This window comes from Streptomyces rhizosphaerihabitans (assembly GCF_025399795.1).
Classification (GTDB): domain Bacteria; phylum Actinomycetota; class Actinomycetes; order Streptomycetales; family Streptomycetaceae; genus Streptomyces; species Streptomyces rhizosphaerihabitans.
Window position 1 is genome coordinate 1 of record NZ_JAODTZ010000025.1, and the last position, 113461, is coordinate 113461.

A 113461-nucleotide genomic window follows, 5' to 3' on the forward strand; every position below is an offset into this window, starting at 1 on the left:
CTTTTCACGTCTTTTCGCACCACCGTTCCGAAAGGACGACGATGACTTCCTTCTTCCGCTCCGCCGACGGCCGCCGCGCAGGCGGCGCCTCCCTCGACCGCCGCAGCATGCTGCGTGGCACGCTGGCCGCCGGCGCCGGCATCGCGTTCGGTCAGGTCCTGTTCTCGGGCGTCGCACAGGCCTATTCGTGGTCGCGCACCCTGGGACAGGGCGACACCGGCGCCGACGTGACCGAGCTGCAGATCCGGGTCGCGGGCTGGGCGGCGGACAGCGCCGGCCACAGCCGGGTCGGCCTCGACGGGGACTTCGGCGCCGGCACCCTCGCGGCCGTCAAGCGGTTCCAGGCGGCGTACGGTCTCACCGCCGACGGCAGCGTCGGGCCCAACACCCAGGCGAAGCTCAACGCGCTGGAGCAGTCGGACGGCTCCACGACCCACTTCAACTGGAGTGAGTTCGTGGACCAGTCGACCGGCAATTTCAACGGCGGCAAGCTGAGCGCGGCGCAGGTGAAGGAGAACGCCCGCCGCTGCATGTACAAGCTGGAGGCGCTGCGCAAGAAGCTGGGCGACAAGCCGATCACGGTCAACTCCGGCTTCCGCAGCATCGCGCACAACGCCGACATCGGCGGGGCCAGCGACAGCATGCACCTGTACGGCACCGCGGCCGACCTCGATGTGTCCGGCGTGGCCACCAAGACCGTCTACCAGAAGGCGGAGACCTGCGGGTTCTCCGGGCTGGAGACGTACACCGTCGACCACCAGCACGTCGACAGCAGGGCCGACCTCGGCCGCGACTGGTGGTGGGAGGACGGCACGATCTGACGCCGCCGGGGGGGAGGGGGAACTGGAGCCCCTGGGTATCGCCGCGGCGGTACCCAGGGGCTCCGGGCCTCAGCTCTTCGGTTCGTCCTTCAACGCCGCCTCGCAGGAGGGCCAGTCGTGGAAGTCGTGCCGGGCGCTCCACAGACGGTGGGCCGCCTTGATGTTCCACTCCGGATCGAACGCCCGCAGCGGCGTGCCGTCGAGATCCCGCAGGCGGGCGTCGGAGATCTGGAACACACCCCAGTTGCGGCTGCCGTTGGTGTTGGGCAGCACCCACAGCGGGTCGAGGAACGACGCACAGCGGGCGACGGCCACAGCGGCGTCGGGATCCTCGACGAACACCTCACGGATCCGCTTCGTCACCTTGGCCGGCGACCAGGTCGACATGCTCACCTTCTGCGCGACGAGCTCGTTCCTGGTGGCCTCGTCGACCACGCTGCTGGCCGGCACACCCGCCAGCACCTGGAACGCGGTCAGTTGGCGCAGGGTCTCCGGGCCGAAGTCCCCGTCGACGGCGAGCCTGCCCTTCGCCCGCGCCAACAGGCTCTGGACCTCGCGCACGCACTCGTCGTGCTGCCCCATTCTCACCGACTTGCACGCGGAGGAGTACAGCAGGCTGTCGTCGGCCTCGGGTGAGGCACCGCCGAGGCCGCTGTCGGGCATCCACACGAAGCCGGCCACCAGCATCACCGCGACCACGGCGGCCAGAATCGCGAAACGGGAGGACCATTTCTCGGGCACCCGGGACCGTCTCGGCGTCCCGGTGTCGTCGGGGGTGATCTCCGGCGGGGTGACGTCGTCCGGTCCGGGGCTCACCGGGGCCGGCACCACGGGCTCGTCGGGCCCGGGGCTCGACTGTGCGGGCACGGCAAGCGCCTCGGGTCCGGGACTCGCCTGCGCGGGCACGGCAGGTTCGTCCGGTTCCCATTCCGGGTTGTCCTTGGCCGTCACTGCCGGTGCGTCCCGGTCGGTGTCCGCCAGCGCCCACAGCCGGTGGAGTTCGCGAAGTTCCTCCGCACTGGCGCCGCACACCTTGGCGAAGGCGTGCACCACCCGGTAGTCCGCGGGGACGCTGAGGCCGGAGCAGTACCGATGCAGACTGGAACCGCTGACGCCCGCCTCCTTGCCGAGGCGGTCGTAACCCCTGCGGCTGCGGTCCTTCAGCATCCGAAGGCAGGCGGCGAACTTTTCGGCATGCGGAGAGGCAACCACACAACCACCCTTGCTCAAGCCTCTACTGACGGGTAGAAGCTACACCCCGCGAAAGGAGTGCGTACGCCCTTTCGCTGCCGCACCGCGACCACCAATCGCCCTTCTGGCGACGATATTTGACAAAGAGTCACCGACTGCCGTCCGTCTCCGTACACCTCTCCCCGGTTTCAGCCACCGCCGTCCCGGACGTGGCCTTCGCGAGCACGGTGTCGTCCGAGCACGGTGTCGTCGATGCCGGAGAAGACCGCGCCACCTCACCATGGTCACCCGCCGCCACATCCGCGTCCGCCCCTTCCACGGCCGCAGCCCTACCGGCGCCCCCTGCCCCGAAAGACCCGGTCCGGCGCGATCCACTCCGCATCCACGCAGGTCCGCGTCCTTCGCCGGGCCGGGCGCTCGCCGGCGTCGCCCGCCACGCGCACGTCGGGAACTCGGCCGCCCGGACCATCCCGGCGAGCCGCCCCGGCGATCGGAGGCCCGCTCACATTCTTCGCGATAACCCCAATACGGCCAACCGTCAACGAAATACGCATAGTCACCCGATGGCGGAGGTCCGTGATTCTCAGGGGCCTCGACTGCCGGCTCGTGGCCAAAGGTGACCATACTGGGAGGGCACACCACACCCCACCAGCAAAGTGACTCATGCCGAAGTCCTCCACAGACCGTCCCACCGCCCCGGAAACAGTCTGGCTGGCCGCCGGGCGTCATAGCGGCCCCGCCCCGCAGAAGGCTCTCCGGGAGCATCTGCGGGAATTGAAGAACAGCGAAAGGATCCAGGACTTCCTGGAGAAGGAGAACGCCGCGACGCCGGACGGTCACGTCTTCGAGGCGCGCTGGTTCGTCGACGACGACGTCACGGTGCGGGCGCGGCTCGCCACCGACGGACGTGAGCATGTGGACGGCGAGCGGCGCTGGTCGCTGGCGGCCGAGGCGGAACGGCCCTGGGATCCCGCGTGGCCCTCCCCTGCCGCCCTGCTCTGGCCCGAGCGGAACGACTTCTCCTGGGATCGTGACTCCGCGGCCGGACTACGGCTCCAGGACATCAACCCGCTGCCGAAGGACGACGCGGTACTGCGCCGCCTGATCAAGGACACCGCCCGGCACAGCTGGAGCATCAACGTCGTCGTGCACGAGGCCATGACACCCGACGCCGACGGCCGCCTGCCGCTGGCCCGGCTGCTGCCGCCCGCCCTGCGGCACCGCGTCGTGGAACACCGCGCCACGCCCGAGCAGTTCCACGCGGTCAACTGGGCGCTCGGTGACCTCGGGACGTCCGTGCCACGTGGCGGGGCTGTCATCCTGTCCGGCACACCCGCCCGGATCGGCTTCGACGAGCAGGCCTTCAGGGTGCGCAGTGTCTTCCTCGACGGCTCCGAACCGACGGAACTCCTGGACAAGATCGTACAGTTCGCGGCACTGCCCTGGCCGCTGCCGGACGACGCGGCCGCGGTCCTCACCGCGCTCCGCCAGGACTGGCACCTGCTGACCCTCGAAGAGGAACTCACCCACGCGCGCGCCCTGGTGGCCTCGTACTCCGAAGCCCTCGACGCCATGACCAAGTCGCGCGACCTGTATCGCGAGGCGACCGAACTCGCCCACGCGGCGCTCGCCGAGATGGCCGAGTACCGCGACGCGGCGTCGGCCGCGCGGGGTACCGCGCAGGGACAGGACAAGCACCCTCTGAGCAAGACGCTTCAGCGCGTCACGGACTCGCTGCTGTCCCGGCGGGCGCCACGCGTCGACACCCACCTCCAGGAAGCACGCGAGAGCGAGGAACGGGCCCGCGAGGCTTCCGGGTGACCACCGCGGGGAGGTGACGCCGCGCCCACCGACCCGAACCGGCGCGCGCCTCACCCGACTCGCGCCCGGCCTTCGTACCGCCGGACCAGGCCTCGTAGGTGTAGGACCCGTTCCTCGTACGGGCGGACCGGTCGCACGTAACGTAGGACCCGTTCCTCGTACGGGCGGACCGCCCGCGCGTCAGGGGCGGAGCGTCCTCTCGTGCCGTCGGACCGACCGCGCGTGCCGCGTCGCCGCGTCGGACCCGCCCCACGCGCGGGTTTTCCGTCAGACGCCCCCGCGGGTCTCTCGGGCGCCCTGCGCGGGTACTGTCAGGCGCCCCGCACGCGCTCTGTCAGGCGCCCCGCCAGATGTTGGCGAACGCCGCGTTCTCGATGGCCCGGCGCTGGCGGACGGCTTCGAGTTCCATCACCGCGTCGTGCACGGCGACCAGAACGGTCGTCACCGCCTCGCCCTCGACGGCCGGGCTGTCCTCGGTCTGTTCGGCGGGGATTCCGACGACCGCGGCGAGCGCGGCGAGGACGGGCTCGTCCGCGGCCCAGCGGTGCATCGCCCGGCTGCGGGCCGGTGAGTCCACCAACTCCATGCGGTCGGCGCCGAACGGCAGTCGGCCCCGCCGTTGCCGGGTGAGCTGGCCCGCCTGTTCCAGGTCGCTCTGATAGGCCGCCGACAGGTCGCGGCCCCTGCGCCACAGCCAGTCCTCGACCCGTTCGTACGGGACCTGTCTCACGAGCGAGGACGCCGCCTCGCCCAGCAGACGGTCGTCCGTCGCCGGCTGCCTCGCCGGCACCATCCGGTCACCGTCCAGTGCGATGACCTCGCCGGCGACGAGATCGATCACCTCGGCTCCGGCGAGGGCGAGCGACAGGTCGCCCTGCCCGACAGGACGTTCCGGCTCCTTGTCCATCGTGATGATGAACAAGTCCCTGGCCGTGGTCACGAACGGCTCCCTTCGGAGTACTTCGCCCTGCGCGACCGTCACGCATCGGATCCAACGCATCCACCGCGCCACTGTCCGCGGGCGATCCGGTCGCCCGCGGAGAAGGGCACGTCACGATCGTGATCGTAACTCCCGGCGGACCGGTGCGTCAGTGAGCCGCGGGCTCCGCCGGCAGGTTGAAGACGTGCTGCGGTGTGACGATCTTCGTGATCGCGTCTCCGAAGAGGGTGCTGGACTCCGACCCCTTGTAGTTGATGCCGGTGTTCAGCAGCACGACCGGGTCGCCTGCGCCGACGGGAAGTAGACGGTCAGCGACTCGCAACCCGGCAGGGAGCCGTTGTGTCCGACCCATCCCCGGACGCCGAAGATGCCGAGGCCGTAGCCCGCGGGTGCACGAAGCGACAACGGGTGGGGAACGCCTCACTGCCTCGCCTCGGACAACTGGCCTGGCGACAACCGACCTGTGACAACCCGCCTGTGACGACCGACCTCGAAGCCGTACGGTTCCAGCCTAGAAGCGTGGGTGGCCCGCGTCATGTCGGACCCTTTGCTCCCGCACGCCGGACCCGCCGCGGTCATGGACGAGCTGCGGGGAAGCCGTACACGCGGCCGGTCCGGCCGACGCACGGTGCGTCGGCCGGACCGGATGTCCTTCACCTGATGCGCCGTCAGCCCTGGCGGGCCTTGAGGCGCGGGTTCTTCTTGTTCACGACGAAGACCACACCGCGCCTACGGACCACCTGGGCCCCGGGCTTGGTCTTCAGTGCGCGCAGTGAGTTGCGTACCTTCATGGCGCTGTTCTCCTCCTGCCGAACTGGGCGCGCTCCGGCGTTCAGTGCCGGTTCGACGCCGTGCGGCCGTAGCGGCGCTCGAAGCGCTCCACCCGGCCGGCGGTGTCCAGGACCCGCTTGGTCCCGGTGTAGAACGGGTGGCTCGCCGACGAGATCTCGACGTCGATGAGCGGATGGACGGCACCGTCCTCCCACTCGATCGTCCTGGCCGAGTGCGCGGTGGATCGCGTCAGAAAGGCGACGCCGGCGGCACGGTCCCGGAAGACGACCGGACGCGACGCGGGGTGAATGTCGGGCCTCATGCTGTTCCCTCCTCGGTTACGGCAGGTGCGTCCGCCGATACGCGGGGTACGTCTGCCATATGTGTCCGCGGATACGCCGGTACGCCTGTCAGGTGCGCCCGGCGTGGGGTCAGCGCTCCTCGCGGAACGCGACGTGCTTTCCCGCCAGCGGGTCGTACTTCCGCAGGACGAGCCGGTCGGGGTCGTTCCCGCGGTTCTTGCGCGTCACATACGTGGCGCCGGTCCCGGCCGTCGACCTCAGCGTGACGACGGGGCGCGCGGTACTGCGTGCCATGAGGTCCTCCTTCGCCCACCATGCGCAAGCCTTGATTCGCGCATGCCAATCAGTTACGTGAGCTGTAACAGCGCACCCGGCATCCGCATTCCCGGGCCCCGGACGTGGCTCGCGACACGCCGCAGGCATCGTCCGGCACACGGCGGCGACACGCCGCAGACCCAAGCGCCAGACGGCAGACGGCACGCCGTACGCATCACGGCGATACACGGCACCCGGCCGGTCGCGCCGAAGTGGCTACACCTCGCGTACGGCCCCGGCGACGACCGAGGTCACCATCCGGCGGACGCCTTCCAGATCGGGCGGGGCGCTCTCCCTGCCCGCGAAGAGCAGATGACCGGTCCCGATCAGCGTGAGCGCGAGCGTGTCCACGTCGGCGTCCGGGGCGATACGGCCCAGGTCCCGCTCCGCGCGGAGATAGGAACCGATCATGGCGGCGGCCTCGGTCAGAAGGGGGAGGCCGGTCGGCGTGGTCTCCCGCAGCCGGGCGCGCAGGGCGTCCCGGGCGACGACGAGGCCCAGCATGCCCAGGGCGAGGGGTCCGAGCGCGTCGGCCAGAGCGGCCGTGAGGTTGCCGGCGACGGTGCCGGTTCCGGCGGACTCGCGCAGGGCGGCGGCCTGGACGTCGAGCCGGGCGATCCGGTCCCGCACGAGCTCGGCGAGAAAGGCGTCGAAGTCGGCGAAGTGCCGGTGCAGGACACCCTTGGCGCAGCCCGCCTCCGTGGTGACCGCCCGGCTGGTCAGCGCGTTCGGTCCGTCCCGCAGCAGAACGCGTTCGGCGGCGGCGAAGAGCTGCTCGCGCGCGTCGCGCAGGGCCACCCCAGTCGGCATACGTGCATCCGCCTTCCCGCGCAGACCTGCCCACCGGCGACGAGTGGGCCCGCGCCCACTCACGGCACGCGCACTCGTTGACGAGTGGGCGCACGCCCATTCATAGTGGGCGCATGCCCACTATACCGTCGGAGGGGTCGGGTCCCCCCGCGAACGAACCTCATGAGTACCGGCAGGCGGCCGAGTCGTTCGGCTCCGACGCCGAGCGCTACGACCGGGCACGGCCGCGCTATCCAGAGGCCCTGGTGGAGCGGATCGTCTCCGGCAACCCCGGCACCGGCCTCCTGGACGTCGGCTGTGGCACCGGCATCGCGGCCCGGCAGTTCCAGGCCGCGGGCTGCACCGTCCTCGGGGTCGATCCCGACCCGCGGATGGCCGATGTCGCACGGCGGCTCGGCACCGAGGTCGAGGTGGCGAGGTTCGAGGCCTGGGATCCGGCCGGGCGGGACTTCGACGCGGTCGTCGCCGCCCAGTCCTGGCACTGGGTCGATCCGGTCGTGGGAGCCGCCGTGGCGCAGCGGGTGCTGCGGCCGCGCGGGCGGTTCGCCGCGTTCTGGCATGTGCTCCAGTTGCCGGCCGAGGTGGGGAAAGCCACCGCCGCGGCCTGCCGGAGGGCGATGCCCGACTCGCCGTTCGACTTCGAGGCGATGACGAGACCGGCCGTGGACGTCTACCGGCCGATGCTCGCCAAGGCGGCGGACGGGATCCGCGAGGTGGGCGGATTCGACGAACCGGAGGAGTGGACCTTCACCTGGGAGTGGTCCTACACCCGGGACGCGTGGCTCGACGTGATGCCGACCCAGGGTGCCCTGACCCGGCTCCCCGCGGACACGCTGGCATCCGTGCTGGAGGAGGTGGGCACAGCCATCGACGCGATGGGAGGCCGTTTCACGATGCCCTACACGACGGTGGCGGTCACCGCGGTGAGGGCCGGCGCGGCCTGACCGTCTCCGGCCGGCTGGGCTCGACTGTCTCCGGTCGGCTCGGCTTGACCGGCGCCGACCGGCACGACTTCAACCGTCACCGACCGGCTCGGCGTGACCGCCTCCGACCGGCGCGGGCCTGGACCGCCTCAGGCCCATTCCCCTGGTCCGGGCCGGAGACGGCCTGTGCCGTCGGGCCCGGGTCCGACCTGAGCCTCAGGTCCAGGCCGAACCTGTGCCGTAGGTCCGGCCCTGGTCGGTGCTTCCGGTCCCCACCCGCAGGGCCGTGAAGGGCGCGGCTCGGTTCCGGCAGCCTATGGACGGCTGCTCCGGACACCACCCTCTGCCCCACGTCCGCACGGTGACCGCCCCGACCACTGACGCCGGCCCCGGTCCCGATGCCGACACCGGTACCGACCCCGACACCGTTCCAGCGGTACCGATCAGCCGGCTGCGGTCCCGCCCTCGCTCCCGGTGTGCTGTCGCCGCCGACTCGCGGCGGCGACAGCACACCGGTGATGGTCAGGAAGGCTTCGTCGCGGTGACGGCGGTGACCGTCGCCGTGTCGTCGCACTCGGCCAGCACACCGTCTTCGAGGGCCAGTTGGTGCGCTCCGCCGGAAGGGAGTGCCACCACCAGGGTCGGGTAGGTGACCGGTGTGGAACCGGACACGCAGTAGCCGTCGCCCTCACCCTGGACCTGCACGAACGTCACCTTGACCCAGGCCTTCGCCCCGGGTGCGAGCACCACCTTGGACGCGGAGCCCGTCGGGGTCACGGCCAGCGGGTGGTTCTTCTCGGGGGTTCCGTTGGCCGCTCCCGCCACGGTCGGATACCCCTGGACGACACACGACGCTCCGGACATGTTGGTGAATTCGACGATCGCCGCGCCGGTTCCGGTGCCCGCGGGCCGTACATCGGCCTGGTACATGAACGCCTTCAGGGACTCCCCTGCGCACGTCTTCGTCTTCGTCTTCGCCGCCGAGGTCGCGGACGCCGAAACCGGCGCCTCGGGAGTTGACCCGCCCGCGGGCTTGGCCGAGGTTCCCGTCCCGCCGGACGAGGTGGCGGGCGACGGTGAGCCGGCGGACGAGGCCGTAGGCCCGGCCGTCTTGTCCGACGGCGAAGCGGTGGAGCCCGCGGCGTCCGCGCCCGGCTGGCACGCGGTCATGAGAAGTGTGGCCGCCGACAGGGTCGCCATTGCCAGAGCGGCTCCGCGGACACGCGACCCGAAGTGCATCCCGTACTGCATGAAGTCCCCCGATTGAGATGTTCAGGCGCCGGTCGCTCACCGGCACTCGTCGCTACAGATCGCTGAGCGGCTTCCCGTGGTTCACCCGTGCACGGCGCTGTGACATGACGGTGACGGGGCGGGTACGGATCACGGATCAACAGATCACCGGGGCTGCCGGACGCGGACCAGGGCGGTGAAGGGGCTGCCGAGCCCGGTGACGTGCTGCTCGCCCTCGGGAAGAGGGTCGGGAAGGGCGTCACGAGGCCGTGCCGTCGAACGTGAACCGGAACGCGACCACGCCGTCGACGGTACTGCCCTCGGCGGTGAGCGATGCCCCGGAGCCGTCGAGCCGGCCCGCGAAGGTGGTGCCGGCCGCCAGCGCGTGCGGGAAGCCGCCGGGCATCTGGCCGAGGTCCGAGCGACAGGCGACGAGCAGGCCGGGCCAGTTGAGCAGGTTCAGGACGATGGCCTGCTGGGCGTGCGGGTCCGTGAGCCTGGCGTCCAGTTCACCGTCGGACCAGCCGATGTTCCAGTAGGTCAGCAGGAGGTTCGGATCCCGGGGGTTGCCCGCGAGGTCCTGGCTGGAAGTCGTGCTGACCGACGAGGACCAGAAGGAAACCGCTCCGGGCTGTGAGGGATTGCCCGCCGCGAACAGCATCGAGAACGGGTTGCTCTCGGTCTCGCCACCGCCGGTCCGCGGCCTGCTCAGGTTGAGCGTGTTGTTCATGGAGTAGGTCCGGCTGCCCGCCAGCCGCCGGGAGCCGTCGGTCGAGCAGTAGTCGTAGATGTCGACGGAGACGTCGGCCGTACCGCTGTACGCCTTGCCCCACAGGGCCGACGCGTCCGAACTGTCGGCGGACACGGGTTCGTCCGACGTCACCGTCGGCGCAGGCTCCTCCGTCGGCGTCTCCGTCGGCGTCGGTACGTCGCTGACCGTGGGCGTCGGCTCCGGCGGGGAGGCGGACGCGGATGGCGGCGGGCCGGACTCCAAGGTGCTCGCGGAGGCCGTCGGCGCATCGGCCGTCGCCGCGCCGTCGTTCCCGCACCCGGTCAGCGACGCGCACAGGAGCCCCGTTCCCAGCACCGCGATGATGCGGCCTCGAATGTTCTTGGCCGCTCTTCTGCTTTCGGGCACTCTTCGCACACGCGTCATGGCAGGCATGACACTCCCCTCCCCACGCCGGGCCGCCCCCCCACGAGCACCCAGGACATGCGGGACATTACGCTGCGAGGTCGCTCCCTATACCCGCCGTAAAGTCCTTCGTTACCGTTTCGTGCCTGCCCACAGCGTCATGGACGGGGCCTCGCGAGTCCGCCGCCGAAGCTGCTGGTGCACCATGGGCGACGAAACGGGCCGGCCGACCGGCCTGTTCCTCCGAGTTGGGGTGTGGGTGATGGGCGGAGATCGGGGCCGGGTCCTCGTCGTCGACGACGACGCGGCGATACGACGGTCACTCGAACGCGGTCTGCGGCTGGGCGGTTTCACCGTGGATCTCGCCGACGGCGGCCGGCCCGCGCTGGCCGTGGTCCGGCGGACACCGCCGGACGCCATCGTGCTGGACATCTCCATGCCCGGCCTCAGCGGCATCGACGTGTGCCGGACGCTGCGCGAGGAGGACAACGACGTACCGGTCCTGATGCTCTCCGCGCTCGACGAGACCGGTGACCGGATCGCGGGGCTGCAGGCCGGTGGCGACGACTACCTGGTGAAGCCGTTCGCCCTGCAGGAGTTGGTGCTCCGGCTCCAGGCGCTGCTGCGGCGCCGGCCACCGAGGGACACCGACACCGTACGGGTGGGCGGGCTGTCGCTGGATCCCGCGTCCCGCCTGGTCAGCCTCGACGGGCGGCAACTGGAGCTGACACGGCGTGAGTTCGAGCTGCTGCATGTCCTGGCGCGCAACGCGGGCATCGTGCTCAGCCGTGATCAGCTCCTCGACCGGGTCTGGGGCTACGACTTCGACGTGCGCACCGACGCGGTGGACACGTTCGTGAGTTACCTGCGGCGCAAGCTGGAGGCACCGGGCCGGGCCCGGATCATCCACACCGTACGAGGAGTGGGCTTCGTGCTGCGCGACGACGGGCCGGAGGCCGGACGATGAGGCTGTCCACCCGCATCGCGCTCGCCGTCGGCGCGACCGTGCCGATCTTGGTGCTGGCCACCGGCTGGCTGCTGCTGCGGCTGGTCGCGGCGGATCTGCACGACCAGCAGGACACGCACCTGCGGCAGAGCGCGGCGGCCGTGGCGAAGGACGCTCGCGGGCTGCTGCGCGCGAGTGCCGCCGACCGGTCTGCGGCGGTGGAACAGGCCCGCGAACGGCGGCTGTTCACCTCCGCTCTGGACGTCGGTGTGCGGCTGACCGGTCCCGGCGGGACCTTCATGGGCGGCCCGCAGCCGGAGCAGGGCGTGTCGCTTCCCGCGAGCGCGCCGGTGCCGGTCACTCTGCGGGCCGACGGGGACAGCTGGCGGGTTCTGTCGACGCGGGTGTCCGGTGGGCGGCCCGGAGTGCGCGGCACGCTCTGGCTGTTCGCGCCCGACACCTCCGCGGACACCCAACTGCGGCTGGTGCGCAGGCGCGTGGTGTCGGTGGCGCTGCTCGCCGCGCCGCTGTCCGGACTGCTAGCCGGTGCGGTGGCCGGGCGCGCGAGTCGTCCGCTCAGGCGCCTGCGGGACAGCGCGAGCGGTCTGGATCCGCGGACCAGTACCGCTCGCCTCGATCACACGCCGGCCCGGATCGCCGAGGTCGACGATCTGGCGCACACCCTCCAGACGGTCCTGAGCCGCTACGACGAACAGGCCGCGAGGACCGGGGAGGCGCTCGCCACCGCCCGCTCCTTCGCCTCGGCCGCCGCGCACGAACTGCGCACTCCGCTGATGAGCATGCAGACCAATCTGGAGATCCTCACCGGGCATCCAGGCCTTCCCGCTCCCGACCGCGACGAGGTCCTCGAGGACCTGCGCCGCGAACACGCCCGACTGCTGGGGCTGTTGGTCATGCTGCGCGAACTCGGTCGCGGTGACCTGGTCGAGGCGGACGCCTTCGGTCCGGTGGACCTCGCGGACGTCGTCGAGGCGAGTGTGCGGGAGCAGCGGCGGCGCCATCCGCTCGCGCGCATCGTCGGCGACTGTCCGCCGGGTCTGCGGGTGTACGGCTGGGAACCCGGGCTGCGCACGGTCCTGGACAATCTCGTCATCAACGCGCTGGTGCACGGCGGCTGTACCGACGGCCGCCCCGCGCACATCGGTGTCACGGTGCGCGCGAGCGGCGACCACGCCCTCCTGTTCGTCGACGACCAGGGGCCGGGTATCGCACCCGAGCGTCGCGGCGAGGTATTCGGACGGTTCGAGCGCCGCCCGGACAGTCCGGGTTCGGGCCTCGGACTCACCCTGGTCGCCCAGCAGATCGACCTGCACCGGGGCCGTATCCGTGTCCTCGATGCGCCGGGGGGAACGGGGACCCGGATCGAGGTCGTGCTCCCGCTCATGGACGGCGGGGCCGGGACGGAGGCGACGCTCCCGCTGCAGCGCAACTGGATGATCACGACCGCCCGTGCCCTGCCACAAGAATTCCACAAAGAAGACTCCTAGCTTTCCGGACGTGCGGGCAACCGCCCCGGAACGAAAAGGAGTTCAGCATGTCGAGTACGTCGAGGACGCGGATGCCGGCGGCATCGAGGACCAGGACGACCGTCGTCTCGCTGATGGCGGTCGGCGCGCTGCTCGGCGCCGCGGGCGCCGCGTCGGCCGACGGCACCGGGAAGCAGCCGTCGGGAGCACCTACGGGCGACGGCGCGAAGGCGCTCTGCAAGCGGGCGCCGAAGATCGACCAGCGGATCGACCGCATCCTCGAACGGCTGAACGGGGATGCCTCGCAGCGCGGTTCGATCGCCCGTCTGGAACAGCGCGTGGCCAATGCCAAGTCCGCCGGGCACACGCAGATCGAGGCCTACCTCAACGACCGGCTGACCTTCCGGCGCTCGCTCGCGCCGACCCTGGAGAGCCGTCAGAAGGATCTGGCGGACGTCCAGAAGTGGTGCACGAGCCACGACGACGGAGCGAAGTCCTGATGCGCGCACGGCACTTGGCCCTGGCCCTCGCCGCGACCGCGCTGCTCCTGACCGCGTGCGGCGGCCCCACCGACACCACCAACGCCCCCGCCTCTCCCGCCCCGGCCTCCACGGACCTCACCCATCTGCAGAAACTGGTCGACGGTGCGGAGTCCGCGGCGAGTTCGGCCGAGTCGGACATGGCCCGGGAATAGGGGCTGCCGTCGTCCGCCCCGGCGGTGTGCGGGAGTTCACGCGGCCGGGGCGTTCGGGTCATCGGCCGGTCACGCGGCCCAGGCGGTCCCGACTCAGCGGTTCCGTCGGTTCCTTGGACATCGGGCGTACGCCCTGGACGTACGTCAGCCACGGGCGGACGTCGCCGCTCCCCCGTATCTCGAAGCCCGCGCCGGTGATGAAGCCGTCCAGCAGGTCGGTCCGGTTGTGGGACATGGCGTGGCCCAGGCCACCGTGCACCAGATGGCGCCCGACGGCGCTCCTCGGCGGCCGGAACTCGACGATCAGCAGTCGTCCGCCGGGCCGCAGGACGCGCCACATCTCCTGGAGGGCCGCCGGCCGGAGTTCTTCCGGCAGGTGGTGCAGCATCAAGCTCGTGACAACCGTGTCGAACGATCCGTCCGGCAGGTCGAGGGCCTCCGCGACCCCTTCCCGGTAGGTGCACGCGGCGCCCTGTCCGGCCCTGTTCCTGCGCCGCGCGTAGGCGAGCACGGAGGGCGACGGGTCCACTCCCGTCACCGTTCCCTCCGGTCCGACGGCGGCGGCCATGCGCCGGGTCAGATACCCGGTGCCGCAGCCCACGTCCAGCACGCGGTCCCCGGTTTCGGCCCCGCTCAGCGCGGCCAGCCGGGAGAAGGCCCGGTTCCGTCGGCCCGCGAAGCAGAACGCGCCGCACAGTTCGTAGGTGCGCGGGGCTCCGATCGTCACCCCTGGGGTGTCCGCGTGCGGTTTTCCTTGCATGAGACGCCCGATGGACATACCGGCCACACTCCTTAACTTAGCGATGACTAAGTACGGATCTAACTTAGTCTCGACTAAGAAAACCCGCAAGGGGCCTACGATGGCGTGTGTGACCGACGCCGAGAAGACCCCCGCCCACCAGGGCAAGGCCCGTACCCGTACCCGGATGCCCGCCGCCGAGCGGCGCGCCTCGATCCTGGCCGCGGCCACCGAGGTCTTCTCCGAGACCGGCTACGAGAGGGGCAAGGTGTCCGACATCGCCCGGCGCGTCGGGGTCACGGAACCGGTGGTCTTCCAGAACTTCGGCTCCAAGTCCGCCCTCTACCAGGCGGCCCTGGACCATGTGACCAGCGCTGTCACCGCGCTCCTGACCGAGGCCGCCGACACCGGACGCCCGGTCCCCGAAGTGCTGGCCGCCTTCCTGGACCCGGCCCACATGGACCGCTTCCACCAGCGTGGCGCCCACGGTTTCCTCTTCGCCGACGCGGCGGCCCTCGCCCACGACCCGGCCCTCGGCGAGGCCGCCCGGCACATCCACCAGAACTTCGCCGAGGCCCTCGCGGGCTTGCTGCGCCGCGGGCAGAGCGCCGGTGACATCCGCGACGACATCAGCGCGGACACCGCCGCCTGGTGGCTGATCTCGCTGCTCGCCGGGCGCCCGCTGCGCAGTGCGGTGATGCCGGACCGGGCCGCCGCGGAGGCCCGATTGACGGACATGGCACTGCGGTCGCTGCTGCCCCCGAGCGGCGAGCACGCCCCGGAACACCCGGCAGGCGATCAGTCGCCCCGCAGGTGACACCGAGAATCTCGGCGCGTACAGCGGATCCCGGAGCACGCGAGAGATCCCGGAACACGCGAGGGAATGATCGCCGCCGCGCTCGGTCACATCGCCTTCCGGCGCCCGGCGCGCCCTGCCGCGCCGCCGTCCGGCGCCCGCCGCACCGGGTCACATCGCCCCCCGACCCGGCCTCCCCGTAGAATTACGACTTTGTGGACCAAAAAAGGACATGGTTCGCGAGAAGACCTCCTCCGGTGATTCAGCCGTCGAAGTCGTCCCATGGCACGGGGGTGCCCAGCCGGACGCACAGCAGAGGTGATTTCCGGTGACTGGTGCTACTCCGCTGATGGTCGTGGACGGCGCGGGCGTCGTCGTCCGCTGGAGCCGCAGAGCCCGCGAGATCTGGCTGCGATCGGACTCCGAGGCCGTGGGACGAGCGGCCCTGACCATGGTCGCGCCCGACACCTGGGCCTCCGGCACCAGCAACTCCGGCACCAGCGGCTCCGGCACCAGCAGCTCCGGCAGCGGCACGGAACCCGGAGCCGGCCCCCTGCTCATCCATGACGTCGGCGGAAACCCGGTCGATCTCCGTGTCCAGGTGGTACCGCTCTCCGACGGCGCGGTCGCGTGGGGTGTCTTCGAGGCGGACGACGGCCCCGCCCCCGACAGCACACGGACCGCGGTGTTCGACATTCTGCGCGCCAACACGCACGAGGCATTCTTCGTCCTGGACTCCGAGTTGCGCGTTCTCAGCGTCAACGAAGCGGCCTGCGCACTGTGCGACATCGAGGCGGACAAGGCCCTCGACCGCCCGGTCGCCGATGTGTGCCGTCCCTCCCATCCACAGGAATTCGAAGACGTCCTGCGGGGCGTACTCACCGACGGCACGTCCGTCACCGGTTACGTCGTACGGCTCGGCCCACCGGACGGTTCGTCGCCGGAACGCTTCGCGAAGCTTTCGGCGTTCCCGCTGAAGAACGCGCGCGGCGTGGTCGTTTCCATGACCGAGGTCACGGAGACCCTGCGGACCAAGAGGCGCCTGGAGGCGCTCGGTTCGGTGCGGGAGCGGGTGGGGCGAAGCCTGGACGTCGTCACGACCTGCCAGGAACTGGTGGACGCGCTGGTGCCCGGCTTCGCCGACATAGCGGTGGTCGATGTGGTCGACGCGGTGGTACGGGGCGAGGATCCTCCCCTCAGCCCCCTCGGGCGGGACATCCCGCTGCGCCGCGCGGCCTTCCGCAACGGGAAACCCTCCCTCATGGCGCAGGCCTATCCCGTCGGCGACGTACGCGCGCTGCCGACGCCGACGCCGTATTCACAGGTGCTCAGCGACCTCAAGCCGCGAGCCGTCGCCCTGGACAGCGGCTCCCCCTGGCTCGACGCCGATCCGGAGCGGGCCCGCGCCATCCGCGCCTCCGGCGCCCGCCTACTGCTCACCGCCCCGCTGGCGCTGCGGGGCGCCGTGCTCGGACTCCTGAGCCTCTATCGCGTACAGCCGAACGACGCCTTCGACCAGAACGACCTCTCCGTCGCCCACGAACTGGCCACGCACACCGCGCTCAGTCTCGACAACGCCCGCCGCTACACCCACGAGCACACGATCGCGGCAGCTCTGCAACGCCACCTGCTGCCGCCGGAGCCTCCCTCACAGACGGCCATCGAATTCGCGCCGTTGCACGTCCCGGCCGAGGCGGGAGCGGGCAGCTGGTACGACGCCTTCGGCCTGCCCGGCGCTCGTACCGCCCTGGCGATCGGGGAGGTCAGCGGAAGCGGCATCGACGCCGCGACCACCATGGGCCAGCTCCGGACGGTGATCCACTCACTCGCCGCGCTCGACCTGGAACCCGACGAACTGCTCGCCCGCCTCAACGACGCGGTCGTACGGCTCGCCGACGAGCGGGCGGCCCTGCCACCGAGCGATCCACTGCACCAGCAGCCGCTCAGCGCCGGCTGCGTCTACGCGGTCCACGACCCGCTCCACGGGGTCTGCGTCATGGCCTCCGCCGGTCATCCCGGGCCCGTCGTCGCTCACCCCGGCGGTGTGGTGCACGTCCCGGAGATCCCCACGGGTCCGCTCCTGGGCAGCCGGGACGGACCCCCCTTCGCCACCGCCTCCGTCCCCATGCGGGACGGCAGCGTTCTCGCACTGCGGACCACGTCGTTCCCTGTCTCCGAAGGCCCGGACGGGGACCGGCCGAACCCGCTCGGGGAAGCACTGACCCGGCTGAACCGCCCGCTGCGGGACGTGCGGGACGACATTCTCTACAGGTTGCGCGACACGTCGGGCCAACACGATGTCCTTCTCCTGCTGGCCCGCACCCGCGCCTTTCCGCCGGATCAGGTGGCCACCTGGGCCCTGGACTCCGTCCCCACCGCGGCCGCGGCAGCCCGGCACCACGCCCGGGAACGGCTCGGGATGTGGCGCGTGGGCGAAGAGACCTCCTTCGCCACCGAGTTGATCGTCAGCGAGCTGGTGACCAATGCCCTGCGCTACGGGGCGCCACCGATCCGGTTGCGCCTCGTCAAGGACTCGACGCTCACCTGCGAGGTCAGCGACGCCGGCGGAGCGGCTCCGCGTCTGCGCCACGCCCGCACGGTCGACGAAGGCGGACGCGGCCTGTTCATCTGCGCGCAGATGAGCCACAACTGGGGCATCCGCTACTCCGCACAGGGCAAGACGATCTGGACGGAACAGACGCTGCCCTAGAGGCAGTTGTTCGGGTCATCCCGCAGACGCGGGCGCCGTCGTACCGCGTTCTACCGTGCCAGATCGCTCGCGACCTCGCGGGCCGCGCGGGCGCCCGACGCCAGAGCGCCCTGCACCGAGCCCGTGGCCCGGTGGTCCCCGCACACATAGCGGCCCGGGGACACCCGGGCGGTCCGGCCGAGCGGCTGCGGGGGCGGCATCGCCGGCAGCGCGTCGGGAACGGTACGGACGGTCAGCAGGTCCCAGCCCGCGGTGTCGGTGCCGTACACCTCGGCGAGCGCGTCGCGCAGCAACGCCTCCCGGCCCTCCCCGTCGTGCCCGAGGACCGAGGTGGCGATCAGCGACATCCCGGGCGGGGCGTAGCCGCGGACCACCTCGCTCAGGACGCAGGTATTGAGGAAGCGCCTTCTCGTGTCCGTCAGCAGGACGGGTTCGGCCAACGGGGAACGGGTCGCGGCGTGGTAGTACGTCGTCACGACGCGGTAGGGAGGAAGATCCAGCCCCGGCAGCAGACGGGCGGCGGGGCCCGGCCCTGTGGCCACCACCACGGCCCGCGCGGCGAGTTCGTCTCCGGCGTCCAGTTCGACCCCGTCGTCCGTGAGCCGAGTGACCGGGGTGCCGAGGCGTACGGCGTCCTGGGGCAGCGCCTCGGCCAGCAGGCGCGGCACCGCCCCGATGCCGGCGCCGGGCAGGCACAGGGTGCCGCGCAGCATGCTGCGCCAGACGAGGTGGAACACCCGGCCCGAGGTCTCCAGCTGGTCCTCCAGGAAGACTCCGGACAGGAACGGCCGGAAGAACCGCTCGACGAACTCCTCGGAGAATCCGGCCGCGGCCAGCGCGGTGCGTGTCGTACGGTCCTCGCCGCGCTTGAGCGATCGTGCGGGAGCGAGCATGTCCCGGCCGGACAGGGCGGCCAGCGCGATCAGGTCACGGGTTCCCGCGAGCCGCCCCGGACGCAGGTCACCCAGGCGCCGTGGACCTCGGGTGGGGTCGTTGAAGCGCAACGGCCCGTCCTCTGTGTGCACGAGGATGCCGGGCGTGAAGGGCCGCAGCCGCAGGTCTCGCAGCGCGAGCCGGCGCCGGACCTGCGGATACGAGGTGTTGAAGACCTGGAAGCCCCGGTCGACGACGAACCCTTCGTGCGGGTCGGAGCGCATCCGGCCGCCCACCTCGTCGGACGCCTCGAGGACGCGGACCCCGAAGCCGTACCCGGCGAGATCGCGGGCACAGGCCAGACCGGCGAGCCCGGCGCCGACGACCAGGACATCGGACACACCGCGTTTCGCGGTCATGGGCATCATCCTCCGAGCAGCCGGGCCGTCCGCGCTCCGGTGAGCGCGCCGGGGTGGTCCGAGCACAGGCGGACGGTCCCGCGCCGTCGCACACGCCCTCCTGAACCGATCTTCCCCTCGGGCGCGGCGGGCGGATGCGGGCCACGCCGGAAGACGGTGCCGCGTACCCCCGTACCCCCCGTACCCCGTGTCGCACGGCGCGGGACTCTGGGGACTCCGGGGACTCCGGGGACTCCGGGGCGGAACAATTCGGGGCGGTCCGCCGTTCAAAGGAGTGTGGCGCGGAGGGGACAGTGTCCCCGGGCCTCACCCACAGCCCCACGGGGACGATCGTCCGGCTGAAGCCCCGTGGAGCCTTTCGCCGAGCGGCGACGCCCTCCGCACACCGCATGAACGGCCCCGGCTGGTCTCCCCCGTCCAGCCGGGGTCCCCTACTGTGCCGCGCCACATTTCCACGGCGCCCGGCAGCAGCGAAAACCGCCGGTGCCCCCGGAATACGGGCACAACCGGCGGTTCTCGTCGCGTCAGTGGCCGGAGCCGTAATGGCCGCCGAGCTGGTCGCGGTAATGCGGATCTCCGAGATGCTTTTCCTTGTCGAATTCCGGCGCCGACTTGATCTCGTCCTTGGTCCGGGCGACCTGGACGGTCTTGTCCTCGTGGCTGATCGATGTGATCGTGCCGGCGGGCAGCAGGACCTCCTTGCCGAAGATCCAGACGCCGGTGTCGACGACGATGTACTGAGAACCGACCTCGTCGGAGTGCTTGTCGACCTTGCCGATGTGGCCGTCGGTCGCCTCCACCCGGTAGCCGGTGAGATCGTCGTCGGCCGTGTGACCGCTGGTCGGCCCGTAACCCCACAGGTTCTCGTTCACGAAGAAATCCTCCACTCGTCCGCGGATGCGCGCCGCCGTCCCACATCGATATGCGGGTGCGCGCTTCGATGACCGGGCTTACGGTCACCCTTTCCTCAGCGTGTTTTCCGCTGAAGGTCGACGGGTGTCCCTTTCCCCGCCGGTGACACCCGCTCCCCGGAAATTCCTCGAATTCCTCTCGGGGGCGTGAACACCCACGACTTCACTCCGGCACGCCCCTCGGGATCCGAGTCGGCGAGAACGCGGCGGCCCCGCCTCGCGATCCCGGGGGGGGAGTGGAATCACGGGCGGGGCCGAGAGCTCGCGGCTGCCGGGGGGAGGCATCCACGAGCGGTCCGAGACTCCTTGTGCCCGCGCTCCCCCGGTTCATGCGCGGGTGTTCCGGACGGGCAGGGAGGCATCGCCGGGGAGAGCTGGGGCCCGGCCGGAAGGGAGTGTCGATGACGATCACCAACCACAGGACGTACGGCATCCGGTTCGTCCACCGGACGATCGAGCCGACCCGGTTGACCACCCGGCGTCCCGATCTGAAGTACGGCTTCACCGGCTGCGCCCTGGCCTCGACCACCGGCAGCGTTCCGTGTTCGGGCACGGGCCCCACCGGCCCCGGCCCGAACTACGGGTCCACCATCCCGCCCGGCCAGAGCCGGACCGTCACACTCACCCTCCAGGTCGCCACCGACTCCGGCTGCAACGGCGATATCGGCTTCCACTCGTAGCGAGTTGCGTGGACCGGCCGCCCCGTCGGCACACAGGAACTTCACAGGTACGGGTCGGGATGACCTAAAACCGATCATTCAGCCAGAACTCGTCGCGGCCTGGACCACTGACGCCCCCACGGGGGCGGATCTCGGCGTTCCGGATCCGGTCCGCCCCGGGCCACGGACGGGCAGTAACGTTTCGCACGGTAACCATTCGCCACCCCAGGGTGACGGCCACGCCTTCGCCGCAACGTGCGGTGACCACCCGTTCGATACCCACTCTTTTCCGTCACGTTTCGCAGCAGGCGCACGAAAGCTACACAGAGACCCCACTATGTGACGCGACGAACGCGTTGACGACCACGTCTGAGGGGGGCTGTGGCGTCGCGCCAGGGGGTGGTCGGCTCCATGGGAGCGGTACTCACCCCTGCCCGGGGAGGGACTTCACCGCATGAAGCGGACCATTCGCACGACCGCGCTCACGGTCGGCGCGCTCATCACCTCGTTGGGCTTACCAGCCGGCACGGCGCACGCGGACACCGCCACAACCCGCATCGAACTGCGGGTTCTGATCGTGAGTGACGGCGGTCCGGCGACCGACGCCATCGCCGCCGAACTCTCCGCCGCCGGCACGCCCTACACCGAGGTCGACCTGCGGCAGTCCGGACGGCCGGTGATCGACGCCGGCTTCCTCGCGGACACCGTGGACGGCGTACCGCGCGCCAGGTTCCAGGCAGTCGTACTGCCCAACGACAACCCGTTCGCGGCGAACTCGCCCGAGATGGCGGCCCTCGCGGCCTACGAGCAGACGTACGCGATCCCGCAGGTCGACGCGTACACCTACGCGCGTCCGGAGGCCGGACTCCAGTACCCCGTCTTCGGTGGCTACTCCGGCAGCCTCGACGGCGTACAGGCGCAGGTCACGACGGCAGGCAAGGCCGGGCCCTTCGGCTATCTGGACGGGTCGGTGCCGTTCGAGGACAACTCCCCGGACGTGGGCGAGAGTTACGCCTACCTGTCGACGCCCGCCGCGGGAGCGGACTTCACTCCGTACGTCGACGCGCCGATCCCCGGACAGTCGACGCGAGGGTCCCTCGTGGGCGAGTACCGGCACGACGGACGGCGTGAGCTCGTCGTCACGTTCGTGTACAACCAGTACCAGGAGCAGTTCCGGCTGCTGGCACGCGGAATCGTGGAGTGGATGACCGGGGGCGTGCACCTCGGCGCCTCGCGCAACTACTTCGCCGTGCACGTCGACGATGTCCTCGCCGGTGACGACCGGTGGGACACCACGCTCAACTGCACGCCGGGCGACATCGACTGCCCGCAGGGCGAGGGGGTCGCGAACCCGATCCGGATGACCCCGGCCGACGTCGACTACGCGACCGACTGGGAGACCGGACGGAACTTCACTCTCGACCTGGCCTACAACGGCGCCAGCAGTGTCGACCAGCGCGAGGACAACAACGGTGCCGACCCGCTCGCCGACGAACTCGTCGCCGAGCGGGACCGGTTCCGCTGGATCAACCACACCTTCACCCACGCGTTCCTCGGCTGCGAGCAGGACACCACCGTGGTGCCGTGGAAGTGCGCGACGAACACCGACGGCAGCACCAAGTGGGTCAGCCGCACGACGATCGCCGACGAGATCGCGGCCAACCGCGCCTGGGGCCAGAACGCCGGACTCCCCCTGGACGACCAGGAGTTGGTCACCGGCGAGCACTCCGGCCTGAGGATCTCGCCGCAGCAGCCCGTCGACAACCCCAACCTCGCGCTCGCGCTCACGGACACCGGCGTCGCCTGGCTCGGCTCCGACAACTCCCGCGAGCCCGACCAGCGTCAGGCCGGTCCGGCCACGACCGTCCCCCGCTACCCGATGAACGTCTTCTACAACGCGGGGAAGGCGGCCGAAGAGATCGACGAGTACAACTGGATCTACACCGGCCGCGCCCAGGGCGGCAGCGGTATCTGCGAGGACCACCCGGACACCTCGACCTGTCTGTCGGCGCCGCTGAGCACCAGTACGGGCTACACCGACCACATCGTGCCGCTGGAGACCCGGATCGACCTCGGGCATGTGCTCGCGAACGACCCCAAGCCGCACTTCATCCACCAGTCGAACCTCGCGGAGGAGCGCATCGCCTACCCGGTGCTCGACGGCGTCCTCGACGGCTACGACAACCTGTTCGCGGACAACACCCCCGTGGTGAACCTGCGGATGAAGGACATCGGCATCGAACTGCGGCGTCGTGCCGCCTGGAAGGCGGCTGTCGGCGCCGGCCAGGTCACCGCCTACCGCGTCGGCGACACCGTCACCGTCCAGGCGCCGAGCGGAGTAGCGGTCACCGCCACGATGCCCACGGGCACCATGAACGGCACGGCGGGTTTCGGCGGCGCCTACGCCGGCGGAGTTTCCGGATGGACCGCACCGGGCGACACGGCGCTGACGCTCGGCCTGCCGTCGTCCTCCCCCGCCCTGTCCTCGACCCTCGACGCCGCACGGCAGCCCGCGACCAGCGGCGCGCCGGACGCCCGCGTTCCGGTGGGCGTCACCGAGCAGGTTCCCTACAGCCCGGACAACTGAGCCGCGCACCGACCGAAGGTCCCGGCCGCGCCATCAGCGGCCGGGACGGGCTCGACCACCCCAACCTCGGCCGTGGAGCACATCAATGCACGTTCCCCGCGGCGCGCGCAGCCTCAGCTCAACGCGCGTCACCCTGCTCACCGAAGGCACCTACCCGCACAGTCACGGCGGCGTCAGTGTCTGGTGCGACCAACTCGTCGACGGCATGCCCGACATCGACTTCGACGTCATCGCCGTCACCGGCACCGGACGCGAACCGATCGTGTGGGACATCCCCGCACAGGTCAGGGATGTCGTCGCGGTCCCCATGTGGGGGCCCGCGCCCGAAGGCCGGCCGCCCCGCGGGCGGCGCCGCAACCAACTCACCGCAGCCTACGAACAGTTCCTGACCGCTCTGCTCGACCCGTGCGCCGAGGACCGGTTCGCCACCGCTCTGTACTCGATGGCGCAGGCCGCGGCCGGCGGGATGCTGAGTCCCTTCCTGCGCGGCGACAGCGCGATCAGCGTCCTGACCGGGGTGTGGAACCGTCCCGGGCTGGCCGTCCGCGAGGCCCGGCCGACCCTGCACGACGCCATCACCGCGACCGCTCTGCTGGAGCACGCGCTGCGGCCGTTGGCCGCGCCGCTGCCCGAGCACGGGGTGGCGCACGCCGTCAGCGGCGGCGTCGCCGTACTGCCGGGTCTGGCCGCGCTCGAACGGCACGGCGTACCCCTGTTGCTGACCGAGCACGGCGTCTATCTGCGCGAGCGTTATCTCGGCTACCGCACCGCCCCGTACCGCTGGCCGGTGAAAGCCGTCGTGCTGGGCTTCTTCCGGCTGCTCGCTGAGGAGACGTACCGGCGCGCCGCCCTGATCACCCCGGGCAACCGGTACAACCGGCTGTGGGAGGAACAGGGCGGTGCCGCACCCGAGTCGATCCGCACCGTCTACAACGGCGTGGACCCGGCCGCGTTCCCGCCGGCGGGCCCGGAGCCCGAGCGTCCGACCCTGAGCTGGGCCGGACGCGTCGACCCGATCAAGGACCTGGAGACCCTGATCCGGGCGTTCGCCCTCGTACGGGCCGAACTCCCGGACGCGCGGCTCAGGTTGTTCGGCGGCACACCGCGCGGCGGCGAGGCCTACCGCGAACGCTGCGAGGCCCTGGCCGCCGAACTGGGGCACGCGGACGCGGTCACCTTCGAGGGCCGGGTGGACGACATCAAGGACGCCTACGCGGCGGGCAATGTCGTGATGCTCTCCAGCATCAGCGAGGGCTTCCCGTTCACCCTGATCGAGGCCATGTCGTGCGGACGGGCGACCGTGTCCACGGATGTGGGCGGGGTGCGCGAGGCCGTCGGCGACAGCGGTCTCGTCGTCCCGCCGCGGGATCCGGGCGCCATGGCCGCCGCCGCGCTGGGACTGCTGGGCGATCCCGGGCGCCGTCGCTCGATGGGCGAGGCGGCCAGGCTGCGGGTCATCGAGCAGTTCACCCTGCGGCAGACCGTCGACACCTTCCGGACCATCTACCTGGAACTGTCGGCGCTCGGCCGGATCGTCCCCGGAGTTCCCGAGACGGCCGACGTCGCGCTCGCGGCACCGGATGGCCCGGCGGCTCCGTCCAAACCGAGGAGCCTGGCCGGATGAGCGGACCGATGGCCTTGGAGCCCGGCAGCACGGGAGGCGACACCCTGTCCCTGCGGCTCGCCGACGGCCGCACGCCCGCCTTGTCCGTGCCCGGCCACGGCCCGGACCCGGGCGCGGTCGACCGGCTCGCCGCCGAGCTGGCGGACGGCGTGGGGCCTGCCGTCCACCCGTACGAGGTGGCGGCGCTGCTGGAGTCGGAGGGGCTGACCGCCGAGGTCATCCAGGAGCGGTACGGACACCCGAACCTCTTCTCGCTCGCCTCCGCGCTGTACGAGCGGGTGCCGCGCACCTTTCCCGAACCACCGCGACCGGCCGACCCGTGGCGTCCGGACCATGTGCGCTGCGGGCTGCGCGGGGCGCTGTTCGCCCTGCCGGGCCTCGCCTATCTGCTCACCGGGCGGCTGTGGCACGCGAGCGGGGATCTCGACGTGCTGGTGGTAGCCGGACTCGTCTCCTGGGCGTGGGGCCAGGCGCTCGGGCACCGCGCCTACCTGCGCATGACCACGGGCCGTCGCGAGGCCGGCCGGACCCTGCTCAAGGGGGCACCGCTCGGCGCGCTCGTCGCGACGGCGACCGGGGCGCTGGTCGCCGGGTCCGGCACGGCTGTCGGGGTCGCCGCCGCGCAGTCGGTGTATCTCGCGGCGGCCGGGGTGCTGCTGGTACTGGGCGCGGAACGGCCGCTGCTGGCCGCGCTCACCCCGCTGATCGCCGGCGCGACGGCGCTGCCCTGGTGGGACCCGGGGACCGCGGGACGCATCGCTCTGCCGCTGCTGTCCGTGCTCGGCGCGGTCGCCGTGGCCGGCTGGGCGCTGCGGGCCACGCTCGCCGTCCCGCCGGCCACGGGCGGCGAGCGTCCGTCGCTGCTGCGGTCTCTGCCGTACGGCCTGTTCGGACTGTCCGCCGGGGTGCTGGTGCTGCTGGAGGGACGCCAGCACCCGTACGCCGTGATCGTGCTGACCGTGAGCATGGGACCGGCGGAGTGGCTGCTGTACCGGTATCGCGGTATGTCGGTGGCGGCACTGCGGACGACGGCGACTCCGGCCGCCTTCCTGCTGCGTTCGACCGGCATCCTCGGCCTCTGCCTGCTCGGCTACGTCCTCCCGCTGCTGCCCGCGGCCCTGCTCACCGGCGCGGAGCCGGCCCCGCTGCTGCTGCTCGCGGTCACCTTGTGGACCGCGTTGCTGCTCCAGGCCTTCGGGGTGGCCTGGCCACCGGCCGCGGTCTGTCTGACGGCGGCCTGCGGGGCCGCCTCGACCACCGTGCTCCGTCCCCCGCCGAGCGCCGCCGTTCTGACCCTGTTCTGCGGCACGGCCGCCCTCTGTCTCACCGCGTGTGCCGTGCGGCTGCTGGGACGACCGGCGCCACACGCCTGAGCCACCACGCACGGCCCGCCCGAACACCACGCACGGCCCGTCCGGGACAAGCCCCGACGGTAGCCACGCACTCATCCGAAATCGCACATCACATGAGCAACCAACCGGAAGGATCTACGAGTTGACTACCGAACCGCTCGCCGCCGTCACCGGAGCCGAGGGTTTCATCGGCTCCCACCTCACCGAGGCACTGGTCGCCTCCGGGCATCGCGTGAGGGCCATGGCGCAGTACAACTCCTTCTCCTCGTACGGCTGGCTGGAGACTCTGCACCCCGACGTCCTGGACCAGGTGGACATCGTCCTCGGCGACGTCCGGGATCCGGGCTCGGTCCGCGGTCTGGTCGAAGACGCCGACTGCGTCTACCACTTGGCGGCGCTCATCGCGATCCCGTACTCCTACCGGGCGCCGCACAGTTATGTGGACACCAACGTCACCGGCACCCTCAATGTGCTGGAGGCGGTGTGCGCGCTCGGCACGCCCCGGCTCGTACACACCTCCACCAGCGAGACGTACGGCACCGCGCAGACCGTGCCGATCACCGAGGACCACCCCATCAACACCCAGTCCCCGTACGCCGCTTCGAAGGCGGGCGGGGACCGGCTGGCCGACAGCTACCACGCGAGCTTCGACACGCCGGTGGTGACGCTGCGGCCGTTCAACACCTTCGGCCCGCGCCAGTCGATGCGCGCGGTCATTCCCACCGTCATCGGCCAGGTGGCCGCGGGCGAACGCACCATCACCCTCGGCGATCTGCGGCCCACCCGCGACTTCACCTTCGTCAAGGACACCGCCCAGGCCTTCCTCTCGGTGGGTACGGCGCCCGCGGAACAGGTCGTGGGCCGGACCTTCAACGCCGGTACGGGCGGCGAGATCTCGGTCGGCGACCTGGTGGCTCTGATCGGCAAGGTGATGGACACCGCCCTCGACGTGCGCGAGGACGCGGGGCGCATCCGGCCGGCCAACTCCGAGGTGATGCGGCTGGTCGCCGATGCGACCCGGCTCGCCGAGGCGACCGGCTGGAGCCCCGCCCACGACCTGGCACAAGGCCTCGCGCGGACCGTGGAGTTCTTCCGCGAACCGGCGAACCTGGCCCGCTACAAGACCGGCATCTACAACATCTGACCCCGTCCGGCACGTCCCACGAAGGAGGAGCACCATGCACGCAGTGATTCTCGCGGGAGGCAAGGGCGTCCGGCTGCGGCCCTACACCACCGCCCTGCCCAAGCCGCTCGTTCCCATCGGCGACCAGCACGCCATCCTGGAGATCGTTCTCCGCCAGCTCGCCTCGGCCGGGTTCACCAGTTGCACGATCGCCATAGGCCACCTGGGCGAGATCATCCGCGCCTACGTCGGCGACGGCACCCAATGGGGCATGGCCGTCGACTACTCCACCGAGGAGAGCCCGCTCGGCACGATGGGCCCCCTGCTGACCATGCGGGACCGGCTGCCCGAGTCGTTCCTCGTGATGAACGGCGACGTGCTCACCGACCTCGACTTCGACGACGTCCTGGTACAGCACCGGAGTTCGGGGGCACCGCTGACGATCGCGACGTACGCGCGCAAGGTGCAGATCGACTTCGGTGTGCTGACCACCGACGACAGCAAGGTGGTCGCCTTCACCGAGAAGCCGAGCATCGACTACCGCGTCTCCATGGGCGTGTACGGTCTGTCGCGGTCCACGCTCGAAGGCTATACACCGGGGCTGCCGCTGGGCTTCGACGAGCTGGTCCTCGACCTGCTGCGGAGCCGCAACGAGCCGCACGCCTACGACTTCGACGGGTACTGGCTCGACATCGGCCGCCCGGATGACTACGACCGGGCCAACGCCGAATTCACCACCCGCAAGTCGCTGTTGCTCAAGGGAGCCTGAACACCGCATGCGCATTCTCGTCCTGGGCCTCACCGGCTATCTGGGCGGCCATGTCGTCGAGCACCTGCACACCCTTCAGGGCGTGCAGGTGCTCGGCGGCGGCCGCTCGCCCGCCGCGGAGTTCGGCATCGACCTGGCCACCGCTCGCAAGGAGCGACTGGTTGCGACCCTGGCGGCGGCCGCACCCGACGCCGTGATCAACTGCGCCGGCGCGACCGGCGGCGACGCCGTGACCCTCGCCGAGGTCAACTCCCGTGGTCCCGCGATTCTTTGCGCGGCGCTGCGCGAGGCGGCGCCGACCGCCCGGCTGGTCCATCTGGGCTCGGCCGCCGAATACGGTCCCGGCGTCCGCGACACCAGCGTGACCGAGTCCGCCGCCACCAGCCCCGTCACCCCGTACGGGGCCACCAAGCTCGCCGGCACGGTCACCGTCATCACCTCCGGTCTCGACGCGGTGGTGCTGCGAGTGGGCAACCCGGTCGGGCCCGGGGCGCCGGCCGCCGGGCTGCCGGGCCGGATCGCGGGACTGCTCCGCGAGGCCGGCTCCGGCCCGGACGCGGTGATCCGCCTGGGCGACCTGTCGGCGTACCGCGACTTCGTGGACGTACGCGATGTGGCGCGGGCGGCGGTGTCCGCGGCGACGACCCCCGGACGGCTGCCACGCGTCCTCAACATCGGGAGCGGAAAGGCCGTTCCCGTGCGCGACCTGGTGGACGGCCTGGCGCGCGTCGCCGGGTTCCGGGGGCGCATCGAGGAGAACGGCGGCGGTTCCGCCCGCTCGGGCGAGGTGTCGTGGCAGTGCTCCGACATCACCGCCGCGGGGGAAGCCCTCGGCTGGCGGCCGGCCCTGACGCTCGACGACTCACTGGCGGCGCTCTGGACGGCGGTTGCGGGACCCGCTCCCGTACCGTGCCCCGAAGACGACCGGACGCCATGAGCCTGCTGATTCCGCTGTATGTCCACCCGGGCGAGGACCCGGGCGCCTGGCACCGTCTGATCAGGTCGGCCGACCGTACGTACGGGGTCGTCATCAACCCGGCCGACGGGCCGGGCGAGGGACCGGATCCCGCGTTCACCGCGGCGGCGGACGCGCTGCGGTCGGCGGGCGCCCGGCTGCTCGGCTATGTCGACACCGCCTACGGCGCACGCGATCCGGACATCGTCGCGGACGAGGTCCTGCGGCACCGGGACTGGTACGGGACGGAAGGGTGTTTCCTCGACCAGGTGGCACCGACGGCGGAGGCGCTGCCCGACTGCAAGCGGCTGGTGCAGAGCCTGCGCCGGCTCGGCGCGGCCCCGGTGGTGCTGAACACGGGTGTCCACCCGGTGCCGGGGTACGCCCGCTTCGCCGATCTGCTCGTCACGTTCGAGGGTCACTGGTCCACGTATGTGTCGGCGTTCAGCAGACCGGCGTGGACCGCCCGGCATCCGGCCGAGCGGTTCTGTCATCTGGTCTACGGAGTCCCCGAGGCGCTCGTTCCGCTCGCCGTTCGCACCGCGCGTGAGCGCGGTGCGGCGGTGGCCGGGCCGGTGACGGGCGAACTCCCCAATCCGTGGGCGCGGTTGACGCCCGCCCTGAGCGAGCCGGAGTCCTGAGCGGTACACATCCCGATCTCCTTTCCAGGTCTCCGACCTCCTTTCCATCTCTTTGATGGCATGTCTCGGTCAAATCTGCGAGGCTTCCTGGTGCCGTCGCCCTGACCCCAGGGTGACGGCACGGAAATCTCACCAAGCGACCGCGCGCACCCGCGCGCGGCCCGCGGCCACCCAGCGGCGCACCCCAGTCGTCCCGGGCGGCCACCGAGCAGGCCGGAATCCCGGCCGCCTCAAAGGAGTTTCGTGTGAGACCGACCCCCCTCAAGGCCCTGGCGGCACGCGTCCTCGTCGTCGCCGCCCTGGCCGCAGTCTCGCTCCCCAGCACCCCCGTGGCGGCCTCGCCGCGGACAGCACCGGCGGCAGCGGCCGCCTGCACCCCGGCACAGGTGGTGACCAACGGCGGCTTCGAGAGCGGTACTTCGCCCTGGACCCAGTCCTCGACCACCGTGATCACCAGCCGCACGGGCCAGAGCGCCCACGGCGGCACCAGCTTCGCCTGGCTGGACGGCGTGGGCAGCACCCACACCGACACGCTCTCGCAGAGCGTCACGATCCCGTCCGGCTGCAGCAGTGCCAGCCTCACCTTCTGGCTGCACATCGACACGGCGGAGACGACCTCGTCGACGGCCTACGACAAGCTCACGGCGAAGATCGGCAGCACGACGCTGGCGACGTACTCGAACCTCAACAAGGCGTCCGGGTACGCCCAGAAGACGTTCGACGTGTCGGCCTTCGCGGGCCAGACGGTGACCGTCGCCTTCACCGGCACCGAGGACTCCAGCCTCCAGACGAGCTTCGTCCTCGACGACATCGCCCTCAACACCTCGGGGGGCACGACCCCGCCGGCCGACTCGACCCGCACACCCGCCGCCCCCGGATACACGGTCAGCCTGACCAGCAACACGAGCGGCACCGGCTGGACCGGTCACGAGAGCGTGACCTTCACCAACGCCTCCTCCACCGCGCTCAGCGAGGTGTATCTGAGGCTGTGGGACAACTACCACGGCACCTGCTCCGCGATGCCCATCGCCGTCAGCAACGTCAGCGGCGGTACCGCGGGCGCCCTCTCGGTCGGCTGCACGGCCCTCCAGATCAGCCTGACGTCACCGGTGGCACAGGGCCAGAGCGCGACGATCGGCTTCGACCTGGGCATCACCGTGCCCAGCGGCGCCGACCGGTTCGGCTACGACGGGGCCTTCAGCATGGTCGGCAACGCGCTGCCCGTGCTCGCGGTCAAGGACGGCGCCGGCTGGCACCTGGACCCGTACACCAACAACGGCGAGTCCTTCTACTCGCTGGCCGCCGACTTCAAGGTGACCCTCGACCACCCGACGAGCATCCTCGTCCCGGCCACCGGCACCTCGGTGGACACCGCCGGCTCCAGCGGTCGCACGATCACCACGGCCACCGCGTCCAAGGTCCGTGACTTCGCCTGGGCCGCCGGGCCGTTCACCAAGATCTCCGGCACCTCCTCCGCCGGCACCGCGATCAACATCTACTCCGTCACCGGCATCAGCTCCGCCAACGCCCAGTCCATGCTGACCACCGCCAAGTCCGCCGTGGACGCCCACGCGGCGCGCTTCGGCGCCTACCCGTACGGCGAGCTGGACGCGGTGATCGACAACAACTACTGGTTCGGCGGCATGGAGTACCCCGGGTTCGTCCTCGACCTGGTCAGCACCACGGCGCTCACCCACGAGATCGGTCACCAGTGGTTCTACGGGATCGTCGGCGACGACGAGTACAACAGCCCGTGGCTCGACGAGTCGTTCACCGACTACGCCACCGACCTGGCGCAGGGCCTCACCGGCACCAACTGCTGGAACAGCACCTCCTGGGCCTCGACCGCCGAGAAGATCACCAACTCGATGGCCTACTGGGACACGCACTCGTCCCGCTACTCCACGGTCGTCTACGGCTACGGCAAGTGCGCGCTGCACGACCTGCGGCGCGTGCTCGGCGACACCGTCATGGCCAAGCTCCTCAAGGACTACGCCACGTCGCACTGGTACGGCGTCTCGACCACGGCCGAGTTCAAGGCGGCCGCCCAGGCCGCCACGACCACGGACCTGACGTCGTTCTGGACGACCCACCGCATCGACGGCTGACGGATCACCGTATCGGCAGCTGACTGATCTCCGGTTCGCCGCGGTGGCGCCTTCGGGCGTCACCGCGGCGCGCATGGTCCGCCGGGTCGCGGGCAGGTTCCGCCGTACGGCGGCTCCCGGTCCGGGAGCACGGCACCCGATCATGGTCGGATGAGCCGCCGTGCTCGGCACGAGGAGACGTCATGCTGTTGGTACCGCCCCCGTTCGACCCCGAACTCGGCGTCGCCCTCGCGGCGGTCGGCCCGTCCACGCCGTCCGGGCCGAGCCTGGCGGACATCGCCGCCCTGCGCGCGGAGCCGGAGCTCGCGGTGCCCGCGTACGACCTCACCGGCGGCGGCGCCTTCGAGACCACCGACCTCACGGTCCCGGGGCCCAAGGGCGCTCCCGACATCTCGCTGTTCGTCGTCAGGCCTCTCGCGCCCCCGAAGGACGGGCCGCGCCCGGTGATCTACCACTCCCACGGCGGCGGCATGGTCCTCGGGACCAACCGGGCCGGGGTGGAGGTCGTCCTGGAATGGGCGGAGGAACTCGACGCGGTCGTGGTGTCCGTGGAGTACCGGCTGGCGCCCGAACATCCGTACCCGGCCGGGGTGGAGGACGTCTACGCCGGTCTGCTGTGGACGGCGCGGCACGCCGGGGAGTTCGGCGGTGACCCGGAGCGGATCGTCGTCGCGGGAGCCAGCGCGGGCGGCGGCCTGACCGCGGCGCTCGCCCTGCTCGCCCGGGACCGCGAGGGACCCCGGCCGCTCGGGCAGGTCCTGATGTATCCGATGCTCGACGACCGCAACGACACTCCGTCCGCACACCAGATGGCGGGCGTCGGCGCCTGGGACCGTACGGCCAACTCGACCGCCTGGACGGCCGTGCTGGGCGATGCCCGCGGCGGCCCGGACGTGCCCGCCTATGCCGCCCCGGCGCGGGCCTCGGACCTGTCCGGGCTGCCCCCGGCCTTTCTCGACGTCGGGTCCGCGGAGACCTTCCGGGACGAGGTCGTCGACTACGCGTCGCGGATCTGGCAGGCCGGCGGAGTGGCCGAACTGCATGTGTGGCCCGGCGGTTTCCACGGCTTCGACTCCTTCGCCCCGCACACCGGGCTCGCGCGGACCGCCCGTGCCGCCCGCGTCACGTGGCTGCGCAGGCTCCTCGCACCGTGAGAGCCGAACACCCGCCGCACCCGCAGTTGTTCAGACAGGCAGGAGACGGCCGATCAGCGCGCTGAGCTGCTGGGCGTTGCGGCACTCGTGCATCTCCACGAGCTCGGCGTAGACGAGGGCGGCCGAGTCGCCCGTGCCCCACTGCGAGCGTGCCTCGGGGTTCAGCCAGTAGGCACGGCGGGCCTGCCGGGTGAGCTGCCTGACGGCGGGCAGATTCGGATCGCTCATGTTCGTACGGGCGTCGCCGAGCACGAAGACGGTCGACCGGGAGCCGACCGCCCCGGTGTACCGCTCGGCGAACTCGCCGAACGCGACGCCGTAGTCACTGCTGCCGTGCCAGCCCGTGATCGTCGCCTCCGAGCGGATCCTGGCGCTCAGTCCCCCGGGGTCGGCGGCACCGGGCCCGATCAGCCCGGTCACCTCGTCGACCCGGTTGACGAAGGCGAACACCCGCACCTTGCTGAACTGGTCGTGCAACGCCTGCACGAGCAGCATCGTGAAGTCCGAGAAGCCCGACACCGATCCCGACACATCGCACAGCAGCACCAGTTCGGGCCGCGCGGGACGGCGCCTGCGCAGCACGGGGCGCATCGGCACCCCGCCCGTGGACAGCGATCCCCGCAGGGTCCGGCGCAGATCGATACTGCCCCGACTGGCACGGCGGCGACGCGCGGCGAGCCGGGTGGCCAGCTTGCGCGCCAACGGCTGTACGACCTTGCGCAGTTCGGCGAGCCGGTCCCGTCCGGCGAACAGGAAGTCGACGCGGTCGGCGGTCGGGGCCACCGCGCGCCGGGCGATCTCGTCACGGTCGCGCCGCTCGGCGATCCGGCGCCGCGCCTCCGTCGCCACCTGCCCGCGGAACACCTCGATGCGCCGCCGGATCTCGTCCTCAAGCAGCCGGTCGGTGAACCCCGCCCCGCCGCCCTGCGCACGGACCGTGTCCCGCGCGCGGGACATCAGGGTCTGCGGTCGCAGCCGGTCGAGTGTCTGGTACGAGGACCAGCCGTCCGTGGCCGTCGTGCCCCCGTAGCCGCCGAACCCGTCGACGGCCTCGATGGCCAACTGGCCCATGAGCGCTTGGTCGTTGGCGGCCAGGGCGGCCGCCAGGCGGTCCCGCAGGTCGTCCCGGTCCGCAGGCCCCGCGCCGTCCGGTGCCCCGACACCTCTCGGGAAGTACACGTCGAAGACGGGGTCGAACACCCGCCGCTGGCCCGGATTGTGGAGCAGGGTCGCGGCCAGCCCTTCCCTCAGCCGGTCACGGTCAGCGAAGCCCAGCGCCGCCACCGCCTGGGCCGCGTCCACCGTCTCGCCCGTGCCGATCCGCACGCCGTGCGAGCGCAGCGCGCCGACCAGTCCCGTCAGCCGGTCGGCGACACCGGCCGTCGGCACGGCGGCGTTCACACGGCGCCCAGGTCGAGCTTGGCCGCCGCCTTCAGTACGTCGTCCTGATGCTTGAGGATCACGCCGAGGCTGTCGCGTACGACGTTCTCGTCGAGGGTTTCGGCGCCCAGGGCCAGCAGCGTGCGGGCCCAGTCGATGGTCTCGGCGACGGAGGGGACCTTGCGCAGGTCCATCTCCCGCAGCGCCCCGACGACCCGCACCACGGACTCGGTGAGCGCCTCGTCGAGTCCGGGCACCTTCAGTCGTACGATCCGGCGCTCCAACTCCTCGTCGGGGAAGCCGATGTGGAGGAACAGGCAGCGGCGGCGCAGGGCCTCGGACAGCTCGCGGCTCGCGTTCGAGGTGAGCACCACGAAGGGGCGGCTGGTCGCCGCGATCGTGCCCAGCTCGGGGACGGTGACCTGGAAGTCGCTGAGCACTTCGAGCAGCAGGCCCTCCACCTCGACGTCGGCCTTGTCGGTCTCGTCGATCAGCAGGACCTTCGGGTCGTCGCCGCGGATGGCGGTCAGCAGCGGCCGCGCCAGCAGGAACTCCTCGCTGAAGATGTCCGTGCGCGTCTCGTCCCACGTCTCGTCACGGCCGGCGGTGATGCGCAGCAGCTGCTTGGCGTGGTTCCACTCGTACAGCGCCCGTGACTCGTCGACGCCTTCGTAGCACTGGAGGCGGATCAGCCGGGCCCCGGCGACCTGCGCGACGGCCTTGGCGAGTTCGGTCTTGCCGACGCCGGCGGGGCCCTCCACCAGGAGGGGTTTGCCGAGGCGGTCGGCCAGGAAGACCGTCGTGGCGACGGCGGGCGAGGCCAGATAGCCCACCTCGGCGAGCCGTGCGGAGACCTCGTCGACGGATGTGAACAGCAACGGGGCCTCCAGCACGCGCGGACGAGGTCGGGCTCACTATCTAAGCGCTTGTTCACCCCGCTGTCACGTGTGACGGCCCCCACGGCGCAAGGGGTGGCTGCCGCCCGGGACCGCCCCGCGGCGCAGCGAGACCGTCAGGCGCGACGGCCCCGCGGCACAGGGCCTGCTGTACGCGCGCCCGCCCCACGACGCCACGACGGGAAGCCCCGGGAGGCCGTTCCGGCCTAAGGGCTGTCCCGTAATCCCCGGCGGGCGCACGACGACAGCTACGGCACCTCGCCGCGTTGTCGGATCGCCCGAATACGCCCAGTATGAGGACGACCCTCCGCCTTGCGATGCACCGCATCTGACGCCGCGCGCTGATCCACCGGGGATTACGGGACAGCCCTTAGGAGACCCGCAGCACGATCTTGCCCCGCCGGTGCTCGCGTTCGAGGGCCGCGTAGGCCCCGGGGGCGCTCTCCAGGGGAACGATCCGGTCGACCTGCGGGACCAGCCGGCCCGCCTCGACGAGTGCCGTCAGCTCCTCCAGACCGGCGCGGTCCGGCTCGACCACGAAGAACACCCCTTGGACGTCCACCCCGTCCGGAGGTGTCGGCGGTGCGACGATGCTGACCAGGACTCCGCCCGGACGCAGCACCTGCCAGGAACGGTCCAGGGTGGCCCCGCCCACCGTGTCGAACACGACGTCCGCGTCCTTCACCTCGGCCTCGAAGCGCTGACCGGCGTAGTCGATCACGGTGTCCGCGCCCAGGCCACGGACGAAGTCCGCGTCCCGGGCCGCCGCTGTGGCCGTCACCTCGGTCCCCAGCGCGGCCGCGACCTGGACCGCGAACGAGCCCACGCCGCCCGCCCCGCCGTGCACCAGCACCCGCTGTCCCGGCGTGACGCCGGCATGAGCGACAAGCCCCTGCCATGCCGTCAGACCCGCGAGCGGCAGCGCGGCCGTCCGCTCGTGGTCGAGCGACCCCGGCTTCGCGGCGAGATCCGCCGCCGGAACGGTCACGTACTCGGCCGCGGCCCCGTCCCGGGTGAAGGGAATCAGGCCGTAGACCGCTTCGCCGGGCCTGAAGTCCGTGACACCGTGCCCGAGCTCGGCCACGACACCGGAGACCTCCTTGGACGGTACGACCGGCAGTCGCGGGCTGCCGCTGCCGTCGAAGCTGTCGGTCCAGGTCGCGTCCCAGCCCAGCTCCCCCGAGGTGACCGACGCCGCCCGCACCTCGACCAGCACGTCACCGGGACCGGGGACCGGCCTCGGCGCGACCTCGTAGATCAGTTCCTCCGGGCCGCCCCGCCGATGACCGCGCACCGCGTGCATCGTGCCGTTCATCCGCTTCCTCCTCATCGGGACGGCACAGGGCCGCCGTCGAGTCGATCGCCATCGGGTCCTCCGGCTCCGGCGCGGACCGGCCGTTCTTCACGATAGATCCGGGACCGGCGGCTTTCCTGCCGGGCTCGTACGTCCCGCCGTCGCGAGAGCGGGACCGGCGGCTTTCCCGCGGGGCTCGGCCGGTGCCTCGTACCGCCGCGGGAACGGGCTCCTGGGTCGTCGAGGACCGCGGGACCTGATGGCCCTGCCGCCGGGATCGGTCCCCCGGCCGCCCGCGGAAAGGCGTACGGCCGGCGGAGAGGTCCGACCCGTCACCACGGGGGGAGCGACGGGCCGGACCCTCCGCCCACGGTGCCATGCCCGGATCGCGTCGCGCAGTGCCTTCGCGAAGTCCCGCACGGCACGGTTCACGGCCTCCCGGCGCCATGGCCCCCTGACCTGCCCGGTCCTCCCGCCGGTCCACATCGACCGCCTGCGACAATCTGCGGTGGCGCCGGTACTCGACGCGGCGTGCCGCGAACGATGGAGGAGCTTGTGCCACTGCCGTCACGCCCCTTGCGAAAGCTGGGCTTCCTGACCATCGGCCTTTTCGACGAGAACGACCCCGGGCGCGGCCACGAGTCCACACTCGGCATCATCGAACTGGGCGAGCGGCTTGGCTTCGACAGCGCATGGCTGCGACACCGCCATCTCCAGTACGGCATCTCCTCGCCCGTCGCCGTCCTGGCCGCCGCCTCGCAGCGCACCCGCCGCATCGAACTCGGGACGGCGGTGATCCCCGTGGGCTGGGAGAACCCGCTGCGCCTCGCCGAGGACCTGGCGACCGTCGACGTGCTGGCCGGCGGCCGTCTCAACCCGGGAGTCAGCGTCGGCCCGCCGCTGCACTACGAGCGGGTGAAGCACGCTCTGTATCCCGACACGGCCGAGAGTGAGGACTTCGGATACGCGCGCGTGGAACGGCTGTTGGACTTCGTGCGCGGCAAGCCGGCCACCGGCTTCAGCGGGACGGAGGGTTTCGAGGTCTTCTCGGACCGCGTACAGCCGCATTCCCCCGGCCTGGGCCACCGCATGTGGTACGGCGGCGGCAGCCTGCGGTCGGCGCGGTGGGCCGGCGAACACGGCATGAACTTCCTGACCAGCAGCGTCGTCAAGGCGGAGGACTCCGAGGACTTCGCCGAGGTCCAGCTCTCCCACGTACGGGCCTTCCGCGCCCGTCATCCGGAAGGCGACCGTGCCCGCGTCTCGCAGGGGCTCGTCGTGATCCCCACCGACAGCGCCTCACCCGAGCAGCGCGCAAGGTACGAGGAGTACGTCCTGGGGCGGCTGGCGCGCACGACGACACCGCAGGGGCCGGCGCGCCTGATGTTCGCGCCGGACCTCGTCGGCAGCTCCGACCACATCGCCGAACAGCTCTACGCCCAGGCCGCGTTCAGGGAGATCGACGAGGTGGCGTTCGCCCTTCCGTTCACCTTCGGCCACGAGGACCACGTGCAGATCCTCACCGACATCGCCACGAAGCTGGGCCCGGCGCTCGGGTGGCGGCCGGCCGCCTGAACGAGGCCCGAGAACCCGCCGGGTGGCGTGATCCCCCGGCGGGTTCGGGTCGGCGTCGGCATGTGGTCCCCGCCGACCCGGAGCGTCTCGCGGCGGTTCAGTCCCTGAGGCGGTCGATCTGCCGGATCTTGTTGGTCGCGTCCAGTGCGGCGACCTTGTAGGACTCGGCGAGCGTCGGGTAGTTGAAGACGGCGTCGACCAGATAGTCCACCGTGCCGCCGCAGCCCATGACCGACTGGCCGATGTGGATCAGCTCGGTCGCGCCGGTACCGAAGCAGTGGACGCCGAGGAGTTTACGGTCGTCGGGAGAGACCAGCAGTTTCAGCATGCCGTGCGAGTCGCCGATGATCTGTCCCCGGGCCAGTTCCCGGTAGCGGGATATGCCCACCTCGAACGGCACGCAGTCCTCGGTGAGTTGATCCTCGGTCCGGCCGATGAAGCTGATCTCCGGGATGGTGTAGATGCCGATCGGCTGCAGGTCGTGCATCCGGTTCACCGGCTCTCCGCAGGCGTGGTACGCCGCCGTACGGCCCTGTTCCATCGAGGTGGCCGCGAGCGCCGGGAAGCCGATGACGTCACCGACGGCGTAGATGTGCGGCACCTCGGTGCGGTAGTACTCGTCCACGGTGATCCGGCCGCGCGGGTCGGCGGACAACCCCGCCTTGTCCAGGTCGAGTTCATCGGTGAGGCCCTGCCGTCCGGCCGAGTACATGACGGCGTCGGCGGGGATCTTCTTGCCGCTCTCCAGGACCGTGAGCGTGCCCCGGGCGTGGCGCTCGACGGCGGCGACGGTCTCGCCGAACCGGAAGGTGACGGCAAGATCCCGCAGGTGGTACTTCAATGACTCGATCACCTCGACGTCGCAGAAGTCGAGCATCGCGGAGCGCTTCTCGACCACCGTGATCTTGGAGCCGAGGGCGGCGAACATGGAGGCGTACTCCATGCCGATCACACCGGCGCCGACGATGACCATGGAGCGCGGCACCTGCTCCAGGTTCAGGACGTTGTCCGAGTCCATGATCGTCCGCCCGTCGAACTCGACGGTTTCGGGCCGCGCCGGACGCGTGCCCGTGGCGATGACGATGTGTTCGGCGCTCAACAGCTTCTCGTTGCCGTTCACCTCGACCAGGGCGACGGTGTGGTCGTCCACGAAGCGGCCGGTGCCGGCGAACAGTGACACATGGTTGCGCGAGAGCTGGCTGCGGATGACGTCGACCTCGCGATTGACCACGTGCTCGGTGCGAGCGGTCAGATCGGCGACGGTGATGTCCTCCTTCAGCCGGTAGCTCTGGCCGTACAGATCCCGCTGGCCGATGCCGCTGAGATAGAGGACCGCCTCGCGCAGCGTCTTGGAGGGGATGGTTCCGGTGTGGATGGAGACCCCGCCGACCATGTCGGGGCGGTCGATGACGGCGACCCGACGGCCGAGCTTGGCCGCAGCGATGGCGGCCTTCTGGCCGCCCGGGCCGGATCCGATGACAAGCATGTCGAAGTCGCGCACCCGCGGAGTCTGTCAGCCCGGCACCGCTTCCCGAAAGGGTGAACGGGTGATCAGTCGCCGGAGTGACGGATGAAGCGACGGCTCGCGGTGCCGCCACTGTCATCGCCCCGGCACTCCCGTGCCCGTGCGACAGCCCCTCCGTACGGTCACCGTCCGAGCCGACCGCCTCCGTCCCGGCCCGTCCTTCCCCCGCCACGCCCCTTTCCGGGCGACAGCCCTCCGTCCGGTGTCCTGCCCAGGCGGCGGCCATCCGTCCTGTCCCCCTTCGTGCGGCGGCGTCCGGGAAGGACCGTCGGACGTCAACGGCGGTCGGACGGACAGCTGTTGGCGTTCCGGCGGGGCGAAAGGAAAGGTCCGGGGAGCGGAAACTCAGCGGTGGGCGAACGCATGCCGGAATGGGGGCGCGGGCGTCGCCCGTGTGGGCTACATTCGGGAATCCTTGGCATCGGCGCCTCCGGGGTGAGGCCACGTCGAGGAGAATTCCGGAGCGGCGAATGCACCAGTCCCACCTTCCTCCACCGCCAACAGCACTCACCCAGGGGGGACTCGCCGACAGCCTCCGCGAAACGGCGCTCAGCACCCCTGATCTGCCGCAGCTCGCGCGCCGCGCCGAAGGTCGCTCGGGCGCCTGGACGCAGGTGACGGCGGCCGAGCTGTGGGGCGAAGTGGTCGACGTGGCGCGGGGGCTCGTCCGATCCGGAATCCGGCCGGGCGACCGCGTGGCCATCATGGCACGCACCCGCTACGAGTGGACGGTGCTCAGCTATGCCCTGTGGTCGGTCGGCGTGGAGATCGTGCCGATCTACCCGACGTCGTCGCACGAACAGGTCGCGTGGATCCTGAAGGACGCCCACTGTGTGGGCGTGGTGGTCGAGGACGAGCAGGGCGTCATGACGGTCGGCTCGGCGTGCGCCGCGCTCCCGTTCCTGCGCCATGTCTGGCAGTTGGACAACGGGGCGATCGCGCAACTGGTGGAGCGCGGCCGTGCGATACCGGCGACCGCGGTCGACTCGCTGCGCCGGATCGTGCTGGCCGACTCCACCGCGGTCGTCGCGTACACCTCGGGCACGACGGGACATCCCAAGGGCTGTGCCCTGACGCATCGCAGCCTGGCGAGCCCCTGCGACACGCTGCTCGAAGGCTGGAGACACACGGCGGCTCCGCCGGGTGTGCAGCCGGCCGTCCTGGCCTTCCTGCCCTTCTCCCATGTCTACGGCCTGATGGTCCAGGGACTCTGTCTGCGCGGCGGCATCCTGATGGGGCACGAACCGGATCTGAGGGAGGGGACGCTTTCCGAGGCGATGCTCACCTTCCGGCCGACCTATTTGTACGCCGTCCCGTCCGTGTTCGAGAGGATCTACAAGAACTTCGTGAAGGCGTCCCAACGGGCCGGTCGCAGCGCGCTGTTCGAGCGCGCCGTGCGCACGGCGCAGGACTTCGCCCTGGCCGAGGAACAGCAGCGGCTGGGCACGGGGACGGGCCCGGGCTTCGATCTGCGGCTTCAGCACTCCCTCTACGAGAAGACGGTGTACAAGAGGCTGCGCGGCGCGCTGGGCGGGAGGGTGGGCGGCGCGGTCTCGGGCGGCTCCCCGCTGAATCGTGAACTCGCCCTGTTCTTCGCGGGAATCGGCATCTTCATCCACGACGGATACGGGCTCACCGAGACCAGCGGAGGAATCACCGCCCAGCCGGTCGGGCGGGAGAAGTCCGGCACCGTCGGACGCCCCCTGCCGGGCACGGAGGTCCATGTGTCCGACGACGGGGAGATCCTCGTATGGGGGCCCTCCGTGTTCCAGGGCTACATCAACGATGCCGCGGCGACCACGTCCTCGTTCCGCAACGGCTGGCTGGCGACCGGGGACCTCGGCCGGGTCGACGCCGACGGATATCTGACGATCACCGGGCGCAAGAAGGACATCATCATCACCAGCGGGGGAAAGAGCGTGGCCCCCGCCGCTCTCGAGGAACGGCTGCGCGTCCACCCGCTCATCCATCAGGCGGCCGTCGTGGGCGACAACCGGCCCTGCGTGGGCGCCCTCATCACCCTTGACCCCGAGTTCGTCACGCACTGGCGCGCCTCCCGGGCCAAGGGCGAGACACCCGCCCGGGACGCACGCGAGGAGAACGAGCTGCGCGAGGAGGTCAGGCGCGCGGTCGCGGCGGCCAACACCACGGTGTCCCGCTCCGAGTCCATCCGGGTCTTCCGTGTCCTCCCGGAGCCCTTCGACCTGTCCAACGGACTGCTGACGCCCTCGCTGAAACTTCGCCGGGACGCGATCGCCCAGCGGTACGCGGCCGAGATCGAGGCGATGTATCAGACGTCGTCGCGGGTTCCGCGGGAGGCCGCGATCGGAGAGCCGTCGATCCTGGACGACTCGGACAACGTGTTCCGGTGATCGGGAGAAGGGCGGCCCACGGCGCGGCGCGGGACGTAGGTGCCTCCCAGGAGTGACCGCAGCGGCGTGACGCGGCGCCTGGTCCGAGGCTGCTCGGTGCTGTTCATGCGCCCACCTTGCGCCGGACCGGCCGGGCCGACCAGCCCCCTGCCTTGAGCAGGACCACCTGTCCTGGTACCGGCACCACCACGATCACCGGGAATACGGGGCTCCTCGCTCAGCCGGACCCGGTGGCGTGCGAAGCAGGCTCCTGTGCGCAGGGCAGCCGCAGGGTGAAGACCGTGCCGGTGCCGACTTCGCTTGCAACGGAGACGGTTCCGCCGTGGGCTGCGACGAGTTGCCGGACGATGTCGAGGCCCAGACCGCTGCCGCCGGTGCGCCGGCTGCGGGACTTCTCCGCCCGCCAGAACCGGTCGAACACGCTGGCCAGATCTGCGGGGTCGATGCCTGCGCCGGTGTCGGCCACCTCGAACACGACCTCACCGACCTCGTGGCGCGCGGAGAGGGTGACCGTGCCGCCGGCCGGGGTGTGGCGGGTCGCGTTGGACACCAGGTTGCCGAGCGCCTGCCGCATCCGTACGGGGTCCGCGTCCAGCCACGGCGTGCCGGCCACCTCGGTGACCAGCCGGATGCCGGCGGCCTCCGCCCCGACCCGGTGCGCCGCGGCGACCTGTTCGAGGAGTTCGTCGGCGCGCACGTCCTCGCGGTGCAGTCGCAGGGTGCCCGCGTCGGCGGCCGCGAGGTCCTGCAGGTCGTCGATGACCCGCTGCAGGACCACGGCCTCCTCGTGCAGGGAGGACAGCAGTTCCGGGTCGGGGTCGACCAGCCCGTCGCGGGCCACCTCCAGCCAGCCGCGGATGTTGGTGAGCGGGGTGCGCAGTTCGTGCGCGATGTCGCTGACCATCGCCTTGCGCTGCGCCTCCATGCGCTCGCGGCGCTCGGTCAGTTCGTTGAAGGCCAGCGCCAGGATGCCGGTCTCGTCCTGGGTGGTGACGGGCACCCGTACGTGCCGCTCCGGTGGTTGCTGCGCGGCCTGGGTCAGCGCGCGCAGGGGGCGTACGAGCCGGGTGGCGACCAGCGCGGTCACGGCCACGGTGAGGGCGAGGACGAGTCCGGCGACACCGAACACCTTCGCTTTGTTGGCCGCGGACATGTCGAAGCGGGGGACGGGCCTGTCCCCCGTGCCGAGGAAGAGTTCGGCGACCGGGGCGACGTAGGGGGCGAGTTGGCGGCGCCGGGCGTCGTCCACGCAGGCGTTCGTCGTCCGGGCCGGGGCGCCGTGCTGGTCGACCGCCCTCTTCCCGATCAGGTAGGGGGCCGGGGTGGCCCCGCCGGCGGCCTCCAGCGTCAGCGCCACGGGGTGGTCGAGGTGCACCTTGTGCCGATCGAGACACGTCCGGGTGAGCGCCGACAGCGCGTCCAGGGCCTTCTGTTCGGTCGGGGTGGGGGTGTTGAGCAGCCCGTCGGCGCACTCCGTCGGCACATAGCCGGAGTCGAGCCTCCCGTCCTCGTCCGTCAGGACGGTACGGCCGCTCGGCATCCGCTCCAGACGGGTCTGAATACCGTTGCGCGCGAAGCACAGTTGGCGCACCGTGGCCAGCTTGGCCACCCGCAGGCGCTCGGTCGCGGGCAGCCGGTACGGCCCCACCGCGCGGGGATCGACACCGGCGAGCTGTGCTCCGGGTTCCGTGGAGGTGTCGGTGCGCAGCGGGTCGACGGTCGCGGCGGCCCGGGGCGGCAGCGAGGTCCCGCGGGCCGCGGAGTCCGCGAACGGGGTGCGGTCGCCCGCGGTCAGGGCGATGCGCCGGCCCGTCCTGTGCGAGATCGTGCGCAACGTCCCGGCGACACCGGACCAGTCGGGATGGCCGGCCGCGTATCCGCTGAGCTGCCGGAGGATGTCCATGTCCTCGGCGAGCACCTGGCCCTGCTCCTCCTGGATGGCCCGGGTGGTGGTCTGCACCGCGAGCCAGGCGGTCGCGGCCACGGAGCACAGGGCGATGAGCACGGAGGTGATCAGCAGCCGTACCAGCAGGCTCCTGCGCAGGGGCATGGCGCGGCTCACGCCCGGTCGCCCCTGAGCTTGTACCCGACGCCGAACACCGTCAGCAGGCGCACCGGCCGGCGCGGATCCGCCTCGATCTTCTTGCGCAGGTTCATGATGTGCACGTCGATGGCCCGTTCGGTCGAGGCCCGGTCGATGCCCCGGGTGCGGTGCAGCAACTGCCGCCGGGAGAAGACCCGTTCGGGCTCGCCGGCCATCGCGAGCAGGATCTCGTACTCGCCCGGAGTGCAGTCCACCGGCGAGCCGTCGCACAGGACCGTGTGCCGCTCCGGGTCCACCGCGATCCCGGCCGCCCTGACGACGGGATCGCCCCGCTTCTCGCCGGCGGGCCGTCCGCTGCGTCTGAGCACCGTACGGATACGGGCCATCAGCTCGCGCGGACTGTACGGCTTGGTCATGTAGTCGTCCGCGCCGAGCTCCAGGCCGAGCAGTACGTCGTCCTCGGTGGAGCGGGCGGTCAGCATCAGGACGGGGATGTCACCGTTCTCCCGCAGCACCCGGCACACCCCGAAGCCGTCGACGACCGGGAGCATCAGGTCCAGGACGACGAGGTCGGGCCGGTGCCGCCGGACCTCGTCGAGAGCGGCCCCGCCGTCGTGGACCACGGTCGCCGTATGCCCCTCGCCCAGCAGCGAGCGGCGTATCAGCTCCGCCTGCATCTCATCGTCCTCCGCGACCAGCACATATGCGCACACGCGGCCGATGCTAGGGGCTGCGGGACACGAATCGGCCGGTGAGAGGGGCTTCCCACACCCTGACACCTTCCTCACATCCTCCGGGGACACTGCCGGTGGGCACGGGCCGACGAGGCCTCCCGAAGGCGTTCAGCGTGCCAGCGAGGCCGCGTCCCCCATGACCACCACGGGATGAAGGGCGGGGTCCAGAGCACGCATCAGTTCTTTCAGGTCGTCCTCGCGCAGACCGACGCAGCCGTGTGTGGGGCCTCCGTGGTCCACGTGCAGCCAGATGCCTCCGCCGCGGGCGGCGCCCAGCGGCCGGGTCCAGTCCAGGGGTGTGGTGCCGGGCCTGCGGTTGTAGTTGACGGCGACCACGTAGTCGAAGGAGCCGGACAGCGGCTCGCCCTCGAAGCCCGTGCCGGGGGAGGTGAAGGCGCCCGAGCGGTCGTACGGGAGCCGGGTGCCGGGGTCGGGCAGCAGCCCGCCGGCGTCCGTCAGGGTGAAGACGCCTATGGGGGATCGCAGGTCACCGGCGTGATGATGGTCGGTCCAACCCCTGAGGGCGTTGTGCGCGGGCCGGCTCGGGCCCGCCTGCCATCCCGCCTCCGTGCGCTCGTACAGGACCACGGTGGACAGCGGGGAGTTCCTGCCCCGGCCGGTCACCACGACGGCCTGACGGGTCCGCGACGGGACGGCGGCCAAGGTCCTGGGGCCGAGTCCCGGCAGCCGCTGAGGTGCCACGGCGTGCGAGGCGGTCGGCGCGGGGGCCGGTGTCGCCACGCCCTGGCGCGCCGGGGAGCCGTCGGCTCCGGGGCCCAGCCTCCCGGCCGGGCTGCCGCCGCAGCCGGCGAGCAGGAACGAGGCGGCGACGATCGCCGCCGGAACACGGTGTACGGGGTTGATCATGCGTCGACCCTGACCGACACATATGAGGAACTCGTCAGGTCTTCCATGGTTCGCCGCGTACCCCGGCTGCACCGGATCACCGGTGCTCGGGCGGATCATGAGAACCTCACCGGATCACGGTGCTCGGGCGGGTCACCCGAATCAGACCGGATCACGGATGCTTGAGCGGTCACCGAAACCCGGCGGTCACCGGTGCTCGGGCGGATCGCCTCGCTCGCTCGGATCTCCGGCCGTCCGCCGGCTCAGTCGTGATCCGGCGCATCCTCCGTGATCGTCACGCCCTCCGTGAACGGTCACATCACGCGGGAACGGGCACGTCACGCGTGATCGACCCGCTCATGCGGGGCGACGGCCTCCCTCGAGTTCACCCAGCCCAGCAGGGACACCGAGACGACCGCCGCGAACGCGCACCACGTCGAGACGAACTCCAGCTCCCACAGCGACCAGCAGACCGTCGCGCCCGCCGCGACCAGGATCCCGAGCAGCAGCAGCCCCCGGTCGCCGGACATGAGCAACGCGCCGACGGTGGCGAAGAGATAGCCCGCGATGACCAGTTCGTGCCGGGGCAGGTCGACGACATAGCCCATGGTGTGGCCGCGGATCTCGGCCCGCACGGGATGGACGGCCATGGCGTGCGCGAGCGCCGCTGCGGTGGCGATACCGACGGCCGACGGGAACAGCAGCCTGCGCCGGGCACGACGCGGTGCCGCGCACAGCACGCCCACCGGCACCCACACCGCCAGCAGCGGGAGGGCGATCACGGCCCAGGCCACGGTGGCGGGCCCCGTACCGCCACCGGCGTCCCAGACCCGCGATTCGACGATCTGGTGGGCGCCGAGCAGCAACGGCAGCGCGGCCAGCGGGAGATCCTGCCTGCGCCGCGCCCGGACGACACAGGCCACCCCGACAGCGGCGACACCGGCACCGGCCACCAGATCGGCCGTCGCACTCCAGCACATCGCGCCCCCTGAATCCGCCGCCACAAGATCCTGTCGTGCGGAACCCACGCTACGACGCCGTACGACCGGGCCCGGCATGGACATGCCGCAGGACGCTCGGAGGCCCTGCGCGAACAGGGCTTCCCGCGTCCGGAATGCGGGCTCGGCCGGCCGGTAAGTGCCCCGCAACGGCCTGGCACTTCATGAAGTTTCAACAAAGGTATCCGTACGGTCCGGTTCGCCCCTGTGCCAGGCCCACGAAGAGTGATTGGGTGGGCCCGGCCATGCCATCCAACACGCAGGAGAGCTCCGCAACCATGAGCACCCCGTACACCTTCGAATACAAGGTCGTCACGTTCCGAGAGTCGCTGATCGGCGACGCGCTGGACAGCGACAAGCTGGAAAAGGTCCTGAACAAGCACGCCGAGGACGGGTGGGCGCTCAAGGCGATCACGGCCGCGGACGTCAAGGGCCGCATAGGTCCCGGCGCCGTGGAGGGGCTGCTGCTCACCCTGGAACGCCCGCGCGGCTAGCCCTCGCGTGGTGCGCGCGGTGCCGAGGCGGGAGATGCTGTTGCTGATGGGACAGCGGATCCGCAGGTACTACTGACGCCGTCGGAGGCCTTCCGGCACGGAAGGCCTCTCACGGCTGAACTCACGTCCGGGAACCCGACGAGGGCCCCGCACCCCGCGCGACCGCTGCCGACCAATCGGGCCAGGACGGACGGCGATGAAGAGCGACGGAACACTCCACACCGGTGTCGTCACCAGCCAGTCGGTGTTCGGCGCACCGTGCTGGGTCAGCCTGACCACCCGCGATCTGCGGGCCGCCGAAGGCTTCTACAGCGCGGTTCTCGGATGGAAATGGTCCTCGGGCACCAGAATGGGTGACCAGTACCGGATCGCCCGTGTCGCCGGCATTCCGGTCGCCGGAATCGCCGAGGTCGGTTTCGTGGCGAGGACGGCCGTCTCCTGGACCCCGTTCTTCGCCGCGGCCTCCGCGGACGAGACGGTCTCCCGGAGCCAGGAGCGCGGCGGTACGACCGCGGTGGGGCCGATCTCGCTGCCACCGGGCCGGGTGGCGCTGCTGGCCGACCGGGACGGCGCGGTCTTCGGCATCTGGGAGGGCGAGCTGGTGTCCGGCTGGGAACGCTGGCGCAACGCGGCCCCCTCCTTCATTCGCCTGCACACCCGGGACGCCTTCGACGCCGCCATCTTCTACGGGGAGGTGCTGGGCTGGGCGTCCGCGGTGCCCGGCTGCTGCGAGGTCGACTACGAGGAGAACGAGGTCGTCCTGCGCAGCTTCGGCGACGTGGTGGCCCGGATCTACTCCGGCGCGGTAGGGGCCGCCCCGGACCCCGACCTCCGACCGCACTGGCAGATCCACTTCGCGGTCGACGACGTGGAGGCCTGCGTCCGCGCGGCCCGCCTCCACGGCGGCACCGCCCACCAGCAGGGCATCGGCTCGTTGGAAGCCGTCCTCACCGACCCCGACGGAGCCCGCTTCTCGGTGACCTCCCGGGCCGCCGGATGACACCGCGGACGGAGCCCTCGCAAGCCGCCCGCGGCGAAGTCGCCCGGCCCACGACGCGACGGATTACTCCGTTCGGGCTCCAATAGAGGATGACGGGATACCACCGGTACGACAGGCGCCGCCGACCCGCGTGGTCGCGCGGCGACCCGATGGAGGTCCGCGATGCCCACTGCTCTCCGGCTCCTGCACGCTCTCTCCCCCGAACACCGCGAACGGCTGATGAGCGTGGCCCGCGAGGTCTCCTTTCCCGCGGACGGGCCGATCTTCGAGGAGGGGGGCACCGCCGACCGCTTCTGGGTGGTCCGCTCCGGAACGGTCTCCCTGTACCAGCGGGTCATCGCCGAGAGACGGATCACCGTCGCACAGCTCGGGCCCGGCGACCTGCTCGGCTGGTCGTGGCTGTTCCGCCCGCACACCTGGGACTTCGGAGCCGAGGCCTTCAGTCCGGTGCGCGCCTACGAGTTCGACGCCGGCGAGGTACGGACGCTGTGCGACCAGGATCCGACGCTGGAGCTGTCGCTGACCCGGACGATCGGCGCCATCCTGGCCCACCGTCTCGAAACGACGCGGGCGGCGCTCATCGAGCACTACGCGCGCCGCGGGGGCGGCAGCTGAGGGACGCGGCCGAGGTCACGGGTTCCGGTCCTGCCCACTGTCGGACCCGGCTGCGACAGTGATCTCCATGAACGACATCCTCGATTCCCCGGACACCCCGGAATCCTTCGCGTTCCTGCCCGGCGCGGTCCACTCCCCCGTGATCCTGCACGTACCGCACTCCTCCCGGGAGATCCCGGCGCCGGTCCGTGCCGGCATCGTCCTCGACGACGCGGCGCTGGAGAGCGAGTTGGACCACATCACCGACGCGCACACCGCCGAACTGGCGGCTGCCGCGGCCGAGGCGGCCGGGCTGAGGCCGTGGCGGTTCGTCAACCGGCTGTCCCGGCTGGTCGTCGATCCCGAGCGCTTCCCGGACGAGCGGGAGGAGATGCTCGCGGTCGGGATGGGCGCGGTCTACACCGGCACGTCACACCGCGCGCCGCTGCGGTCCGCGGACTCCGATCCGCGGCCGCTGATCAGCCGCTGGTTCCACCCGTACGCGCGGGCGATGACCGCCGCCGTCACCGACCGGCTGGCCGCCACCGGGCGGGCCGTGATCATCGACATCCACTCGTATCCGACGGCCCGGCTGCCCTACGAGCTGCACGGGGACGGGCCCCGACCGCCGATCTGCCTGGGGACCGACTCCTTCCACACACCGCCGGAACTGGTCGCGCTCGCGGAGAAGGCCTTCTCGGGGCTCGGCGGTGTGGGGATCGACAGCCCGTTCTCGGGCGCGTACGTCCCCTTGCGGTACTACGAGCGGGAACCGGGCGTCGCGGCGCTGATGGTGGAGATCCGGCGGGACACGTACATGAAGGAGCCGGGCGGGCCGGTGGGCCCCGGGTTCTCGCGCCTTGTCTCGGCCCTGACCACGCTGGTGGACGCCGTGGGCGGGTAGACCCGGAGCGTCGACGCCGTGGGCGGGTGGCCAGGGAGGGCGCGACATCCTAGGGTCGGCAGTAAGCAAGCGCTCAGCCACCGATTCAGGGAGGGCACAGGACCATGCCGGTCGTCGACGCGTGGATGCAGCACCCCACTCTCCGTCACTCCAACCACGAGATGTTCGAGTCACTGCGCCGCTGGACCGGCATGAAGGTGCTGGAGGAGGAGATGCCGGTCGAGGTCACGGTGGCCGCGCTGGCGGCGGCCGACGTGGACACCGGTCTGTCCTCGGCCTGGTACGGACCCGGGGGCGCCCTGATCACCAACGACGAGGTCGCCGGATTCGTGGCACGCTCGGACGGCCGGCTGCGCGGGGTGGCGGGCGCCGACCTGACACGTCCTGTCGCGGCGGTCAGGGAACTGCGGCGGGCCGTCGAGGAGTTGGGCTTCGTGGCCCTGAGGATCATTCCGTGGCTGTGGCAACTGCCGCCCACCGATCGGCTCTACTACCCGCTGTACACCGCCTGCGCCGAACTCGGTATCCCCTTCTGCACCCAGGTCGGACACACCGGACCGCTGCGCCCCTCCGAGACCGGCCGGCCCATCCCGTACATCGACCAGGTCGCGCTCGACTTCCCCGAACTGACCATCGTCTGCGGGCACATCGGCTATCCCTGGACCACGGAGATGATCGCGGTAGCCGACAAGCACGCGAACGTGTACATCGACACCAGCGCCTACACCACCCGGCGCTACCCCCCGGAGCTGGTCGGGTATCTGCGCGGCCGGGGACGGCGCAAGGTCCTCTTCGGCTCCAACTACCCGATGATCGAACCGAGTCGGGCGCTGGAACACCTCGACGAACTGGGCCTGGACGCGGAGACGACCGAACTCTTCCTGTCGGGCAACGCCCGGCGCGTCTTCCGCCTTCCCGATCATTCGTAGATGCTGGAGCCGGACCAGCGTCAGACGTTGAGGTGAGGGCAGCCCGGCCATGGCTTTGCGGATCAGCGCCACCAACCCGGAGCACCCCGCGCTCCTGCTCGAACTGCCGTGGCAACTGCCCCTGGAGGAGTGGCCCGAGCACCTTCTGGTGCCGCTGCCACGCGGCATCTCCCGGCACGTCGTGCGCTACGCGCGCGCCGGGGACGAGGTGGTGGCCGTCAAGGAGCTCGCCGAGCGGCCCGCGGTGCGCGAGTACGGGCTGCTGCTCGGCCTGGACCGGCTCGCGATCCCCGCGGTCGACCCCCTCGCCGTGGTCACCGGCCGCACGGACGCGGCGGGAGGGCCGCTGGAGTCCGTGCTGATCACCCGGCATCTGGGCGGCTCACTGCCGTACCGGTCGATGTTCGAGACGACCATGCGGCCCGCCACCATGCACCGGCTGATGGACGCGCTGGCCGTCCTGCTGGTGCGGCTGCACCTCGCCGGCTTCGCCTGGGGCGACTGCTCGCTGTCCAACACGCTGTTCCGGCGCGACGCGGGAGCGTACGCCGCGTATCTGGTGGACGCCGAGACGGGCGAGCTGCACCCGCGGCTCAGCACCGGTCAGCGGGACTACGACCTCGATCTCGCCCGCGTGAACATCAGCGGTGAGCTGCTGGACCTGGAGGCGGCAGGCGCCCTGCACCCCTCGGTGGACCCGATCGAGTTCGGCCAGGAGATCTGCGCGCGCTACCGGGGCCTGTGGGAGGAGCTGACCCGCACCTCCGTCTACCCCGCGGGCAAGTACCACTACATCGACCGCCGCATACGCCGCCTCAACGACCTCGGTTTCGACGTCGCCGAGATGCAGATCGCGAGCTCCTCCAACGGCGACACCGTGACCTTCGTGCCCAAGGTCGTCGACGCGGGGCATCACCAGCGCCAGCTGCTGCGGCTGACCGGCCTCGACACCGAGGAGAACCAGGCCCGCCGGCTCCTGAACGACCTGGAGAGCTGGATGGCCACCCAGGACGACTACGCGCCGAGCGGCCCTCGCCCGGGCTCCCGGCCCGCTCCGGGCGACGGGCACCCGCAGGCCGCCCGGCCGGAGGTTCTCGCCCACCGCTGGGTGCGCGACGTGTTCCGGCCGACGGTCCGCGCGGTGCCCCAGGACCTGCGCGGCTCCATGGACCCGGCCGAGCTCTACCACGAGCTGCTCGAACACCGCTGGTTCCTGTCCGAGCGCGCCCAGCACGACATCGGCCTGGACGCCGCCGTCGAGGACTACGTCACGAACATCCTCCCCAAGGTCCGCGACCCCCTGCCGGCCCCCGCGGACGCGCCGGAGCCGCCCCGCGGGTACCCGGTTCCCGAGCAAAGGTGACCGATCGTACATACGATTGGCTGTGTACCTGCCCTGAGGTGCCTCGCGGTGCCGCTCGGCCGGAACGCAACTGACCTGCTCGGGGTGGGAGAGGTATGACCCAGGCCGCCAGTCCGGCGCGGACCGTCATTCTGACCGTCGACGACGACCCCGGGGTGTCGCGCGCCGTCGCGCGGGACCTCAGACGCCGCTACGGCGAGGCGCACCGGATCGTGCGCGCCGAGTCCGGGGACGCGGCGCTGGAGGCCCTGCGCGAGCTGAAGCTGCGCGGTGACCAGGTGGCCGTGATCCTCGCCGACTACCGGATGCCGCAGATGAACGGCATCGAGTTCCTGGAGCAGGCCCTCGACGTGTATCCGGGCGCCCGCCGGGTGCTGCTGACCGCGTACGCGGACACCAACGCGGCGATCGACGCGATCAACGTGATCGACCTCGACCACTATCTGCTCAAGCCCTGGGATCCGCCGGAGGAGAAGCTCTATCCGGTCGTCGACGATCTCCTGGACGCGTGGCGGGCCAGCGACTACCGGCCGGTGGGAGCCTGCAAGGTGGTCGGACACCGGTGGTCGGCGCGTTCGTCGGGCGTCCGGGAGTTCCTCGCCCGCAACCAGGTGCCCTACCGGTGGTACTCGTCCGACACCCCGGAGGGACAGCGTCTGCTGGCCGCCGCCGGACAGGACGGGCAGCGGCTGCCGCTGGTGGTCACCCCGGACGGCACGCCGCTCGTCGAGCCCGAGGACCCCGAGATCGCGGCGCACGTCGGGCTCGCCACGACGCCCACCTCGGAGTTCTACGACCTCGTCGTGATCGGCGGCGGTCCTGCCGGGCTCGGAGCTGCCGTGTACGGCGCGTCCGAGGGGCTGCGCACGGTGCTCGTGGAGCGGTCCGCGACCGGTGGACAGGCGGGCCAGAGTTCACGGATCGAGAACTACCTCGGCTTCCCCGACGGCGTCTCCGGGGGACAGCTCACCGAACGGGCGCGGCGGCAGGCGGCCAAGTTCGGCGCCGAGATCCTCACCGCGCGCGAGGTGACCGGACTGGAGGTGACCGGGGCCTCGCGCACGATCCGTTTCTCCGACGGCTCCGCGATCTCCGCGCACGCGGTGATCCTCGCGACCGGTGTGTCGTACCGGCAGCTTCAGGCGCCCGGTCTGGCCGAGCTGACGGGCTGCGGCGTCTTCTACGGCTCGGCGCTGACCGAGGCGGCCGCCTGCCAGGGCCACGACGTGTACATCGTGGGCGGGGCGAACTCGGCCGGTCAGGCCGCGATGTATCTGGCGCGGGGCGCCAAGTCGGTCACCATCCTCGTGCGCGGCCCCTCGCTGTCCGCCTCGATGTCGCACTATCTGATCGAGCAGATCGGCGAGGCGTCCAACATCTCGGTCCGCACGGGCACGGTCGTGGAGTCCGCGCACGGCGACGGCCATCTGGAACAGCTGACCCTGCGCGATGTGGAGAGCGGCCACACCGAACTCGTCGACGCGCAGTGGATCTTCCTGTTCATCGGCGCGGCCCCGCTCACCGACTGGCTGGAGGGCACGGTGCTCCGGGACGGCCGCGGATTCATCGTGGCGGGCCCTGACATGACACCCGACGGGCAGCCGCCCCGGGGCTGGGAGCTGGACCGGCCTCCGTACCACCTGGAAACCAATGTGCCCGGTGTGTTCGTGGCCGGGGACGCGCGCGCCGAGTCGGCGAAGCGGGTCGCGTCCGCGGTCGGAGAGGGAGCCATGGCCGTCATGCTCGTCCACCGTTATCTGGAGCAGTCGTGAGCGGGCGGCCGGTGCCGTGCGACGCGGCCGAACTGAGCACCCTGTTCCTGTTCGAGAAGCTCGACAGCGACCAGTTGGACCGGCTGTGCCGGGAGGGCCGGACGGAGCAGTTCGACCCCGGGCCGGTGTACACCGAGGGTGATCCGGCCACCTGCTTCTACGTGCTCCTGGAGGGTACGGTCGTGATGTCGCGCCGGGTCGGCGCGGACGACGTGGAGATCAGCCGGACCTCGAAGCGCGGGGTGTACGCGGGCGCGATGCAGGCGTATCTCAGCAGCCCGGACGACGCCCGGTACAAGGGTTCCATGCGGGTCACCGAGCTCTCACGGTTCTTCGTCCTGCCCGCGGCGACCTTCTCCGCCATCCTGCGGGACTGGTTCCCGATGGCCGTCCATCTGCTGGAGGGCATGTTCTTCGGCAGTCAGAACACGCAGCGGACCATCGGGCAGCGCGAGCGGCTCCTGGCGCTCGGCTCGCTGTCCGCGGGGCTCACGCACGAGCTCAACAACCCGGCCGCGGCGGCCGTGCGGGCCACCTCCGCGCTGCGCGACCGGATCGCCCACATGCGGCAGAAACTGGGAGTGATCGCGGCGGGACCGTACGCGCGCGACACCCTGGAGACTCTGGTCGAGATCCAGGAGCGGACCGCCGAGCAGGTCGCCAAGGCCACTCCGCTGAGCCCGCTGGAGGCCTCCGACCGGGAGGACGCGCTCGCCGACTGGCTCGACGACCACGACATCGCGGGCGGCTGGCAGCTGGCGCCCACGTTCGTGCAGGCGGGCCTCGACACCGACTGGCTGGACCAGGTCGCGGCGGCCGTGGACGGACCGACCCTCGAAGGCGCGGTCCGGTGGCTGAACTACACGGTCGAGACCGAGCTCCTGATGAACGAGATCGAGGACTCCACCGCCCGTATCTCGCACCTGGTGGACGCGGCCAAGCAGTACTCGCAGCTCGACCGCGCGCCGTACCAGGTCGCCGATGTCCACGAGCTGCTCGACAGCACCCTGATGATGCTGTCCGGGAAGATGGGCTCCGGCGTCAAGGTCGTCAAGGAGTACGACCGTACGCTGCCCCGGATCCCCGCCTATCCCGGCGAGTTGAACCAGGTGTGGACGAACCTCATCGACAACGCCGTCTCGGCGATGGACGGCGAGGGGACGCTGAGCGTGCGCACCGCGCTCGACGGCGACCATGTGCTCGTCGAGTTCCGCGACACGGGTTCCGGGGTGCCCGACGAGATCCGCGACCGGATCTTCGACCCGTTCTTCACCACCAAGGCGGTGGGCGAGGGCACCGGTCTCGGCCTGGACATCTCCTGGCGGATCGTCGTCAACAAGCATCACGGAAGCCTTCAGGTGCAGTCCGTGCCCGGCGACACCCGCTTCCAGGTCCGTCTGCCCCTGACCGTCGCGGAAACCTCCGAGGAGCCGTCATGACCACGCCCAACGGAATCGACCCCTCCGTACCGCCGAGCGGTACCGGCTGCACCGAGTGCGACGCGGCCGGTGGATGGTGGTTCCATCTGCGGCGCTGCGCCCAGTGCGGGCACATCGGCTGCTGCGACGACTCCCCGGCCAAGCACGCCACCGCCCACGCGCGGAGCACCGGGCACCCGGTCATCCAGAGTTTCGAACCGGGCGAGAACTGGTTCTGGGACTACGACACCTCGGAGCTGTACGAGTCGGGCCCCGACCTCGCTCCCCCGGTGAGTCATCCCCTCGACCAGCCCGCACCCGGCCCAGCGGGACGCGTTCCGGCCAACTGGGCCGAGACGCTGCGCTGAGACCCCCGCCCCGACGGGCTCAGAGGACCGTGTTGCCGTACATCTCGCCGAGCGGGTCGGCGAGCAGTTCGACCCGGGCACCGTCGGGGTCGCGGAAGTAGAGCGAGGTGCCGCTCTCCTCCACGTACGCGACCTCGGCGGCGTCGAGTCGCTCGCGCAGGCCGCGCCAGGTGACGGGGTCGACCGAGATGGCGAGATGGTGCAGTCCGCCGAGGACCTCCGCGTACGGACCGAGGTCAAGTCCCGGGAAGTCGAAGAAGGCGAGCAGATTGCCGTTGCCGAGGTCGAAGAAGAAGTGGGTCGAGCCCTGGTAGTCCCGGTTCTCGATCATCTCGGTGAGGGGGAAGCCCAGGACGCCCTGGTAGAACCGTACGGTCCGCTCCACGTCCGAGGAGAGCAGCGCGACATGGTGCACGCCGCGGGCGGTGCTCGCCGGCCTTTCCGGCATGAGATGGGCCTCCCGGATCCGCTGACGCTCCGCTTCGATCGCTGTCAGGTCCAACGCGCCCATCGAAGGCTCCTCACCCAGAGAAGTAGCAACGCACTTCGTACTGAAGACAACCACTTCACTGAATACAACCACTTCACGCCATACGACGGCTTCGCATCCGCCCCCGTTCCGCCCGTCGGGATGCGCGGCGCGGCGCGAAGGACGATCCTGGAGACATGTCCGGACGGGCTCCTTTGGTTGTGCATCCGGCCCTGAATACCAGTGGTCGCGAGGTGACCGCGCGGGGTGAGAACCTCGGCGTGGCGTTCTCGGACGAGGATCTGCTGGAATTCCTCGGCCGGGCCGGTCTGCCGGACGCGGAGGATCTGCTGGACGATCCGGCATGGGTGAAGTGGCGCGGAGGCCAGGCGCACTTCTACGGGGCCGGATAGTGGGCACGGCCCTTCGTGAGCGGCGGATCGTCGCGTTGCTCCGAACGGGGGGCGCGCTCACCCGACCCGGTGGGCGGTCGGCGCGGCGCGTTCCACCGGCGCGTACGCACACGTTGCTCCGGCATGGAGAGCACTCACAAAGCGTCGCGACACCTTCCCGCTCGTGCGGGTGCCGGTACCCGTGCGAACGCCGGCACGGTCATGGGAACAGGCAGCGTCCGTCCCTGCGCCGAGCCGTCCGGCCGTCCCGGCCAACAGTGCCGTCATCAGGGCGGTCATCCGCCGATCTACGCCCAGCTCGTATCGGAGTGGCGGGCCGAGGGCCGGCTGGTCCCGGAACCCCGCGAGGTCCTGTGGGCGACCTTCGCGGCGCCGGTTCCGGAGAAGGACGCCGACGGATCCGCCGTTCCCGCGATTCCCGTGCCGCGGGGCCTGCCCGGCTGGTGAGGGCTACTGCTCGCCCGGCGGTGCGAGAACGGCCAGGGTGCCGTTGGCCTGGCGCAGCGCCAGTTCCAGGGAGAGGGCGGGATGCAGGGCACCGGTCCCGTCCGGCGGGACGATCCACTCCAGCGGTCCCGCGGAGCGGTACGGCGGCGGTACGGCGATCCACGAGCCCTTGCCGAGGTGGCGGAGCCCCGATCCCTCCCATCGGCTCGCGGGGTCGGGCGGCAGGAAGAAGCCCACACGGTGGGCCGCGCAGTCGACCAGGGTGGGCCCCGGTAGCTGGACCGGATCGGACCACAGGATGTCCAGGGCGAGCAGGCCGAGTTGCTCGGGCACGCTCAGCACGTCCCAGTAGCGTCCGGCTTCCAGGAGCACACCACCGTTCCCCTGGTCCCACTCGCGTTTGCACGCTCTCGGATTCGTGGCGGCCGCCGCCAGCCACTCCACGCTCTGCATCCACATCACGTTCGTCACGGATCACCCCGGAGATAGTCCCCTCCGCTCGGCAGGCGCGGAGGGAGGCACCGGCCGAAGTCCCGCGGTTGCCCGCCACGACCTCGGCATACGCATGTTGGTAGATATCTCTACGTGGCGGAAGGGGTGGCGCGGTATGGCGTTTTCCCATGGTCTGTTGACGACTGCCGTGACGGTGCGTGAAGGGACTCCAGGGAGCGGGCGTGGAGCGGAGTCGTGTGCCAACGGGCTGTGAAGGTGCGGCCGGGGAGGGAGCAGGTCACGGTCAGCCGGTGCGGGGTCTCCAGGAACAGCACGTCGACGCGCAGGGTGTCCTGTTCGGTCCAGCCCCCGCTCACCGCCGTGGGTGTCGGGCCGGGATCGACGGTCCAGCCGGTTCCGCCGAGCCGCAGCTCGAGCCGTCGGTCGCCCTCGACCAGGGAGACGCGCGGGCCTTTGTCGCCCGAGGTGACGACCACGCCCGTCAGCGTCGGCTGCTCCGCGCAGACGCCCTGAGCGGGAACGAACTCCGCGTCCGACCAGGCATCCACGGGCTCCGGGGGCTCGGACACGGCCTCGACCGGCGGCAGTGCGAGCCGGGCGAGCCGTCGGCGCAGCACCTCGTCGCCCCCGTCCGGCAGCGGTGCCGTACCGAACGCGGGCAGCAGATGCGTCCACATCAGGTCCAGCAGTTCCTGCATCCGGTCGGTCGCCGCGGTCGTCGCGATCACCGCGTCGTGTTCGGGCAGCACCACGCAGAACTGCCCGAACGCCCCGTCGCCGCGGTATCCGTGCCGCCCCCGCCAGAACTGGAACCCGTAGCCCTGCTGCCAGTCCGACCGGGCTCCCTCGGGGGTGCCGTCCGCGTTCGCGACGTGCGCGCGGGTCGCCTCCGCGATCCAGGAGGCCGGCAGCAGCCGCCGCCCCTCCCAGACGCCTTCGCGCAGATGGAGCTGGCCGAGCCGGGCGATGGCGTCGGTCGCTGCGTGCAGCCCGCTGAAGCCGATCTCCCGGCCGGTCCGGTTCTGTGTCCAGGCGGTCTCCCCTATGCCCAGGGGGTCGAACAGCCGGGGCCGCAGATACTCGGTCAGCGACAGACCGGTCACCCGCTGGACGATCGTGGCGAGCGTGTAGGTGGCGGACTGGTTGTACGCGAACACGGTCCCGGGGTCACGGTCCGGCGGGATCAGCAGAAAGCCGCGTACGGTCTCCTTCCGGTCGAGCCGGAGCGCGTCGGGGTAGGTCTCGGTGAGATGACCGCTGGCCATGGCCGCGACATGCCGGACGAGCATCGCGCGGCTGCGCGGATCGGTGATGTCGGCCTCGAACTCGGGGAAGTACGAGATCACTGGGTGGTCCAGGTCCAACAGGCCCTCGGCCACGGCGAATCCGGCTGCCGTGGAGGTGAAGCTCTTGCTGAGCGAGTAGAGCAGTTGCAGGCGCTCGGGCGTGTACGGCGCCCACCAGCCGGAGGCCACGACGTGTCCGTGGCGCAGGATCATCAGACTGTGCGGTTCGATGTCCGGGTCGGCCTCGACGGCGTCGAGGAACGCGGTGATGCCCGAGGAGTCGACTCCCTGCTCGGCGGGCGGGCTGACGGGCAGCGGTCGGGCACTCATACGGGCGGCCTCCGGGTGGTTCGGGCGGTGAGCGGCGACTGGGCACGGTGGGCGGAGCGCACTGTGTGCATCTGGCATCTTTCCCGGGCGGCTCCCTCGTGTCCATGTCCCCGCGCGACCGTGCGCCCGCGTCCCCGTTCCCGTTCCCGTTTCCGTTCCGGCGTCAACTGCCTTGCCCAGAGGGCGAGTTACTGGTCCCGGCAGACTGCGGGCCGCTACCTCGACAAGGGGGCCGTGCGGTGAATCGACGGGGAACACGGGCCTGAACTCTTCGTACGGGTGCGCGACGGCGGCGCGGCCGAGCAAAAACAGGTATCTCCATCCGTCTTCCGTTGAACACTCTTCGTCACCTCCCGCGTACTTCTGGGAAAGGTGAGTACCGGGTACGCAACGAGGGATGACGATGGTCAAGGCGCAAGACTCCGCGGGCGAGTTGATCGCCGGGCGATACCGGCTGCTCGACGTCGCCCTGCGCGAAGAGGGCCGGGAGATCTGGCACGGCGAGGACACGGCCTTCGGACGGCCCGTCGTCCTGACCCGGTCAAACGTCGCCGAGCACCGGGGCGAGGAGGCTCGCGAGCCCGCGGCCGACCGGATCCTGCGCGCGGCCGAGATCCTCGGTCCGGCCTGTCCCGGCCTGGTGGCCGCGGTCCTCGACGTGGTCGAGGAGCCCGGCTTCGTGTGGACCGTGACGGAGCGGCCCCCCGGCGTCCCGCTGACCGAACTCCTCCTGCGCGGTCCCGTCGCACCTGTGCGGGCGACCCACATCGGGCTCGGCGTCCTCGATGTCCTCACCGCCGCCCATGGCGAGGGAATCCTCCACGGCGAACTCGGCCCGAGCCAGGTGTGGGCCGACGAGCAGGGCACGGTCACGGTGACCGGGTTCGGACTGACGGCGGCCACCGGCGCTACGCGCGTCACCGCCCCCTCGTACGCCTCCCCCGAACAGGCCCGCGGTGAGGGCGGAGCACCCGCGGCGGACCTCTGGGCGCTGGGCGCGATCATGTACGCGCTGGTGGAGGGCCGGCCGGCCGTGCGGGACCGGGGGCAGACGGAGGCCACACTGCGGGCGGTGGACCGGCTGCCGGTCAGGGCACCGCGGAGCGCGGGCCCGCTCGCGCCCGCCATTTTGGGCCTGCTGCGCTGGGACCCCGTGGAGAGGGTGCCCGAAGCCGTCGTGCGCGAGGCGCTGACGCGCATCCTCCGGCAGGATCTCGAAGAGTCCACGCCACCGGAACCGCTGCCCGATCTCCTCGATCCCGCCGGGGACCTCCGCGACGGGGGCCCGGCCGAGGAGCGCCCGGGACGGACCCGGGGAGGCCTGCCCGTCGGCCGGCCGGCTCTGCTGGGCGGGGCACTCGCCGTCACGGTCGTCGCCGTCGCGGTGTTCGCCTCGATGGGCGGGCTGCCGGGCGGGGACAACGCGTCCGCGTCCGGCTCCACACCGTCACAGGCGGCCTCCAGCACACCGTCGGCGGCCCCCACCGCTGCCGGCTCACCGCCGGGCCGGACGCCGACGGCGTCCGCCAAGCCGTCGTCCTCCCCCTCCCCCTCCCCCACAGCGGGCGCGACGCTGCCGGCAGGTTTCTCGACCTATCAGGCGGCCCAGGGCTTCTCCGTCGCCCTCCCGCTGGGCTGGAAACCCGTGGAGACCCAGTCCTCCGACGACCTCGCCTACCGGGTGACCTTCGGCGCGAGCGGTGACCCGCGCACCCTGGCCATCACCTACAGCACCCAGTTGGGTCCGGACCCCGTCGCCGTCTGGAGCGACCTGGAACCGTCCCTGCGTGCCGTCTCCACCGGCTACGAACGGGTGGGCGACATCCAGCCGGTGACCTATCGCGGCATGAAGGGCGCCGACATGGAGTGGTACTCCGTGTCCCGGGGAGTGCGGGTGCGCACCTTCGGCCGCGGCTTCCTCATCGGCGGCCACCGGGGCTTCTCGCTGCGCTGGACGACCCCTGCGAACGACTGGGACACCACCGCCAACCGACAGGCGCTGGACGTCTTCCTCAACTCCTTCCGGCCGAGCACGAAGTGATCGACCGTCACCGAGCACTCATGTCAATGTTCTTCCGGGATACGGAGACCGGGCCTTCGCTGCGCCAGCCACACGGCGACCTCGTCGGCGATGGGCTGCCCGGTCTCCAGCTCGACGAAGCCGAACTGGCCTCCCTGGTTGCACTCCAGGAACCACCAGATGCCCTCCGCGTCCTCGGCGAAGTCGAAGGCCGCGTAGGCGAGTCCGGTGAAGGCGAGGTAGTCGTGGACCGCGCGGGCGATGCGGTGGGGCACCGGTGTGGGCTCCCAGCCATTGCCCGTCTCGCCGAACCGGCCGTCGACCTGGCCGGGCTCGGCGGCCTTGCGGGCGGCGAACAGCCGGGTACCGATGCCGGTGAGCCGGATGTCGGCGCGTTTGGGAATGTACCGCTGGAGCAACGCGGGGCCGGCCGCCACGCCGGAGAAGTCCGTGTCGGGTCCGACCAGCGTGGTGGGCAGGGCTGCCGGAGGTTCGCCGGGCGGCGGCCCCGAGGCCGATTTCACCACCACGTCCCCGTACTCCTGGACGAACTGCTGGGCCACCCGGGGAGCGGTCGTGATCACGGTGGGCGGCACCGCGAATCCGCTGCTGTGGGCCACCCGTAGCTGCCAGGGCTTGTGCCGGGCCTGCTCGGCCCGGCGCGGGTGGTTCATCCAGCGGGTCGAGGCCGAGTAGAGCATGCCGAACAGGGCCTGCCTGGTCTCGGCGGTGAGCCATGCGGAGGGTTCGGCGGCATGGGCCGCCGGCTCGCCCGGCCTGCGCACCCACACGGAGCGCAGGCCTCCCATGCTGAGCACATGGCCGTTGACCGACAGATAGCCGTCGAAGTCACCGTGGGCGTAGTCGGCGGACAGCACCGCCTTGCCGGGCAGGTCGGCGGGATCGAGGCGCACCATGGGCACGCCCCGCTCATGCAGTTTGGCCACCACCATGTCGGCGGTGACGTCCTGTTCGGCCGTGAGTATGAGAACCGTCATGCGCGCGGCATCCGTCAGTCGTCGAAGTGCGTCTGGGAACCGGCCGTCGATGTCGTGGTGCCGGTCGCCATCAGCAACGCGCGATCGCTGACGGCCGGGCGGCCGTCGGGCAGCACGTTCAGTTGCAGGGACACGTCGAAGTGGTACGGGGGTACTGCGGCCGACTGCCCTGAGGGCTGGGCGTAGTTGAGAGTGAACGGTCGCACGAAAGATCCTCCCGCGGTCGCGCGATGGTCGATACCCAGCCATACGTGACACGGCCGTAAGGAATTCATCACTTTCTGCCACATCGGGGTGAAGGTCATCACATCGCGTCGTTTCTGGCTTGCACATTTCGGATTTACTTGGGTGTCCGCTTGGTTCCGGTCCATGCGTGGCTGCTTGATTTCACGCAAACCTTAGGCCAATGCTTCATCCTCCGTGACATCAACGCCCCGCCATCCCAGGAGAGTTCCCGTTGACCGCAGCCATCGCCTCGTCCGAAGAATCCGCCGCGCGCGCCGGCGCGCCGAACCCCGTCGAGCGCGACGCCCATGACTTCGGCGCCTACGCGCGGGGCGGTGGCTGGACCTTCGCGCTGAAGGTGGCACGCAGTGTCCGCCCCGGCGGGCAGTCCGCCGCCGAGACGCGGAAGGTGTCCGCGAAGGAGTTCGCGGAACTGGCCGGATGCTCGCCCGAGCGCGTCATGCGCTACTACAAGGCCTGGGACAGGGCCGCCGACGACGGCCTGGTACCCCACTTCGAGACCCTGCTCCCCGGCTCGGACGCCGAACTGCCGGACGCGGAGGTCTGGTCCACGTATTACGCCTCCCGCTCCAGTGCCGCCTCGGAGCGTGGCACCGCCATCGCCGAGGCGGCGGAGGCCGAGGGCATCCGTCCCACCAAGGCCCTGGAGGTGGCCGAGAACCCGACCGCGCTGCGGGCCGCGATCCTCGCCGACCCCGCCACGGCGAAGGCGGCACGGGCCGCACTCCTCGACCGGGTGAAGGAAGACCCGGCGCTCCAGACCGAGTTGGCCCGCGACATCTCCCGGACGGACGAACTGAAGAAGGCGGTCGCCACCGAGAACCGGGCGGCCGACCGTATCGGCTATGTGCGCCAGATCGCGGAGAAGGGCCAGATCAGGACACCGGCCGGGCAGACCCTGGACGCTCCGGCCGAGCTGCGCTCCGAGGCCGAGCGGCATCTGTCCCTCCTCGACGAGCTCGACGAGGGCGAGGACGCGGGCGAGTGGGCCACGGAGGCGTACGACACGATGAAGAGCCTCGTCGTCGAGACGGTGGAGGCCGACCCCGAACTGCGCGTCCAGGAACGCCGGACGAAGTTCTACAGCAGCCTGCAGAAGGCCACGAAGGTGTTCGAGGAGCTGACGTTCGACGACGCCGACGACATCTACGAGGACGACATGGTGCAGCGCCTGGAGGAGCTCCAGCAGGCGATCGGCACCGCCATCGCGGCGCTGCGCGGGGCCTCCTGCCGGGAGTGAGCGGGCCGTTCGGCCGCGCGGGAACGGACGTTCCCGCGCGGCCGAACGGTCACTGCGGCAGGTCCTCGGGGGCGGTGGCCCACTGGGTGTCGGGCTGCTCGCCGAGCTCGAATCTCACCGTGCCGCCCTCGGTCGTGAGACCGGCGCCGGTCCAGGAGCGTTGCGTGGGGCGCCCGTCGACCCGTACGGCGTCGATGTAGAGGTGGGTGGCATCCGCGTCGGGCGCGCTGATGAGGATGCTCTTCCCGCCCGGCCGCAGCACCACCGCGCGCGGGAAGACCGGGGTGCCCAGGAGCATCGTCGCGCTGCCCGGGGTCTGCGGGTACAGGCCGAGCGCGGAGAAGACGTACCAGGCGGACATGGTCCCGAGGTCGTCGTTGCCCGGCAGGCCCGAGGGGCCGGTGCCGTAGACGGTGTCGAGGATCTGCCGGACGGTCGCCTGGGTCTTCCAGGGCTGTCCGAGCCCGTTGTAGATCCAGGGCGCGTGGATGCCGGGCTCGTTGGTCGGGTCGTAGCGCAGGGCGTCCCCGCCTCGCACGGACCAGGAGCCGTCGGCCTTGTGGAAGAAGCCGTCCAGCCGTGCCGCGGCCGTGTCCCGGCCGCCCATGGCGGCGGCCAGCCCCTGGACGTCCTGCGGGACCATCCAGGTGTACGTGGCGCTGGTGCCCTGCGCGAAGCCGAGATCGCTGCCGGGGCTGAACGGCGTCACCCAGGACCCGTCGAGCTTGCGGGCCTGGATGTAGCCGGCGCCGGCCGTGGCGGCGGGGTTGAAGACATTGCGCCAGTAGACGCCCCGCTCGGCGAAGACGGCCGCTTCCTGGTCTCGGCCGAGCAGCCGCGCCCACTTGGCGAGCGCCGAGTCGGCGACCGCGTCCTCCAGCGTCTCGGCGGCGCCGCCCCAGCAGTGGCACACGTCCTGCGCCGCATAATGCGACGTCAGATACTGCGCGAGGTTGGGTCGTTGGCCCATGCACTGGCCGGGGCAGCCGGCATCCAGCAGTCCTTCGGGGCGCGGCACGGTGGCCTGCCGTACGAGCGAGTCGAACGCTCCCTCGTAGTCGAAGTTGCGCACACCCATCGCGTAGAGGGTGGCCACGGTCGCCGCCGAGGGGTCGCCCGTCATGACGTGGGTGGCGCCGCTGATGTGCACCCAGCGGTCCCAGACCCCGTCGTTCTGTTGCGCGAAGTTGTAGAGGGACTGGGCGAAGTCGCCCGCGACCCGTGGCTTCAGCAGGGCGAGGAGCTGTATCTGGGCGCGGTACTGGTCCCAGCCCGAGAAGTTGCTGTACTGCGCGCGCTGCCCGCGGGCGAGACGGTGCACCGCGCCGTCCATGCCGTAGTAGCGGCCGTCGGCGTCGCTGATCAGGTTCGGCTGCATGAGCGCGTGGTAGAGCGCGGTGTAGAAGGTGGTGCGCCGGTCGGTGGTGCCGCCGCCGACCCGGACGGTGCTCAGCTCGCGGTTCCAGGCGCGGGCGCCCGCGTCGGCCACGTCCGTGACGCTCGCGTTCGGGGCGATCTCCCGGCGCAGGTTGGCCTCGGCGCCGCCGAGACTGACGTACGAGATGCCGATCCTCATGTGGACATCGTTGTCAGCACTCGTGTCGAAGCCGACGTACCCGCCGGAGCCGCGGCCCGCGCGGTCCGCGCCGGTGGCGTAGCCCTCCCCGCCCGAGGCGGTGGTGGACCCCGCGGACAAGGTGCCGTCCTTCCAGGTACCGACGGAGGAGAAGGCCCGGTCGAACGACGCGCTGAAGTACAGCCGGTAGTAGCTCTTGCGGTTGTTCGTACCGCCGTTGGCGCGGCGGCCGCAGAACGCGCCGGTCAGCACCGAGCCGGTCACCTTGCGGTGCGCGGTGTCGATGTCGACCTGTGCGTCCTCGCTGCCGTTGAGGGAGTTGGAGACCCGGAACAGCAGGTTGGCGGGGCTGCCGGCCGGGAAGGTGAAGTCGGCGACGCCCGCCCGCCGACTCACCGCGAGGTCGGCCGACGCGCCCGAGGCGAGGCCGAGCGAGTAGCGTCCGGGTACGGCTTTCTCGGCGGTGTGCGAGAAGTCGGCCGCGTACACCGCGTCCTTGGTGTCGGCCGAGGGCGAGGACGTGACGTCACGGACGTACGGCATGATCGGGACGTCGCCCGCGGCGCCGGGGTTGCAACCGGCGCCGTTGACATGGGTGAGGCTCAGACCGCGGATGCGGGTGACGTTGTACTGGTAGCCGTTGGCGGCCCCGGTGCTGGTCTGGTCGCCGGTCGTGCTGGTCGGGGACCAGCCGATCATCCCCTGCGGGAGCGTGGCTCCCGGGTAGGTGGTGCCGCTGTTCGCCGATCCGATCAGCGGGTCCACCAGGGACACCGGCCGCTCCACGGCGGTGACGCCCGCGTCGGCGGGGAGCGGGGTCGCCAGGGCGAGGGCGGTGGTCACGAGTACGGCGGCGGACCTGCTGCCGAACCGTCTTGCTGTGCGCGGCCATGAGGGGCGCATGGGAGGTGTCACCTTCCGACGGACAGGGTGCGAGGACAGGTCGGACCGGAGATGTCCGGCGACTGCCCCGGACTCCGGCCCAGGGCGCGAGGATAGAGGGCGCCCGGGAGTGCCGGAAGTGACGTGTGCGTCCGGAGGGTGACGGCGTGGTGAAGGGTGGGCCCACGCGGTGGTGAAGGGGGTCGCGCCGTCGGCCGACGAGAACCGGAATTCACTGACCGACCGTCATGACTACTTCTCTGTACGTCAGTTGGCGTCGCCCCGATACTGGTTCATCAGGTCGACCAGGCTCTGCGGGGCGTCCGGGCTGAAGCAGATCGAGAGGTTCGCGGCGGACTCGGTGGCCGAGGCCGCGGAGCGCGGGAAGAGTGCCTCCTCGTAGACGGTGAGGGCCTTCTCGGTGTCGCCGGGGTGGGCGACGAGGGCGGCGGCGAGTTCGGCGCCGTCGAGCATCGCGAGGTTGGCGCCCTCTCCGGCGAACGGGGACATCAGATGGGCGGCGTCACCGAGCAGGGTGACACCGGGGACGCGCTCCCAGCGCAGGCCGGGCGGCAGGGCGTGGACCGGCCGGGCGACGAGTTCGCCGTCCGCCTCCGCGATGAGGGAGCACAGGCTCTCGTCCCAGCCGTCGAAGTACTCCAGAAGGCTGCGCTTGGCCGCCTCGGTGTCGGTGAAGTCGACGGCACCGGAGACCGCCCAGTCGGCGGGCGTGCGCAGGGCGGCGTAGACATGCAGGGAGCCGTCCGGGTCACGGTGGCCGAGCAGGCCCTTCTCCTCGGCGAGCGCGAACAGGATGCCGCCTCCCACGACGGCCGCGCCCTTCGGGTGACGGGTGTCGGCGTCGAGCAGATGCATCTCGACGAAGGAGATACCGGCGTAGACCGGGGTGGCGTCCGTGAGCAGCGGCCGTACCTTCGACCAGGCGCCGTCGGCGCCGATCAGCACGTCGGCGGTGAAGGCGCGCCCGTCGGCGAGGGTCACCTCGTGACGGCCGTCCCCGGCCGTCCGTGTCCCGGTGACCTTGGCACCCCAGCGGACGGTGCCCTCGGGCAGCGAGCCGAGCAGGATGTCACGCAGGGTGGCCCTGGAGATCTCCGGGCGTGATTCGTTCTCGCCCGCGTCCTCCATCCGGACGGTGGCGTTCTTGTCGAGGATGCGCATGGCCTCGCCGCCGGCGTGGATGGCCGCGCGGAACTCGTCGTGGAGCCCGGCGGCGCGCAGCGCGGCCTGGCCCGAGTCCTCGTGCATGTCGAGCATGCCGCCCTGGGGGCGGGCGGTCGGTGAGGCGTCCAGGTCGTAGACGGCGGCTTCTATGCCGTTCAGGTGCAGGACACGGGCGAGCGTGAGGCCGCCGAGACCGGCACCGATCACGGCGATGGGGTGGTGGGTGTGGGTGTGGGTGTGGGTGTTCGTCATGGCTGGTTCTCCTTGTACGGGGCTGACCGTCGGCTCTCGGTGACGGTGCGCGGTGGTGACGGCCGTCGGCGGATGAGGCTCACGGCATCTCGGGTGGGGTGGGTGCGGCCGGGGGCCGGTGAGGGCTCACGGCGTGCCGGACTGCGCGGGCTTGCCCGGCGTCTCGGGCGTGTCCGGCCGGGGCGTGAGCAGGACGCCGTTGATGAGGACGTGGAAGCCCCAGTTCAGACGGGCCTCGCCCGGACCGGAGAGCAGGTCCGTGCCCAGCGCGGCGATGTGCGGGTGCCGCTCGGGGGAGGCACCGCGCACCGCCGCGGCGAGCGCCGCCCACTCGCCCTCGGTGTCGGCCGGGTCCTTCTCCCCCGCGGCGTGCTCCGCAGCGGTGGCGGTGGCGAACTGGAGCAGCAGGTCGATCGCCCATGCCGCCCGCTCACCGGGGACACCGCCCTCGTCGAGCAGGGACAGCAGCGCCTCGGCCAGGTCCAGGTAGTGCTCCCCGGACGGGCGGGCCACCAGTGCCGAGCGGGCGAGGCCCGGGTGCTCGAACAGGACGGCCGTGTACGAGGTGAGGACCTTCACGAGCCGGTCGCGCCAGTCGCCGTCCGCACGGGCCGGGCCCAGGTCGACGCCGCCGAGCAGGTCGTCGAGCACCGCCGCGTGCAGCTCGGCGGTGTTGCGCACATAGACGTAGAGCGAGGCCGGTCCGGTGTCGAGTTCCTGCGCCAGGCGGCGCATGGTGACGCGCGGCAGGCCTTCGGCGCGCATCAGCGCGACGGCGGTCCTGATGATGCCGTCCCTGGTCAGGGCCGGCTTCGCCGGGCGTTCACGGCGGCTGGGGCGGGGGGCGGGTTGTCCTGTCACTCCTCCACGGTAACGAACATGTTCGTTGCGAACAAGTACGTTGCGAACATGTTCGCCGGATTGCGCGGGCGGCCGAGTGAGTACCCGTACTCATGCCACCCTCCCCGGCCCTCCATCACCATGGGGGCCATCTGGACGAAGGAGCCCGATCACCATGGGGCCACCTGGACGAAGGAGCCCGCCCATGCCCGGATCAGCCCTCGCCCCGCGCCGCCCGCGCCCGGCCTCCCCGGAGTCCGCCGCGCACCGGACGCTCCCGGCCGTGCTCCTCGCGGTGGTGATCACCGGCATGGCGGTCTCCGCATGGCATGCGCACGATGGGACGACCTGGCTGCTGGAGACGGTGTGGGTGCTCGTCGGGCTGCCAGCGGTAGTGCTCAGCCGACGGCGTTTCCCGCTGACGAGCCTGCTGTACTGCCTCCTCGCGGCGCACGCGCTGGTGCTCGCGGTGGGCGGCCACTACACCTACGCGCAGGTGCCGCTCGGCGACTGGGTGCGCGACACGTTCGCGCTCGACCGCAATCCGTACGACCGGTTCGGACACCTCATGCAGGGCTTCGTGCCGGCGGTCCTGGTGCGGGAACTGCTCAGCCGGACGTCACCGCTGCGCGGCAGCAGGTGGCTGGCGCCGCTCACCGTGTGCGCGTGCCTCGCCTTCAGTGCCCTCTTCGAGATGTTCGAGTGGGCGGCCGCCGTGATCGGCGGCCGCGGCGCGGACGCCTTCCTGGCGACCCAGGGCGATGTGTGGGACACCCAGTGGGACATGTTCTGCGCCCTGATCGGCGCGACCGTCTCGGTCCTGGTGCTGAGCCGCGTGCACGACCGGCAACTCGGCGCGCTTCCGGCGGCTCGGGGCGCCGGAGACTGACCCGCTCCGGCGGCACCGGGCTACCGGGCCTGTCCGTCCCGGCGGTACGGCCACCGGCCACCCGAGGTCGCTGTGCCCCGCGGGCGCTGTGCCCTCCGGGGCTCCGTACCCCGGGGCTCGGACCAGCGAGAACTCACCCGTCCCGGCAGCACCAGCCCGCACCAGCCCGTGTGCCCGGCGGTACGGGCCGCCAAGAGGCTGACCGGTCCCGGCGGCGCCGCCCTCCGGGGGCCGGCATGCCCTGGCGGCACGGACCACCAAGAACGGGTGCGTTCCGCCGCCGGGTCCCGCGTGCCGCTACCAGCGGCTCTCCACCTGCTCCTTGATCCGTCGCTCGTACAGCTCGTCGATGGCGTCCAGCGTCGTGCGCGACAGCTCGGGAAGTTTCGCGGCTGCCGCGTTGGCGCGGGCCTGTTCGGGTGAGCGGGCGCCCGGGATCACCGTGGTGACGCCGGGCTGCCCGACGATCCACCGCAGCGCCAGCTGGGCCGGCGTGTACCCCTCGGGGGCGAGGGCGGAGAACTCGGCCGCCGCCTCCACGCCCGTCACGAAGTCGACCCCGGAGAAGGTCTCGCCCTGGTCGAAGGCCTCGCCGTGGCGGTTGTACGTACGGTGGTCGTCGGCGGCGAAGACGGTGTCCTTGGTGTACTTGCCGGAAAGCAGCCCGGAGGCCAGCGGAACCCGCGCGATGATGCCGACGCCCGCCTCCCGGGCCGCGGGCAGGACCTGCCGCAGGGGCTTCATGCGGAAGGGGTTGAGGATGATCTGGACGCTCGCCACGTTCGGGCGGGCGATGGCGGTCAGTGCCTCGTCGCACGTCTCGACGCTCACGCCGTACGCCGCGATCCGCTCCTCCTCGACCAGGGTGTCGAGGGCGTCGAACACCGCGTCGCTGGAGTACACGGGGGTCGGCGGGCAGTGCAACTGCACCAGGTCGAGGCGGTCGACGCCGAGGTTGCGGCGGGAACGGTCGTTCCAGGCACGGAAGTTGTCGAGGACGTAGTTCTCCGGGATCTGGTCGACACGGCGGCCCATCTTGGTGGCGACCATGACGTGCAGGTCCGGTCGTCCGCTCAGGAAGGTCGCGATGGCCTCCTCGCTCCGCCCGTCGCCGTACACATCGGCGGTGTCGAAGAAGGTCACCCCCGACTCCGCCGCCGTCTCCAGCACGGCCAGGGCGTCCTTCTCACTCACGTCGCCCCAGTCGGCCCCCAGTTGCCAGGTGCCGAGACCGATCACCGAAGCATGCTGACCCGACCTGTCGAATACGCGCTCGTCCATGGCGTCAGTCTGACACTTCCCGCCTGCCGGACAGGACGCCCCCGCCCCGCGCGTCCTCGCGCGATACGCGTGCCGGAGCACCCTTAACCGCAGTCAGCACGCAGCAGTTGCCGACCCCGGCCACCCGGCGTTCGGCAATCCAGCCGCGTCCCGCGAGCCATCGCGCGCGTGATCAGCCCCTCTCCAGGGACGAACAAGCACATACATCCGTAATGTCGGATAGTGAAGATGCCTGGATCCTCGAGATTGGATCGCCATGGACCGCTATCCGCCCATCGCCGACCATGGCCTGGTGGGCGATCTCCAGTCCTCCGCTCTGGTCTCCGCCAAGGGCGTCGTGGACTGGTTCGCCGCCCCGCGCTTCGACTCCCCCAGCATCTTCGCCGCGCTGCTCGACCACGACGGCGGAGGCTATTTCCGGCTGGCGCCCTCCCACCTCGAAGGCGCCTGGAAACAGCTCTACTACCCGGACACGGCGGTGCTGGTGACCCGGTTCATGTCACCGGACGGGGTGGGCGAGGTCCTCGACTGGATGCCCCCGGACCGCACCGGGACCGCCTCCGCCCGGCACCGGCTCGTCCGCGCCGTGCGGGCGGTGCGGGGAACGATGCGGTTCGTCCTGGAGTGCCGCCCGCGCTTCGACTACGGGCGGGCCGGTCACGACCTCGCCCTCGGTCCCGAAGGCGCCGTCTTCCGGAGCCCGGGAATCACCGCGTTCCTGCAGAGCACCTTCCCTCTGGAGCGGGACGGACAGGACGTCCGCAGCTCCGTCACCCTGAACGCCGGCGAGACGGCGACGGCCGTGTTCACCGTGGACGGGCCGGACGCCACGGCACCGCCGCCGCCCACCGTGCCGGGGACCGAACAGGACCTGGCGGAGACCATCGAGTTCTGGCAGCGCTGGGTGCGGACCTCCAGGTACCGGGGCCGCTGGCCCGACATGGTGCACCGCTCCGCGATAACCCTCAAGCTCCTGACCTACGCGCCCACCGGCGCCCCGGTCGCGGCGGCCACCATGGGCCTGCCGGAACAGGTCGGCGGCGAACGCAACTGGGACTACCGCTACACCTGGGTACGGGACGGTTCCCTGTCGCTGCGCGCCCTGCTCGACCTCGGGTTCGTCGAGGAGGCGACGGCGTTCACCCACTGGCTGCGCGAACGGCTGATGGAACGCCTGGACCAGGAGGGCGAAGCCCTCCAGATCATGTACCGGGTGGACGGGACCCCCCTGCTCGGCGAGGAGATCCTGGACCACTTCGAGGGCTACCGCGGCTCCTCCCCCGTACGGGTCGGCAACGCGGCCGCGGACCAGCTCCAGCTCGACATCTACGGCGAGGCCCTCTACGGCCTGTCGGAGGGCCGGGAGATCGGCATCCAGGCCGACTACGCGGGCTGGAAGGCCGTCACCCGCAGCCTGGACTGGCTCGCCGACAACTGGGACCGCCCCGACGAGGGCATCTGGGAGACCCGCGGCGGGCGCAAGGACTTCACGTACAGCAGGGTGATGTGCTGGGCCGCGTTCAACCGCGGTCTGCGCCTGGCCCACGAATGGAGCCGGCCGGCGAACACCGCGCTCTGGACCCGGGCGCGCGACGCCGTCCTGGAGCAGGTGATGGAGCGCGGCTGGAACGACAAGGAGCGGGCGTACGTCCAGTACTACGACGGCGGCGTACTGGACGCCTCGCTCCTGCTCATCCCCCGGGTCGGCTTCCTGGGCGCGAAGGACCCGACCTGGCTGTCGACACTCGACGCGATGAGCCGGACGCTGGTCTCCGACAGCCTCGTCTACCGCTACGACCCCGCCGCCTCCCCGGACGGACTGCGCGGCTCGGAGGGCACCTTCAGTCTGTGCACCTTCCTCTACGTCGACGCGCTGGCCCGCTCCGGCAGGCTGGCCGAGGCGCGCTACACGTTCGAGAAGATGCATACGTACGCCAACCACGTCGGCCTCTTCGCCGAGGAGGTGGGCCCGACCGGCGAACAACTGGGCAACTTCCCCCAGGCGTTCACCCATCTGTCGCTGATCATGGCGGCCACGACGCTCGACGAGGCACTCGACCGGCTGCGCGGCTGAGACCGCCCGGCCGCTCCCGGCCAGGGCCGCCGGGGAACACACTCACACCCGGGCCCCGTGCACATGCTTCGGCTCGACCAGCAGGCCGTAGATGACCAGCAGGGACACGAGCATCGTGAACACCGACCAGAACGGGTAGACCGGAAGGAAGATCATCTGCGCGACCAGAGAGAACGCGGCCAGGCCGATACCCGTCAGCCGGGCCCCCCTGGAGCCCACGAACACACCGAGACCCGCCAGCGCCATCACGATGCCGATGACGACGAAGATCCAGCCCCAGGCCGTGTAGTTGAGGATGAGCAGCCGGTTGCCCTGGGAGTACACGGTCGAGTAGTAGCCGTGGTTGAAGATCGCCACGAAGCCGTTGAGAAGGTTGAACAGAGCGCTGACCATCAGCAGGATCCCGGCGAAGGCCACCCAGTGCGAACGCTCCATCGGCGGCACGAGGTCGTCTGGCTCAGAGGCTTGTTGCTGCATGAGATCCATGAGATCCAGCCGGGGGGGCAGACCGCAATCCGTACTGGCCCGTTGGTGTCCGGACGCGACCGGCGGGTGGCCCGCACGGGCCGTCGTCGGTCCCGGTCATCGGTCCCGGTCGTGAGTCCTCGTCGCCAGTCCCGTCGTCAGTCCGCCCGCACCGCGCCGGGTACCCGGGCCGGACCGAGCAGGATCGCGGTGTCATGGGCCTCCGGCCGCGGGGTGCGGGTCTCGGTGACCGGGTCCAGCCGCCCGTCCGGCCGTACGAGGAACAGCAGCGCGTGTCCGGCCGGGAGGCCCTGTTCGACACGGCGGAGGGTGATCCGGGCGCCGTCCTCGTAGCGGCGGGCCAGTTCCGGCCTGTTCAGCTCGGCCCCGAACAGGGTGTCGCCGGTCGCGTAGGGGGCGACGACGCCGTGACTCAGACCGGGCGGCCCCAGCCGGTGGACGAACCCGTCGACCGTGCCGCGCAGGGTCTCCGACGCCAGCGCGTTGAAGTCGTCCTCCTCGGTGAGCAGCAGAACGCCGGTGATCCCTTCGAGTTCCGCTCCCTCGCCGGTGGCCGCGGCGAGCAGCTCACCCGGCGCCAGGCTCAGTCCGGCGGCCCGGATCTGGTCACGTTGCTCGTCTCGTCCGGCCCACATCAGCACGTCGAGGCCCGCGGAGCGAAGGGCGCGTCCCAGGTCGATCGCCCAAGGGTCGCCGCCCACCAGCAGCGGGCGGGCCCTCGCGGGGCGCAGCGCGCCCAGCCTCCGGGCGACGGGGTGTGCGCTCAGGCCGTACAGCGTCACCGTGGTGACGATCACCAGGAAGGTGGCGGGCAGGATCTTCTGGGCGCCGCCGACGTGATCGGAGACCAGCGCGGCGGAGAAGGTCGAGGCGGTGGACGCGGCGACGATGCCGCGGGGTGCCATCCATCCGATGAACGCTCGCTCGCCGCGGAGCAGGTCCGTTCCGGCGGTGGACAGGAACGCGACCAGCGGCCTGACCACCAGGACCAGGGCGGCGACGAGACCGAGCGTGGGCAGGATGATGTGCCGCAGGGACGCCGGGGTGACCGTGGCCGAGATGGAGATGAACAGCAGCCCGATGATCAGCGACACCAGGGTCTCGAGGAAGGGGCGGCGCGCCGGGAGGGACACGCCCGGCAGATTGGCGAGGGCCATCCCCATGACGACCGCGGCGATGAGCCCGGTGTCGTCCCGGATGGCGTCGCACAGGGCCGCCACCCCCACCGCGGCGGCGAGCTGTGCCGTCGTGCCCAGCACCTCGCCCAGGTGCAGGCGGCTGAGAAGGAGCCACAGGGCGGCGGCCCCCACCGCGCCGCCGATCAGTCCGACGGCCGAACTCGCCGCGAACTGACCGAGCTTGCCGCCCGGCCCGTTGCTGTTGCTCGTGAGGACGGCGTGGAAGACGAGCGCCCCGAGAATGCCTCCGACCGGGTCGATCAGCGACCCCTCCCAGATCAGGATGTGCTGCAGCCGCTCGGTCGGACGCACGAAGTGGAGGAGCGGGCCGACGACCGTGGGCCCCGAGACGACAAGGATCGCGCCGAGCATGACCGCCGAACGCTTCGACATGCCCAGCAGGGGTACGGCGAGAACGGCGGTGGCCGCCCAGGTGATCAGGACACCGATCCAGATGAGCCGCGCCACGACACGCCGCATGTGTCCGTGCAGCCTGCTCACGTTCAGGCCGAGCCCGGCCTCGTAGAGGATCACCGCCACGGCGAGCGACACCATCGGGGAGAAGGCGTCCCCGAGCAGTTTGTCGGGGTTGACGATGTCGGTCAGGGCGCCCGCGGTGAAACCGACCGGCAGCAGGACGAGCAGGGCGGGGATCCGCAGCCGGCTCGCCAGCAGCTGGGAGCCGACGGCCAGGACGACGATCAGTCCGAGGCCTTCGAGGATCTGATTGTCCGTCACGGCTGTCTCCCTGCCGGTGGCTTGGCCGACGGTTGGTTCGTCGCGGTCCGTCGTACCGGGGCGGGCCGGACGGTCGGCTCGCGACGGGCGGCCCGTACCGCGCTCGACGTCCGCGCCGGTCCGGGCTGCCGGCGGACCTTGCGTGTCGAGGCGGTGGAGCGCCACCGGCGCGGGCCCCACGAGCACGAGCACGATTGCGATCACCGGGACGACCAGCGGCCGGTGCGACGAACCTGCCGCTCCGGCCGCCTCCTGGATCGTGCCGAACTCAGGCACGGGGTACGGCCGCTGGGAGGCGCCCCGCGCGGCGATCACCAGCGCCACCGCGCCCACCGAGGTGAACCGGGCCCAGCCGGCGGCCGGTCCGGCGACAGCCACGCGATGGCCGCCACCACCGCCGAGAGGATCACCGGCGGCAGCCCCGGACCGTGGGTGAGGCCTTGGCAGACGTACGCGGTGTGATCGCGTGTCTCGGCGAGGCCGATCAGGGCGAGGACGCACCACGCGCGCCGCCGGAAATGCTCTCAGCCGCCGGTGGCGAAGCCGGGGAAGAGGGTCATCCCGCCGTCGACGAACAGGGTCGTGCCGACGACGTAGTCCATGAGGTCGGAGGCCAGGACCGTCACCGCGGCGGCGATGTCCTCGGGGTCGCCGACCCTGCGGTAGGGGATCAGTTTGAGCAGCTCCGCCTCGGCCTCGGGGGTCTCCCAGGCGCTGCGGTTGATCGGGGTCTTGATGGCGCCCGGCGCGACCGCGTTGACCCGGACTCCGTGCGGGCCCAGTTCCTGTGCCAGGGTCTGCATGAGCATCAGGACGCCGCCCTTGGAGGCGGCGTAGTTCAGGTGACCTGACCACGGGATGATCTGGTGCACGGAACTCATGCAGACGATCTTCCCGGCCGAGCGGGAGACCTCGGGCACGACACCACGCCGCAGGAACTCCTTGGTCGCCTCCCTGGCGCACAGGAACTGGCCGGTGAGGTTCACGTCGATGACCTTGTGCCACTGCGCGAGGGTCATCTCCGTCACCGCCGCGTCCCGTTGCAGGCCCGCGTTGGCCACCAGGATGTCGATCGTGCCGAACTCCTCCAGCATGCGCGCGAACATCCCGACGACCTGGCCCTCGTCGGACACGTCCGCCTCGTGGGCGAAGGCCCGTACGCCGAAGCCCTGGATCTGCCGGACCACGTCCTCGGCGGCCTCCTGTCCGGCGACGTAGTTGACGACCACGTCGGCGCCCGCCCTGCCCAGCGCGATCGCCGTCGCCAGTCCGATGCCCGAGTTCGCCCCGGTCACCAGAGCCTTCTGGCCCCGCAGCAGCGGCAGCCCCGCAAGCTGCCCACCGGTGTCCACACCTGAGGTCACTGCCGTCTCCCATTCGTCGGTGCGCCGTGTACGGGGTCCGGACCTGCCGCCGGTCCGCCGACCCACCCGGCGGGGCCCGCTCGGCACGACGCCGGTGTCCTTGGGCCGCGGGGAACTCCTGTCCGCCGCGACCACGTCGACTTCGAGTCCGCAGACCCCGCACCGAGGCAATCACTCCCACCAGGAGTCGGCGAGGGCGGACCCGCCCCGCTCGGCCGTTGGAAGTAGCCGGGTCCCTCCGGCGGAGCAACCGCCCGGCTCCGGTGCCCCGCGGCGCGAAAGCACCGCACGACAGGGCCGGCCCGGCACGAGTCCACCGCGCGGAACAGCACAGGCCTCCGTCCGCGGCGCACCCATCCGGGTGCATTCCGCCGGACCACGTCGCCACGGGGGCCCGCCGTCCCGGCCCTCCCCCCAGGATTCCGGCGAGGGCACCCACGTCCTGCCGGACCGATCCAGGAGGAGCCGCATGCCATCACCCGGGGCCGCACCGACGATCGTGGTCGTGATGGGCGTCTCGGCGTCCGGCAAGAGCACATTCGGGAAGAGGCTCGCCCAGCGTCTCAACGTGCCCTTCGTGGAGGGCGACGACTTCCACCCACCGCGGAACATCGCCAGGATGAGCGCGGGCCGGCCGCTGGACGACGCCGACCGCGAACCGTGGCTGCACACGCTCGCGAACTGGATCCGCGACGCGACCCGGTCCCGGCGGAGCGCGGTCGTCTCCTGCTCGGCCCTCAAACTCACCTACCGGGAGCTGCTCCGCGCGGCCGGGCCCGGCGTGTGGTTCGTGCACCTGGACCTGGAGCGGGAGGTCGCCCATCGGCGCATCACGCACCGCACCGGCCACTTCATGTCCGAGGAACTGCTCGCATCCCAGTACGACGCCCTCCAGCCACTGCTCGACGACGAACCGGGGCTGACCGTCGACGCCACGGGCGACACCGAGACGACCTTGGACCGGATCCAGACCGCCCTTGCCGCGTTCGAGTCCGAACGCCGGGGCACGACCACCGACTAGCGGCGCAGAAACAGAGGACCGAGGGGCCAAAGGCCGAAGGGCCGATGCTACGGGCTACGGGCTACGGGCTACGGGCTACGGGCTACGGGCTACGGGCTACGGGCTACGGGCTACGGGCACAGAACACGCACGGCGCCCCGGAAGTACTCCGGGGCGCTGTTCCGCGGCAGCCGCTTCCCTTGCCGCAGGACACGAACCGGCGGTGCCGGTCGGCGCGGTGGCCGGTGGATTCCCGTGTCTCTCCAGGACAGGAGTCACCGACCCGGAACCAGAGTGCCCTGAGATGCGGGTGAGGAGGGTGTGGTTCGCTGCCCTGTCACCACCTTGTAAGAAACCCCACACCGGGGACGCCGTTCCGGAACGCGAAGGTGACGCGGATTCAAGAAGTGAACCGCGATCCGCCGTGACGAGGTGCGCAGGTCGTCGCGATCCCTTCGCGGTCGCGCGGACCGTCGGCGGCACCGTAGGCCGACGCCGGGTCCCAACCGCGCCGCACCGACGAACACCCTTGCCATGGGGCCGAGTTCAGGGCCAGCCGGCCGTCGAGACGTTCAACTCCTTGCACTGACAGCCGATTTCAAAGGGTTCTTTGTTTCACATCTTGACGTCTTTGGTGCAGACCTTTAGGTTCACCGATCACCACGACTCCATGAATGCATTCGCTGTTCACGGACATGAACCCCCCACCAGTTCAGGAGTGTCCCCCATGTCCAGATTTCCCCTGCCCGGATCCGGAAGAGAGCCCGGGCGCCATCGAACGGCCAGGCTGCTGACGGTGACCGCGCTCGTGGCGACAACGGTATCGGGCCTGACCGTCGGCTCGCAGAACGCAGCCGCCCAGAACGACGCGGTCGCGCAGGCCGCCGCGGTACCGACCGGCTGGGCCACCGTCGTCAACGCGGGCAGCGGCAAGTGCGTCGACGCCCGCGCCGCCGCAACGGCGAACGGCACTGCGGTCCAGCAGTACGCCTGCAACAGCAGCCAGGCCCAGCAGTGGCAGTTCGCCGCCACGTCGAGCGGGTACTCCCAGGTCGACAACCGGGCCGACGCCACCAAGGCCTGGGACATCACCGACGTCTCGGCCGCCGACAACGCGCTGGTGCAGCTGTGGGCGTACGGCGGTGGCACCAACCAGCAGTGGCAGGCCGTGGCGGAGGCCGGCGGCGCCTACCACTTCGTGAACCGCAACAGCGGCAAGTGCCTCGACGTGCCGAGTGCCTCCACCGCCGACAGCGTGCAGCTCCAGCAGTACACCTGCAACGGCACGGCGGCCCAGTCCTTCTATGTCAACGCGGTGGACACACAACAGCCGCCGGGGACACCGGACCTGGGCCCGAACGTCACCGTCTTCGACCCGTCGACACCGGCCGCGACCATCCAGAGCAGCCTCGACTCGGCCTTCTCCCAGCAGGAGACCAACCAGTTCGGCACCGCCCGCAAGGCCTTCCTGTTCAAGCCGGGCACCTACAGCGCCAACGCGAACGTCGGCTTCTACACCCAGGTCGCGGGTCTCGGCCTGTCCCCCGACGACGTCAACATCCAGGGCGCGGTGCACGCCGAGGCGGACTGGTTCCAGGGCAACGCGACCCAGAACTTCTGGCGTTCGGCGGAGAACCTGTCGGTGACCCCCACGTCCGGCTCCGACCGGTGGGCGGTGTCGCAGGCGGCCCCCTACCGGCGGATGCACCTGCGCGGCAACCTGGCGCTGGACGACGGCGGCTGGTCAAGCGGCGGCTACATGGCCGACACGAAGATCGACGGTCAGGTCAACTCCGGTTCGCAGCAGCAGTGGCTGTCGCGGAACACCGAGTGGTCGAACTGGACCGGCTCCAACTGGAACATGGTGTTCGTCGGCGCGAAGAACGCCCCCGCGAACAGTTTCCCGAGCCCGCCGTACACGACGGTGGACCAGGCGCCCGTCTCGCGTGAGAAGCCCTTCCTGTACGTCGACTCGGCGGGCGCCTGGAAGGTGTTCGTACCGTCCGTGCGCACCAACTCCAGCGGCACGAGCTGGAGTTCGGGAGCTCCTGCGGGCACATCCCTGCCGCTCTCCGACTTCTTCATCGTGAAGCCGGGCGCGACGGCGGCGCAGCTGAACGACGCGCTGGCTCAAGGAAAGAACCTGCTGGTGACGCCGGGTGTCTACCACCTGGACCAGACGCTCAAGGTCACCCGGCCCGACACCGTGGTGCTGGGTCTCGGTCTCGCCACGCTCGTCCCCGACAACGGAATCACCGCGATGACGGTCGCCGATGTGAACGGCGTCCAGCTCGCCGGGCTGCTGATCGACGCGGGCACCACCAACTCCGCGCAGCTGCTGGAGATGGGACCGAGCGGCTCCTCGGCCGACCACGGCGCCGACCCGAGCTCCCTGCACGACGTGTTCTTCCGCATCGGCGGCGCGGGCGTCGGCAAGGCCACCACCAGCCTGACCATCAACAGCGACGACGTCATCGGCGACCACCTGTGGCTGTGGCGCGCGGACCACGGCAGCGGGGTCGGCTGGACCAGCAACACGGCCGACACCGGGCTCGTCGTGAACGGCGACGACGTGACCATGTACGGGCTGTTCGTCGAGCATTACCAGAAGTACCAGACCGTCTGGAACGGCAACGGCGGCCGCACGTACTTCTACCAGAACGAGATGCCGTACGACCCGCCCAACCAGGCGGCGTGGATGAACGGTTCGACCCAGGGCTACGCCGCCTACAAGGTCGCCGCCTCCGTGACGAGCCATCAGGTGTACGGCTTCGGCAGCTACTGCTACTTCAACGTCAACTCCGCTGTCGCCGCCGAGCACGCCATCGAGGCGCCCAGCAACGCGAACGTGCGCTTCAAGGACATGGTGACGGTCTCCCTGGGCGGTACGGGCACCATCCGGCACGTCGTCAACGACCGGGGCGGCCCGTCCAACTCCTCGACCAATGTCGCCAATCTCGTCAGCTACCCCTGAGACGTACGGGAAGGAGAGTCGGATGCGCATCAGCGAATCCGGTCCGGCGCGCGGTGTCCTGCGGGTCCTCGTCCTGCTGGCGACCCTGCTCGGACTCGCGGCACCACCCGCCGCGCACGCCACCGCCACAGCGGCCCCGTTCAAGGTGCTCGCCCTCTACAACGGCACCTGGGACGCCGCCCACATCAGCTTCGTCCACGAGGCGAACGACTGGTTCCCGAAGCAGGCCGCGGCGAACGGCTTCACCTACACGGCAAGCAACAACTGGGACCTGCTCAGCAACGGAGGCGTGAACGCGTACCAGGTCGTCCTGTTTCTCGACGACCTGCCGCAGACCGCGGCCCAACGCTCCGGTTTCGAGCAGTACATGCGCGGGGGCGGCGGCTGGCTGGGCTTCCACGTCTCAGCCTTCACCACCGACGCGCAGAGCTGGTCCTGGTATCACAACCAGTTCCTCGGCAGCGGTGACTTCAAGTCCAACACCTGGGGGCCGACCACGGCCGTCCTGAAGGTCGAGGACCGGACGCATCCCTCCACCGCCAACCTGCCCGCGACCTTCACCTCGTCGGTCAGCGAGTGGTACAGCTGGTCCAACGACCTGCGGCAGAATCCGGACATCAGGATTCTCGCCTCGATCGACCCGAGCAGCTTCCCGCTCGGCACGGACCCCAACCAGACCTGGAACAGCGGCTACTACCCGATTCTGTGGACCAACTCGAAGTACCGGATGCTGTACGCGAACTTCGGCCACAACGCGATGGACTACGCGACGAACACCACGCTGTCGTCGACGTTCGCCAGCGCGACGCAGAACCGGTTCCTGCTGGACGGGCTCAAGTGGCTCGGCGGGGCGGACACACCGGTGCCACCGGCGGATCCGATCTCCGAGACCACCTGGTATTCACTGGCCAACTCCGGCAACGGCACCTGCGTGGACGCCCGTTCGGCCGGCACGGCGAACGGGACCGCGATCCAGCAGTACGCGTGCAACGGCACGCAGGCGCAGCAGTTCCAGTTCCGCTCGACGGACAGCGGCTACACGCGGATCACGCTCCGTCCGAATCCGCAGCAGGTCATCGACGTCACCGACCGCTCGACGGCCGACAACGCGGCGTTGCAGCTGTGGAGTTGGTCGGGCGGCCAGAACCAGCAGTGGCAGCCGGTGAAGGAGAGCACCGGGCGCTATCACTTCACTGCCCGGCACAGCGGCAAGTGTCTGAGCGCGGCGGCTTCCGCGACGAACAGCGTGCAGCTCACCCAGCGCACCTGTGACGGCTCGGCCGCACAGAGCTTCGCACTCACCGCGCAGCCCTGACCGATCAATGCACGAAAGGGTGCCCTCGTCGCGCGCGTGCGACGAGGGCACCCTTTCGTCGTAGGCCAGGTGCGGGGCAACCGGGCCGACCCGGTTCCGTCGGGCAGGAAGGCCCCGACGCCGATGTTCGCGGCGAGCGTCGAGGCTTCGCGCACACTTGACCGCGCGGGTCCGGTCGCGCGACGAGGCTCGCAAGAAGCCCCGCGAGAAGGGCCTACCAGGCGTCACACCCTCCGCCACCGCGCCATGGCGAAGGAGAACAGCCCGAACAGGACCAGCCCGGCGGCGACGCAGGCCAGCAGCCACGGACCCACCGGGGTTCCGGCGAAGGACCGCAGCGTTCCGTCCATCCCCTTGGCCTGGTCGGGTCGGTAGTCCACGGCGGCACGCACCGCGAAGGCCCCCGCGGCGGCGAACACCACACCCCGCGCGGCCCCGCCGCCCACGCCGGCCGTGTCGACCGCCCTGCGGACCCGTCGCGACATCTCACCGAGCTTCAGGTGCTTGTGGTACTTGCGCATGACGGCCCGTACGGCGATCCAGCCGCCCGCCACGACCAGTCCCACGCCGGCGATGCCGACGATCCACTGGCCACCGGGCATACCGAGCGCCTTGGCCGTGACGTCGCGGGACTGCCGGTCGCCCGAACCGCTGCCGCGCGAGCCGGCGGCGAAGGCCAGCACGGAGTAGGCGACGAACCCGTAGAACACGCACCGCGCGCCCGACATCAGGCGCTTGCCCGCCGCGCCGCCGCCCTGCCCGGCGGCGCCGAACAGCGCCTCGGACAGCCGCCACAACGCCATTCCGACGAGCCCGGCGCCGAGGGCCCACAGCAGGGCCGCCCCGAACGGCTTGGAGGCGATCTCCTCCAGGGCACCGCCCCGGTCCGCCTGCCGCCCGCCGCCCTCACCGAAGGCGATGCGCAGGGCCAGTACGCCGACCAGGGCGTAGATCACCCCTCGCGCGGCCAGTCCCGCGCGTGCCGCTCCCTCCCGTGCCGAGCCGGTCGCCGCGCGGCGGGCGCCGATCTCCGAGCCACGCGCCGCCGTCCCGGCGTTCACCCGGACCGCGTCTCGTGCGCCGTACTCGAATCCAGCCGCAGCTTCATCTGAACCTCCTGGTCACCGGCCTCCGTGCCCAGCTCGTGCACGGTGAAGGCGGCACCGAGTGCCTCCCGCAGACGCAGCGTCGCGAGGGGACCACCTTGTGCCTCCACCGTCGGCTGCCCCGAAAGTTCCACGACAGACACGGCACCGCCTCGGGGGTCACCGGCCGTGTCGAACAGCGCGGTCCAGACCGTCGGTCTGCCGCTCGCGGACTCGTGGGGCTCGTCCGCGCTCTCCCGGTCCGCGGTGAAGCGACCGGACAGGACGGCGAGCACGCTCTTGGCATCGGCCGCGGAACAGTCACCGAGCATCACGTGAACCGTTGACGCGGGCAGTTGTTGCACGCTCATGAAAACCCTCTCCCTCGCGTCGGCGAAACAGGCACGCGCGCCCGCGCACGAGCACGTCGTGATGCCCCTGCGGGTACCCCTCGATCCCGCGCGAAACAAGGAACGCACGCATTGCTTGCACCAATACCGGCCCAGGTCAGAAAGGTCCGTGAGCTATGTTGAGTTCTCGTGGGACATGAAGGAGGCGCACCGGTGCCATCGCCGCAGCAGGCACGCGCCCAGGCATCCGCGATCACCTCGGGAAAGACGGCTCCCGAGGCGGGCGCCGCGCCCACGTCCCAGCTCAGGGAACTGTTCGACGGCCCCCGGCTCTCCCCGGGCCAGCGGCGCATCGCCCAGTACCTGATCGAGCACATCACCGAGGCGGCGTTCCTGTCGATCACCGACCTCGCCGAGCGGGTCGGCGTGAGCCAGCCCTCCGTGACCCGCTTCGCGGCGGCGGTGGGGTTCAGCGGTTACCCCGCCCTGCGGGAGAGCCTCCAGGCCATCGCGCTGAGCACCCTCGGCAGCACACCGGGGACCCCGGCCGAGGTCACGAGCAACGAGCTCCAGGCCGCGGTGGACGCCGAGATCGAGAACCTGGAGAACCTGCGCCGGGACTTCGCCGATCCCGACCAGATCATCCGCGTCGGCCGGGCCCTGTCGAAGTCGGCGCCGCTGACGGTTCTCGGCCTGCGGATCTCCGTCTCGCTGGCCGAGTACTTCGCGTACGCCGCCCGCCGTATCCACCCGGACGTGCGTGTGGTGACGCGCGGCGGCTCGGTCGCCTACGACGCGCTGCTCCAGTCACGCGAGGCGGGTGGCACCTGGGTCCTGGCCTTCGGAATGCCCCGGCACGCCCAGGAGACGCTCACGGCCATGCGGGTCGCGCGCAGCGCCGGCCTCCAGGTGGCCCTGATCACCGACCTGGGGCTCGGCCCGCTGGCCGACGAGGCCGACGTCACCTTCGCCACCGGCACCGGCTCCCGCCTCGTCTTCGACTCCTACGCGGCACCCGTGGTGCTGTCCGCGGCGCTGCTCCAGGCCATGACCGACGCGGATCCGGAGCGCACGCAGGCGCGCCTGGAGGAGTACGAGCAGGTCGCCGAGCAGCACCAGTTCTTCCTGCGGGACTGAACCCCGCCACCACGGCGGGGACGGATCGCGCGGCGGCGCGACCGCCTCGCACGGGCCGACCTCCTCGCCGCGCGGGGCCGTGTCACGGCACGAGGCGCCTCGCGACCCCCGCCGAACCCCTTTCCCGTACCGGCTGTCACCGCGGCATCACGGGATCATTCACATCAAAGCGCGCATGAATGTTTTCATGTCCTTGCGCATCCGGCGGCATATATAAATACTTCTTTCGGATCGTGCCCCGGATGCTTCCAGGTCACGACCCATGACCACCCGGGGCCGTCCGCTCCTACCCGCACCGGGTCCCGGGTGTTCGAACGGGTCTCGCCCGCGAGACCCGTGGTGGCGGCCCCGGTCATCCCCTATGCCGGGGCCGCCCCAGAGTCCCCCGCCGACGTACCCCGGAAGCGATGAACATGGCCCTGACGTATTCACCGATCACCTCGGACTGGCCGTGCCAGGTCAAGACCCCCGGCAGTTTCGACTGGGAGCGATCGGCGGTGAAATGGCTGCGCGAGCTGGTGCCGAGCCGCTACGCGAGCTACCCCGTCCTGCACAAGCACCCCGTCCTGCTCGCCCGCCACGCGCACCTCCAGGTGCAGCAGGAGATAAGGGTCGCCCGCACGGCACTGCAGACCGCCCGCTCAGAGCTGCCCGGCCTCGGCCTGCAGGAGGGGGTCATCGAGCACACCATCAAGCTGTACGCCGCCGAGGTCATGCAGCTTCAGCACATCGCCCGGAGCATCCGTACGGTGTCCCAGGCGCTGGTGGACCACGCCCACCCGCGAAACTGAGGTCCCGGGCCCTGCCGTGGTCCGGCAGGACCGAGCCCGAGGAGACAGCGTGGACACTGCTGGGCAGCAGACCGACGGCGCCCGTGGGGGCGAAGATTCCGCACCTGCCGCACCTCTCGACGTGCGGTGGATCCACGGCTCGCCCTCGGCCAAGCACAACACGGATCCGGACATCCAGGTCCACGCCTACGACGAGCACACGGTGATCCTTCGCCAGAACATGGCGATCGACTACGAAGCGCCCTTCATGTTCCTGCTCTTCGGGACGGCGCGGGCCGTGCTGATCGACACGGGCGCCACGGCCTCGGCCGACCACTTCCCGCTGCGTCGCGTCGTCGACGAGGTGATGAAGTCCTGGCTGGCCGGGCATCCGCGGGACGACTACGGGCTGCTGGTGCTGCACACGCATCCGCACGGCGACCACATCGCGGGGGACGGTCAGTTCACCGGCCGCCCCGGCACCGAGGTCGTGGACGCGGCGCTCGACAGCGCCTGGGACTTCTTCGGGTTCCGGGACGATCCCGACGCCGTCGCCCGGGTCGATCTCGGCGGCCGGGTGCTGGAGTGTCTCGCCACGCCGGGGCACCACGAGGCCTCGGTGACATTCTTCGACCCCTGGACCGGGTTCCTGCTCACGGGCGACACGGTCTATCCGGGGCGCCTGTACGTCGAGGACTGGGCCGCCTTCACCCGCACCGTCGACCGTCTGATCGACTTCTGCGGGCGGCGCCCCGTCACCCACGTGCTCGGCTGCCACATCGAGATGACCCGGGAACCGGGGCGGGACTACCCCGTGCGCACCACCTATCAGCCCGACGAGCCCCCGCTGCAGATGACCACGGATCAGCTGCTGGACATCCGCAGGGCCGTCGAATCCGTCGGCCCGCGACCCGGCCGGCATGTCTTCGACGACTTCGTCATCTGCCGCCGCGACACACCCGGCGAAGGCTGACCCGTACGCACCCGCTGTCCCGGAACGCGGACACGGACGGCCCTACCCGGGGCGGTAGCCTGGGCGCGAGCGGGCACACGGAAGGGAAGCACACCCCGACGAGATCTCTGGACGGACGCATGGATTCGACCTCATGGACCCTGGTCCTCGTCATCGTCGCGGTCCTCGCGGCCGCCGCGCTCGCGGGGGCGCTGGTGCTCCTGCTCCGCCTCGTTCGCACCCGCCGTGACCTGCGGCGGGCCGGACTGCCGACCGGACCCCGCTGGGTGTTCTGGGGCGCCGTCGCCTATCTGGTGCTGCCGACCGACCTGCTGCCCGACCCGGTCTACCTGGACGACATCGGAGTCCTGCTGCTCGCCCTGCGCTCGCTGCGCGCCGCGGCACCCCCCTTGTCATCGCTCCGGCCGCCCGCCGCCCCCGGCGGCCTCGACGCCGTGCCCGGCCCGCGACCGGTCCCGCGCAGGTCCCGGGAACCCTAGGGCGCGGGTGGTCCGTTGAGCGGTCGACGGCCCGTGCTCCGCGCCCCGGAGCGCGGCAGGCACGGATCACCACATCGACGGGCGGCGGCATGAGCGAGCTGGTTCCCGGGGGCAACACGCCCCTGCCGGACGGGGTCCTGACCCTCAGGGTGCCGGGCCCCTTCGACGTGTCCGCGCTGATCACCGACGACAGTGGCAAGGTGCGCGGCGACGGCGACTTCGTGTTCTACAACCAGCCGGCCGCGCCCGGCGCCCGTCTCGACGGCGACCGTCTCACCGTCGATCCGGTGCGACTGAGGCCCGGAGCGGCCCGTGTCACCCTCGTCGTCAGCCCCGCCGACCCCGCGACTCCGCTGGGCCGGCTTCCCTCCCCCACCCTGCAGGTCACAGGATCGGACGGCCGCGCCCTGGCCCGGTTCACCCCGCCCCGGCCGCAGCGCGAGACGGTGCTGCTCCTCGCCGAGCTGTACCGACGCGGCACGGCCTGGAAACTCCGTGCCCTCGGGCAGGGGTACGCGGACGGACTGGCGGGCGTCGCGCGGGATTTCGGGGTCGAGGTCACCGAGGACACCACGCCGTCGGGGGCGACGGCGAGCGCGGCACCGGGTGGCGGGCCCCTGACGGGACGGGGCACGGGGCCGGGAGCCGGACGGGGCGCCGCACCCGGGACCGGGCAGAGCTCCGCGCCGGGAGCCGGGACAGGCGCCGGGCCAGGCGCCCCCGGGGCCGGGCAGACCTCCGCAACCCGAGCCGGGCGGGTCACCGCACCCCGGACCGGGGGCACCTCCGCGTCGGCTGCCGGACGCCTCGTGCCCGCGAGGGGCGGACAGGTGAGAGGCGAACAGGTGTGGGGCGGACCCGTGGGGACGCCGGACGGCGGCCCCGACACGGACGGATTCCTGGGACCGGTGAACTCCGCACGCGCCGCCGCCGGTTCACCGCCCGTCCGCCTCGACGCCCGGCTGACGGCAGCGGCACGGGACCACGCCGGTGCCATGGCGGCCCGCGGCCTGCTCAGTTCGGAGAGCCCGCAGGGCACCTCCGTCTACCAACGCGTCATCGCGGCCGGTTACCCGTACCTGACCATCGGCGAGCACCTGGTCTCCGGTCCGCGCACCCCGCACGAGTTCGTCGAGTACTGCCTCTCCTCCGAGCAGTCCCGGCGCACCCTGTGCGACCCCGCGTTCGACCAGACAGGACTGGCGTGCGTCCCCGACGCCCGCTCGGGCGACCTGTACTGGACAGCCCTGTGGGCGCGGCCGTTCAGCCCCGCGGGCCTGGAGCGGACGGCGCGCGAGGTCATCGCGCTCACCAACACCGAGCGGGCCTCGGCCGGCCTGCCGCCCCTGTCCGCCGACGCGACGCTCACCACCGCGGCTCAGGCCCACAGCGCCGACATGGTGGCCCGCGACTTCTACGCGCACGAATCCCCCGACGGCAGCCGGCCCTGGGACCGGGCCGCCGCAGCGGGCTGCACCCGCCGCTCCATCGGCGAGAACATCGCCTGCGGGCAGCGCTCCCCCGCCGAGGTGGTCCGCGGCTGGATGGACAGTCCCGGCCATCGCGCCAACATCCTCAAGCGCGACTTCACCCACATAGGCATCGGCCTCGCCGGCGGCAGCCGGGCGGGCACGTACTGGACCCAGCTCTTCGGCGGCTGACCCCTCGTCAGCCCCTCGTCGGTCCCGCGGCCAGCGCCGGCCCCGCGACCATCGTCAGCCCTGACGGCGGTCAGCCCCTGACCGCCGTCAGCCCCTGTCGACCGTCCCCCACCGCTCGCGGTCACCCGCTCCCCACATCACCCACTGCCGGCGGTCACCCGCACCGCGTCGTCGCGCACCACCGGTCGGAGCACCCGGACCGTCGGAACGCCGTGCTCGGCGGCGCACGGACCCAAGTGCGGACAAGGCGCCGCCCGGCAGAGCGCCTTTCCGCCAATTCGCCGATTCCGCTTCACCGTTTGCGCTTCATCCCCGCGCAATGCAACCCGCGCGCGCCTTCAGCGCGTACAGATGGTGCCGACGCCCGCATCCGCGGCGCGGTCCGAGCCGGCACGTCGAACCGGCAGATGGCACTCGGGAGAAGAATCAGATGGTCTCAGCAACGGTGGGTACGGGCACGGCGCTCGGCGCGGTCGTGGTGTCCCTGCTGGCGGCCCCGGCGCAGGCGACCACGCCTGCGGGCACGCCCGGCGCGGGCACCGAACGGGTGGCGGTGGCCGCCACCGCGGCGCCCGACGACGCGGGCCTGCGCGCGATCCTGCGTACGGCGCGCAGCCAGGGAGCACCCGGCGCGATGGCGAGAATCGACGACAACGGCACGGTGCACCGGCTGGTCGAGGGGGTCGACGACCGGGCCACCGGACGGACCATCAGCACGAACGACCGGTTCCGCGTCGGCAGCGTCACCAAGACCTTCTCCGCCGTGGTGCTGCTCCAACTGGTCGACGAGGGAAAGCTGAAGCTCGACAAGTCGGTCAACAGCTATCTGCCGGGTCTGCTCCCCGACAACAGGATCACCGTGCGGCACGTACTGAGCCATCGCAGTGGTCTGTACGACTACACCAACGACATGTTCGCCCGGACGGTCTCCGGCTTCGAAGCCGTCCGCAACAAGGTGTTCAGCTACCGCGACCTGGTGAAACTGTCGCTGCAAAAGCCGCGCACCAACGCGCCGGGGGCCGCCTATTCGTACTCGAACACCAACTTCGTCGTCGCCGGCATGCTGATCGAGAAGCTGACCGGGCACAGCGTCGGCACCGAGTACCAGAAGCGCATCTTCACCCCGCTGAGCCTCACGAACACCTTCTACGTCCATCCCGGCACCCTGATCCCGGGCCGCCACGCCAACGGCTATCTCAGGCCCGACACGGCGGGAGCGGCCCTGGTGGACTCCACGAAGCAGACCGCCTCCTGGGCACAGAGCGCGGGCGCCATCATCTCCACCCCGCACGACCTGGACGCCTTCTTCTCCGCCCTGCTGCGCGGCAAGCTGATGTCCGCCGCCCAGCTCACCCAGATGACGAAGTGGACGCGGGTCAACAGCAACACGTCCTACGGCCTCGGCCTGCGCCGCCGCGATCTGTCGTGCGGGATCTCCGTGTACGGGCACACGGGCACCGTGCAGGGCTACTACACGTACGCCTTTACCACGAAGGACGGCAAACGCAGCCTGACCGCGCTGGCCAACACGTCCAACAACACCACCGTCCTCAACACCATGTACCGCACCCTGGAGTCCGCGTTCTGCGGCAAGCCCGCGACCATGTCCGCCGCACGGGCCGCCGATCCCGGCGCCGCACAAGGCTGGGCTCCCGGCTGGGCTCCCGGCTGGGCTCCCGAGGAGCGGCACGAGGACATCGCTCCCGCCATCACCCGCGACTGACGCACCGACAGCCTCCGCGCCGCGTCTCACCCCTGAGGATTCGGCCGCCGGTGCCGCGGCTGATCCGGGGCGGGGCGCAGCCTCGGCGCCGGTATGGGCAGGCTGTGGGGCTTGTCGGCGTCGACGGTGAAGGGTTCGCGGTAGTGGTGGATCTCCAGGGGGCCGCCGCCCGCGAGCGTGTACGTGGCGACGTCCTGCCCGATCTCCACGCGCAGCCGGCGGCCGAGCACCTCCAGGGAGAACGCGAGACGGCTGAACCGTTCGGGCAGCCGGGGCGCGAACTCCAGGGTGTCTCCGTGGTGGCGCAGCCCGCCGAAGCCCGCGACCAGGGCCGTCCAGGTCCCGGCGAGCGAGGCGATGTGCAGGCCGTCGCGGGTGTTGTGCTCCAGGTCCTCCAGATCCATCAGCGCGGCCTCGACCAAGTAGTCGTAGGCGAGGCCCGGATGACCGGTCTCGGCGGCGATGACGGCCTGGCAGCAGGCCGACAGGGAGGAGTCGCGGACGGTGAGGGGCTCGTAGTAGGCGAAGTTGCGGGCCTTGTGCTCCTCGTCGAAGAAGGGACTGCACTTGTACATGGCGAGCACGAGGTCGGCCTGCTTGACGACCTGCTTGCGGTAGATGTCGAAGTAGGGGAAGTGCAGCATCAGCGGGTACTGGTCGGGGCGGGTGGCGGCGAAGTCCCAGCGCTGGTAGCGGGTGAAGCCGGCGTTCTGCTCGTGGACGCCGAGTTCGTGGTTGTAGGGAATGTGCATGGCGTCGGCTGCGTCGCGCCAGGCCGCGCTCTCCTCCTCGTCGACGCCGAGTTCCGCGGCCCGCCGGGGGTGCCGCTCGACGGCGTCCGCGGCGGCCAGCAGGTTCGCGCGGGCCATCAGGTTGGTGTACGTGTTGTCGTCGGCGACGGCGCTGTACTCGTCGGGCCCCGTCACCCCGTCTATGTGGAACCTTCCCTGGTGGTCGTGGTGTCCCAGGGAGCGCCACAGCCGGGCCGTCTCGGTCAACAGCTCGACGCCGGTGTCGCGTTCGAAGCGCGTGTCGCCCGTGGCGGCGGTGTAGCGGATGACGGCGTCGGCGATGTCGGCGTTCACATGGAACGCGGCGGTGCCGGCCGGCCAGTACGCCGAGCCCTCCGAGCCCGCTATGGTCCGCCAGGGGAACGCGGCTCCGCCCAGGCCGAGTTGGGCGGCCCGCTCGCGTGCGGCCGGAAGGGTGTTCTGGCGCCAGCGCAGCGCCTCGGCGACGGCACCGGGCGAGGTGTAGGTGAGCAGCGGCAGGACGAAGGTCTCGGTGTCCCAGAAGGCGTGGCCGTCGTATCCGGAGCCGGTCAGACCCTTGGCGGGGATGGCACGTTGTTCGGCGCGGGCGCCTGCCTGGAGGACGTGGAAGAGGGCGAAGCGGACCGCCTGCTGGATCGCTTCGTCGCCGCCCACCTCGACGTCGGCGCGCGCCCAGAAGTCGTCGAGATAGGTGCGTTGTTCGTCGACGAGCTGCTGCCATCCGCTGTGCTGGGCGGCGGCGAGCGCAGCGTCGACCTGGTCGCGCAGAGCGGGCAGGGAACGGTTTCCCGACCAGCCGTAGGAGACGAGTTTCTCTAGGCGCAGTGCCTGGCCGGGCTCCAGCACGGAGGTCACGGTGAGGCGGGCGACGTCGTCGCTGCTCTCGCTGCTCATGGTGGTCCGGTCGGGTCCCTCGACCGCGTGGTCGGCGGCCGCGGCGACCCGCAGGGCGCTGTTCCGCGTGCGGTGCACGAGCCGCAGCCGGCGCCCTGCCGCGAAGTGCTCCTCCGCCTCCAGCGGCGCGTCCAGGGCGATCGCCGCCCGCGGGTCTCCGTCCCGGCCGGGCAGTTGCTCGTTGGCGACCAGCTCCGACTGGACGACGACCCGGATACGGCTGTCGACGGGCTCCACCTCGTAGGAGACGGCCGCGATCGCCCGTTGGGTGAAGGAGACGAGCCGGGTGGAGCGCACCCGGACCGTGGAGCCGGCCGGTGAGGTCCACTCGCAGGTGCGGGTGAGCAGCCCGGTGCGCAGGTCGAGGACGCGCTCGTGGGAACGCAGTCGTCCGTAGCGCAGGTCGAAGGGTTCGTCGTCCACGAGCAGCCGGACGATCTTGCCGTTGGTGACGTTGATGACCGTCTGCCCGGACTCCGGATAGCCGTAGCCCGCCTCCGCGTAGGGCAGTGGATGCGTTTCGTGGACGCCGCCCAGGTAGGAGCCGGGGAGGCCGTGGGGTTCGCCCTCGTCGAGGTTGCCGCGCCAGCCCACATGGCCGTTGGCGAGGGCGAACACGGACTCGCTCTGCGGCAGCAGCCCGAGGTGCAGCTCGCTCTCCCGCAGGGCCCAGGGCTCGACTCCGTACGACGCATGGGTGATCACGCGGTCTCCCCCAGTTCGGCCAGATCGCGTACGACGATGTCGGCGCCGTGGGCACGCAGGGCGGCGCCCTGGCCGACACGGTCCACGCCGACGACGTACCCGAAGTGGCCCGAGCGGCCCGCGTCCATGCCGGCGAGTGCGTCCTCGAAGACGGCCGCCTCCGACGGCTCGACCCCGAGGTCCTTCGCCGCGGCCAGGAAGGTGTCCGGGCGCGGCTTGCCCGGCAGCCGCCGTTCGCCGGCGACGACACCGTCGATGCGTACGTCGAAGAGGGACTCCGCCCCCACCGAGCGCAGGACGTCCTGGCAGTTGGCGCTGGAGGAGACGACCGCGGTCCGCAGGCCGTGCGCCCGGACGGCCTCGATGTAGCGCAGGGTGCCGTCGTAGGCCTCGACTCCGTCCGTGCGGATCATGTCGAGGAGCAGCTCGTTCTTGCGGTTGCCCAGGCCGTGGACGGTCGCGCGGTCCGGTGGGTCGTCAGGTGTTCCCTCGGGGAGTTCGATGCCGCGCGAGGCGAGGAAGGATCGGACGCCGTCGGCGCGTGGCAGCCCGTCGACGTACGCGGCGTAGTCGTCGGCGTCGTCGAAGGAACGGAATCCGTCGCCGTCGCGTCCGCGCAGGAAGTCGTCGAACGTCCGCTTCCAGGCGGCCGCGTGCACCACGGCGGTCTTGGTGATGACCCCGTCGAGGTCGAAGAGGCAGGCCAGGATCTGTTTCGGCAGGCCGAGCTCAGTCATACGAGCAGTCTTCCCCCGGGAACCCCCTCCAGCGGGTGGCGCGCGCCACATCGCCGGAGCCGTTTCAGTCGTGCGGGAAGGAGTGGTGCTCGTGGGCGACCGCCCAGCGCCCCTGCTCCTTGCGCAGTCCGAGGGTGAGTCTGAGGCGCAGTCCGGGCTTCTCGGCGAACTCCTCCGCGGTGCCGCAGCGCAGCAGGGCATGGGCGTACGCCACGTCGTCTCCCGCGACGACGTCGAGGGAGACGATCTCGAACGACGCTCCCTGCGCCTGCCAGGTGAAGAACGGCGGCCAGGTCGCCCGGTAGGCGTCGATGCCGCGGACACCGTCGTAGGGCGGCGGCACGTCGTACATGACGATGTCGCCCGTACGGTCCGCCAGTACGCCGTCGAGGTCTCCCTCGTGCACGGCGGCGGCCCAGCGTTCGATCAGGGTGCGGATCTGTACCTCGTCCTGGTTCATGGACCATCCATGCCCCGTCCGGCACAGGACTTCCCCTCCGTCCCGCGTCGTCGATACTGAGGGCATGGAAATCGCTGTCCCGGTGCCCCGGTCCGGGCTCGTATGACCGAGGTGGGTCCGACCTTCGACGACCTGGTGGAGCGGGCCGCGGCGCTCGTACGTCCCGGCCGGCGCGCCCTCCTCGGTATCGCCGGCAGCCCCGGGGCGGGCAAGACGACGCTTGCCGAGCGTCTGGTCCGGCGGCTCGACGGGGACGGGCCCTTCCACGTGGCCCACGTGCCGATGGACGGGTTCCATCTCGCGGACGCCGAGCTGGACCGGCTGGGGCGCCGTGACCGGAAGGGGGCACCGGACACCTTCGACGCGGCGGGGTACGCGGCGCTGCTGCGCAGGCTGCGCGCGGACGAGGAGGATCTCGTCTACGCGCCCGGCTTCGAGCGGGTCCTCGAACAGCCCCTGGCGGGTGCCCTTCCCGTTCCCCGGGCCGCCCGTCTGATCGTCACCGAGGGGAACTACCTGCTGCTGCGCGACGACGGTTGGGCGCGCGCCCGCGCACAGCTCGACGAGGTGTGGTTCTGCGAGCTAGACGAGGCCGACCGCATCCGTCGGCTGGTCGCCCGGCACGAGCGGTTCGGGAAGGATCACGACACGGCGGTGGCGTGGGTGCTCGGAACGGACCAGCGCAACGCCGAACTGGTCGCCGCGACCCGCGACCGCGCCGACCTGGTCGTCGGGCCGACGGTCGTCGGGACGGCAGCCAGCGGAGAGCCGGTCGCCTGAGAGGAGTTCGCCGGAGATCCGGTCACCGGAGAATGGGGCGCCAGGAGGCGGTCACCCAGCAGGCAGTCAGCGAAGCCGTATCTGGTTCGGGTTCGTCGTGGGCATCACCCACGGGATCGCCGTTCCGCGCCGTGAACGCCTCGGTGCGGACGGCCAGTCGGGCCGACGTGCCCGCGAACGTTGGGGAGGTCGTGCAACGGGCCCCGCCGGCAGGGAAGACGCACGGCGGATCAGCCCTCGTTCCGGAGGCCACCACGTCCTCGGCAGGTTCGCGCGGAGGACGGGTGGGCAGATGAGCGCGAGCGGGGGCGGGCGTGTCGGCCCGACGAACATCACGGTGTCCGAAGGCGTGGGGGCCGGGGCGGAGGGAGCGACCGTCACCGCGCCGCCCGCCCCGGCCGTCTCAGGGGGCCGCCGTCCTGGATTCCAGGTCGGCCCGGGTGTCGTTGCCGTAGACGCCGGACTCGTCGCCCCGCACGCCGTACCAGACCTGGAAGCGGGCGACGGCCGCGGCGAGCGTGGCGTCGTAGGTGCCGCTGGTGCTGCCGTGGTCGTACACGTTGGGGATGTGGAGCAGACGTTGCTGAAGAGCTGTCACCTCGGGGCCGCTGTCGCCCTCCCGGAGGGTGCCGGCGCCGTCCGGATCGGTGGCACCGGCCGGGGCCCGGGCGGCCGGTGCCGTCGACGGGTTCACTCCGGCTCCCGCCGGGGACGCGTCGTCCCGGTTCGCGCCCGGTACCAGGAGGGCGAAGGCGAAACCGATCAGGGCCGCCGCGACGACGGCGACCGTGATCGCGGCGCGGCGCAGGCCCGCGTCGCGCCCGAGGCCGTGGGCGCCTCCGGGTCTCGCACCGGACGGGCGTCCGCTTCCGGTGGCGGGTCCGTCGGCTCCGTCCGTCCGCGGCACACCGGCCATGTAGTCCTCCCCCGCCGGGACCGGGGGCAGTTCCTCGGTCTCGTCCTCCTCGAGGTCGGGCAGAAGCCGTACAGCGGCCGTGGGCGCGGCGATCGACTCGTAGTCCTCGTCCTCGTCCGTCATCCCCTCCTTCTCGCGCACCTGCCGCAGCAGCTCCGCCAGGGACTCGGAGCGGCGGCGGCGCTCGATGTGAGTGGGTTCGATCACTGAGCGCCCGGTGGACTTCCCGCGTTCGGGCCGTGTCGACACACTGCTCTCCTTCCGTACACGCGGTCTCCCGCCGTCCCTGTGCAGTCATACGGGGGCGCGGGCCCGGACGTTCAGCGCGCCACCGCACCTCGGACCAGCGTCAGGCCGGGCCGGCCACCGCCGCAACTCGCCCTCACGGGGTGAACTCGGCTCATCCCAGGGCACGTTGACGGCCGGGGAGCTCACACGGGTCCTTGCGGACGCGGGGCCCTCGCCATGGACAATCCATGGAGCCGAGTTGGCGGAAGGTTGACCAAATCCCTGGAGATCACTGACGGACCCGTCTATAGGGTCGGCCGCATGCCCCCACAGCCTCCGAGGACTCCGGCGTTGCCGGTCCTCCCCTACAGGAAACCCACCCGCGACCGGGACTACTGGGTCTTCGACAACGTACTGCCCGACGCGGACGCCGTACGGGCCCGGTGCGTCGGCAAGGACGACTGGGTCAAGGGCCATCCGTACACCTCGGAGAGCTGGCCGGGTCTGCGGACGATGCCCGGGCTGGAACCGGACGAATTGACGCGCGTAGAGCGGCTGGTGAAGAAGGCCACCGGCGCGCAGAGACTGTGGCAGCAGTCGACTCCGTCGGGCGCCACGCTCAACCACAACTGCGTCCAGGTCGTCGGCAAGGACGAGGGTGAACCCCGCCCCCACACGGACTCCCGCGCCCTGTGCCGTTACGCCGCGGTGCTCTATCTGAACCCGAACGTCCCCAAGGACTGCGGAACGAGCTTCTTCCGGCAGAGCCTGCCGGGCGGCCGGCTGGGCGGCAACGTCGTCGTCGCACCGCACAACAACCTGGTCGAGGCCCTCGGTACGCGTTTCGTCCCGCCGGACTCCTTCGTCGAGGACATCCGCGTCCCGCACCGCTACAACCGGTTGCTCCTCTACAACGCCAACCTGATGCACAGCGCCACCGACTACTGCGGGACCACCATGGAGGACAAACGGATGACCGCAGTCTTCTTCTGGATGGCGTGATCCGGACCGGCCGCCAGGCCGGCTACCGGCGTCAGGTGCGGCCCCGGACCACGAAGTCCGGGGCCGCTCTCCTTTGCCCTGGGCCGGAACGTGCGGATGAAGAGCGAGTAGATGAAGAGCGTCTTCGATTTCGAGACGAAAACCGGACATTCCCAGACCGCTGAGGGATTACATCTCTCCCAAGTTCTGGTGGCCGGGAGATGTGCTCGTCATGATGGGCGCATGACCTTGGCCTCCAGAGCCATGACGCGACTGGCCAACTGGCCCGATCTCGCGGAGTCCCTGCCGAGTTGTGGCACGGGACGCGCACTGTGTGCGGCGCAATGCGAGATCGTCCACTTCCATTCGGACCACGATGTCGACCTGCACCTCACGGACCGGGCGATCCGGCGCTTCGAGGACCATCTCAAGACCTCCACGGCCATCCGCATGGTGCCCGGCTCCCGCTGGGTGACCATCCATCTCGAAGTCGACTCGGACATCGACCTCCTGCTGACCCTGGTGAGCGTCGCCCTTCAGGCCCATCTGAACGGGCACATGGCGGGCGACGACATCTTCTCGGCGAACTGCAACGACCGCTGACGGTCCAGGTCGAGAAGCATCGCTGCCCTGTCGGGAAGCGGCGCTGCCCTGACGAGACCGTCGCGGCCGAACGCTCCCTCGCGCCGGCCCTGAAGTCGAGGGCTTCCGCCACGGAAGCGCGCCGGCGAGAACAACGAAGAGCCCCGGCACTCGCGCGGGACGCGAGTACCAGGGCTCTTCACCGGGTCATCGGCGAGCGACGACGCGGTGTGTCAGGAGCGGGCGCCCGTCGCGCGCCGACGGCGGGTGGCGACGGTGATCGCGGCACCGGCCGCGAGGACGGTCACGGCCGCGCCCGCGATCGGCAGGGTGCTGCCGCCACCGGTCTCGGCGAGACCGCCGGACGGGGTCGACCCGCCGCCGTTCGGCGAGGGGGCGGCCGGTGTGGCCGAATCGGGGGCGGACGGGGCCGCGGACGACTCGGGAGCCGAGGGAGTCGCCGGAGTCGCCGGAGTCGCGGGCGAGGACGAGGCGGGGGTACCCGGCGTCTGCGCGGGCGGCGTCGAGGCCGACGGGGTCCCGGGAGTGGTCGGCTGCGCGGTGCAGTCCTTCTTACCGCCGTTCCACGCCATGATGAGCTTGTCCTTGATGACCGCGTGGTCCGGCCCAGCCGGCAGGTCACCGTGCTCGAAGCCGTCCTGGGCCTCGTGCTTGCCGTCGAACTTGACCGCGCCGCGGTACAGGTCGATCTGCGCGAAGCAGCCGGCGTCGGGCACCGAGATGTCGAGGGAGTCCGTGGCCCCCGGCTTCACCGAGACGGTGTCGAGGTCGTGGAAGACCTGGACTCCGGAGGTCTTGAAGGTGTCGCCGTGCGTGCGGTACGCGGCCAGCGAGGCGGTGCAGTTGCCGGCGTCGTCCGCGGCGCGGACCTTGATGTGGACCTTGCCGTCGTCGGTCGGCTTCAGGTTCTCGTCGTCGACCCGGACGGAGTCGTAGAAGTGCGTACCGTCCAGGGAGAACTGACAGCGGTCGGTCGCGGTGGCCGTACCCGCTCCCTGCCCGGGGGCGAAACCGCTGCCGGTCTTGTCCCAGCCGTCACCGCCGGGCTTGTCGGACGCCGACGCGGTCGTGGTGACCGCACAGAGAGCGAACGCCGCCGCGCCCGTCCCCAGCAGGCAGCGAAGGGTGACACGTCTCGCTTTGGACATGCGGATCCCATCCTGATGATGCGAGACCCGGTCGACGGCAGCGGGGCAGCACTCGGCAGCCTGGGGCCGTCCCGGGGATGAGTGGTCGAAGAACACTGGACCCCTTGGTCATGTGGGCCGCAGCTCGACCACATATTCGATCACCGTCTACGGACTGTCAACTTCACTTCATACGCGGGTACTTCACGAGCGGACACGAATCAGCCACATAGGGAATCGCGTGCTCCGTGGCGGTCGGCCAAGCGACCGCCACGGAGCACGCGGTGAGAGCGCACTTCGGTACGCGCGCTCCGCGCGGGCGTCTCGGCGAGGGCGCTTCACGGGCGCGGCCCGGCGAAGGCGATCGCCCGGGAATCGATCAGGGCAACCAGTCCCCTGATCGAAGGGCACCGAGTGCCACCGCCTCCGCTTCGGTTCTGGTTTCCGACCATGAACGAGGCACCGGGGCGCCGCGAGCCCGCCGACACGGCCACCGCCAAACCGCCGATGCGGGACGCCTTGGTGGGAGCCGCTTTCCAGCTCTTCCTGGAGCGCGGCCACGAGGAGACCACGGCCGACGGCATCGTGGCGCTCGCCGGCGTCGGCCGCCGTTCGTTCTTCCGCCACTCCCCCTCCAAGGAGGACGTGGTCTTCCCCGACCGCGAGCACCGCCTGGCCGACATGACGGCGTTCCTGAGCGAGGAGGCCGACACGGACGACCCGGTGCAGCACGTCTGCGACGCCGCCCGGCCCGTCCTGCGCATGTACGCCGGGAACCCGACGTTCTCCGTCCAGCGCCACCGCCTCACCAAGAGGGTCCCGGGCCTGCGCGTGTACGAGCTGTCGGTCGTCTGGCGTTACGAGCGCGCCCTCGCCGAGTATCTGCGCGGGCGCTCGGCCGGGACGCCCGCGGACGCACTGCGCGCCGATGTCGTCGCCGCGCCGGTGGTCGCCGCGCACAACAACGCCCTGCGCTCCTGGCCGCGTTCGGACGGAACGGGGGATGCCGAGCCGGCGGTCGACCGGGCGCTCGGGTGCGTACAGAACACGTTCGGCCCCTCGTCCGGCGAACCGGCACACAAGGAGCCGGAGGAGCCGGAGGACGTGGTGGTGGTCGTCTCGCGGCGCGGGGCGCCGATGTGGCGCGTGGCCCAGGAGATCGAGTCGGCCTTCGGGCGGGGCTGAGCGGAAGCCGGGCCGACCGCACCCCGTTCCATTTTTACGGTACACAGTACCTTTACGTGTGGCACTGAGTGCCATAGCCTGTGATCGTGCACGGCGATCCGCGCACATCGGATTCCGGCTGAGCGCAGGGAGATGACATCGTGTACCACCCAGGAATCGCTCTCCACCCGGGCATCGGCCCCGTGACGGACGTGCTCGACACCGGTTCCGCGGAGCACACCGGGGACGTACTGCTCTTCCAGCGGTGCCACTGGTGCGCCACCGCCATGTACAACCGCCTTCTCTGCCCCGTGTGCGCGGGCAGCGACCTGCGGACAGAGGCGAGCGCGGGTTCGGGCGTCGTGCGCCACTCCACGGTGATCCACCGCAACACACCGGCGGCCCGCAACGTCTCCCTCATCGAGATGGCGGAGGGCTTCACGGTCCGGGGCCGGGTCATGGGCTCGCCCGCCACCATCCACAGCGGCGACCGGGTCCAGCTCTCCACCGCCCAGGACCCGGTACGCAGGCAGCCGGTGTTCCAGCTCGTCGACGGCCCTTACAGCGGCTGGAACTGAGAACGGCGGACGGTCCGCACCGCCCGCCGCGGTCCGCCCGGGGCCCGAAGCGGCGGGCCGAAAGCAGACGTGCCGGGAACGGACAGCCGTGCGCGGCTGAACGAACCGGCGTGCGGGACCGGTCCGTTCAGCCGCCGGGCGACGACCGTCAGCCGTAGGTGATATCGGACGTCGCGTACTTGCAGTAGGTGCCGTCGGGGCCGCTGCCGTTCGTCGTCGGCTCCGCCCCGGTGTTGTTCCCTATGTATTTCTGGCAGGGGACGATCTTCTTGCTGCTGTCCCCGACGATCTTGATGGACTTGAGGGTCGCGCTGTCGCCGTAGTTGGTGTTGATGCCGACGAGTTTGCTTCCCTTGTAGGTCGCCTCGATGGTGTTGAGATTGATCGTCCGCTTGTACTGCGTCTTGCAGTTGCCGCAGGACCGGACGAACGTGCCGAAGGTCTGCACCGCGAAGTTCGACACGTTCAGCGTTCCGGCGCCGTTGAACTGGAACACCTTGTCGCTGGCCTCCTTCGCGCCACCGCCGCTGACGGTGTACACGTTGGACGACGAGGAGCCGAGGAACGTCGCCGCGTCCTCGCCGACGTCCTCCCACCAGACGTTCTGCAGCGTGCAACTGCCCAGGCAGTGAATGCCGTCCGCGGCGGGCGCGCCGATGATGACGTTCTTCAGGACGGTTCCTGCGGCCAGTTCCAGGATCGGCCCCTGGTCCTCGTCCTGGCTGTCCGAGCCCAGGTCGCCTGTGCCGTAGAGCCGCTTCATCCCGTAGTCCTTGGTGCCGGAGACCGAGATGGTGGAGGAGACGGCCTGACTGCCGGTCGCGGTGGGCCAGGTGGCGGCGCTCGCCGGCGTCAGGGCGCCGTCGGCCATCACCATGGCGGCCGAGAGGCCGAGCGCGGCGAGGGTGCCGGTCAGGGCGCGCCGCCGGGCGCGCGGGCGTGCTGATGACGTCATGTCCCGATGCCTTCTTCCAGGTGGGGGTGGTCGGGTAGCGATGGTCCGGCGGAGGTGGCCGGGTGGGCATTGCTCGATGGCGGAGGCCGTCAGAGCTTTCCGTCAGATGGGGATTGCCCGACGGCCGGGGCCGTCAGAGCTTTCCGGTGCCCGCGCCGGACGTCACCGAGGCGACGACGGTCGAGGCCGGTTCGGCGGTGTAGCTGTAGGGCGGCTTCGTGAAGGTGCCCACCTGCGAGATCTCGGTGGCGGCTCCGCCGAGATCGTTGCCGGTGAGGTTGGCGTAGCCGTCCACGTCGCTGTCGCGGTTCGTGGTGACGGCGACCGACGTGCTCCGGAAGACGTTGTTCTCGACGAGCATCTGGGCGCCCATACGGGAGTGCACGGCGGTGTCGGCGCCGACGACGTAGTTGTCGTAGAAGTGCCCGGTGCCGAAACGCAGGCTGGGGATGCGGGAGTTGACGTTGTTGAACCAGTTGTGGTGGTACGTCACCCGCAAGTGCCCGGTGTCCTCACTGGCGTTGCTGTCGCTGTGGCCGACCAGCGAGCCCTTGTAGTGGTCCTTGAAGGTGTTCCAGGAGACGGTGACGTAGTCGGACGCGTGGGTGATGTCGACCAGGCCGTCGTAGTAGTCCTTGTCGTGGTCACGGTCGGAGGAGAAGGCGTTGTGGTCGATCCACACCTTCGTCGAGGCCTGGACGGTGATGCCGTCGGCGGGCGCGACCGGCTTGCTGATGTTCAGGTTGCGGACGACGACGTTGGTGACCTTCTTCAGGCGCAGTCCGCCACCGGTGAAACCGGATGCCGAACCGACGCCCAGGACGGTGGTGTTGGAGCCGATGTCGACCTGGCCGCTGAGCGAGATCAGACCACTGACCTTCACGATCTTGGCCGTGTCACCGGTGACGGCGGTCTTGAAGGCGGCCAGCGTCGTGACGGTGACGGCGGTCGCGCTGCCGCCGCCGGTGGTTCCGGCGCCGAAGCCGACCGGCGCGGTCTCGGCGGCTCCGGCCGACTGCGGCAGGACGAGTGCCGTGGTGACCGCCAGGGTGGCGGCCCCGGCCGTCAGCAGGGCGAGGCGGGAACGCTTCAGTGGGGGGCGAGTACGCATGCGGGTGTGTCCCTTCGGAGTCGACCGTTAATCAGGTGCACGAACATCGTTCCTGTATCTGAACAACACATCTCGCGCGACATGACGCATACGGGCTGAACGCGGGCCCGAGACGGCGACTTGCCCAGGTGGTGCGGCTCGGAGATCCGATGTCTCGTATACGAGATGTCACACACGGGTCACGCTGCTGAACGGGAACGTAAACGGTAAGCGCTTTCTAGTCAACGCTTCCCACAGAACACATCCGGCCAACTCGCGAACCAGATGGCTACCCACACCCCGGCAAGCCGGGCCGGCCCGCCCTTGCGCGCGCCGCGACCTGGCCGGTGGTCCGCCCCGGAAAGCCGAAAGCGGCCGTACGGGGGTCCGGGTTGTGCGGGACCCCCGTACGGCCGCTTTCGGCTCACGGCGTCACGAGGTCAAGGAAGACGGTACGGCGGCGTCAGGGAGAGACGGTGCCGCGGCGATACGGCGTCACGAAGAGAGGGTGATACGGATGCCGACCGTGCCGCTCTCGCCGCGGCGCAGGCGGCTGCCGAACAAGGTGAGACGGCCCATCACCCCGTACTTGCGGGCGATGAGCTTCCGGTAGCGGGCGGTGTCCGCCGCGTCGACGATCTCGGCCGTGGCCGGGACCGGCTCCCCTGTCGGCCTGCCGCGCACATCGCACGGGCCGACCGTGACGTCGGCCCGGTTGCGGATGCGCTTCACCTTCCAGCTGTCCGCGACGGTCCAGGCGCCGAGCGCCGTACCGTCCCGCACCACCCACACCGGCGTGGCCACCCCTGTACCGTTCTTGCGATAGCTGGTGATCAGCAAGTACTTGCCCGATCCCAGCGCGTCCAGCGAAGCCTCGTCCATGGCCGCAGTGTAGGCGGACCCTTCCGCGAACCCCATGGCGCCCGAGCCGTCCGGGTCAGGACAGCTGACCGTCGTAGTCCGGCAGCTTGAACGTGCGCTCGGCGTGGCCGCCGGCCAGGTCGGTGGTGTTGTTGCCGACGTTGGCGATGATCGTGTAGCCGAGGGACTCGATCTCCGCACGCTTGCCGGTCTTGTAGGCGCCGACCTCGTCGAAGAGGTCCGGCAGGTCACGCACGTAGAGTCCGTCGACCGGGTACCCGACGCTCTTCAGGTTCCACTTCGTCTCACTGGCGATGATGCCCGGACGGGCGGTCACGAAGAAGACGGCGACACCGCGGGAGTGCGCGTAGCGGGCGAGTGCCAGCGAAGCCTTGACCGCCGGAGTGGGCAGCTCGTACCAGGGGTGGAAGTCGGTCTCCAGCGCAGTGTTGTCGATGTCGAAGACGACCGCGAGCTTCTGGCCGCCCGCGTTCGCGGTGCGCTGCTCGACGTACGGCACCGCCTGGTCGATGACGGCCCGGACGTCGCTCTGCCAGGTGGCGTAGTCGACCCCTGCAGTCGCGGAGGTGCTCGCCACCGCCTGGACCGGAGCCGCGGAGGCGGACCCGGCCACGGTGACCGTCCCCGCGATCCCCAGCGCCACGACCGCCGACACCACGCCCATCCGGCGCCCCACACCAAGTCCTGTCATGCCTGTCCCCTATTCAGATCTGCTGGTCGAGTCCACGCCTGTTGGCCGAGTCCACACATCGCGCCGGCGACGGTGCCCGGTCACGGGACCGTCGCCGCGGCAGACATGATCCTGGCAGCGCGTGTACGGAGGGGGAAGAGGTAGTTACCGATCGGTAGAGATCGTGCTTCACGCGGCTCGGGGTACTCGCGGTGCGGTGGCAGAGGTCCGCGGCCCGTGTGAGCCTGGGGCTCGCGGCTGGCACCAGTGGAAAGAGGCTGCTCGGATGCAAGGACCGAACATCGTCATCGTCGGCGCGGGTTTCGCCGGAGTCGAGGCCGCCCGGAGCCTCGAACGGACGCTCACCCCCGGCGAGGGCCGGATCACCCTGATCAGCCCCACCGACTACCAGTTGTATCTGCCGCTGCTGCCGCACGTAGCCGCCGGTGTCGTCACTCCCCAGTCGGTGGCACCCTCGCTGCGCCGGATCCTGCGCCGCACCGCGCTGGTGCCGGGCGGGGTGATCGGTGTCGATCCCGGGGCCAAGGTCTGCGTCGTCCGCAAGATCACCGGCGATCTGGTCGACCTGCGCTACGACTATCTGCTCCTCACCCCGGGGAGCGTGACCCGCACCTTCGACATCCCCGGTCTCGCGGACGAGGCGCGCGGTATGAAGACACTCGCCCAGGCCGTATATCTGCGCGACCATGTGATCGCCCAGCTCGACCTGGCGGCGGCCACGTCGGACGACGCCGAGCAGGCGGCACGGCTCCAGTTCGTGGTGGTCGGCGGTGGGTACGCGGGCACCGAGACGGCGGCCTGTCTGCAGCGCCTGACCACCGCGGCGGCCAAGCGTTACCACCCCCGCATCGACCCCGGTCTCATCAAGTGGCATCTGGTCGACCTGGCCCCGAAACTGCTGCCCGAACTGGGCGACAAGCTGGGCGCGAGCGCACTGCGGATGCTGAGCGACCGCGGCGTGCGGATCTCGCTGGGCACGTCCGTCGCCTCCGTGACCAAGGACGCGGTCACCCTCACCGACGGGCGGGTGCTGCCCTCGCGGACGCTGGTGTGGACGGCGGGTGTCGCGGCGAGCCCCCTGGTCGACTCGCTGGGCGCCGAGACCGTGCGCGGGCGGATCGTCACCGAGCTCGACTTCAGGGTGCCGGGGCTCGACGGGGTGTTCGCGCTCGGCGACGCCGCGGCGGTGCCCGACCTGGCCAAGGGCGACGGCTCCGCCTGCCCGCCGACCGCCCAGCACGCGGCCCGGCAGGGCCGGCACGCCGCCAAGGTCCTGGTGGCGAAGCTGCGGGGGGAGCCCACCTTTCCCTACCGGCACCGGGACCTCGGCCTGGTCGTCGATCTCGGCGGCCACGACGCCGTGTCCAAGCCGCTCGGCATCGGTCTCAAGGGCGCGCCCGCGCAGGTCGTGGCCCGCGGATACCACCTGTACGCGCTGCGCACGGGTGCCGCCCGGTTCCGTACGAGTGCCAACTGGCTGCTCAACGCGGTCGCGGGCGACGACTTCGTCCGCACCGGCTTCCTCGCCGGCCGCAAGGGAACCCTGCGGGACTTCGAGCGTACGGATGTGTATCTGACGCGGGACGAGGTGACCGCACGGGCCCGCGCCCTTGCGTAGGACCTGTCGGCCCGTCCGGTCGATGATGATGGAGGTGCCGAAGGCGCCTTGACCCAGGTGCGGCTCGGTGGAATCAGGTCACGCCGCCCTCGCGATCGGGTGTGCCCCGCAGCAGGGCGAGATAGCGGCGACCGAACAGATAGGCGTCCCCCGGCCAGCGGGCGGAGAGGTAGTGGCCGTCCTGGACGACGAAGGCGTCGGTGTCGTCGGTGGCGGTGCCGCGCCGGGTGAGCGTGCGCGGGCCGCGTTCGAACCGCCCGCCCGGCTCGGTGAGAGCCGCCCTGACCTCGTCCTCGACGTAGGCGGGGTAGGTGCGGTAGTAGCGGCCGAGGCGCCAGGCCGTGGTGAAGTACGCGGTGCGTTCCATGTATTTGGGGAGACAGGTCGTACGGCGGTCGGCCAGGACGCTGCGGCCGGTGCCGGGGTCCTGGGCGCGGGCCAGGACGAGGACACCGTGACAGATCGCGCCGACGGGCCGCCGCAGGGCCCAGAACCGGGCGATCTGCCGTTGCAGCGGCACTGATCCGAGGTATTGCCGCATGCCCGGCGCGTGTCCGCCCGGGAGCAGCAGTCCGTCGAAGTCCGCTACGTCCAGGTCGGCCCAGGAGACGGTGGACCGAAACGCGGCCGACTCGGTCAGTTCCCCGTAGAAACGGCGGGGTTCCCGCTCCGCGCCGAGCTGTCCGAACAGGACGCCGGTCAGCAGCCGCGGGTCCGCCTCCGGACGGCTGCCCGGGTGCTGGGTGGCGAAGACGACGTCGTGGCCCTCCCGCGTCAACATCCGCCAGGGTACGGCGACTTCGGTGACGTCGAAGTCATGGTCGGGGAGCGGGATCAGCACACGCATGCGCTCATCATGGCAGCCGGTCGGCGACGCGAACCGGCCACCTCCACGAGACCCCCGGGAGGTGGTGAACACGCGGGCCCGGGCGCACGTATGAGTGGAGGGCCCTCGACCGGGGCTCTCGGCGGCGTTGACGCCGCTCCGCACGGCTTCGGGAGCCCATGCATGAGGCACGCACGACGACGGATCGTCCGACGGGGGGCGCGCCTCGCGGCCGTCGGCGGGCTGCTCTGCGGAGGGTTCATGGTGACGCGCGCCATGGCGAGCGAACCGTCCGACGCGTCGCGTAGCACGGCGAGTTCGGCGCAGGCCGCAGCGAAGACGGGTGCCGGACTCGTGTCCCGGCTGGGTACCTCGCGGACCGCCGGCAACTGGATAGCCGCCGACGGGCGTCCCGTCGTCGCGGTCACCGACGCGGACGCGGCGGACGCGGTGACGCGGGCGGGTGCTCGCCCGAAGGTCGTGACGCACAGCATGCAGGACCTCAAGTCCGCCGCGCAGACGCTCAGTTCGGCGCCCCGGGTGCCGGGCACGGCCTGGGCGGTGGACTACACGAAGAACGAGGTGGTGGTGCAGGCCGACAGCACGGTCTCCGCCACCGACTGGTCGAGCATGACGAAACTGGCCCACGGCATCGGCGACTCGGTGCGGATGCAGCGGACCCAGGGCACGTTCACCACGCGGGTGAACGGCGCACAGGCGATCTTCTCGACCGGCGGGCGCTGCTCGGCGGGGTTCAACGTGACCAACGGGCAGAGCGAGTTCATCCTCACGGCCGGGCACTGCGGCCCCGCCGGATCTGTCTGGTTCTCCGACAACACGGGTCGGCAGCAGGTGGGGCGCACGGTCACCACGGCGTTCCCCGGCAGTGACTTCTCCCTCATCCAGTACGACGCCGGGCAGCAGACGTCGCCCGGCACCAATGTCGTCGCCATCGGCGGCGGCAACGGTGTACGGATCAACGGCGCCGCCGATCCGACCGTGGGCCAGCGGGTCTTCCGCAGCGGCAGCACCAGCGGGCTGCACGACGGCAAGGTGACCGCGCTCAACGCGACGGTCAACTACCCGGAGGGCACGGTCACCGGGCTGGTCGAGACCACGGTGTGCGCCGAACCGGGGGACAGTGGCGGCCCGTTGTTCTCCGAGGGCATCGCGCTGGGGGTGACATCGGGCGGCAACGGGGACTGCAAGAGCGGCGGTACGACGTTCTTCCAGCCCATCACCAAGGCGCTGACGGCGCTGGGAGTGACGCTCGCGGGCCAGCCCCCGCAGGGCTCCGCCGGGGGTGCGGCCCAGCCGTCCCTCGCGCCCTCCACGTCGGCTTCGGCCATGGCGTCGCAGGGAGGAGCGCCGGGTGCGGCTGCACCGGGTGCGGTGGAGGCCGTGGGCGGTACGGGGACGGCCCAGACGTTCGTCTCCGAGCTCACCGACCCGCAGAACGTCGGCCCCGGCCTGCTCGTCATCGGCGGAAGCGTCATCGCGCTGGTAGCGACCCGCTTCATCCGTACCGAGCAGGACCGCAAGGCCTACCGGCGGCAGTATTCGCAGAGTTGGGGCTGAGCGGCTCGCCGTTGGCACTGAGCCGTTCGCAGTTGGCGCCGAGCGGCTCGGAGTCGGGTCCGGGTGGACCGGATCCGGAGCCGAGCCGCCGGAGGCCGGTGCCGTGGTCCGAGGCGATGGCTCCCCTGGATCGGGGAGCCCGGCCGGACGTGGAAGGTCAGGCGGCCCGGGTCGCCGACGACGGGGCGGCTTCCGCCCATTCGAGGACGAGGCGCTGGTACTCGTGCCGCTCTTCCATGCTCAGCGTCCCACCCGCCCGGAACCAGAGGGCCCGGATCTCCTCGTTGACTTCGGCAGCGGATCGCTGAGTGTCGTTGTCAAGAGTGGTGCACATGGCGTGAAGCATACGGTCCTTGACGTGAAGATGATGTGAGTAAAGGCTCATCGAGCGACATAACGGACCGTGAAGCTCGTCACTCAGGTGCCGGGCTTGCGGCCGTACACGGAGACGTCGTCGCCGTTCTTGAGCAGTGACCAGTACTTCTTCGCCGTGGTCGGGGTCATGTTGACGCAGCCGTGCGAGCCGGGCGGGTTCCACATGCTGAGCCCCACCGAGTGGAAGGCCTGGCCGCCGTCGAAGAACTGGCTGTACGGCATGGACACGTTGTAGATGCTGGAGACGTGGTCGATGTCACGCCAGTAGATCTTCTTCAGGCCGGTACGGGTCTCGTAGCCGTCCCTGCCCGTGCGGACCGGGACCGGTCCGTAGACCAGCCGGCTGCCGTCCTGGATCCAGCTGAGCTGGAGCGTGAGGTTGACGCAGGCGATACGGCCCTTGTTGACCGGGCACTTGCCGTCCCGGTTGGGGTTGTTCCCCACGGCCTTCTGCTTGTTCATGAGATCCATCACGCCCCAGGTGACGGGTCCCGCGTACCCGATGTTCGGGGTGATGCCGTGCTTGGTCTGGAAGGCCTGGATCGCCTTGCAGTCGGCGGCGGACTGCCGTCCGTCGACGGGCCGCCCGAGGAACTTCTCCACCTGCTTCTGGTTCGGGCCGGTGGCCGTCGTGCAGCTCGCGGCCTGCGCGGGCGTCGAGCCCAGGGCGAGGGTGAGCGGTGCGACCAGTCCGGTGAGCCCGAGCGCGACGGCTCCTCTTCTGCGTACGTCCCCCATGGCGGGCCTTCCTGTCGTGTCCGTCATCTGTCTGTCTGCCTTCTAGCATCTAGACCGCCCTTGAGGGTATTGCGTTGTACGGCCGGCGAGGACGGGACGAAACAGTGACATTCCTCGCCGGGCCGTCTCCGCGCGGGACGGAGCCCTACCCCCACCGTCGCCGTTCTAGTCGTCGCCGTGGAACACGACCGTCTGCCGGAACCCGTTGTTGACGCCGAGGAGGCCGCCGTCGACGCACAGCGTCGTGCCGGTGATCCAGGACGCGTCCCGGGAGGCGAGGAAGGCGACGGCGGCCGCGATGTCCTCCGGCTCGCCGACCCGGCCGAGCGGATACAGCCGGGCCGCGGAGGCGAGATCGTCCTCGCGGCCCTCCCAGGCCGTGGTGCGGACGGTTCCCGGAGCCACCAGGTTGACGCGGACGCCCCGGCCGGCGGCGTGGCCGGCCAGGGTGCGGGTGAGCGACATCAGTCCCGCCTTGGCCGCGCTGTAGGCGTGGTTGCCGAAGTCCTGGATGCCGTTGACGGAGCCGATGCTGACGATGGAACCGCGGCCGGAGGCGACCAGGTGCGGAAGCGCCGCGCGGGCGCAGCGGTAGGCGCCGGTCAGGGTGATGTCGAGGTCACGGGCCCACACCTCGTCGCTCTCGTCCTCGAAGAGCGGGGCGTCGGGGCTGCACCGGAAGGCGTTGTTGACCAGGACGTCGAGCGAGCCGAAGGCGTTCACGGCGTACGCCACGGCGGCCTCGACCTGTGCCCGCTCCCCCACGTCGCAGGTGAACGCCTCGGCCCGCGCGCCGAGTTCGCGCAGCGCCGCGGCCGTCCTCCCGGCCTGTGCCGAGTCCACGTCGGTGACGAGGACTTGAGCGCCTTCCTCGGCGAGGCGGCGGGCGGTCGCCGCGCCGATACCCCGCGCCGCACCCGTGATCAGAACCCCGTATCCCTCGAAACGCCTCATCGTGGTGATCGCAGTCATGGCAGGGAAGGTACTGCCGTGATCGTCGCGGCGACAGATACCGTGCGCCCATGTCCGCCTTCATGCAGCAACTCCCGGCGCTGATCGGCGTGATCATCGGTGCCCTCGGTTCGTATCTGGCGATCGTGCGGGGCGACCGGGCCCGCTTCGGGCGCGAGCAGACGGCCCGTTGGGAGGAGCGGCGACTCGCGGTCTACTCCGACTACGCGCGATGCCTGAAGAAGACGATCACGCTGACGTACCGCGTCGCCGCCCATCTCGGCAACGACCCCCACCCGCATCCGCTGCCGCCCGAGGAGGCCGCTCCCCTGCTGGCCGAGGCCGCCGAAGCCGGGGACCCGGCCGGAGAGGCACTGCTCCTCCTCGGCACTCCGGAGGTGGTGGAGAAGTCGCGTGCCTGGGTCGTCGTGGTGATGGAGATGGAGCGCTTCCTCTACGAACGCACGCGCGACCCCGAAGCCTGGCAGGCCCTGCTCGTACGCCAGCGCAGCGAGCGCGAGGCGTACTACGCGGCCGTGCGCGCGGACCTCTCGCTCACGACGGGGCGACCGGACGCGTGGCAGGTGCCACCGCTCCACGCGCGCACCGGCCTCGGCCCCGCCCAGTCGCCGCCCCGGGCTTGAGGTCCCCGGCCCTCCTGCCCCTCAGCGGTACCCCGTCGCGTCCGCCGGTTTCCCCTTGTCCTGCACTTCGACCATGTAGCGCCAGCAGTCCGGGCGGCTGCCGTCCCGGTCGGTGAAGCCGTACACCTGGGCGAGCTGTCCGCTGGAGAGGGATTTCCCGTTCCAGCGCGCGAGTTCGGGGTCGGCGGCCAGCGCGGCGACCGCGCGGCCGACGTAGAACGGCGTCTCGGAGATGCCGAAGTGCGGGACGCGTTCCTCGGCGTCGCGCCAGTTCTCCTCGGTCACGCCGAAGGCTTCGAGCATCATCTCCGAGCGCAGCCAGCCGGGGGTGAGGGCCACGGCGGTGGCGCCGCGCGGGCTCAGTTCGTGTCCGAGGGCGAACGCCATGCGCAGCACCGCCGACTTGGCGATGTCGTAGAAGAACGAGACCCGGTAGGTGTCCCGGTTGTACTCCGCCGTACCGTCGGTCATCTCGACGACCAGTCCGCCGGGACGGCGCAGGAGCAGGGGCAGCGCGTGGTGGCTGGTGATCGCGTGGGTCTCGACAGCGAGCCGGAGCATCCTGAGTCCGTTGTCGAGGTCGTGCTCCCAGACGGGGGCGTCCCACTCGAAGAGCTTCTCGGCGCCCCAGATGTCGTTGACCAGGATGTCCAGGCGGCCCTGCTCGTCCGCGATCCGGGCGACGAGCGCGGCTACCTCGGACGGCACGAGGTGGTCCGTGGGGACCGCGATACCCCGCCCGCCCGCTGCGGTGACCAGGTCCGCGGTGTCCTCGATGGTCTCCGGACGGTCGTACTCCGAACGGCGTTCCCGCGTGCTGCGCCCGGTCACGTAGACGGTGGCGCCGGCCGCGCCCAGTTCCACGGCGATTCCCCGGCCCGCGCCCCGGGTCGCGCCCGCCACCAGGGCGACCCTGTCCCGCAGCGTGCCTTCCAACGGCCCTGACATGTCCGACCTCCGTGCGCGTAGCGTCCACGGGCTGCTGTCACCCGGGGTTTCTACGAGCGTCTCCCGGAAGCCGGACATCTTCTGTCAGGTATCTCTGTGGCGTTTCCGCCGTGTCGCGGCACGGCGGAAACGGACGTGCGGCGCGGCAGAGCGGCGGGACGGCACCGCGCCAGGGCGACAGGGCCGCGTCAGTGGCCGCGTGCGATCCACTCCTCCAGGTGGGGCGCCTCCTCGCCGATCGTGGTCGAATCGCCGTGTCCCGTACGGACGACCGTGTCGGCCGGCAGAGAGAGCAGCCGGTCGCGGATCGACTCGACGATCGTCGGGAAGTGCGAGTAGGACCGGCCGGTCGCCCCCGGGCCGCCCTGGAAGAGGGTGTCGCCGGAGAAGAGCGTGCCGAGGCCCGGGGCGTAGAGGCATACCGCGCCCGGGGCGTGGCCCGGGGTGTGGAGCACGGTCAGGTCCGCGCCCGCCGCCTCGATCACCTGGCCGTCCTGGAGCCAGGCGTCGGGCAGGCGGTCCGGGTGGGTGACCTTCCACAGCGGCAGGTCGTCGGGGTGGAGCCAGATGGTGGCGCCGGTGCGCTCCGCGAGGGCGGGGGCGGCGTCGATGTGATCGTTGTGGGCGTGCGTGCACACGATCGCCCGCAGTCGCCGGTCTCCCACCGCTTCGGCGATGGCGTCGGCGTCATGAGCGGCGTCGATCACGATCGCCTCGTGATCGTTTCCCACGATCCACACGTTGTTGTCGACGTCCCAGGTGCCGCCGTCGAGGGAGAACGTGCCCGAGGTGACGAGGTGTTCGATGCGGGCGCTCGTCACAGGATCACCACCGAGCGCAGCACGTCGCCCTGGTGCATCCGCTCGAAGGCCGGTTCCACGTCGTCCAGGGTGATCGTCTCGCTCACGAACGCGCCCAGGTCGAGGCGCCCTTGGAGGTGCAGGTCGATCAGCATCGGGAAGTCGCGGGAGGGCAGACAGTCGCCGTACCAGGACGACTTGAGGGCGCCGCCGCGTCCGAAGACGTCGATCAGGGGGAGTTCGAGCTTCATGTCCGGGGTCGGCACGCCGACGAGGACGACCGTGCCGGCGAGATCGCGGGCGTAGAAAGCCTGTTGATACGTCTCCGGGCGGCCGACGGCCTCGATGACGACGTCGGCGCCGAAGCCGCCGGTGAGTTCGCGGATCGCCTCGACGGGGTCGGTCGCGCGGGAGTTGACGGTGTGCGTCGCGCCGAGCTTCTCGGCGGTGATGAGTTTGCGGTCGTCGATGTCCACGGCGATGATCTTCGCCGCGCCCGCGAGCCGGGAGCCGGCGATCGCCGCGTCGCCGACACCGCCGCAGCCGATCACAGCGACCGTGTCACCCCGGCCGACGTTGCCCGTGTTGATGGCGGCCCCGATGCCGGCCATCACACCGCAGCCGAGCAGTCCGGCGACCGCCGGGGAGACCGCCGGGTCGACCTTGGTGCACTGTCCGGCCGCGACCAGCGTCTTCTCGGCGAAGGCGCCGATACCGAGAGCCGGGGACAGCTCGGTGCCGTCCTTCAAGGTCATCTTCTGCTTGGCGTTGTGGGTGTTGAAGCAGTACCAGGGGCGTCCGCGCAGACACGCACGGCACTGCCCGCACACCGCACGCCAGTTGAGGATGACGAAGTCACCGGGTGCCACGTCCGTGACCCCGGCGCCGACCGACTCCACGACTCCGGCCGCCTCGTGGCCGAGCAGGAACGGGAAGTCGTCGTTGATGCCGCCCTGCTTGTAGTGCAGGTCCGTGTGGCAGACCCCGCAGGCCTGGATCTGCACCACGGCCTCGCCCGGCCCCGGATCGGGCACGACGATCGTCTCGACGCGCACCGGCTCGTTCTTGCCCGGTGCGATCACGCCCCGTACTTCCTGCGCCATGTGAGTGAGCCCTTCCCTAGGTCGACGTTCCGTCAACCGACCCTACGGTGTGACCGGCCGGTAGAAGGCCAGCCGGCCCGCGGCGCCCCCGGCCCCCGGTAAGGCGATCGGCCGCCCGTGCACCGGCAGCGCATCGACACCAGCCCTCAGATACCCCCGGGGGTACCTCTGCTACGGTGGAGATATACCCCCGGGGGTAATTTCGTAGAGCCGCGAAGCCCTCGGGCTTCACGCAGGAGAGGAGTGCTGCCGTGTTCTTCGTCGACACCATCGAGGTGGCGGGCCTGGGAAACCGGAGCTATCTGGCCGGCGGCCCGCGCGCCGCCGTCGCCGTCGATCCGCCCAGGGACATCGAGCGGGTGATCACGGCGGCGGCCCGGCGGGGTGTGCGCATCGCGTACGTCGTCGAGACGCACCTGCACAACGACTACGTGAGCGGCGGCCTGGAACTGGCCCGGCTCACCGGGGCCGCCTACCTGGTCCCGGCCGGCGCCCGGGTCGCGTTCGAGCGGGTGCCGGTGGCCGACGGGGACACGGTGGAGGTGGACGCCGGGCTGACACTGCGCGCGCTGGCCACGCCCGGACACACCCCGCACCACACCTCGTACGTCCTCCAGGAGAGCGGGCGCGCCCTCGCGGCCTTCACCGGCGGCTCCCTGCTCATCGGCACGGTCGGCCGGCCCGATCTGGTGGAGCCGCGACTGACCGGGGCACTCGCCCGCGCGCAGCACGCGTCGGCGCACCGGCTCGCCGCCGAGCTGCCCGACGACACCGCCGTCCTGCCCACTCACGGCTTCGGCAGCTTCTGTTCCGCCGGAGGCGCCGACGGCGGAGCGACCACGATCGGGCGTGAGCGCGACAGCAACGAAGCCCTGGTCAAGGATGTCGAC

The 113461-nt window shown here is 71.0% G+C and carries 102 protein-coding genes and 3 pseudogenes (1 of these 105 cut by a window edge); 55 read left to right on the plus strand and 50 right to left on the minus strand.

The window, feature by feature from the left end; genetic code table 11:
- Positions 1-41 precede the first annotated feature (41 nt).
- Positions 42-821 carry a D-Ala-D-Ala carboxypeptidase family metallohydrolase gene (locus tag N4G66_RS23985; protein ID WP_261706239.1) on the plus strand — a complete coding sequence of 260 codons (780 nt, stop codon included), beginning with the start codon at positions 42-44 and terminating at the stop codon, positions 819-821.
- A 69-nt stretch (positions 822-890) separates the two neighbouring features.
- Here N4G66_RS23985 and N4G66_RS23990 read toward each other — a convergent pair whose 3' ends face one another.
- Entirely contained in the window at positions 891-2033 is a 1143-nt protein-coding gene (locus N4G66_RS23990) for a helix-turn-helix domain-containing protein (protein WP_261706240.1), read from the minus strand.
- 753 nt (positions 2034-2786) lie between these two features.
- Here N4G66_RS23990 and N4G66_RS23995 point away from each other — a divergent pair.
- Positions 2787-3833: a hypothetical protein gene (locus tag N4G66_RS23995; RefSeq protein ID WP_261706241.1), complete on the plus strand. Its 1047-nt coding sequence runs from the start codon at positions 2787-2789 to the stop codon at positions 3831-3833.
- A 334-nt stretch (positions 3834-4167) separates the two neighbouring features.
- Here the strand turns inward: N4G66_RS23995 and N4G66_RS24000 are convergent, their stop codons facing one another.
- From N4G66_RS24000 to N4G66_RS24025, 6 genes and pseudogenes are all read right to left on the minus strand, one after another.
- Entirely contained in the window at positions 4168-4773 is a 606-nt protein-coding gene (locus tag N4G66_RS24000; RefSeq protein WP_261706242.1) for a GOLPH3/VPS74 family protein, read from the minus strand.
- 148 nt (positions 4774-4921) lie between these two features.
- Positions 4922-5160 (minus strand): annotated as a pseudogene (locus N4G66_RS24005) (serine hydrolase); the annotation flags it as partial.
- A 281-nt stretch (positions 5161-5441) separates the two neighbouring features.
- Complete coding sequence (gene ykgO, locus N4G66_RS24010; RefSeq protein WP_261706243.1) at positions 5442-5564, minus strand: type B 50S ribosomal protein L36; 123 nt, start codon at positions 5562-5564, stop codon at positions 5442-5444.
- A 41-nt stretch (positions 5565-5605) separates the two neighbouring features.
- The gene (locus tag N4G66_RS24015; protein ID WP_261706244.1) at positions 5606-5866 is read right to left on the minus strand and encodes a type B 50S ribosomal protein L31; all 261 of its coding nucleotides are present in this window, start codon (positions 5864-5866) and stop codon (positions 5606-5608) included.
- Between the two features lie 109 nt (positions 5867-5975).
- Positions 5976-6140 carry a 50S ribosomal protein L33 gene (gene rpmG / locus N4G66_RS24020; protein ID WP_261706245.1) on the minus strand — a complete coding sequence of 55 codons (165 nt, stop codon included), beginning with the start codon at positions 6138-6140 and terminating at the stop codon, positions 5976-5978.
- A gap of 237 nt (positions 6141-6377) precedes the next feature.
- Complete coding sequence (locus N4G66_RS24025; RefSeq protein WP_261706246.1) at positions 6378-6971, minus strand: TetR/AcrR family transcriptional regulator; 594 nt, start codon at positions 6969-6971, stop codon at positions 6378-6380.
- Positions 6972-7084: 113 nt separating this feature from the next.
- Here N4G66_RS24025 and N4G66_RS24030 point away from each other — a divergent pair, with 113 nt between their 5' ends.
- Positions 7085-7915 carry a class I SAM-dependent methyltransferase gene (locus N4G66_RS24030; protein WP_261706247.1) on the plus strand — a complete coding sequence of 277 codons (831 nt, stop codon included), beginning with the start codon at positions 7085-7087 and terminating at the stop codon, positions 7913-7915.
- Between the two features lie 501 nt (positions 7916-8416).
- On the opposite strand, the gene N4G66_RS45695 is transcribed toward N4G66_RS24030, so the two are convergent.
- Positions 8417-8824: a DUF4232 domain-containing protein gene (locus N4G66_RS45695; RefSeq protein WP_315903684.1), complete on the minus strand. Its 408-nt coding sequence runs from the start codon at positions 8822-8824 to the stop codon at positions 8417-8419.
- Between N4G66_RS45695 and N4G66_RS45700 the strand changes: the two genes are divergently transcribed.
- The gene (locus N4G66_RS45700; protein ID WP_315903685.1) at positions 8823-9161 is read left to right on the plus strand and encodes a hypothetical protein; all 339 of its coding nucleotides are present in this window, start codon (positions 8823-8825) and stop codon (positions 9159-9161) included. The genes N4G66_RS45695 and N4G66_RS45700 overlap by 2 nt on opposite strands.
- A 222-nt stretch (positions 9162-9383) precedes the next feature.
- On the opposite strand, the gene N4G66_RS24040 is transcribed toward N4G66_RS45700, so the two are convergent.
- On the minus strand, positions 9384-10280 hold the full coding sequence (locus tag N4G66_RS24040; RefSeq protein ID WP_261706248.1) for a hypothetical protein: 897 nt from the start codon (positions 10278-10280) through the stop codon (positions 9384-9386).
- Between the two features lie 241 nt (positions 10281-10521).
- On the opposite strand from N4G66_RS24040, the gene N4G66_RS24045 reads away from it, so the two are divergent.
- From N4G66_RS24045 to N4G66_RS24060, 4 genes are read left to right on the plus strand one after another with little or no spacing between them, the layout of a single operon-like run.
- Positions 10522-11226: a response regulator transcription factor gene (locus tag N4G66_RS24045; RefSeq protein ID WP_261706351.1), complete on the plus strand. Its 705-nt coding sequence runs from the start codon at positions 10522-10524 to the stop codon at positions 11224-11226.
- Positions 11223-12713, plus strand: a complete 1491-nt coding sequence (locus N4G66_RS24050) for a sensor histidine kinase (protein WP_261706249.1) — start codon at positions 11223-11225, stop codon at positions 12711-12713. The genes N4G66_RS24045 and N4G66_RS24050 overlap by 4 nt, the downstream gene beginning before the upstream one ends.
- Positions 12714-12760: 47 nt before the next feature.
- Positions 12761-13192 (plus strand): hypothetical protein, encoded by a 432-nt coding sequence (locus N4G66_RS24055; protein ID WP_261706250.1) that lies wholly within the window; start codon positions 12761-12763, stop codon positions 13190-13192.
- The gene (locus tag N4G66_RS24060) at positions 13192-13386 is read left to right on the plus strand and encodes a hypothetical protein (protein ID WP_261706251.1); all 195 of its coding nucleotides are present in this window, start codon (positions 13192-13194) and stop codon (positions 13384-13386) included. The genes N4G66_RS24055 and N4G66_RS24060 overlap by 1 nt, the downstream gene beginning before the upstream one ends.
- Before the next feature lie 58 nt (positions 13387-13444).
- Here the strand turns inward: N4G66_RS24060 and N4G66_RS24065 are convergent, their stop codons facing one another.
- Positions 13445-14164 carry a class I SAM-dependent methyltransferase gene (locus N4G66_RS24065; protein WP_261706252.1) on the minus strand — a complete coding sequence of 240 codons (720 nt, stop codon included), beginning with the start codon at positions 14162-14164 and terminating at the stop codon, positions 13445-13447.
- A gap of 91 nt (positions 14165-14255) precedes the next feature.
- On the opposite strand from N4G66_RS24065, the gene N4G66_RS24070 reads away from it, so the two are divergent.
- Positions 14256-14942 (plus strand): TetR/AcrR family transcriptional regulator, encoded by a 687-nt coding sequence (locus tag N4G66_RS24070; protein ID WP_261706253.1) that lies wholly within the window; start codon positions 14256-14258, stop codon positions 14940-14942.
- Positions 14943-15249: 307 nt separating this feature from the next.
- Positions 15250-17631 (plus strand): SpoIIE family protein phosphatase, encoded by a 2382-nt coding sequence (locus N4G66_RS24075; protein ID WP_261706254.1) that lies wholly within the window; start codon positions 15250-15252, stop codon positions 17629-17631.
- Between the two features lie 50 nt (positions 17632-17681).
- Here the strand turns inward: N4G66_RS24075 and N4G66_RS24080 are convergent, their stop codons facing one another.
- Positions 17682-18923 carry an NAD(P)/FAD-dependent oxidoreductase gene (locus N4G66_RS24080; protein ID WP_261706255.1) on the minus strand — a complete coding sequence of 414 codons (1242 nt, stop codon included), beginning with the start codon at positions 18921-18923 and terminating at the stop codon, positions 17682-17684.
- A gap of 524 nt (positions 18924-19447) precedes the next feature.
- Positions 19448-19795 (minus strand): PRC-barrel domain containing protein, encoded by a 348-nt coding sequence (locus tag N4G66_RS24085; protein ID WP_261706256.1) that lies wholly within the window; start codon positions 19793-19795, stop codon positions 19448-19450.
- A gap of 422 nt (positions 19796-20217) precedes the next feature.
- On the opposite strand from N4G66_RS24085, the pseudogene N4G66_RS24090 reads away from it, so the two are divergent.
- The 10 genes and pseudogenes from N4G66_RS24090 to N4G66_RS24135 form a co-directional block, all read left to right on the plus strand.
- Positions 20218-20511: pseudogene (locus N4G66_RS24090) on the plus strand (hypothetical protein); the annotation flags it as partial.
- Positions 20512-20947: 436 nt separating this feature from the next.
- Positions 20948-23080 carry a hypothetical protein gene (locus N4G66_RS24095; RefSeq protein ID WP_261706257.1) on the plus strand — a complete coding sequence of 711 codons (2133 nt, stop codon included), beginning with the start codon at positions 20948-20950 and terminating at the stop codon, positions 23078-23080.
- 85 nt (positions 23081-23165) lie between these two features.
- On the plus strand, positions 23166-24704 hold the full coding sequence (gene pelF / locus N4G66_RS24100; protein WP_261706258.1) for a GT4 family glycosyltransferase PelF: 1539 nt from the start codon (positions 23166-23168) through the stop codon (positions 24702-24704).
- Positions 24701-26077 carry a hypothetical protein gene (locus N4G66_RS24105; protein WP_261706259.1) on the plus strand — a complete coding sequence of 459 codons (1377 nt, stop codon included), beginning with the start codon at positions 24701-24703 and terminating at the stop codon, positions 26075-26077. The genes pelF and N4G66_RS24105 overlap by 4 nt, the downstream gene beginning before the upstream one ends.
- Before the next feature lie 121 nt (positions 26078-26198).
- Entirely contained in the window at positions 26199-27200 is a 1002-nt protein-coding gene (locus N4G66_RS24110) for an SDR family NAD(P)-dependent oxidoreductase (protein WP_261706260.1), read from the plus strand.
- Between the two features lie 34 nt (positions 27201-27234).
- Positions 27235-27948: a nucleotidyltransferase family protein gene (locus N4G66_RS24115; RefSeq protein WP_261706261.1), complete on the plus strand. Its 714-nt coding sequence runs from the start codon at positions 27235-27237 to the stop codon at positions 27946-27948.
- A gap of 7 nt (positions 27949-27955) precedes the next feature.
- Complete coding sequence (locus tag N4G66_RS24120) at positions 27956-28885, plus strand: NAD-dependent epimerase/dehydratase family protein (RefSeq protein WP_261706262.1); 930 nt, start codon at positions 27956-27958, stop codon at positions 28883-28885.
- Positions 28882-29544 carry a spherulation-specific family 4 protein gene (locus N4G66_RS24125; RefSeq protein ID WP_261706263.1) on the plus strand — a complete coding sequence of 221 codons (663 nt, stop codon included), beginning with the start codon at positions 28882-28884 and terminating at the stop codon, positions 29542-29544. Before N4G66_RS24120 ends, N4G66_RS24125 begins: the two co-directional genes overlap by 4 nt.
- 245 nt (positions 29545-29789) lie before the next feature.
- The gene (locus N4G66_RS24130; protein WP_261706264.1) at positions 29790-31652 is read left to right on the plus strand and encodes a M1 family aminopeptidase; all 1863 of its coding nucleotides are present in this window, start codon (positions 29790-29792) and stop codon (positions 31650-31652) included.
- 182 nt (positions 31653-31834) lie between these two features.
- On the plus strand, positions 31835-32806 hold the full coding sequence (locus tag N4G66_RS24135) for an alpha/beta hydrolase (RefSeq protein ID WP_261706265.1): 972 nt from the start codon (positions 31835-31837) through the stop codon (positions 32804-32806).
- A 30-nt stretch (positions 32807-32836) separates the two neighbouring features.
- Here N4G66_RS24135 and N4G66_RS24140 read toward each other — a convergent pair whose 3' ends face one another.
- From N4G66_RS24140 to N4G66_RS24150, 3 genes are all read right to left on the minus strand, one after another.
- Complete coding sequence (locus N4G66_RS24140; RefSeq protein WP_261706266.1) at positions 32837-34207, minus strand: vWA domain-containing protein; 1371 nt, start codon at positions 34205-34207, stop codon at positions 32837-32839.
- The gene (locus N4G66_RS24145) at positions 34204-35061 is read right to left on the minus strand and encodes an AAA family ATPase (RefSeq protein WP_261706352.1); all 858 of its coding nucleotides are present in this window, start codon (positions 35059-35061) and stop codon (positions 34204-34206) included. Before N4G66_RS24145 ends, N4G66_RS24140 begins: the two co-directional genes overlap by 4 nt.
- Positions 35062-35452: 391 nt before the next feature.
- Complete coding sequence (locus tag N4G66_RS24150; RefSeq protein ID WP_261706267.1) at positions 35453-36397, minus strand: NADP-dependent oxidoreductase; 945 nt, start codon at positions 36395-36397, stop codon at positions 35453-35455.
- Positions 36398-36931: 534 nt separating this feature from the next.
- On the opposite strand from N4G66_RS24150, the gene N4G66_RS24155 reads away from it, so the two are divergent.
- Positions 36932-37951 (plus strand): LLM class flavin-dependent oxidoreductase, encoded by a 1020-nt coding sequence (locus N4G66_RS24155; RefSeq protein WP_261706268.1) that lies wholly within the window; start codon positions 36932-36934, stop codon positions 37949-37951.
- Between the two features lie 97 nt (positions 37952-38048).
- Here the strand turns inward: N4G66_RS24155 and sthA are convergent, their stop codons facing one another.
- Positions 38049-39452 (minus strand): Si-specific NAD(P)(+) transhydrogenase, encoded by a 1404-nt coding sequence (gene sthA, locus N4G66_RS24160; RefSeq protein WP_261706269.1) that lies wholly within the window; start codon positions 39450-39452, stop codon positions 38049-38051.
- Positions 39453-39946: 494 nt separating this feature from the next.
- On the opposite strand from sthA, the gene N4G66_RS24165 reads away from it, so the two are divergent.
- Complete coding sequence (locus N4G66_RS24165; protein ID WP_261706270.1) at positions 39947-41848, plus strand: AMP-dependent synthetase/ligase; 1902 nt, start codon at positions 39947-39949, stop codon at positions 41846-41848.
- A gap of 217 nt (positions 41849-42065) precedes the next feature.
- Here the strand turns inward: N4G66_RS24165 and N4G66_RS24170 are convergent, their stop codons facing one another.
- The 4 genes from N4G66_RS24170 to N4G66_RS24185 form a co-directional block, all read right to left on the minus strand.
- On the minus strand, positions 42066-43910 hold the full coding sequence (locus tag N4G66_RS24170) for a sensor histidine kinase (protein WP_261706271.1): 1845 nt from the start codon (positions 43908-43910) through the stop codon (positions 42066-42068).
- Entirely contained in the window at positions 43907-44605 is a 699-nt protein-coding gene (locus N4G66_RS24175) for a response regulator transcription factor (protein WP_261706272.1), read from the minus strand. The genes N4G66_RS24170 and N4G66_RS24175 overlap by 4 nt, the downstream gene beginning before the upstream one ends.
- Before the next feature lie 129 nt (positions 44606-44734).
- Positions 44735-45493, minus strand: coding sequence for a L,D-transpeptidase family protein (locus N4G66_RS24180; RefSeq protein WP_261706273.1), 759 nt, complete (start codon positions 45491-45493; stop codon positions 44735-44737).
- A gap of 317 nt (positions 45494-45810) precedes the next feature.
- Positions 45811-46452, minus strand: a complete 642-nt coding sequence (locus N4G66_RS24185; protein ID WP_261706274.1) for a DUF6629 family protein — start codon at positions 46450-46452, stop codon at positions 45811-45813.
- Between the two features lie 296 nt (positions 46453-46748).
- Between N4G66_RS24185 and N4G66_RS24190 the strand changes: the two genes are divergently transcribed.
- The 9 genes from N4G66_RS24190 (at position 46749) to N4G66_RS24230 (ending at position 55312) form a co-directional block, all read left to right on the plus strand.
- Complete coding sequence (locus tag N4G66_RS24190; RefSeq protein WP_261706275.1) at positions 46749-46964, plus strand: DUF4177 domain-containing protein; 216 nt, start codon at positions 46749-46751, stop codon at positions 46962-46964.
- A gap of 196 nt (positions 46965-47160) precedes the next feature.
- Positions 47161-47964 (plus strand): VOC family protein, encoded by an 804-nt coding sequence (locus N4G66_RS24195; protein ID WP_261706276.1) that lies wholly within the window; start codon positions 47161-47163, stop codon positions 47962-47964.
- Positions 47965-48126: 162 nt separating this feature from the next.
- A complete protein-coding gene (locus N4G66_RS24200; RefSeq protein WP_261706277.1) occupies positions 48127-48579 on the plus strand; it encodes a cyclic nucleotide-binding domain-containing protein in 453 nt (150 codons plus the stop codon).
- 67 nt (positions 48580-48646) lie between these two features.
- Positions 48647-49462 (plus strand): N-formylglutamate amidohydrolase, encoded by an 816-nt coding sequence (locus N4G66_RS24205; RefSeq protein ID WP_261706278.1) that lies wholly within the window; start codon positions 48647-48649, stop codon positions 49460-49462.
- Between the two features lie 104 nt (positions 49463-49566).
- Positions 49567-50391 (plus strand): amidohydrolase family protein, encoded by an 825-nt coding sequence (locus N4G66_RS24210; RefSeq protein WP_261706279.1) that lies wholly within the window; start codon positions 49567-49569, stop codon positions 50389-50391.
- 49 nt (positions 50392-50440) lie between these two features.
- Positions 50441-51754, plus strand: coding sequence for a DUF4032 domain-containing protein (locus N4G66_RS24215; protein ID WP_261706280.1), 1314 nt, complete (start codon positions 50441-50443; stop codon positions 51752-51754).
- A 95-nt stretch (positions 51755-51849) separates the two neighbouring features.
- Positions 51850-53526, plus strand: a complete 1677-nt coding sequence (locus tag N4G66_RS24220; RefSeq protein WP_261706281.1) for an FAD-dependent oxidoreductase — start codon at positions 51850-51852, stop codon at positions 53524-53526.
- Complete coding sequence (locus N4G66_RS24225) at positions 53523-54965, plus strand: ATP-binding protein (protein WP_261706282.1); 1443 nt, start codon at positions 53523-53525, stop codon at positions 54963-54965. Before N4G66_RS24220 ends, N4G66_RS24225 begins: the two co-directional genes overlap by 4 nt.
- On the plus strand, positions 54962-55312 hold the full coding sequence (locus N4G66_RS24230; RefSeq protein WP_261706283.1) for a UBP-type zinc finger domain-containing protein: 351 nt from the start codon (positions 54962-54964) through the stop codon (positions 55310-55312). Before N4G66_RS24225 ends, N4G66_RS24230 begins: the two co-directional genes overlap by 4 nt.
- A 19-nt stretch (positions 55313-55331) precedes the next feature.
- On the opposite strand, the gene N4G66_RS24235 is transcribed toward N4G66_RS24230, so the two are convergent.
- On the minus strand, positions 55332-55823 hold the full coding sequence (locus N4G66_RS24235; protein WP_261706284.1) for a VOC family protein: 492 nt from the start codon (positions 55821-55823) through the stop codon (positions 55332-55334).
- Between the two features lie 212 nt (positions 55824-56035).
- On the opposite strand from N4G66_RS24235, the gene N4G66_RS24240 reads away from it, so the two are divergent.
- A complete protein-coding gene (locus tag N4G66_RS24240; RefSeq protein WP_315903686.1) occupies positions 56036-56194 on the plus strand; it encodes a hypothetical protein in 159 nt (52 codons plus the stop codon).
- A 201-nt stretch (positions 56195-56395) separates the two neighbouring features.
- Complete coding sequence (locus tag N4G66_RS24245; RefSeq protein WP_261706286.1) at positions 56396-56641, plus strand: hypothetical protein; 246 nt, start codon at positions 56396-56398, stop codon at positions 56639-56641.
- 3 nt (positions 56642-56644) lie between these two features.
- Here N4G66_RS24245 and N4G66_RS24250 read toward each other — a convergent pair whose 3' ends face one another.
- Together N4G66_RS24250 and N4G66_RS24255 are read right to left on the minus strand one after the other, a co-directional pair.
- A complete protein-coding gene (locus tag N4G66_RS24250) occupies positions 56645-57100 on the minus strand; it encodes a hypothetical protein (protein ID WP_391858874.1) in 456 nt (151 codons plus the stop codon).
- Between the two features lie 122 nt (positions 57101-57222).
- Positions 57223-58710: a serine hydrolase domain-containing protein gene (locus N4G66_RS24255; RefSeq protein ID WP_261706288.1), complete on the minus strand. Its 1488-nt coding sequence runs from the start codon at positions 58708-58710 to the stop codon at positions 57223-57225.
- A gap of 397 nt (positions 58711-59107) precedes the next feature.
- Here N4G66_RS24255 and N4G66_RS24260 point away from each other — a divergent pair, with 397 nt between their 5' ends.
- A complete protein-coding gene (locus N4G66_RS24260; RefSeq protein ID WP_261706289.1) occupies positions 59108-60751 on the plus strand; it encodes a protein kinase domain-containing protein in 1644 nt (547 codons plus the stop codon).
- Between the two features lie 23 nt (positions 60752-60774).
- On the opposite strand, the gene tgmB is transcribed toward N4G66_RS24260, so the two are convergent.
- Complete coding sequence (tgmB, locus tag N4G66_RS24265) at positions 60775-61728, minus strand: ATP-grasp ribosomal peptide maturase (RefSeq protein ID WP_261706290.1); 954 nt, start codon at positions 61726-61728, stop codon at positions 60775-60777.
- A gap of 14 nt (positions 61729-61742) precedes the next feature.
- Positions 61743-61934 carry a putative ATP-grasp-modified RiPP gene (gene tgmA / locus N4G66_RS24270; RefSeq protein ID WP_261706291.1) on the minus strand — a complete coding sequence of 64 codons (192 nt, stop codon included), beginning with the start codon at positions 61932-61934 and terminating at the stop codon, positions 61743-61745.
- Positions 61935-62185: 251 nt separating this feature from the next.
- On the opposite strand from tgmA, the gene N4G66_RS24275 reads away from it, so the two are divergent.
- The gene (locus tag N4G66_RS24275; RefSeq protein WP_261706292.1) at positions 62186-63214 is read left to right on the plus strand and encodes a hypothetical protein; all 1029 of its coding nucleotides are present in this window, start codon (positions 62186-62188) and stop codon (positions 63212-63214) included.
- A gap of 49 nt (positions 63215-63263) precedes the next feature.
- Here N4G66_RS24275 and N4G66_RS24280 read toward each other — a convergent pair whose 3' ends face one another.
- From N4G66_RS24280 to N4G66_RS24290, 3 genes are all read right to left on the minus strand, one after another.
- Complete coding sequence (locus tag N4G66_RS24280; protein ID WP_261706293.1) at positions 63264-65693, minus strand: GH92 family glycosyl hydrolase; 2430 nt, start codon at positions 65691-65693, stop codon at positions 63264-63266.
- A gap of 246 nt (positions 65694-65939) precedes the next feature.
- The gene (locus tag N4G66_RS24285; protein ID WP_261706294.1) at positions 65940-67109 is read right to left on the minus strand and encodes an FAD-dependent oxidoreductase; all 1170 of its coding nucleotides are present in this window, start codon (positions 67107-67109) and stop codon (positions 65940-65942) included.
- A 126-nt stretch (positions 67110-67235) separates the two neighbouring features.
- The gene (locus tag N4G66_RS24290; RefSeq protein ID WP_261706295.1) at positions 67236-67970 is read right to left on the minus strand and encodes a TetR/AcrR family transcriptional regulator; all 735 of its coding nucleotides are present in this window, start codon (positions 67968-67970) and stop codon (positions 67236-67238) included.
- 289 nt (positions 67971-68259) lie between these two features.
- Here N4G66_RS24290 and N4G66_RS24295 point away from each other — a divergent pair, with 289 nt between their 5' ends.
- Positions 68260-68838 (plus strand): DUF2238 domain-containing protein, encoded by a 579-nt coding sequence (locus N4G66_RS24295; protein ID WP_391858875.1) that lies wholly within the window; start codon positions 68260-68262, stop codon positions 68836-68838.
- Between the two features lie 297 nt (positions 68839-69135).
- On the opposite strand, the gene N4G66_RS24300 is transcribed toward N4G66_RS24295, so the two are convergent.
- On the minus strand, positions 69136-70119 hold the full coding sequence (locus tag N4G66_RS24300) for an aldo/keto reductase (protein ID WP_261706297.1): 984 nt from the start codon (positions 70117-70119) through the stop codon (positions 69136-69138).
- A 250-nt stretch (positions 70120-70369) separates the two neighbouring features.
- Here N4G66_RS24300 and N4G66_RS24305 point away from each other — a divergent pair, with 250 nt between their 5' ends.
- On the plus strand, positions 70370-72193 hold the full coding sequence (locus N4G66_RS24305; protein WP_261706353.1) for a glycoside hydrolase family 15 protein: 1824 nt from the start codon (positions 70370-70372) through the stop codon (positions 72191-72193).
- Positions 72194-72235: 42 nt separating this feature from the next.
- Here the strand turns inward: N4G66_RS24305 and N4G66_RS24310 are convergent, their stop codons facing one another.
- The 3 genes from N4G66_RS24310 to N4G66_RS24320 form a co-directional block, all read right to left on the minus strand.
- Positions 72236-72670: a DUF7144 family membrane protein gene (locus tag N4G66_RS24310; protein WP_261706298.1), complete on the minus strand. Its 435-nt coding sequence runs from the start codon at positions 72668-72670 to the stop codon at positions 72236-72238.
- 146 nt (positions 72671-72816) lie between these two features.
- A complete protein-coding gene (locus N4G66_RS24315; protein WP_261706354.1) occupies positions 72817-74595 on the minus strand; it encodes a cation:proton antiporter in 1779 nt (592 codons plus the stop codon).
- A gap of 524 nt (positions 74596-75119) precedes the next feature.
- A complete protein-coding gene (locus N4G66_RS24320; protein WP_261706355.1) occupies positions 75120-75914 on the minus strand; it encodes an SDR family oxidoreductase in 795 nt (264 codons plus the stop codon).
- 514 nt (positions 75915-76428) lie between these two features.
- On the opposite strand from N4G66_RS24320, the gene N4G66_RS24325 reads away from it, so the two are divergent.
- The 3 genes from N4G66_RS24325 to N4G66_RS24335 all read left to right on the plus strand — a co-directional run bounded on the left by N4G66_RS24325 (position 76429) and on the right by N4G66_RS24335 (position 81248).
- Entirely contained in the window at positions 76429-76980 is a 552-nt protein-coding gene (locus tag N4G66_RS24325; RefSeq protein ID WP_261706299.1) for a gluconokinase, read from the plus strand.
- A gap of 706 nt (positions 76981-77686) precedes the next feature.
- On the plus strand, positions 77687-79933 hold the full coding sequence (locus tag N4G66_RS24330; protein WP_261706300.1) for an RICIN domain-containing protein: 2247 nt from the start codon (positions 77687-77689) through the stop codon (positions 79931-79933).
- Positions 79934-79955: 22 nt separating this feature from the next.
- Entirely contained in the window at positions 79956-81248 is a 1293-nt protein-coding gene (locus N4G66_RS24335; RefSeq protein ID WP_261706301.1) for a ThuA domain-containing protein, read from the plus strand.
- A gap of 224 nt (positions 81249-81472) precedes the next feature.
- On the opposite strand, the gene N4G66_RS24340 is transcribed toward N4G66_RS24335, so the two are convergent.
- Together N4G66_RS24340 and N4G66_RS24345 are read right to left on the minus strand one after the other, a co-directional pair.
- Positions 81473-82309, minus strand: a complete 837-nt coding sequence (locus N4G66_RS24340) for a DUF1206 domain-containing protein (protein WP_391858871.1) — start codon at positions 82307-82309, stop codon at positions 81473-81475.
- Positions 82306-82704 carry a hypothetical protein gene (locus N4G66_RS24345; protein WP_261706302.1) on the minus strand — a complete coding sequence of 133 codons (399 nt, stop codon included), beginning with the start codon at positions 82702-82704 and terminating at the stop codon, positions 82306-82308. Before N4G66_RS24345 ends, N4G66_RS24340 begins: the two co-directional genes overlap by 4 nt.
- A gap of 192 nt (positions 82705-82896) precedes the next feature.
- On the opposite strand from N4G66_RS24345, the gene N4G66_RS24350 reads away from it, so the two are divergent.
- The 6 genes from N4G66_RS24350 to N4G66_RS24375 all read left to right on the plus strand — a co-directional run bounded on the left by N4G66_RS24350 (position 82897) and on the right by N4G66_RS24375 (position 89426).
- A complete protein-coding gene (locus N4G66_RS24350; RefSeq protein WP_261706303.1) occupies positions 82897-83820 on the plus strand; it encodes a MurR/RpiR family transcriptional regulator in 924 nt (307 codons plus the stop codon).
- Positions 83821-84227: 407 nt separating this feature from the next.
- Positions 84228-84611 carry a hypothetical protein gene (locus N4G66_RS24355; RefSeq protein ID WP_261706304.1) on the plus strand — a complete coding sequence of 128 codons (384 nt, stop codon included), beginning with the start codon at positions 84228-84230 and terminating at the stop codon, positions 84609-84611.
- 49 nt (positions 84612-84660) lie between these two features.
- Positions 84661-85563, plus strand: coding sequence for an MBL fold metallo-hydrolase (locus tag N4G66_RS24360; protein WP_261706305.1), 903 nt, complete (start codon positions 84661-84663; stop codon positions 85561-85563).
- 119 nt (positions 85564-85682) lie between these two features.
- Positions 85683-86042: a DUF1232 domain-containing protein gene (locus tag N4G66_RS24365; protein ID WP_261706306.1), complete on the plus strand. Its 360-nt coding sequence runs from the start codon at positions 85683-85685 to the stop codon at positions 86040-86042.
- Between the two features lie 89 nt (positions 86043-86131).
- Complete coding sequence (locus N4G66_RS24370; RefSeq protein WP_261706307.1) at positions 86132-87703, plus strand: CAP domain-containing protein; 1572 nt, start codon at positions 86132-86134, stop codon at positions 87701-87703.
- 430 nt (positions 87704-88133) lie between these two features.
- On the plus strand, positions 88134-89426 hold the full coding sequence (locus tag N4G66_RS24375) for a serine hydrolase domain-containing protein (protein ID WP_261706308.1): 1293 nt from the start codon (positions 88134-88136) through the stop codon (positions 89424-89426).
- A gap of 26 nt (positions 89427-89452) precedes the next feature.
- Here the strand turns inward: N4G66_RS24375 and N4G66_RS24380 are convergent, their stop codons facing one another.
- From N4G66_RS24380 to N4G66_RS24390, 3 genes are all read right to left on the minus strand, one after another.
- Entirely contained in the window at positions 89453-91798 is a 2346-nt protein-coding gene (locus tag N4G66_RS24380; RefSeq protein WP_261706309.1) for a glycoside hydrolase family 65 protein, read from the minus strand.
- Entirely contained in the window at positions 91795-92535 is a 741-nt protein-coding gene (locus tag N4G66_RS24385) for an HAD family hydrolase (protein WP_261706310.1), read from the minus strand. Before N4G66_RS24385 ends, N4G66_RS24380 begins: the two co-directional genes overlap by 4 nt.
- A gap of 64 nt (positions 92536-92599) precedes the next feature.
- Positions 92600-92995: a YybH family protein gene (locus tag N4G66_RS24390; protein WP_261706311.1), complete on the minus strand. Its 396-nt coding sequence runs from the start codon at positions 92993-92995 to the stop codon at positions 92600-92602.
- 102 nt (positions 92996-93097) lie between these two features.
- Between N4G66_RS24390 and N4G66_RS24395 the strand changes: the two genes are divergently transcribed.
- Positions 93098-93775, plus strand: a complete 678-nt coding sequence (locus tag N4G66_RS24395; protein WP_391858872.1) for a nucleoside/nucleotide kinase family protein — start codon at positions 93098-93100, stop codon at positions 93773-93775.
- A 403-nt stretch (positions 93776-94178) separates the two neighbouring features.
- On the opposite strand, the gene N4G66_RS24400 is transcribed toward N4G66_RS24395, so the two are convergent.
- Entirely contained in the window at positions 94179-94940 is a 762-nt protein-coding gene (locus tag N4G66_RS24400; protein WP_261706312.1) for a peptidoglycan-binding protein, read from the minus strand.
- Between the two features lie 300 nt (positions 94941-95240).
- Here N4G66_RS24400 and N4G66_RS24405 point away from each other — a divergent pair, with 300 nt between their 5' ends.
- Together N4G66_RS24405 and N4G66_RS24410 are read left to right on the plus strand one after the other, a co-directional pair.
- On the plus strand, positions 95241-95921 hold the full coding sequence (locus tag N4G66_RS24405) for a DUF6445 family protein (RefSeq protein WP_261706313.1): 681 nt from the start codon (positions 95241-95243) through the stop codon (positions 95919-95921).
- Between the two features lie 222 nt (positions 95922-96143).
- Complete coding sequence (locus tag N4G66_RS24410) at positions 96144-96503, plus strand: luciferase domain-containing protein (RefSeq protein WP_261706314.1); 360 nt, start codon at positions 96144-96146, stop codon at positions 96501-96503.
- A gap of 212 nt (positions 96504-96715) precedes the next feature.
- On the opposite strand, the gene N4G66_RS24415 is transcribed toward N4G66_RS24410, so the two are convergent.
- On the minus strand, positions 96716-97651 hold the full coding sequence (locus N4G66_RS24415) for a hypothetical protein (RefSeq protein WP_261706315.1): 936 nt from the start codon (positions 97649-97651) through the stop codon (positions 96716-96718).
- Positions 97652-98137: 486 nt separating this feature from the next.
- On the opposite strand from N4G66_RS24415, the gene N4G66_RS24420 reads away from it, so the two are divergent.
- Positions 98138-98815 carry a TetR/AcrR family transcriptional regulator gene (locus N4G66_RS24420; RefSeq protein WP_261706358.1) on the plus strand — a complete coding sequence of 226 codons (678 nt, stop codon included), beginning with the start codon at positions 98138-98140 and terminating at the stop codon, positions 98813-98815.
- A 140-nt stretch (positions 98816-98955) separates the two neighbouring features.
- Positions 98956-99372, plus strand: a complete 417-nt coding sequence (locus N4G66_RS24425; RefSeq protein WP_391858873.1) for a Zn-ribbon domain-containing OB-fold protein — start codon at positions 98956-98958, stop codon at positions 99370-99372.
- Positions 99373-99520: 148 nt separating this feature from the next.
- Here N4G66_RS24425 and N4G66_RS24430 read toward each other — a convergent pair whose 3' ends face one another.
- From N4G66_RS24430 to N4G66_RS24445, 4 genes are all read right to left on the minus strand, one after another.
- Positions 99521-100327, minus strand: coding sequence for a pectate lyase (locus N4G66_RS24430; protein WP_261706316.1), 807 nt, complete (start codon positions 100325-100327; stop codon positions 99521-99523).
- Between the two features lie 133 nt (positions 100328-100460).
- The gene (locus N4G66_RS24435) at positions 100461-101438 is read right to left on the minus strand and encodes a pectate lyase family protein (protein ID WP_261706317.1); all 978 of its coding nucleotides are present in this window, start codon (positions 101436-101438) and stop codon (positions 100461-100463) included.
- Positions 101439-101912: 474 nt separating this feature from the next.
- Entirely contained in the window at positions 101913-102299 is a 387-nt protein-coding gene (locus N4G66_RS24440) for a PPOX class F420-dependent oxidoreductase (protein ID WP_261706318.1), read from the minus strand.
- 55 nt (positions 102300-102354) lie between these two features.
- Positions 102355-102990, minus strand: a complete 636-nt coding sequence (locus N4G66_RS24445) for an HAD family acid phosphatase (protein ID WP_261706319.1) — start codon at positions 102988-102990, stop codon at positions 102355-102357.
- 265 nt (positions 102991-103255) lie between these two features.
- On the opposite strand from N4G66_RS24445, the gene N4G66_RS24450 reads away from it, so the two are divergent.
- The gene (locus tag N4G66_RS24450) at positions 103256-104608 is read left to right on the plus strand and encodes an NAD(P)/FAD-dependent oxidoreductase (protein WP_261706320.1); all 1353 of its coding nucleotides are present in this window, start codon (positions 103256-103258) and stop codon (positions 104606-104608) included.
- 73 nt (positions 104609-104681) lie between these two features.
- Here N4G66_RS24450 and N4G66_RS24455 read toward each other — a convergent pair whose 3' ends face one another.
- Positions 104682-105455 carry a type 1 glutamine amidotransferase domain-containing protein gene (locus N4G66_RS24455; RefSeq protein WP_261706321.1) on the minus strand — a complete coding sequence of 258 codons (774 nt, stop codon included), beginning with the start codon at positions 105453-105455 and terminating at the stop codon, positions 104682-104684.
- A gap of 162 nt (positions 105456-105617) precedes the next feature.
- On the opposite strand from N4G66_RS24455, the gene N4G66_RS24460 reads away from it, so the two are divergent.
- The gene (locus N4G66_RS24460; RefSeq protein ID WP_261706322.1) at positions 105618-107012 is read left to right on the plus strand and encodes a S1 family peptidase; all 1395 of its coding nucleotides are present in this window, start codon (positions 105618-105620) and stop codon (positions 107010-107012) included.
- A gap of 157 nt (positions 107013-107169) precedes the next feature.
- Here the strand turns inward: N4G66_RS24460 and N4G66_RS24465 are convergent, their stop codons facing one another.
- From N4G66_RS24465 to N4G66_RS24475, 3 genes are all read right to left on the minus strand, one after another.
- Positions 107170-107358, minus strand: a complete 189-nt coding sequence (locus N4G66_RS24465) for a hypothetical protein (protein ID WP_261706323.1) — start codon at positions 107356-107358, stop codon at positions 107170-107172.
- Between the two features lie 71 nt (positions 107359-107429).
- Positions 107430-108125 carry a L,D-transpeptidase family protein gene (locus tag N4G66_RS24470; protein ID WP_261706324.1) on the minus strand — a complete coding sequence of 232 codons (696 nt, stop codon included), beginning with the start codon at positions 108123-108125 and terminating at the stop codon, positions 107430-107432.
- A 165-nt stretch (positions 108126-108290) separates the two neighbouring features.
- Positions 108291-109088 (minus strand): SDR family NAD(P)-dependent oxidoreductase, encoded by a 798-nt coding sequence (locus N4G66_RS24475; protein WP_261706360.1) that lies wholly within the window; start codon positions 109086-109088, stop codon positions 108291-108293.
- A 59-nt stretch (positions 109089-109147) separates the two neighbouring features.
- Here N4G66_RS24475 and N4G66_RS24480 point away from each other — a divergent pair, with 59 nt between their 5' ends.
- Positions 109148-109720: a hypothetical protein gene (locus N4G66_RS24480; RefSeq protein ID WP_261706325.1), complete on the plus strand. Its 573-nt coding sequence runs from the start codon at positions 109148-109150 to the stop codon at positions 109718-109720.
- Between the two features lie 21 nt (positions 109721-109741).
- Here the strand turns inward: N4G66_RS24480 and N4G66_RS24485 are convergent, their stop codons facing one another.
- The 3 genes from N4G66_RS24485 to N4G66_RS24495 all read right to left on the minus strand — a co-directional run bounded on the left by N4G66_RS24485 (position 109742) and on the right by N4G66_RS24495 (position 112571).
- On the minus strand, positions 109742-110668 hold the full coding sequence (locus N4G66_RS24485) for an SDR family oxidoreductase (protein ID WP_261706326.1): 927 nt from the start codon (positions 110666-110668) through the stop codon (positions 109742-109744).
- Between the two features lie 188 nt (positions 110669-110856).
- A complete protein-coding gene (locus N4G66_RS24490; protein ID WP_261706327.1) occupies positions 110857-111489 on the minus strand; it encodes an MBL fold metallo-hydrolase in 633 nt (210 codons plus the stop codon).
- Positions 111486-112571 carry an S-(hydroxymethyl)mycothiol dehydrogenase gene (locus tag N4G66_RS24495; RefSeq protein WP_261706328.1) on the minus strand — a complete coding sequence of 362 codons (1086 nt, stop codon included), beginning with the start codon at positions 112569-112571 and terminating at the stop codon, positions 111486-111488. The genes N4G66_RS24490 and N4G66_RS24495 overlap by 4 nt, the downstream gene beginning before the upstream one ends.
- 251 nt (positions 112572-112822) lie before the next feature.
- Between N4G66_RS24495 and N4G66_RS24500 the strand changes: the two are divergent.
- A pseudogene (locus N4G66_RS24500) lies at positions 112823-113461 on the plus strand (rhodanese-like domain-containing protein) (its annotated part continues 708 nt past the right edge of the window); the annotation flags it as partial.

Bases quoted from the DNA above. Each gene is read 5' to 3' on its own strand.
- N4G66_RS24480 (WP_261706325.1), top strand. From the start codon at position 109,148: ATGTCCGCCTTCATGCAGCAACTCCCGGCGCTGATCGGCGTGATCATC.
- ykgO (WP_261706243.1), bottom strand. From the start codon at position 5,564: ATGAAGGTACGCAACTCACTGCGCGCACTGAAGACCAAGCCCGGGGCC.
- N4G66_RS24095 (WP_261706257.1), top strand. From the start codon at position 20,948: ATGAAGCGGACCATTCGCACGACCGCGCTCACGGTCGGCGCGCTCATC.
- tgmB (WP_261706290.1), bottom strand. From the start codon at position 61,728: ATGACGGTTCTCATACTCACGGCCGAACAGGACGTCACCGCCGACATG.
- N4G66_RS24435 (WP_261706317.1), bottom strand. From the start codon at position 101,438: ATGCGTACTCGCCCCCCACTGAAGCGTTCCCGCCTCGCCCTGCTGACG.
- N4G66_RS24230 (WP_261706283.1), top strand. From the start codon at position 54,962: ATGACCACGCCCAACGGAATCGACCCCTCCGTACCGCCGAGCGGTACC.
- N4G66_RS24115 (WP_261706261.1), top strand. From the start codon at position 27,235: ATGCACGCAGTGATTCTCGCGGGAGGCAAGGGCGTCCGGCTGCGGCCC.
- N4G66_RS24190 (WP_261706275.1), top strand. From the start codon at position 46,749: ATGAGCACCCCGTACACCTTCGAATACAAGGTCGTCACGTTCCGAGAG.
- N4G66_RS24325 (WP_261706299.1), top strand. From the start codon at position 76,429: ATGCCATCACCCGGGGCCGCACCGACGATCGTGGTCGTGATGGGCGTC.
- N4G66_RS24025 (WP_261706246.1), bottom strand. From the start codon at position 6,971: ATGCCGACTGGGGTGGCCCTGCGCGACGCGCGCGAGCAGCTCTTCGCC.
- N4G66_RS24235 (WP_261706284.1), bottom strand. From the start codon at position 55,823: ATGGGCGCGTTGGACCTGACAGCGATCGAAGCGGAGCGTCAGCGGATC.
- N4G66_RS24055 (WP_261706250.1), top strand. From the start codon at position 12,761: ATGTCGAGTACGTCGAGGACGCGGATGCCGGCGGCATCGAGGACCAGG.
- N4G66_RS24455 (WP_261706321.1), bottom strand. From the start codon at position 105,455: ATGCGTGTGCTGATCCCGCTCCCCGACCATGACTTCGACGTCACCGAA.
- N4G66_RS24220 (WP_261706281.1), top strand. From the start codon at position 51,850: ATGACCCAGGCCGCCAGTCCGGCGCGGACCGTCATTCTGACCGTCGAC.
- N4G66_RS23985 (WP_261706239.1), top strand. From the start codon at position 42: ATGACTTCCTTCTTCCGCTCCGCCGACGGCCGCCGCGCAGGCGGCGCC.
- N4G66_RS24395 (WP_391858872.1), top strand. From the start codon at position 93,098: ATGACCGAGGTGGGTCCGACCTTCGACGACCTGGTGGAGCGGGCCGCG.
- N4G66_RS24385 (WP_261706310.1), bottom strand. From the start codon at position 92,535: ATGACTGAGCTCGGCCTGCCGAAACAGATCCTGGCCTGCCTCTTCGAC.
- N4G66_RS24180 (WP_261706273.1), bottom strand. From the start codon at position 45,493: ATGATCAACCCCGTACACCGTGTTCCGGCGGCGATCGTCGCCGCCTCG.
- N4G66_RS24015 (WP_261706244.1), bottom strand. From the start codon at position 5,866: ATGAGGCCCGACATTCACCCCGCGTCGCGTCCGGTCGTCTTCCGGGAC.
- N4G66_RS24215 (WP_261706280.1), top strand. From the start codon at position 50,441: ATGGCTTTGCGGATCAGCGCCACCAACCCGGAGCACCCCGCGCTCCTG.
- N4G66_RS45700 (WP_315903685.1), top strand. From the start codon at position 8,823: ATGAACGCCTTCAGGGACTCCCCTGCGCACGTCTTCGTCTTCGTCTTC.
- N4G66_RS24445 (WP_261706319.1), bottom strand. From the start codon at position 102,990: ATGACAGGACTTGGTGTGGGGCGCCGGATGGGCGTGGTGTCGGCGGTC.
- N4G66_RS24050 (WP_261706249.1), top strand. From the start codon at position 11,223: ATGAGGCTGTCCACCCGCATCGCGCTCGCCGTCGGCGCGACCGTGCCG.
- N4G66_RS24080 (WP_261706255.1), bottom strand. From the start codon at position 18,923: ATGACCGCGAAACGCGGTGTGTCCGATGTCCTGGTCGTCGGCGCCGGG.
- N4G66_RS24255 (WP_261706288.1), bottom strand. From the start codon at position 58,710: ATGAGTGCCCGACCGCTGCCCGTCAGCCCGCCCGCCGAGCAGGGAGTC.
- N4G66_RS24200 (WP_261706277.1), top strand. From the start codon at position 48,127: ATGCCCACTGCTCTCCGGCTCCTGCACGCTCTCTCCCCCGAACACCGC.
- N4G66_RS24485 (WP_261706326.1), bottom strand. From the start codon at position 110,668: ATGTCAGGGCCGTTGGAAGGCACGCTGCGGGACAGGGTCGCCCTGGTG.
- N4G66_RS24390 (WP_261706311.1), bottom strand. From the start codon at position 92,995: ATGAACCAGGACGAGGTACAGATCCGCACCCTGATCGAACGCTGGGCC.
- N4G66_RS24195 (WP_261706276.1), top strand. From the start codon at position 47,161: ATGAAGAGCGACGGAACACTCCACACCGGTGTCGTCACCAGCCAGTCG.
- N4G66_RS24330 (WP_261706300.1), top strand. From the start codon at position 77,687: ATGTCCAGATTTCCCCTGCCCGGATCCGGAAGAGAGCCCGGGCGCCAT.
- N4G66_RS24415 (WP_261706315.1), bottom strand. From the start codon at position 97,651: ATGTCCAAAGCGAGACGTGTCACCCTTCGCTGCCTGCTGGGGACGGGC.
- N4G66_RS24205 (WP_261706278.1), top strand. From the start codon at position 48,647: ATGAACGACATCCTCGATTCCCCGGACACCCCGGAATCCTTCGCGTTC.
- N4G66_RS24420 (WP_261706358.1), top strand. From the start codon at position 98,138: ATGCGGGACGCCTTGGTGGGAGCCGCTTTCCAGCTCTTCCTGGAGCGC.
- N4G66_RS24280 (WP_261706293.1), bottom strand. From the start codon at position 65,693: ATGCGCCCCTCATGGCCGCGCACAGCAAGACGGTTCGGCAGCAGGTCC.
- N4G66_RS24125 (WP_261706263.1), top strand. From the start codon at position 28,882: ATGAGCCTGCTGATTCCGCTGTATGTCCACCCGGGCGAGGACCCGGGC.
- rpmG (WP_261706245.1), bottom strand. From the start codon at position 6,140: ATGGCACGCAGTACCGCGCGCCCCGTCGTCACGCTGAGGTCGACGGCC.
- N4G66_RS24040 (WP_261706248.1), bottom strand. From the start codon at position 10,280: ATGACGCGTGTGCGAAGAGTGCCCGAAAGCAGAAGAGCGGCCAAGAAC.
- N4G66_RS24370 (WP_261706307.1), top strand. From the start codon at position 86,132: ATGAGCGAGCTGGTTCCCGGGGGCAACACGCCCCTGCCGGACGGGGTC.
- N4G66_RS24045 (WP_261706351.1), top strand. From the start codon at position 10,522: ATGGGCGGAGATCGGGGCCGGGTCCTCGTCGTCGACGACGACGCGGCG.
- N4G66_RS24440 (WP_261706318.1), bottom strand. From the start codon at position 102,299: ATGGACGAGGCTTCGCTGGACGCGCTGGGATCGGGCAAGTACTTGCTG.
- N4G66_RS24450 (WP_261706320.1), top strand. From the start codon at position 103,256: ATGCAAGGACCGAACATCGTCATCGTCGGCGCGGGTTTCGCCGGAGTC.
- N4G66_RS24495 (WP_261706328.1), bottom strand. From the start codon at position 112,571: ATGGCGCAGGAAGTACGGGGCGTGATCGCACCGGGCAAGAACGAGCCG.
- N4G66_RS24185 (WP_261706274.1), bottom strand. From the start codon at position 46,452: ATGTGCTGGAGTGCGACGGCCGATCTGGTGGCCGGTGCCGGTGTCGCC.
- N4G66_RS24300 (WP_261706297.1), bottom strand. From the start codon at position 70,119: ATGGACGAGCGCGTATTCGACAGGTCGGGTCAGCATGCTTCGGTGATC.
- N4G66_RS24355 (WP_261706304.1), top strand. From the start codon at position 84,228: ATGAACATGGCCCTGACGTATTCACCGATCACCTCGGACTGGCCGTGC.
- N4G66_RS24470 (WP_261706324.1), bottom strand. From the start codon at position 108,125: ATGGGGGACGTACGCAGAAGAGGAGCCGTCGCGCTCGGGCTCACCGGA.
- N4G66_RS24345 (WP_261706302.1), bottom strand. From the start codon at position 82,704: ATGAGCGTGCAACAACTGCCCGCGTCAACGGTTCACGTGATGCTCGGT.
- N4G66_RS45695 (WP_315903684.1), bottom strand. From the start codon at position 8,824: ATGTACCAGGCCGATGTACGGCCCGCGGGCACCGGAACCGGCGCGGCG.
- N4G66_RS24250 (WP_391858874.1), bottom strand. From the start codon at position 57,100: ATGTGGATGCAGAGCGTGGAGTGGCTGGCGGCGGCCGCCACGAATCCG.
- N4G66_RS24150 (WP_261706267.1), bottom strand. From the start codon at position 36,397: ATGAACGGCACGATGCACGCGGTGCGCGGTCATCGGCGGGGCGGCCCG.
- N4G66_RS24245 (WP_261706286.1), top strand. From the start codon at position 56,396: ATGGGAACAGGCAGCGTCCGTCCCTGCGCCGAGCCGTCCGGCCGTCCC.
- N4G66_RS24210 (WP_261706279.1), top strand. From the start codon at position 49,567: ATGCCGGTCGTCGACGCGTGGATGCAGCACCCCACTCTCCGTCACTCC.
- N4G66_RS24295 (WP_391858875.1), top strand. From the start codon at position 68,260: ATGGCGGTCTCCGCATGGCATGCGCACGATGGGACGACCTGGCTGCTG.
- N4G66_RS24120 (WP_261706262.1), top strand. From the start codon at position 27,956: ATGCGCATTCTCGTCCTGGGCCTCACCGGCTATCTGGGCGGCCATGTC.
- N4G66_RS24105 (WP_261706259.1), top strand. From the start codon at position 24,701: ATGAGCGGACCGATGGCCTTGGAGCCCGGCAGCACGGGAGGCGACACC.
- pelF (WP_261706258.1), top strand. From the start codon at position 23,166: ATGCACGTTCCCCGCGGCGCGCGCAGCCTCAGCTCAACGCGCGTCACC.
- N4G66_RS24365 (WP_261706306.1), top strand. From the start codon at position 85,683: ATGGATTCGACCTCATGGACCCTGGTCCTCGTCATCGTCGCGGTCCTC.
- N4G66_RS24335 (WP_261706301.1), top strand. From the start codon at position 79,956: ATGCGCATCAGCGAATCCGGTCCGGCGCGCGGTGTCCTGCGGGTCCTC.
- N4G66_RS24260 (WP_261706289.1), top strand. From the start codon at position 59,108: ATGACGATGGTCAAGGCGCAAGACTCCGCGGGCGAGTTGATCGCCGGG.
- N4G66_RS24310 (WP_261706298.1), bottom strand. From the start codon at position 72,670: ATGCAGCAACAAGCCTCTGAGCCAGACGACCTCGTGCCGCCGATGGAG.
- N4G66_RS24065 (WP_261706252.1), bottom strand. From the start codon at position 14,164: ATGTCCATCGGGCGTCTCATGCAAGGAAAACCGCACGCGGACACCCCA.
- N4G66_RS24060 (WP_261706251.1), top strand. From the start codon at position 13,192: ATGCGCGCACGGCACTTGGCCCTGGCCCTCGCCGCGACCGCGCTGCTC.
- N4G66_RS24430 (WP_261706316.1), bottom strand. From the start codon at position 100,327: ATGACGTCATCAGCACGCCCGCGCGCCCGGCGGCGCGCCCTGACCGGC.
- N4G66_RS24410 (WP_261706314.1), top strand. From the start codon at position 96,144: ATGACCTTGGCCTCCAGAGCCATGACGCGACTGGCCAACTGGCCCGAT.
- N4G66_RS24285 (WP_261706294.1), bottom strand. From the start codon at position 67,109: ATGACGAACACCCACACCCACACCCACACCCACCACCCCATCGCCGTG.
- N4G66_RS24460 (WP_261706322.1), top strand. From the start codon at position 105,618: ATGAGGCACGCACGACGACGGATCGTCCGACGGGGGGCGCGCCTCGCG.
- N4G66_RS24465 (WP_261706323.1), bottom strand. From the start codon at position 107,358: ATGCTTCACGCCATGTGCACCACTCTTGACAACGACACTCAGCGATCC.
- N4G66_RS24405 (WP_261706313.1), top strand. From the start codon at position 95,241: ATGCCCCCACAGCCTCCGAGGACTCCGGCGTTGCCGGTCCTCCCCTAC.
- N4G66_RS24135 (WP_261706265.1), top strand. From the start codon at position 31,835: ATGCTGTTGGTACCGCCCCCGTTCGACCCCGAACTCGGCGTCGCCCTC.
- N4G66_RS24030 (WP_261706247.1), top strand. From the start codon at position 7,085: ATGCCCACTATACCGTCGGAGGGGTCGGGTCCCCCCGCGAACGAACCT.
- N4G66_RS24375 (WP_261706308.1), top strand. From the start codon at position 88,134: ATGGTCTCAGCAACGGTGGGTACGGGCACGGCGCTCGGCGCGGTCGTG.
- N4G66_RS24165 (WP_261706270.1), top strand. From the start codon at position 39,947: ATGCACCAGTCCCACCTTCCTCCACCGCCAACAGCACTCACCCAGGGG.